99 protein-coding genes, 1 tRNA gene and 4 pseudogenes (2 of these 104 only partly in view) are annotated in these 115343 nt (G+C 43.6%); 22 read left to right on the forward strand and 82 right to left on the reverse strand.

Annotation, left to right across the window (positions count from 1 at the left end; all coding sequences use genetic code 11):
- Both sppA and FIV01_RS09865 read left to right on the forward strand, forming a co-directional pair.
- Nucleotides 1–132 carry the 3' end of a signal peptide peptidase SppA gene (sppA, locus tag FIV01_RS09860; RefSeq protein WP_152430849.1) on the forward strand. 1719 nt of this gene lie to the left of the window's left edge, so the window shows 132 of its 1851 coding nt (coding positions 1720–1851); its start codon lies off the left edge, out of view; its stop codon occupies nucleotides 130–132.
- Nucleotides 133–452: 320 nt separating this feature from the next.
- Nucleotides 453–1643, forward strand: a complete 1191-nt coding sequence (locus FIV01_RS09865) for an MFS transporter (RefSeq protein WP_152430850.1) — start codon at nucleotides 453–455, stop codon at nucleotides 1641–1643.
- Nucleotides 1644–1711: 68 nt separating this feature from the next.
- Here FIV01_RS09865 and FIV01_RS09870 read toward each other — a convergent pair whose 3' ends face one another.
- Nucleotides 1712–4408, reverse strand: a complete 2697-nt coding sequence (locus FIV01_RS09870; RefSeq protein WP_152430851.1) for a response regulator — start codon at nucleotides 4406–4408, stop codon at nucleotides 1712–1714.
- 187 nt (nucleotides 4409–4595) lie between these two features.
- The gene (glsA, locus tag FIV01_RS09875) at nucleotides 4596–5603 is read right to left on the reverse strand and encodes a glutaminase A (RefSeq protein WP_152430852.1); all 1008 of its coding nucleotides are present in this window, start codon (nucleotides 5601–5603) and stop codon (nucleotides 4596–4598) included.
- A 358-nt stretch (nucleotides 5604–5961) separates the two neighbouring features.
- On the opposite strand from glsA, the gene ansA reads away from it, so the two are divergent.
- The 4 genes and pseudogenes from ansA to FIV01_RS09895 form a co-directional block, all read left to right on the forward strand.
- Nucleotides 5962–6978 carry an asparaginase gene (gene ansA, locus FIV01_RS09880; protein WP_152430853.1) on the forward strand — a complete coding sequence of 339 codons (1017 nt, stop codon included), beginning with the start codon at nucleotides 5962–5964 and terminating at the stop codon, nucleotides 6976–6978.
- A gap of 586 nt (nucleotides 6979–7564) precedes the next feature.
- The gene (locus tag FIV01_RS09885; RefSeq protein ID WP_152430854.1) at nucleotides 7565–8980 is read left to right on the forward strand and encodes a coniferyl aldehyde dehydrogenase; all 1416 of its coding nucleotides are present in this window, start codon (nucleotides 7565–7567) and stop codon (nucleotides 8978–8980) included.
- Nucleotides 8981–9009: 29 nt separating this feature from the next.
- The gene (locus FIV01_RS09890; protein WP_152430855.1) at nucleotides 9010–9453 is read left to right on the forward strand and encodes a hypothetical protein; all 444 of its coding nucleotides are present in this window, start codon (nucleotides 9010–9012) and stop codon (nucleotides 9451–9453) included.
- Nucleotides 9454–9583: 130 nt separating this feature from the next.
- Nucleotides 9584–10174, forward strand: a pseudogene (locus FIV01_RS09895) (alkaline phosphatase family protein); the annotation flags it as partial.
- A 58-nt stretch (nucleotides 10175–10232) separates the two neighbouring features.
- On the opposite strand, the gene FIV01_RS09900 reads toward FIV01_RS09895, so the two are convergent.
- Complete coding sequence (locus FIV01_RS09900) at nucleotides 10233–10802, reverse strand: TetR/AcrR family transcriptional regulator (RefSeq protein ID WP_152430856.1); 570 nt, start codon at nucleotides 10800–10802, stop codon at nucleotides 10233–10235.
- A 651-nt stretch (nucleotides 10803–11453) separates the two neighbouring features.
- Here FIV01_RS09900 and FIV01_RS09905 point away from each other — a divergent pair.
- Nucleotides 11454–11735, forward strand: a pseudogene (locus tag FIV01_RS09905) (IS4 family transposase); the annotation flags it as partial.
- 55 nt (nucleotides 11736–11790) lie between these two features.
- Here FIV01_RS09905 and serS read toward each other — a convergent pair.
- From serS to FIV01_RS09925, 4 genes are all read right to left on the reverse strand, one after another.
- On the reverse strand, nucleotides 11791–13098 hold the full coding sequence (serS, locus tag FIV01_RS09910; RefSeq protein ID WP_152430857.1) for a serine--tRNA ligase: 1308 nt from the start codon (nucleotides 13096–13098) through the stop codon (nucleotides 11791–11793).
- A 96-nt stretch (nucleotides 13099–13194) separates the two neighbouring features.
- The gene (locus FIV01_RS09915; RefSeq protein WP_152430858.1) at nucleotides 13195–14541 is read right to left on the reverse strand and encodes a replication-associated recombination protein A; all 1347 of its coding nucleotides are present in this window, start codon (nucleotides 14539–14541) and stop codon (nucleotides 13195–13197) included.
- A 2-nt stretch (nucleotides 14542–14543) separates the two neighbouring features.
- The gene (gene lolA / locus FIV01_RS09920) at nucleotides 14544–15140 is read right to left on the reverse strand and encodes an outer membrane lipoprotein periplasmic chaperone LolA (RefSeq protein ID WP_152430859.1); all 597 of its coding nucleotides are present in this window, start codon (nucleotides 15138–15140) and stop codon (nucleotides 14544–14546) included.
- A gap of 79 nt (nucleotides 15141–15219) precedes the next feature.
- The gene (locus FIV01_RS09925) at nucleotides 15220–15819 is read right to left on the reverse strand and encodes an SEC-C metal-binding domain-containing protein (protein WP_152430860.1); all 600 of its coding nucleotides are present in this window, start codon (nucleotides 15817–15819) and stop codon (nucleotides 15220–15222) included.
- Nucleotides 15820–16007: 188 nt separating this feature from the next.
- On the opposite strand from FIV01_RS09925, the gene dusC reads away from it, so the two are divergent.
- Nucleotides 16008–16961 (forward strand): tRNA dihydrouridine(16) synthase DusC, encoded by a 954-nt coding sequence (gene dusC, locus FIV01_RS09930; RefSeq protein ID WP_152430861.1) that lies wholly within the window; start codon nucleotides 16008–16010, stop codon nucleotides 16959–16961.
- Between the two features lie 10 nt (nucleotides 16962–16971).
- Here dusC and FIV01_RS09935 read toward each other — a convergent pair.
- The 4 genes and pseudogenes from FIV01_RS09935 to cysB form a co-directional block, all read right to left on the reverse strand.
- Nucleotides 16972–17127, reverse strand: a pseudogene (locus FIV01_RS09935) (ABC transporter ATP-binding protein); the annotation flags it as partial.
- A pseudogene (locus FIV01_RS09940) lies at nucleotides 17121–17414 on the reverse strand (ABC transporter substrate binding protein); the annotation flags it as partial. The pseudogenes FIV01_RS09940 and FIV01_RS09935, both read right to left, overlap by 7 nt.
- Before the next feature lie 578 nt (nucleotides 17415–17992).
- A complete protein-coding gene (locus tag FIV01_RS09945) occupies nucleotides 17993–19183 on the reverse strand; it encodes a methyltransferase (RefSeq protein ID WP_152430862.1) in 1191 nt (396 codons plus the stop codon).
- 60 nt (nucleotides 19184–19243) lie between these two features.
- Nucleotides 19244–20218, reverse strand: coding sequence for an HTH-type transcriptional regulator CysB (cysB, locus tag FIV01_RS09950; RefSeq protein ID WP_152430863.1), 975 nt, complete (start codon nucleotides 20216–20218; stop codon nucleotides 19244–19246).
- A 292-nt stretch (nucleotides 20219–20510) separates the two neighbouring features.
- Here cysB and FIV01_RS09955 point away from each other — a divergent pair, with 292 nt between their 5' ends.
- Entirely contained in the window at nucleotides 20511–21272 is a 762-nt protein-coding gene (locus tag FIV01_RS09955) for a DNA repair protein (RefSeq protein WP_152430864.1), read from the forward strand.
- 63 nt (nucleotides 21273–21335) lie between these two features.
- Nucleotides 21336–22112 carry a tRNA isopentenyl-2-thiomethyl-A-37 hydroxylase MiaE gene (gene miaE, locus FIV01_RS09960; protein ID WP_152430865.1) on the forward strand — a complete coding sequence of 259 codons (777 nt, stop codon included), beginning with the start codon at nucleotides 21336–21338 and terminating at the stop codon, nucleotides 22110–22112.
- Nucleotides 22113–22121: 9 nt separating this feature from the next.
- Here miaE and pyrF read toward each other — a convergent pair whose 3' ends face one another.
- The 18 genes from pyrF to FIV01_RS10050 form a co-directional block, all read right to left on the reverse strand.
- Nucleotides 22122–22820 carry an orotidine-5'-phosphate decarboxylase gene (pyrF, locus tag FIV01_RS09965; RefSeq protein ID WP_152430866.1) on the reverse strand — a complete coding sequence of 233 codons (699 nt, stop codon included), beginning with the start codon at nucleotides 22818–22820 and terminating at the stop codon, nucleotides 22122–22124.
- Between the two features lie 73 nt (nucleotides 22821–22893).
- Nucleotides 22894–24063, reverse strand: a complete 1170-nt coding sequence (gene lapB / locus FIV01_RS09970; RefSeq protein WP_152430867.1) for a lipopolysaccharide assembly protein LapB — start codon at nucleotides 24061–24063, stop codon at nucleotides 22894–22896.
- Nucleotides 24064–24088: 25 nt separating this feature from the next.
- Entirely contained in the window at nucleotides 24089–24373 is a 285-nt protein-coding gene (locus FIV01_RS09975; RefSeq protein ID WP_152430868.1) for a LapA family protein, read from the reverse strand.
- A 225-nt stretch (nucleotides 24374–24598) separates the two neighbouring features.
- On the reverse strand, nucleotides 24599–24880 hold the full coding sequence (ihfB, locus tag FIV01_RS09980) for an integration host factor subunit beta (RefSeq protein ID WP_114787216.1): 282 nt from the start codon (nucleotides 24878–24880) through the stop codon (nucleotides 24599–24601).
- A gap of 210 nt (nucleotides 24881–25090) precedes the next feature.
- Entirely contained in the window at nucleotides 25091–26761 is a 1671-nt protein-coding gene (gene rpsA, locus FIV01_RS09985) for a 30S ribosomal protein S1 (protein ID WP_152430869.1), read from the reverse strand.
- 103 nt (nucleotides 26762–26864) lie between these two features.
- Nucleotides 26865–27545 (reverse strand): (d)CMP kinase, encoded by a 681-nt coding sequence (gene cmk / locus FIV01_RS09990; RefSeq protein ID WP_152430870.1) that lies wholly within the window; start codon nucleotides 27543–27545, stop codon nucleotides 26865–26867.
- 139 nt (nucleotides 27546–27684) lie between these two features.
- The gene (locus tag FIV01_RS09995) at nucleotides 27685–27984 is read right to left on the reverse strand and encodes a ComEA family DNA-binding protein (RefSeq protein WP_152430871.1); all 300 of its coding nucleotides are present in this window, start codon (nucleotides 27982–27984) and stop codon (nucleotides 27685–27687) included.
- A gap of 138 nt (nucleotides 27985–28122) precedes the next feature.
- Nucleotides 28123–29982: a peptidylprolyl isomerase gene (gene ppiD / locus FIV01_RS10000; protein ID WP_152430872.1), complete on the reverse strand. Its 1860-nt coding sequence runs from the start codon at nucleotides 29980–29982 to the stop codon at nucleotides 28123–28125.
- A 203-nt stretch (nucleotides 29983–30185) separates the two neighbouring features.
- The gene (locus FIV01_RS10005; protein ID WP_462964365.1) at nucleotides 30186–30464 is read right to left on the reverse strand and encodes an HU family DNA-binding protein; all 279 of its coding nucleotides are present in this window, start codon (nucleotides 30462–30464) and stop codon (nucleotides 30186–30188) included.
- Between the two features lie 185 nt (nucleotides 30465–30649).
- The gene (gene lon / locus FIV01_RS10010) at nucleotides 30650–33001 is read right to left on the reverse strand and encodes an endopeptidase La (protein WP_152430874.1); all 2352 of its coding nucleotides are present in this window, start codon (nucleotides 32999–33001) and stop codon (nucleotides 30650–30652) included.
- 136 nt (nucleotides 33002–33137) lie between these two features.
- Nucleotides 33138–34421, reverse strand: a complete 1284-nt coding sequence (clpX, locus tag FIV01_RS10015; RefSeq protein WP_114787210.1) for an ATP-dependent protease ATP-binding subunit ClpX — start codon at nucleotides 34419–34421, stop codon at nucleotides 33138–33140.
- A 70-nt stretch (nucleotides 34422–34491) separates the two neighbouring features.
- Nucleotides 34492–35121 carry an ATP-dependent Clp endopeptidase proteolytic subunit ClpP gene (gene clpP, locus FIV01_RS10020; RefSeq protein WP_114787209.1) on the reverse strand — a complete coding sequence of 210 codons (630 nt, stop codon included), beginning with the start codon at nucleotides 35119–35121 and terminating at the stop codon, nucleotides 34492–34494.
- A gap of 105 nt (nucleotides 35122–35226) precedes the next feature.
- Complete coding sequence (tig, locus tag FIV01_RS10025; protein WP_152430875.1) at nucleotides 35227–36531, reverse strand: trigger factor; 1305 nt, start codon at nucleotides 36529–36531, stop codon at nucleotides 35227–35229.
- Nucleotides 36532–37100: 569 nt separating this feature from the next.
- Nucleotides 37101–37406, reverse strand: a complete 306-nt coding sequence (locus FIV01_RS10030; RefSeq protein WP_246210394.1) for a DUF2789 domain-containing protein — start codon at nucleotides 37404–37406, stop codon at nucleotides 37101–37103.
- Between the two features lie 45 nt (nucleotides 37407–37451).
- Nucleotides 37452–39692: a lipase gene (locus tag FIV01_RS10035; protein ID WP_152430876.1), complete on the reverse strand. Its 2241-nt coding sequence runs from the start codon at nucleotides 39690–39692 to the stop codon at nucleotides 37452–37454.
- Nucleotides 39693–39702: 10 nt separating this feature from the next.
- Nucleotides 39703–40950, reverse strand: a complete 1248-nt coding sequence (locus FIV01_RS10040; RefSeq protein WP_152430877.1) for an outer membrane protein transport protein — start codon at nucleotides 40948–40950, stop codon at nucleotides 39703–39705.
- Between the two features lie 461 nt (nucleotides 40951–41411).
- On the reverse strand, nucleotides 41412–42020 hold the full coding sequence (locus tag FIV01_RS10045) for a DUF2913 family protein (RefSeq protein WP_152430878.1): 609 nt from the start codon (nucleotides 42018–42020) through the stop codon (nucleotides 41412–41414).
- 186 nt (nucleotides 42021–42206) lie between these two features.
- Nucleotides 42207–43247 carry an FUSC family protein gene (locus tag FIV01_RS10050; RefSeq protein WP_152430879.1) on the reverse strand — a complete coding sequence of 347 codons (1041 nt, stop codon included), beginning with the start codon at nucleotides 43245–43247 and terminating at the stop codon, nucleotides 42207–42209.
- A 419-nt stretch (nucleotides 43248–43666) separates the two neighbouring features.
- Here FIV01_RS10050 and FIV01_RS10055 point away from each other — a divergent pair, with 419 nt between their 5' ends.
- Nucleotides 43667–43894, forward strand: a complete 228-nt coding sequence (locus tag FIV01_RS10055) for a hypothetical protein (RefSeq protein ID WP_152430880.1) — start codon at nucleotides 43667–43669, stop codon at nucleotides 43892–43894.
- Between the two features lie 75 nt (nucleotides 43895–43969).
- On the opposite strand, the gene copI is transcribed toward FIV01_RS10055, so the two are convergent.
- From copI to glyA, 12 genes are all read right to left on the reverse strand, one after another.
- Complete coding sequence (copI, locus tag FIV01_RS10060; protein ID WP_152430881.1) at nucleotides 43970–44464, reverse strand: copper-resistant cuproprotein CopI; 495 nt, start codon at nucleotides 44462–44464, stop codon at nucleotides 43970–43972.
- A 75-nt stretch (nucleotides 44465–44539) separates the two neighbouring features.
- A complete protein-coding gene (locus FIV01_RS10065; RefSeq protein WP_152430882.1) occupies nucleotides 44540–47680 on the reverse strand; it encodes an efflux RND transporter permease subunit in 3141 nt (1046 codons plus the stop codon).
- Nucleotides 47680–49389, reverse strand: coding sequence for an efflux RND transporter periplasmic adaptor subunit (locus FIV01_RS10070; RefSeq protein WP_152430883.1), 1710 nt, complete (start codon nucleotides 49387–49389; stop codon nucleotides 47680–47682). Before FIV01_RS10070 ends, FIV01_RS10065 begins: the two co-directional genes overlap by 1 nt.
- A 17-nt stretch (nucleotides 49390–49406) precedes the next feature.
- Entirely contained in the window at nucleotides 49407–50783 is a 1377-nt protein-coding gene (locus tag FIV01_RS10075) for a TolC family protein (protein ID WP_246210395.1), read from the reverse strand.
- 87 nt (nucleotides 50784–50870) lie between these two features.
- Nucleotides 50871–51326 (reverse strand): hypothetical protein, encoded by a 456-nt coding sequence (locus tag FIV01_RS10080; RefSeq protein WP_152430885.1) that lies wholly within the window; start codon nucleotides 51324–51326, stop codon nucleotides 50871–50873.
- Nucleotides 51327–51427: 101 nt separating this feature from the next.
- On the reverse strand, nucleotides 51428–52849 hold the full coding sequence (gene nhaC / locus FIV01_RS10085; protein WP_152430886.1) for a Na+/H+ antiporter NhaC: 1422 nt from the start codon (nucleotides 52847–52849) through the stop codon (nucleotides 51428–51430).
- A 166-nt stretch (nucleotides 52850–53015) separates the two neighbouring features.
- Complete coding sequence (purU, locus tag FIV01_RS10090; protein WP_152430887.1) at nucleotides 53016–53888, reverse strand: formyltetrahydrofolate deformylase; 873 nt, start codon at nucleotides 53886–53888, stop codon at nucleotides 53016–53018.
- Between the two features lie 66 nt (nucleotides 53889–53954).
- On the reverse strand, nucleotides 53955–54617 hold the full coding sequence (locus FIV01_RS10095) for a sarcosine oxidase subunit gamma (protein WP_172971831.1): 663 nt from the start codon (nucleotides 54615–54617) through the stop codon (nucleotides 53955–53957).
- Nucleotides 54610–57630, reverse strand: coding sequence for a sarcosine oxidase subunit alpha (locus tag FIV01_RS10100; protein ID WP_152430889.1), 3021 nt, complete (start codon nucleotides 57628–57630; stop codon nucleotides 54610–54612). Before FIV01_RS10100 ends, FIV01_RS10095 begins: the two co-directional genes overlap by 8 nt.
- Nucleotides 57623–57925 (reverse strand): sarcosine oxidase subunit delta, encoded by a 303-nt coding sequence (locus FIV01_RS10105; protein ID WP_152430890.1) that lies wholly within the window; start codon nucleotides 57923–57925, stop codon nucleotides 57623–57625. Before FIV01_RS10105 ends, FIV01_RS10100 begins: the two co-directional genes overlap by 8 nt.
- 17 nt (nucleotides 57926–57942) lie before the next feature.
- Nucleotides 57943–59193, reverse strand: a complete 1251-nt coding sequence (locus FIV01_RS10110; RefSeq protein WP_152430891.1) for a sarcosine oxidase subunit beta family protein — start codon at nucleotides 59191–59193, stop codon at nucleotides 57943–57945.
- A 92-nt stretch (nucleotides 59194–59285) separates the two neighbouring features.
- Entirely contained in the window at nucleotides 59286–60539 is a 1254-nt protein-coding gene (gene glyA / locus FIV01_RS10115; RefSeq protein ID WP_152430892.1) for a serine hydroxymethyltransferase, read from the reverse strand.
- Between the two features lie 205 nt (nucleotides 60540–60744).
- Here glyA and FIV01_RS10120 point away from each other — a divergent pair, with 205 nt between their 5' ends.
- Nucleotides 60745–61806, forward strand: coding sequence for a GlxA family transcriptional regulator (locus FIV01_RS10120; protein ID WP_152430893.1), 1062 nt, complete (start codon nucleotides 60745–60747; stop codon nucleotides 61804–61806).
- A gap of 64 nt (nucleotides 61807–61870) precedes the next feature.
- Here the strand turns inward: FIV01_RS10120 and FIV01_RS10125 are convergent.
- Nucleotides 61871–61947: transfer RNA gene (locus tag FIV01_RS10125), tRNA-Arg, on the reverse strand.
- A gap of 201 nt (nucleotides 61948–62148) precedes the next feature.
- On the opposite strand from FIV01_RS10125, the gene folD reads away from it, so the two are divergent.
- Nucleotides 62149–63012, forward strand: coding sequence for a bifunctional methylenetetrahydrofolate dehydrogenase/methenyltetrahydrofolate cyclohydrolase FolD (gene folD, locus FIV01_RS10130; RefSeq protein ID WP_114787193.1), 864 nt, complete (start codon nucleotides 62149–62151; stop codon nucleotides 63010–63012).
- A 102-nt stretch (nucleotides 63013–63114) separates the two neighbouring features.
- On the opposite strand, the gene FIV01_RS10135 is transcribed toward folD, so the two are convergent.
- The 11 genes from FIV01_RS10135 to FIV01_RS10185 all read right to left on the reverse strand — a co-directional run bounded on the left by FIV01_RS10135 (nucleotide 63115) and on the right by FIV01_RS10185 (nucleotide 76059).
- Nucleotides 63115–63495: a lysozyme inhibitor LprI family protein gene (locus FIV01_RS10135; protein ID WP_152430894.1), complete on the reverse strand. Its 381-nt coding sequence runs from the start codon at nucleotides 63493–63495 to the stop codon at nucleotides 63115–63117.
- Complete coding sequence (locus FIV01_RS10140) at nucleotides 63492–64436, reverse strand: pesticin C-terminus-like muramidase (RefSeq protein ID WP_172971832.1); 945 nt, start codon at nucleotides 64434–64436, stop codon at nucleotides 63492–63494. Before FIV01_RS10140 ends, FIV01_RS10135 begins: the two co-directional genes overlap by 4 nt.
- On the reverse strand, nucleotides 64399–64572 hold the full coding sequence (locus tag FIV01_RS20610) for a hypothetical protein (protein ID WP_172971790.1): 174 nt from the start codon (nucleotides 64570–64572) through the stop codon (nucleotides 64399–64401). Before FIV01_RS20610 ends, FIV01_RS10140 begins: the two co-directional genes overlap by 38 nt.
- 329 nt (nucleotides 64573–64901) lie before the next feature.
- Nucleotides 64902–67256 carry an ATP-binding protein gene (locus tag FIV01_RS10145; protein ID WP_246210396.1) on the reverse strand — a complete coding sequence of 785 codons (2355 nt, stop codon included), beginning with the start codon at nucleotides 67254–67256 and terminating at the stop codon, nucleotides 64902–64904.
- Between the two features lie 46 nt (nucleotides 67257–67302).
- Nucleotides 67303–69615 carry a methyl-accepting chemotaxis protein gene (locus FIV01_RS10150; protein ID WP_152430896.1) on the reverse strand — a complete coding sequence of 771 codons (2313 nt, stop codon included), beginning with the start codon at nucleotides 69613–69615 and terminating at the stop codon, nucleotides 67303–67305.
- An 846-nt stretch (nucleotides 69616–70461) separates the two neighbouring features.
- Nucleotides 70462–71061, reverse strand: a complete 600-nt coding sequence (gene recR, locus FIV01_RS10155) for a recombination mediator RecR (protein WP_152430897.1) — start codon at nucleotides 71059–71061, stop codon at nucleotides 70462–70464.
- A gap of 14 nt (nucleotides 71062–71075) precedes the next feature.
- A complete protein-coding gene (locus tag FIV01_RS10160; protein ID WP_152430898.1) occupies nucleotides 71076–71405 on the reverse strand; it encodes a YbaB/EbfC family nucleoid-associated protein in 330 nt (109 codons plus the stop codon).
- Nucleotides 71406–71482: 77 nt separating this feature from the next.
- On the reverse strand, nucleotides 71483–73543 hold the full coding sequence (gene dnaX / locus FIV01_RS10165) for a DNA polymerase III subunit gamma/tau (RefSeq protein WP_152430899.1): 2061 nt from the start codon (nucleotides 73541–73543) through the stop codon (nucleotides 71483–71485).
- A gap of 12 nt (nucleotides 73544–73555) precedes the next feature.
- Nucleotides 73556–74101, reverse strand: coding sequence for an adenine phosphoribosyltransferase (gene apt / locus FIV01_RS10170; RefSeq protein ID WP_152430900.1), 546 nt, complete (start codon nucleotides 74099–74101; stop codon nucleotides 73556–73558).
- 162 nt (nucleotides 74102–74263) lie between these two features.
- The gene (locus FIV01_RS10175) at nucleotides 74264–74629 is read right to left on the reverse strand and encodes a YbaN family protein (protein WP_152431713.1); all 366 of its coding nucleotides are present in this window, start codon (nucleotides 74627–74629) and stop codon (nucleotides 74264–74266) included.
- Between the two features lie 329 nt (nucleotides 74630–74958).
- Nucleotides 74959–76059, reverse strand: coding sequence for a response regulator (locus FIV01_RS10185; protein ID WP_152430901.1), 1101 nt, complete (start codon nucleotides 76057–76059; stop codon nucleotides 74959–74961).
- Between the two features lie 246 nt (nucleotides 76060–76305).
- Between FIV01_RS10185 and FIV01_RS10190 the strand changes: the two genes are divergently transcribed.
- On the forward strand, nucleotides 76306–77181 hold the full coding sequence (locus FIV01_RS10190; protein WP_152430902.1) for a LysR family transcriptional regulator: 876 nt from the start codon (nucleotides 76306–76308) through the stop codon (nucleotides 77179–77181).
- Nucleotides 77182–77247: 66 nt separating this feature from the next.
- Here the strand turns inward: FIV01_RS10190 and FIV01_RS10195 are convergent, their stop codons facing one another.
- From FIV01_RS10195 to fadI, 3 genes are all read right to left on the reverse strand, one after another.
- The gene (locus FIV01_RS10195; RefSeq protein ID WP_152430903.1) at nucleotides 77248–77796 is read right to left on the reverse strand and encodes an NAD(P)H nitroreductase; all 549 of its coding nucleotides are present in this window, start codon (nucleotides 77794–77796) and stop codon (nucleotides 77248–77250) included.
- Nucleotides 77797–77891: 95 nt separating this feature from the next.
- Nucleotides 77892–80015: a fatty acid oxidation complex subunit alpha FadJ gene (fadJ, locus tag FIV01_RS10200; RefSeq protein ID WP_152430904.1), complete on the reverse strand. Its 2124-nt coding sequence runs from the start codon at nucleotides 80013–80015 to the stop codon at nucleotides 77892–77894.
- Nucleotides 80015–81322 carry an acetyl-CoA C-acyltransferase FadI gene (gene fadI / locus FIV01_RS10205; RefSeq protein ID WP_152430905.1) on the reverse strand — a complete coding sequence of 436 codons (1308 nt, stop codon included), beginning with the start codon at nucleotides 81320–81322 and terminating at the stop codon, nucleotides 80015–80017. Before fadI ends, fadJ begins: the two co-directional genes overlap by 1 nt.
- A gap of 478 nt (nucleotides 81323–81800) precedes the next feature.
- Here fadI and FIV01_RS10210 point away from each other — a divergent pair, with 478 nt between their 5' ends.
- The 4 genes from FIV01_RS10210 (at nucleotide 81801) to FIV01_RS10225 (ending at nucleotide 86247) form a co-directional block, all read left to right on the forward strand.
- On the forward strand, nucleotides 81801–82376 hold the full coding sequence (locus FIV01_RS10210) for a sigma-70 family RNA polymerase sigma factor (protein ID WP_152430906.1): 576 nt from the start codon (nucleotides 81801–81803) through the stop codon (nucleotides 82374–82376).
- Nucleotides 82369–83097 (forward strand): DUF3379 domain-containing protein, encoded by a 729-nt coding sequence (locus FIV01_RS10215; RefSeq protein WP_152430907.1) that lies wholly within the window; start codon nucleotides 82369–82371, stop codon nucleotides 83095–83097. Before FIV01_RS10210 ends, FIV01_RS10215 begins: the two co-directional genes overlap by 8 nt.
- 262 nt (nucleotides 83098–83359) lie before the next feature.
- Nucleotides 83360–84634, forward strand: a complete 1275-nt coding sequence (locus tag FIV01_RS10220; protein WP_152431714.1) for an outer membrane protein transport protein — start codon at nucleotides 83360–83362, stop codon at nucleotides 84632–84634.
- A 302-nt stretch (nucleotides 84635–84936) separates the two neighbouring features.
- Nucleotides 84937–86247, forward strand: coding sequence for an outer membrane protein transport protein (locus FIV01_RS10225; RefSeq protein ID WP_152430908.1), 1311 nt, complete (start codon nucleotides 84937–84939; stop codon nucleotides 86245–86247).
- A 66-nt stretch (nucleotides 86248–86313) separates the two neighbouring features.
- Here the strand turns inward: FIV01_RS10225 and FIV01_RS10230 are convergent, their stop codons facing one another.
- The 22 genes from FIV01_RS10230 to flhA all read right to left on the reverse strand — a co-directional run bounded on the left by FIV01_RS10230 (nucleotide 86314) and on the right by flhA (nucleotide 106897).
- Entirely contained in the window at nucleotides 86314–87075 is a 762-nt protein-coding gene (locus tag FIV01_RS10230) for an MlaA family lipoprotein (RefSeq protein ID WP_152430909.1), read from the reverse strand.
- 75 nt (nucleotides 87076–87150) lie between these two features.
- Nucleotides 87151–88368, reverse strand: coding sequence for a c-type cytochrome biogenesis protein CcmI (gene ccmI, locus FIV01_RS10235; protein WP_152430910.1), 1218 nt, complete (start codon nucleotides 88366–88368; stop codon nucleotides 87151–87153).
- Entirely contained in the window at nucleotides 88368–88847 is a 480-nt protein-coding gene (locus FIV01_RS10240; protein ID WP_152430911.1) for a cytochrome c-type biogenesis protein, read from the reverse strand. The genes ccmI and FIV01_RS10240 overlap by 1 nt, the downstream gene beginning before the upstream one ends.
- A complete protein-coding gene (locus tag FIV01_RS10245; protein ID WP_152430912.1) occupies nucleotides 88844–89398 on the reverse strand; it encodes a DsbE family thiol:disulfide interchange protein in 555 nt (184 codons plus the stop codon). Before FIV01_RS10245 ends, FIV01_RS10240 begins: the two co-directional genes overlap by 4 nt.
- Entirely contained in the window at nucleotides 89398–91356 is a 1959-nt protein-coding gene (locus tag FIV01_RS10250) for a heme lyase CcmF/NrfE family subunit (RefSeq protein WP_152430913.1), read from the reverse strand. The genes FIV01_RS10245 and FIV01_RS10250 overlap by 1 nt, the downstream gene beginning before the upstream one ends.
- Entirely contained in the window at nucleotides 91353–91838 is a 486-nt protein-coding gene (ccmE, locus tag FIV01_RS10255) for a cytochrome c maturation protein CcmE (protein ID WP_152430914.1), read from the reverse strand. Before ccmE ends, FIV01_RS10250 begins: the two co-directional genes overlap by 4 nt.
- Nucleotides 91835–92041, reverse strand: coding sequence for a heme exporter protein CcmD (gene ccmD / locus FIV01_RS10260; RefSeq protein ID WP_152430915.1), 207 nt, complete (start codon nucleotides 92039–92041; stop codon nucleotides 91835–91837). The genes ccmE and ccmD overlap by 4 nt, the downstream gene beginning before the upstream one ends.
- Before the next feature lie 4 nt (nucleotides 92042–92045).
- The gene (locus FIV01_RS10265; protein ID WP_152430916.1) at nucleotides 92046–92798 is read right to left on the reverse strand and encodes a heme ABC transporter permease; all 753 of its coding nucleotides are present in this window, start codon (nucleotides 92796–92798) and stop codon (nucleotides 92046–92048) included.
- Nucleotides 92799–92907: 109 nt separating this feature from the next.
- Entirely contained in the window at nucleotides 92908–93576 is a 669-nt protein-coding gene (gene ccmB / locus FIV01_RS10270; protein WP_152430917.1) for a heme exporter protein CcmB, read from the reverse strand.
- Nucleotides 93561–94199 carry a cytochrome c biogenesis heme-transporting ATPase CcmA gene (gene ccmA, locus FIV01_RS10275; RefSeq protein WP_152430918.1) on the reverse strand — a complete coding sequence of 213 codons (639 nt, stop codon included), beginning with the start codon at nucleotides 94197–94199 and terminating at the stop codon, nucleotides 93561–93563. The genes ccmB and ccmA overlap by 16 nt, the downstream gene beginning before the upstream one ends.
- Nucleotides 94200–94390: 191 nt before the next feature.
- Nucleotides 94391–94891 carry a DUF2802 domain-containing protein gene (locus tag FIV01_RS10280; protein ID WP_152430919.1) on the reverse strand — a complete coding sequence of 167 codons (501 nt, stop codon included), beginning with the start codon at nucleotides 94889–94891 and terminating at the stop codon, nucleotides 94391–94393.
- The gene (locus FIV01_RS10285) at nucleotides 94891–95385 is read right to left on the reverse strand and encodes a chemotaxis protein CheW (protein ID WP_152430920.1); all 495 of its coding nucleotides are present in this window, start codon (nucleotides 95383–95385) and stop codon (nucleotides 94891–94893) included. The genes FIV01_RS10280 and FIV01_RS10285 overlap by 1 nt, the downstream gene beginning before the upstream one ends.
- Before the next feature lie 37 nt (nucleotides 95386–95422).
- On the reverse strand, nucleotides 95423–96412 hold the full coding sequence (locus FIV01_RS10290) for a chemotaxis protein CheW (protein ID WP_152430921.1): 990 nt from the start codon (nucleotides 96410–96412) through the stop codon (nucleotides 95423–95425).
- Entirely contained in the window at nucleotides 96405–97181 is a 777-nt protein-coding gene (locus FIV01_RS10295) for a ParA family protein (protein WP_152430922.1), read from the reverse strand. Before FIV01_RS10295 ends, FIV01_RS10290 begins: the two co-directional genes overlap by 8 nt.
- Before the next feature lie 9 nt (nucleotides 97182–97190).
- Nucleotides 97191–98294 carry a protein-glutamate methylesterase/protein-glutamine glutaminase gene (locus FIV01_RS10300; protein ID WP_152430923.1) on the reverse strand — a complete coding sequence of 368 codons (1104 nt, stop codon included), beginning with the start codon at nucleotides 98292–98294 and terminating at the stop codon, nucleotides 97191–97193.
- Nucleotides 98295–98318: 24 nt separating this feature from the next.
- Nucleotides 98319–100541, reverse strand: coding sequence for a chemotaxis protein CheA (locus FIV01_RS10305; RefSeq protein WP_152430924.1), 2223 nt, complete (start codon nucleotides 100539–100541; stop codon nucleotides 98319–98321).
- Nucleotides 100542–100550: 9 nt separating this feature from the next.
- Nucleotides 100551–101270: a protein phosphatase CheZ gene (locus FIV01_RS10310; protein WP_152430925.1), complete on the reverse strand. Its 720-nt coding sequence runs from the start codon at nucleotides 101268–101270 to the stop codon at nucleotides 100551–100553.
- 40 nt (nucleotides 101271–101310) lie between these two features.
- Complete coding sequence (gene cheY / locus FIV01_RS10315; RefSeq protein WP_114786770.1) at nucleotides 101311–101679, reverse strand: chemotaxis response regulator CheY; 369 nt, start codon at nucleotides 101677–101679, stop codon at nucleotides 101311–101313.
- Nucleotides 101680–101724: 45 nt separating this feature from the next.
- Nucleotides 101725–102459 carry an RNA polymerase sigma factor FliA gene (locus tag FIV01_RS10320; protein ID WP_152430926.1) on the reverse strand — a complete coding sequence of 245 codons (735 nt, stop codon included), beginning with the start codon at nucleotides 102457–102459 and terminating at the stop codon, nucleotides 101725–101727.
- Nucleotides 102452–103339, reverse strand: coding sequence for a MinD/ParA family protein (locus tag FIV01_RS10325; protein WP_114786738.1), 888 nt, complete (start codon nucleotides 103337–103339; stop codon nucleotides 102452–102454). The genes FIV01_RS10320 and FIV01_RS10325 overlap by 8 nt, the downstream gene beginning before the upstream one ends.
- A gap of 13 nt (nucleotides 103340–103352) precedes the next feature.
- Nucleotides 103353–104825, reverse strand: a complete 1473-nt coding sequence (gene flhF, locus FIV01_RS10330) for a flagellar biosynthesis GTPase FlhF (RefSeq protein WP_152430927.1) — start codon at nucleotides 104823–104825, stop codon at nucleotides 103353–103355.
- A 32-nt stretch (nucleotides 104826–104857) separates the two neighbouring features.
- Nucleotides 104858–106897, reverse strand: a complete 2040-nt coding sequence (flhA, locus tag FIV01_RS10335; protein ID WP_246210457.1) for a flagellar biosynthesis protein FlhA — start codon at nucleotides 106895–106897, stop codon at nucleotides 104858–104860.
- Between flhA and FIV01_RS20750 the strand changes: the two genes are divergently transcribed.
- A complete protein-coding gene (locus FIV01_RS20750) occupies nucleotides 106836–107048 on the forward strand; it encodes a hypothetical protein (protein ID WP_246210460.1) in 213 nt (70 codons plus the stop codon). The two genes, flhA and FIV01_RS20750, sit on opposite strands and share 62 nt — an antisense overlap.
- A 46-nt stretch (nucleotides 107049–107094) precedes the next feature.
- Here the strand turns inward: FIV01_RS20750 and sixA are convergent, their stop codons facing one another.
- Entirely contained in the window at nucleotides 107095–107574 is a 480-nt protein-coding gene (sixA, locus tag FIV01_RS10340; RefSeq protein WP_152430929.1) for a phosphohistidine phosphatase SixA, read from the reverse strand.
- A gap of 277 nt (nucleotides 107575–107851) precedes the next feature.
- Between sixA and FIV01_RS10345 the strand changes: the two genes are divergently transcribed.
- Complete coding sequence (locus tag FIV01_RS10345) at nucleotides 107852–110626, forward strand: insulinase family protein (RefSeq protein WP_152430930.1); 2775 nt, start codon at nucleotides 107852–107854, stop codon at nucleotides 110624–110626.
- On the opposite strand, the gene FIV01_RS10350 is transcribed toward FIV01_RS10345, so the two are convergent.
- Nucleotides 110618–111217: a VOC family protein gene (locus tag FIV01_RS10350; RefSeq protein ID WP_152430931.1), complete on the reverse strand. Its 600-nt coding sequence runs from the start codon at nucleotides 111215–111217 to the stop codon at nucleotides 110618–110620. The genes FIV01_RS10345 and FIV01_RS10350 overlap by 9 nt on opposite strands.
- Nucleotides 111218–111460: 243 nt before the next feature.
- Here FIV01_RS10350 and argS point away from each other — a divergent pair, with 243 nt between their 5' ends.
- Entirely contained in the window at nucleotides 111461–113194 is a 1734-nt protein-coding gene (gene argS / locus FIV01_RS10355; RefSeq protein WP_152430932.1) for an arginine--tRNA ligase, read from the forward strand.
- 87 nt (nucleotides 113195–113281) lie between these two features.
- Entirely contained in the window at nucleotides 113282–113710 is a 429-nt protein-coding gene (locus FIV01_RS10360; RefSeq protein ID WP_152430933.1) for an HIT family protein, read from the forward strand.
- 28 nt (nucleotides 113711–113738) lie between these two features.
- Here the strand turns inward: FIV01_RS10360 and FIV01_RS10365 are convergent, their stop codons facing one another.
- Nucleotides 113739–113969 (reverse strand): FeoC-like transcriptional regulator, encoded by a 231-nt coding sequence (locus FIV01_RS10365; RefSeq protein ID WP_152430934.1) that lies wholly within the window; start codon nucleotides 113967–113969, stop codon nucleotides 113739–113741.
- Nucleotides 113966–115343, reverse strand: partial view of a Fe(2+) transporter permease subunit FeoB gene (gene feoB, locus FIV01_RS10370; RefSeq protein WP_152430935.1) — the 3' portion only. It continues 896 nt past the right edge of the window; the window shows 1378 of its 2274 coding nt (coding positions 897–2274); its start codon lies beyond the right edge, outside the window; its stop codon occupies nucleotides 113966–113968. The genes FIV01_RS10365 and feoB overlap by 4 nt, the downstream gene beginning before the upstream one ends.

Consider the following 115343-nt stretch of genomic DNA (forward strand, 5'->3'; position numbering starts at 1 on the left):
GATGTTTACGCTCTTATTCCTCACACACTAAGACCTGCAGCAACTCAAATAATTCAAGATACAAGTCTACTAAGCAGCTTTAACGATCCTAAAGGCCAGTATGCGTTTTGTTTGAATTGCCAAGTTAACTAAATAATATCCAACACAGCTATAGCGCCTATATCAAAAATATAATGTATAGGCGCATTTTCTAGCTACCTTAGAGTCTTTTTACTTCCTAATTTAAATCTATTGACTTCTTAATCTATCCGCTAAATTTTTGAAAAAGTTCATTATATCATGTATGATGCCCACATATTAAAAAAGTAAAAATATAGTTTTTATAAAAACTTCACTACTTAATATATTGACAATTTAGTTAGTTAGTTTTCGCCTCTATTTTTGACAAAAACAATTCGGCAGCTTTTATAAAAACCTATAGATACAAACTAAATATAGAGAGGAATACAATATTGTCGTTAACGTGGAAACAGAGAGCTAGTGCTGTTCTTGGTAATGCTATGGAGTACTATGATATCGCGGTATTTGCGTCGATATCTATGTACATTTCGCAATTATTTTCAAACCAAGGGATTGAACATTCAGAATTTATCGTATGGGGTGTATTTGCATTGAGATTCTTAATTCGTCCCATTGGTGGTGTTGTCATTTGTCGCTATGCCGCACAGTATGGGCGAAAAAAGGCCTTGGTTTTCTGTAATCTACTTACAGGTTTTGCGACTGTCTCAATGGCTTTAGTCCCAGTTGAAACGGTTGGCCAATATGTAGTGGTTATATTCTTAGTGCTACAAATGCTCCAAGCATTTAGTTTTGGGGGAGAATATCCAACCTTGTTTAACTACCTTTTGTATGATGCAAAAAAATCTGAGCGTTCTAGAATTAGCAGTCTTATTGTATCTAGCTCAATTTCAGGCGTTATCATATCACTATTAATCGTTGCTGGGCTGGAGTACTTCCTTAATCAAGAGCAAATGATGACTTGGGGTTGGAGAATACCGCTATTTATTGGTGTTATAAATATTATCGTCAGTCTATACCTTCGTCTTTCTTTGCCAGAGTTACCAAAAGCTGGAAAAATAGCGACTCAAGCTAACTATAAAGTTATTACAAAAGTTTTCTGTTTATCCGTTCTTGCCGGTGTCATATTCTACGTACAAAATTTAGCAAGTGGCATTTTAGGTAAAGCAATGAATATTGAGAATCTAGCATTAATAAACTCTTCGATCTTGGTTTTATTGATATTTACATTCTCATTTATTGTAGATAAATACTTTTCTACCAAACAAGCCTTTAAGTTTGGTGCCATCGCCATGTTGTTTTCCGCTATCCCACTCTTTGCACTGCTTGGCTCTGAGCAATTTATTTTGCAAGCATGTGCTGTTTTAGGTATTAGTGCCTTATCTGCCGTTATATTAGGCAATACAGTGGCCGTACTTTGGCAGCATTCAGAAAACCACATTACAAGTCTAGGGGTGGGTTACAATATCGCCTTATCTATCTTTGGTGGCCTTACACCCCTTATAGTGACAGAGGCGATGGAACATGGTTCAGCCTACGTGGGTTTATATCTAGCAATAGCTTCAATACCCTGCTTGCTAGTACTTTTTCTCACAGATACAAGGCCAGAGCTTTCTCCTGCATAGGAGTACAAGAAAAGCTTATGAACGCAGACTCAGAATACTAGTTTCCGAGTCTGTATCGATTTCCCAATTTATAACGTTATACTCTCGATTTCTTGTAAAAGCGTCTCTTTCCTAAAAGGCTTGGGTAAATATGCATCCATACCGGAATCAAAACAACGACGAATATCATCATCTATCACACTCGCTGTCAGCGCAATAATGGGCGTCTTAGACAGACCAGAGAACCGCTCATATTCTCGAATCTTTTGTGCCGCTTCAAATCCATCCATCACCGGCATCATGCAGTCCATTAGAATAATATCAAAATTGCTATCTTGCGCATATTTTTCCACCGCTACCTGTCCATTTTCCGCGATTTCAAACTGATAACCCGCTTTACTCAGGATTATTGACGCAACTTGTTGATTAACATTGTTATCCTCGACCAACAAAATGCGTCCTAAATAATCAGATAAAGATTCGCTAGGTACCTTAGTCATACCTTTAGGCTCTGCCTCTAATTTTTTTGGTTGTCTTCGCGTGGGAGCCTGAGGTACAAATGCTGACAGTTTTTCTCGGAGAACATCTGCTTTAAATGGCTTAGCTAGATAATCATCCATACCGACATCAAAACACTTTTGAATGTCTTCATCCACTACGCTAGCAGTAAGTGCAATAATAGGGACAAGGCGGTCTCGGTTTTCCTCCCGCTCTAATTGACGGATCTTCTCTGTTGCTTCAAATCCATCCATGACTGGCATCATGCAATCCATAAGTATCAACGCATAGTTATGTTTCTTAAACATTTCTAAAGCCTGCTTACCATTTTCAGCAAGATCAAAACTATAACCGGATTTCTCAACATGAATTGTCGCAATCTTTCGGTTAACCTCATTATCATCAACCACCAATACCTTGTTGATGTTAACGTCTTCTTTAGTTGTTTTTAGCGTTTCAATAGAAGATTGAGCAAAGCTATGTTCCAATCGCTCTATCAACTTCACCAAGCGCTGGCCTAGTAAAGGCTGGGTAATTACAGCGCCAACGCTTTCTCCAAAATCAAACTGTTGGCTGTGTAGGTGCTTTATTAAACATACATTTTTGCCCAAATCATGAATATGACGAAAGAGACTCTCACTTTGAGCTGCCATGTTAGGTCTAGTTTCGACGTAGATAACAATAACATTATCTTTCTCATATACCCATTCAGGTAAATGGGCCAGCCCTGTCACGGATTGGTAAACAGGTGTATGATAGAAGTTTAAAGATTCGCATAACTGATCTTGCTGAGCTTTGTCATCACAGACCAAACATAACGGACTGATTCGTGAGATATTCTTGGAATCATAACCCAATTGGGCAATGGGTAGACAGAGTTCAAAGAAAAAGCGGCTACCCTGACTTTTTATTGACTCTAAGCGAATTTCCCCCCCCATAAGTTCAACCAATTGGGTACTGATGGCTAGCCCGAGCCCTGTACCACCAAATTGTCGCGTTGTAGATTCATCTTCTTGAACAAAAGGCTCGAAAATTTTCTTTTGCTGCTGCTCATCAATCCCTATTCCTGAATCTTGTACAGAAAACTCCACAACAGCATTTGTATCTTCCACCTTCTTAGTGGTTACGCAAAGATGCACCTCACCCTGATCAGTAAACTTCACAGCATTAGACATAAAATTCATCAATATTTGGCGCAATCGATGATCGTCAACCATCAGACAATAAGGCGTATTTGCAGTCACCGTTACTTTTAGCTCAACTTCTTTTTCTTGGGCCTTGGGTGAAACAATTGATGCGATATCATAAATCGATTCTCTTATATTGGTAGCATTGGGGCTAATGACAAGCATTCCAGATTCAACCTTAGAGAAATCCAAAATATCATTAATGAGATTGAGTAATAGATGAGATGACGTCTCAATAGTACCTACGTAGTCACGTTGGATGGCTGTTAATGAAGTATCAGAAAGGACCTCTGAAATACCTATCACACCATTAAGGGGGGTTCGAATTTCATGTGACATATTTGCCAGAAAGCTACTTTTAGCCTTACTGGCCTTAATCGCATCATCTTTTGCTTTTTCTGCACTTTCTCTGGCTTGGTTAAGCTGATAATAATGGTTTTCAATCACATCGCTAGAGTGATTAAACCTGTCTGCCAAGTTGGTAATCTCGTCTCTAAACCATGCATGAGGAAGCAAAATTTTATTCGGAGCTTGGTCATTTTCACTACTGCTGACGGTTTTCTCCATCACATTTATCCGCTTGATGACAAAAAACCATGTGAAGGCAAGAACACTTGCCACTAATAGCACAATACGAATACTTTCTGCAAAAAGGATATGAACAAACTGTAACCACAAGCTATCGTAGGTAGGCGTGAGATCCGATTGAATAATCAAATTTCCCAAAACATAACTCTTGCCTCTCAATTGGTATTCTAGTGGCCATACTTGCGTTATCGCATTATCATCTAGTCTATGCCCTCTCTCGATGACTGACTCTTTATCATTCCATATGTTGGCGTAATCTACACCTGGTAACGTTAACAGCCCTTCGATCTGAGATTTAAGAAGCGCTCTGTCTTCTACCCATAAACTACTGGTAATGCTTGATAACTGGCTTACCTTTATGTTTGATAGAGCATTGTTGATATGGCTTATATCAAGTTGGAATCTATGATACAGACTGTAGCTCGTGGTCGTCAGGGCAAGAAACACACTAATAATGGTGACGGCGAAGAGTAGCTTTTTATTAATACTCAAGTATCGACGCTTGCCTTTCATATGAACCCTAGCTCTTATTTTATCTTATTTTAAATAAGGATAGTCGGATGTACGAAAAGTGTGAAGTGTTGCGGAAACTTCATCGGTCACCAAGGTGTTTTTTCGCCCAAGGAATGACTAGACAACGACAAAGAAGGCTAAATAACCAGTACCCTTTGCGGTACTGGCTTATTGTTCTGAATTAAGGTTACTTTTGCTTGGAGTAAGGGTTTAAGTTCATCTCTTTAACAATATAACTTACGGCTCTCTGAGCTCGCACACTATTACCAAACTCATCAAGCGGTGGTGATACTACACCAACGGCCATTTTTCCCGGTATAATGGCAATAAAACCACCACCCACACCACTTTTTGCTGGAACTCCCGTTTCATAAAACCAGCTACCTGAATTATCATACACACCAGACATAACCATTGACGATAATATGTTTGGCACATAGTCACCGTTTAGTATTTTTTTATGTGTTAGTGGGTGTGAACCATAATTAGCGAGAACCGACCCCATCACCGCCAAGTCATGAGCGGTGACATTAACTGAACACTGCTTGGTATATGTGGTCACTGCATCAAGAGGGCTGGTGCCCAGTCTTCCATATGAATCAAGCAGAAAAGCAATACCAAGATTGCGCTTGTTGTCTTCCATTTCCGACTGCAATACATCATTATTGATTTTGAGCTTTTTACCTGCAAAATTGTCCAAATTACCCTTAATCATCTTCCAACGATCAATTTCATTTTGAGTCGTTAGCCAACTCACTGTAGAAATAGCGCCAGCATTAACATAAGGGTTAGATGGAGAGCCTTGCTGATTTTCAATCGCTAAAACAGAGTTAAAGGGCATACCTGTAGGCTGAACCCCTATGGTCTCCTCAACAAAATCTGGCCCTTTGTTTTTCATTAACAGTGCTAGAGTAAAAACTTTTGAAACAGACTGTATAGAGACCGGAGCGTCATAATCTCCAAATTCACAAACGCGTCCATCTGTAGTCACAACTGAGATACCGAAGGTTTTTGGGTCAACAGACTCCAGCGCCTTGATATAAGCAGCATTATTACCAGAATTTAGGCTCCTGAATTTAAGGTAAGCCGCCTGTGCAACAGCGCAAACTTGGTCGTCTTCTCGCTGGTTTGCAAACGAGGGAACTGTAAATAAAAAAATAAGTAAAGAAGAAAACAATAAAAATTGTCTATGCATACAAAGCCTCGATAAACAAGCTAGTTAAATTGCAACTCAGGTAGTGGAGAAAATAAACATAATGCTCAGATAATTCACCAAGAAAGATAATAGCAAAACTTAGCGAATGTCATTTTATAAACAACTAAGTCATCAAAGTAATTGGTCATACCAGTGCTCTTGAGACCTTAAGCTAGTCTAGGTTTAGGTGTTCTCCTCTATACAAAGCGTTAAAAATGATTTTAGGGCTTAGCTTACGGTATTTATTGACAATTAAACAGATAAAAGCGAATAGATGAGGAGCTACCTACTTTTCCTTGGCTTATATTAATATATAATCCCATGCTCTGTTCCCCTACAATTGACTGGTTTTTAAGCTATGGCAAGAAGACATATTTATATCGCTTATACTGGCGGAACCATCGGAATGAAAAAGTCTGATGATCACGGATACGTTCCTGTGGCAGGTTTTATGGAAAAACAGCTAGCAAGTATGCCGGAGTTCCAACGTCCCGAAATGCCCAAATTTACTATCCATGAATATGCCCCTCTAATCGATTCATCGGATATGACTCCAAAAGATTGGCAGCAAATCGCAGATGATATCCGAAGCAATTACGATAAATACGATGGATTTGTCATCTTGCACGGCACTGATACCATGGCTTACACGGCATCAGCTTTGTCATTTATGCTTGAAAACTTATCAAAACCCGTGATTGTAACAGGATCCCAAATCCCATTGGCAGAGCTTAGATCTGATGGCCAAGCCAATTTGCTTAATGCTCTCCACATAGCGGCGAACTACCCAATTAATGAGGTCACGCTTTTCTTCAATAATAAGTTAATGCGCGGTAATCGAAGCACTAAGTCACACGCAGATGGTTTTAATGCATTTACCTCTCCGAACCTATCTCCCCTTTTAGAAGCAGGTATCAATATCCAGATCGGTAACGATGTTGTGGTAGATGAAAAAGCGACAGGAGCATTTACAGTACACGACATTACACCACAGCCGATTGGTGTGATTACCATGTATCCTGGTATCTCACACGAGGTGATTCGAAATACCTTGCTACAACCTGTTAATGCGATGATTTTGCTTACATTTGGCGTAGGTAATGCCCCGCAAAACCCAGAGCTTTTGTCTCACCTCAAAGATGCATCGGAACGTGGTGTTATCGTAGTCAATCTTACCCAATGCTTGGCAGGTAAAGTCAACATGGGGGGCTATGCCACAGGCTGCGCTCTTGCCGAAGCAGGTGTGATCAGTGGATATGACATGACACCAGAAGCTGCATTGGCAAAGCTTCACTATCTACTCAGCCAAAATCTCAGTTATGAGCAAGTAAAGGCTCAGATGCAGCAAGTGTTAAGAGGCGAAATGTCTATTTAATTATTAGCCACTTTGGCAAAGTATATGAAATAAGCCGATGATTTATCGGCTTTTCAATAAATTGATCTGGTGAGTTTAAGTCTGCTTGTTCACTCGAATAATTCGGTTCATGACGTAGCTTTAAAGAACAAATGAGCCCAAAATATGCAAATTGATACCCAAATATAGTTGCGAAGATAATGATACAAAAAAAGCCAGCCTTTCGGCTTAATGCCGTTCTGATAAGTATTAACACTTATATCCAAATGGATATTTGGCTGGAACAAAGAGGACCATGCTAGAACCCGGGCAGATTGATGTTGAGGGAGACTCTGCTTGCGAGAAGTTTTATGCTCTCGCAGGATAAGTGTGTCCAGAGGCCACTGCCTTCACGTCAAAAATAAACTTTGCGCCCCCCCTCCCCCCCATCTCTTACTTTCCTCATTTATTAGTTTTAATTCATGCGTTTAAGGTAGTTAAAACTCATTGTTCTACTCAGAAAATCCCTTTTATCAGTAAAAACTTCTGACATAAAATTGACAATCCCCATCTAGACCGACCGGTTTGTCTTGCTTATTGTGTATGGAAATTAACCATGAGGTGCCGTATGAAATATGATCTAACAACAGTGCAGATGGAAAATGCTCTTAGTTCTATGAGGGAGGCATTTACAGCGAACCCGATGCCAAGTCAGGCTAGCAGAATCAAGAAACTAATGGGGCTTAAGTCCGCGCTAATCGAATATACAGACAAACTTTGTACAGCTGTCAGCTTAGACTATGGGCACCGAAGCCAACTGGATACATTGATGGCAGACATCTTGCCTTGTATAGGCAATATTGATCATACAATCGACTGCCTACCGCATTGGATGACGTCGTCAATTCGCCACTCAGGAGCTTTGCTTTCTACGTCTCGAGTTGAAGTGGTTTACCAACCTAAGGGGGTGGTTGGGATTGTTACACCATGGAACTTTCCTATCATGCTGTCTGTGGGACCACTAATATCAGTGCTGGCAGCAGGTAACCGAGCGATGATAAAAATGAGTGAATTTACCCCACACACCAATCTGGTGCTGGGTGAAATGCTTGCTACGGTATTTGATCACAGTGAAGTTCAAGTTGTGGAGGGTGAAGCCGATATCGCAGCATCGTTTACGGCGTTAAATTTTGATCACATGTTGTTTACGGGGTCAACGCAAGTTGGTCGCCACGTAATGAAAGCCGCTGCGGCCAATTTAACGCCTGTTACTCTTGAGTTAGGCGGAAAATCGCCGGTGATTGTGGCGGAAGATATGCCAATCAATATTGCTGTAGAACGCATTATTTATGGCAAGAGCCTTAACAATGGGCAGGTTTGCGTAGCTCCGGATTACATATTGTTGCCAGAGAGTAAAGTTGAGCAGTTTATTGATGAGTACAAATCTCAGTACCAAAGTTTGTTTGTTGAAGGGGTGTATTCGAACAACCTGACCTCAATGGCAAACCAAAGGCAGTATGAACGCATAATGGCGTTACTGGATGAAGAAGAACAGGCAGAAACTCGAATTGAAGCCTGCCATAGCGATGCACTTGATCCTTGTAACCATAGGCTAGTGACCCACTTATTGGTTGAACCAAGTTTGACCTCTACTGTTATGACAGAAGAGATCTTTGGCCCTATACTGCCAATTATCGGATATAAAAATATCGAAGAGGTGTTTTCCATCGTCAACAGTAAACCTCAACCTCTCGCATTATACCTGATGACTTTTGATCGAGACTTGCAAGCGCAAGTGAGAACCAGAGTTCATTCCGGGGGAATGTGCATCAACGATTGTGTGTTCCACTTGGCTGTGGATGACGCACCATTTGGTGGCGTTGGAGAATCTGGGATAGGACATTATCACGGTAAAGAAGGTTTTTTAACTTTCTCTCATGCTAAAACCGTAATGGAAACAGGCGTGGACCATAGAGTAAAACACTTGTTTTCAGCGGAAGATAACGAATTGAAATCAGCAGTCATGAATATGCTTGGAAAATAGCAAGTGATTTAAATTTTAGGTTTATTTATATGTTAGAACGATTTTTTGAAAAAACGATCAAATCCTATTTGATCATCACAGGTCTACTCACTGCCACTGCATTCTCTACGTTTTTGGCACCAGAGTGGAGCATGAAAACTTTGTTTTCCTACAATGACGTCATGATGATAAATAAGGAGTACTTGCAAGGAGCCTATCAGCATTGGGGAGTAATGGTGGGTTGTATCGGCGTTCTGCTCATGTTCTCGGCGAAATACAAACAGCTTAGAACCTCGACAATGATTTACAGCGCGTTCGAGAAATCCATGTTTGTTGGCATTTTCTTGTACAACGTTTGTATCAATGATTACCAATGGTTCTACGGTTGGAGTGGTGTGTTCGCGCTCGATGCGTTCGTCACGATTTATTCATTGGTGTATCTGTATTACTACTTGAATAGAGATAAATCTAAAACGCCAGCACACCTTCGTTGACCACCTTGTTAAAGATAAGCCCGCGTACTGCGTAATCCAAATATAGATAGCATTACAGAAAATGGAATGATGCTATCGGATTATTACGCTTAGCCGGCTTGTACCGCTGGGCGTTCTGCTTTTCTAACAGGGCGGTATGACACAATTCCACGGTGAAAAAGGGACTACTTGGGAAGGAAGCGTTAGAGCACCTGCTTTAGTCAGCTGGCCAGAAAAAATCCCAGCAGGCTCTGTGAACAACGGCATATTTGATGGCATGGATTGGTTACCAACGCTAGTCGCTGCAGCGGGAGGTCCTACCGACCTCAAAGAAAAACTACTGAAAGGCCACGATGGCTTCAAGGCCCACCTTGATGGTTACAATCAATTAGATATGCTCACTAAAGATAGCCAATCGAATCGTAATGAAATTTTCTATTATGAGCGTGATAAACTTCAGGCGGTTCGTGTTGGTGATTGGAAAGCCCACTTTGTGGTTCAGAATCATGGATGGAGTGGACCAAAAGAAGAGTTAAATGTACCTTTGCTTTTTAACCTTCGCCGAGACCCTTACGAAAGGGCGGCGGAAGAATCTGGGATGTACCTAAAGTGGATGGGACAAAAAATGTGGGCATTTGGTCCTGCGCAGGCAGCAGTGCAGAAACACTTAGCGACCTTTAAAGAGTGGCCGCCTCTCACTCCGGAAATGCCAGCTACAAATAATGGTGGTGTGGGTAACTAACCTAAAGCACCAACGAAAAGGGCCCTCATCGCGGGCCCTTTGCTATATGGGAGCTAGTCTAGCTAATTGAGGTAATCGTCTCTTGCATGGCAGTCTCTAGAATCGCACGATTTCTTTGCATTGCCGCCATGAGAGTAGAGCCAAGCCAAAGTCCATAAAGTGTGCGAGACAGCGCTTTAGGATCAGCGATATTAAAGTCGTCATCTTCATTTCCTTCAATAAACAGATCCGCCATTCGCTGGATGATTTTCTCGGTACCCTCCGACATTGTGGACTGCATTTGGTTGGAAGTGCCTGAAATCTCACCTGCCAGTTTGACGACCAGACACTGAATTCGAAAGTCGTCCGTTAGTTTGGATTCGCTCCAGAATGTAAAGTACTCGATAACTCTTTGTTGGCGAGTTATTGTATCATCACCTAAGTAGCCATCTAATATTGATAAGTGATTATCAAAGTAATCACCAAGTAGGATTTCGCCAAAATGCTCTTTTGATTTGAAGTAGTGGTAAAAAGAACCTTTGGTGCCCTCTGCTTCGTGGATGATCTTCATAAGCCCAACACCGGCAAACCCATGTTCATTAATCAGCTTGAAGCCAGCATCCAACATGGCTTGACGCATATCTTTCATTGGTTATTGCTCTCTATAACATAGTCTAGATAGCATACCAACCGCTTGGTATAGTGGCGACAAATAATTTCACTTAGCCACATTTGAAGGTGAATGTAACTTGGCCTTCAACTGAGAACTTACATCGTCAGCGGCGCAAGGCGCAAGGCGCAAGCTTATTGATGTTTTCAACTTGTGCCTAACTTGTAAATCGCAGCGTGCATATAGAATGATTTGGATCTAAGCTTTGGCACAGCGGAATCAGTTTGCGTCAGGTTTTGTCGCAAAGTTTATTTTGACGTAAAGGCAGCGGCCTCTGAACACACTTATCCTGCGAGAGCATAAAACTTCTCGCAAGCAGAGTCTCCCTCAACATCAATCTGCCCCCGTTCAACATGGTCCACATTTCTCGGCCATGAAGTGAAGCCGTCGCTCCTTCGGCCGGTTTCCATCCCAAATTAAGATGACAAAACGGTTAGACCACCAGATTGAAGACCTGTTGCCCCAAACAGCAAATTAAGAATACTTTAAACTTTGCGAGGACAATCTGGCGCGAACCTCATCATAGAGCTGAGGCTAAGTAATAGTCTCTAACAGACTCTGAATATATTAGCGCAAATCAGCTCGTTACCTTGACCTCTACTTGCAATAACGGGGCGTACCATATATTAGGGCATTTTGCTTGCCTATAATTTAGCACGTCTAGAAATGATTCGTATTGCAGGAGATGCCAATGTAAGCCCGGCTCGGGTTAGCTTCACAGCAACAATGAATTTGATAGATACCCAGTTGCGTTGGCTAGCGCTCAGCCCCGGTGGCACTTTACCTATTAGGCTCAAACAAATGCGAGAGAACATCAGCCATTTCATTTTGCCAGATAAAAGAAAGGACCGAACGTTTCCAAGTTCAGTCCTCTTTATTCCAGCCAAATATCCATTTGAATATAAGTGTTAATACTTATCCGAACGGCATTAAGCCTAAAGGCTGGCTTTGGGTTGAATGACTGCTCTTACCCTATGTGAGTCGCACCACCCATATATTTCTGCAACGCGGCAGGAATTGCAATACGGCCATCGGCTTCTTGGTTGTTTTCCAAAATAGCCACCATAGTACGACCAACAGCCAAGCCTGAACCGTTTAATGTGTGTAGTAGCTCTGGCTTTTTCTCACCTTTACGACGAAAACGAGCTTGCATACGACGAGCTTGGAAATCCCAAGTATTCGAACAAGACGAAATCTCTCTATATGTCTCTTGTGCTGGAACCCAGACTTCTAGATCATAGGTTTTACGAGCGCCAAAGCCCATATCCCCAGTACATAAAATAACTTTACGATAAGGAAGTTCTAGCATTTGCAGTACTTTTTCAGCATGCCCGGTTAGCTCTTCTAAAGCTGCCATTGAATCTTCCGGCTTGGTAATTTGAATCAGTTCAACCTTATCAAACTGATGCATACGGATAAGTCCACGCGTATCACGGCCATACGAACCTGCTTCAGAACGGAAACATGGCGTATGTGCCGTCATCTTAATCGGCAAATCTGCTTCATCAACTATGGTGTCTCTCACCATATTGGTTACTGGTACTTCCGCTGTAGGAATAAGAGAGAGCTTACGTGGTTCTTCATCGTTAACTTTTTCAGTTAATGGCTCGGTATGGAAAAGATCTTCGCCAAACTTTGGTAACTGTCCTGTACCATATAAGCTGTCAGAATTAACCAAATAAGGTACATAAACTTCTGTATAACCATGCTCTTCTGTATGTAAATCAAGCATAAACTGAGCGATAGCACGGTGAAGACGCGCAAATTGCCCTTTCATTACTATAAATCTTGCGCCAGTAATTTTTGTTGCGCAGGCAAAATCAAGGCCATCGCCCATCTCGCCCAAATCTACATGATCTTTGACCTCAAAATCATAAGACTTGGGTTCACCCCAGCGCGACACTTCAACATTATCATTTTCGTCTTTACCAGCAGGCACTTCATCATCAGGTAGGTTAGGAACCGACAAAGTAATGTATTCCAACTTATTCTGGATCTCTGCGAGCTGTACTTTTTTAGCTTCTAGATCACTTCCGAGTGTACCTATCTGCTTTTTAATCTCTTCTGCACCTTCTTTGTCTCCTGCCGCCATTTTCTGGCCTATCTGTTTGGAGATCGAATTACGACTGGATTGTAAATTTTCAACTTCGACTTGGATCGACTTACGTTGATCTTCAAGTGTACGGATTGTCTCTACGTCTAGCTTATAGCCACGACGCGCCAGTTTTTCAGCTGTATCATCCAGCTCTGTACGAAGTAATTTAGAATCCAGCATTGTTAATCCTATGCTTTGGTGTAGTGAAATTTACGCTTGAACATCGTGCCCAAGCGCTTTGGTAATTAGCCTGACAAATGTATCCAAAAAAGAGGCTTATTCATAGCGCTTTTGTGGGCTTTTTGCATCTAAACTTGCTAGATAATCTAACTTTTCCGCAATTTTTACCTCTAAGCCTCGATTTGTCGGAAAGTAATAGCGTGTATCCTGCTTTTCTTGAGGGAAGTAATTCTCACCGGCCGCATAAGCTCCGGCTTCATCATGGGCGTAACGATACTCTTCACCATAACCAAGATCTTTCATTAATCCGGTTGGAGCATTACGCAGATGAACAGGAACCTCGTACTCAGGCTGATTATGAGCATCTTGAAGTGCTTGCTTCCAAGCCGTATATACCGCATTACTTTTGGGAGCACAGGCCAAATAGACAATAGCTTGCGCAATCGCTCTTTCACCTTCCGCTGGGCCAACTCGAGTAAAACAATCCCAAGCAGATAAAGCCACTTGCATTGCCCTTGGGTCAGCATTGCCAATGTCCTCTGATGCAATTGCCAACAAACGGCGAGCAATGTATAAAGGGTCACACCCAGCAGCAATCATTCTTGCAGCCCAATAAAGCGCTGCATCAGGGTCTGAACCTCGAATCGATTTATGTACTGCAGAAATTAAGTCATACCAAATATCGCCTTTGTTATCAAAACGAGATACCTTTTCTCCTGCCACTTCGGCGAGCAGTGGTAAGGTTATCTGCTTGACTCCTTGCTCATCCTCTGTCGCCATGTCATAGAGCAACTCCAGATAGTTCAGCGACATACGAGCATCGCCATTGACCAATTCAGATAGACGGTCAAGTACGTGGTCAGCAAAGTGAGCTTTGAATTTACCCAAGCCCAACTCTTTATCATTAATGGCTTGCTCAAGTGTTTGATAAATATCTTGTACTGATAGAGAAGTAAGCTTATATACGCGGGCGCGCGATAGCAGGGCGTTATTCAATTCAAACGATGGGTTCTCTGTCGTCGCACCAATAAAAGTAATGGTGCCATCTTCAATGTGAGGCAAAAAAGCATCTTGCTGAGATTTGTTAAACCGGTGAACTTCGTCCACAAACATGATGGTGCGAAGTCCGGCTGCTTGGTGCTCACGCGCTTTCTCAATCGCCAAGCGTATATCTTTAACCCCTGAAGTGACAGCAGACAGGCGCTCTACTTCGGCATGAGCATAATTGGCCGAAATTTCAGCCAAAGTCGTCTTTCCTGTACCTGGAGGTCCCCAAAGGATCATAGAATGCAGATGTCCAGACTCAAGAGCACGGCGCAGGGGCTTACCTTCCGCTAAGATATGTCGCTGCCCAATATACTGCTCAAACCTTGTTGGGCGCATTCTTGCGGCAAGCGGCCGAAAGTCCTCTTGCCCTGTAAAGTCCAAACAATAATTACTCATTGCTATTTCCTTTGATCATCAACCTCAACCCCTTTAGGAATGGTAAAAGTGAAACGATCGGCGCTCGGTTTAGATAAACTGACATTGTTAAATATGAAGTCACTTCTCTGACCGTCTTGTTCAACAATACTAAAACCTTTTACCGCTCCTTTTTTATCAATTTCAAGCCTGAAGCTACCTTGGTTGCTATCAACTGAGGTTGGAATTAATGTAAAGAAATCACCTTGCTGGGAAACTTTGTAGCTATCCCAATCACTGGGCTTGTTGCGAGTCAGCAACACGAACGGTGTTTGTTCTGTAGCTTGTTCCTGTGAGTAAATACTTACCTGCTCTATAAACGGGCTGTAGTACCACAACGACTTTCCATCAGATACCAACACATTTTCATCAGGCGAAATGGTTTCCCAGCGAAACAAACTTGGTCTAGAAATATCTACTTTTCCAGCACCTTTAGTTAACACATCGCCTTCTGGGCTAATTAACTGCTGGGTAAAATCAGCGCTAAAGCCCTCTGACAGTTGCAGCCTTTTACTTAGCTCGTCTTTAGGCGCTGCAAACACAGAAAAGCTCAACAAACATAGTACAGCAAATTTTTTCATTCTTTTTATCCTATTAAGTCGACACCACAACTTTACATCTTGATATCAGGATGTTTGACCGATTTCGGTTAACTTTGTTCTATTGTCCACAACACTGTTTAAATTTTTTTCTGCTACCACACGGGCACTGTTCATTGCGGCCCACACCTTTAAATGGATTTAGTGACTGCGCTTTCGCGCCTAACATGATTTCATCTGCAGCAAGTGCTACTTCATTGATCATTAAATCAAGTTGCGGAGCTAAATCATTTAACGAGGGTGGAGATTCAACGCCAGCGGCTTTCATCTCAGCTTGAGTCTTGCTTTCATCAATAGCCAACATCAATGTCGTGAGCAAAGCTTGAAGCATTCTTAATGAGCCATCGACAATATTCGCTTCTTGCCACTGTGGCTCTACCTTGGGCCACATAGTCATAAAACCTTCCGCAAAATCCGCCAATTGCTCATCCTTTTGAGAAGCATCGAGCAATGACAACAACGAATACTCATTGCGTTTTAAATAAGCGTATTGCTTGTGAATATGCTGCTCAACCTCAGCGTTAGGCGTATGGTTAGGAAGTACCTCTGACAGCCATAGTTCAGGATCCAATGGCTTTGTCGCTAGGTTGGCCGCAAGGATCACGCCCTCGATGAAAATTTCAGATTCTTCGGATTCAAGTTTTAATAATGGATAAGTCATGCATGTGCTTCAGAAGTCATAATAGCTTGGACCATTATAACCTGACCAAATGACAGCGGTCACTGTTGTCTTTACAGCTAAAGCATATTCGCAGGTTTAAAGTTAACCTATAGACAAGTCTCTCAGGTAATTAGACATATTGCTGGGAAATCTCTAAAATCACGCCTCCTGTTCAAGAGACATTGTTTATGCGAGTAGTTTTAGGCCCGATGGAGGGCGTTTTAGACCATTTAATGCGAGAGATCTTAACCGATATTAACGACTATGACCTTTGTGTCACTGAGTTTGTTCGTGTTGTTGATCAATTACTGCCTGAGCATGTTTTCTACCGTTTGTGCCCTGAACTAAAGCAAGGGTCTAAAACTAAGTCAGGAGTACCAGTTCATATTCAGCTACTAGGACAAGATCCACATTGGATGGCTGAAAACGCCGTCAGGGCTGCAGAGCTTGGTGCTAAAGGTGTTGATATTAACTTTGGCTGTCCAGCAAAACTGGTTAATAAGAGTAAAGGCGGTGCAGCATTACTGCAACACCCTGACCTCGTTCATCAAGTCGTTAGGGCCTGTCGAAACGCACTTCCATCACACGTTCCACTTAGCGCAAAGATTCGCTTGGGATGGGATAATCCTAACGACTGCTTTGAGATTGTTGATGCGATACAAAGCGCAGGCGCGAATGAGCTTACAGTGCACGCTCGGACCAAAACAGGCGGATACAAAGCCAGTGAAATAAAGTGGTCTTATATCAATGAAATCCGCCAGCGCTTTGATATTCCTCTCATCGCAAATGGTGAAATATGGAATTATCAAGACGGGCAAGCTTGCATTGAAACCACAGGTGTCGATTCTCTGATGGTTTGCCGCGGTGCGTTTAATATCCCCAACTTGGGTAATGTGGTCAAGTACAACCAAACTGCAATGCCTTGGCAAGGTGTCATCAAGCTATTACTGCTTTATTCTCAGTACGAAATGAAAGGTGATAAAGGGCTTTACTATCCCAATCGTGTCAAACAGTGGTTTTCTTATCTGCGTCAAGCATACCCTCAAGCAAACGAGTTGTTTCGAGAAATAAGGACTTTCAATAAAGCAGCACCTATCGTTGAACGAATAAAGGAATACCAAAGCGCTGAACCCGCAGCATAGATTGACATAACTAGTTGAGAAGGAGACTATCATCCGATAGCTCCTCTCCTTTAACGTGAGAAAACATATCGAGTAAGTCTGTAACCTGTAAATTGGCTCTTTGTTCACCCACAACATCGAGAACAATTTCTCCCTGGTGCATCATCACAGTGCGGTCGCCACATGCTGATTCACAGGAGAAAGGTCAGAAAATCCAGTTACATTTTTCCCTGGCTGAGTCAGACTTTTGACCAATTTAGCGCCAACAGGATCTGTAACTGCAGTGAATACGACGGGGATAGAGCGAGCCGCCACAACCAAAGCTTGAGCCGTCGGTGTAGCAATTCCCACCAATACATCTGGCTTTTCTCTCACATACTGGCGTGCGATTTGCACTGCTATCGCTGGGTTGCCCTGAGCGGTTTTATAGTCAAAGTCTAGGTTTTTTCCTTGTATGTAACCCTTTGATCTAAGCATTGCCAACTTGGCATGTGTTACAACTCGTAGCGAGTTATACACACCATTCATTATTGGCAATAAGTTATAAAAATTAAAAGATTGAGATAACAATTGCAGCAATTAATTTCAGTAACAGTAAATTATGGGACGAGTCGGTTTATTTAGCGGGAGTACGTTTGGATGATGGCGAATTACTCATAATCGCCACGAGTGCCCCTTGACCTGACAGTATCATGATTTACGCGAAGCCTTGGGAGATAGAAACCTTATTTGAATGACTGAAAGGGCGAGTCTAACGGAACCCGCGAGGGTGAGCAAGGTGGTCGCAATATTGGCGTTGAGCTATTGTTGGGCTTACAAAACGGATGAATGGCGCAGCGAACAAGGCAACGGAATCAAAGTGAAAAAGCACGGTCGCTTAGCCAAAAGCCTTTTTAGGCATGGGCTGGATCTACTTCAGCAAATAGGGCTTGGCTCCTGCAGTCATCCGCTCACTATAAGAAAATGCTGCAACATGATGAGTCCACGAGCTGTGACACCCTAGAATATAGTCCTGTTCACATTGTGAGCAAGAGGTGTCGTGTACAGGGAAATTATGGTTTAACCGCTTGAATTAAAATATTTCTTGGGGTGACTTCCTCAGAACAAAAAGTCGCAAGTGATACTTGGTAACCATGTTCTTCAAGATGGAGAGCTTTATCATGCACCAGCCACATTTCTAAACTTCGACGAAAAGGCTGCTGAACCAAGTTCAAGCGCTCCATCTGCCAGTAGCGCTTAACCCCTCGAGAATAAAAATCCTCATAGGCAAGCGCTTGCGGGAGTCGCAGCTGTTTTTTATCCGCCGCCCATTGGCAAAAGACCTCAAACCCCTCCGAGAGCATAGATTTTTTGATACTAGGAATCGGTACATAATCTTTATGGCCTAAGACTTCCCTTAATATTAAGTCCAATCCTAGTCGGTAACTCATCTCAAGAAAGCGATGTCTTTTCACTCTCTCTCCACCTGTTACCGTCTCTTGTAACGAAATTCGTAGCTCAGATCGAGAGAGTTTAAGCTCAGATGACTGACCGTATGAAGACAAGGCTTGATACTTGTCATCTTGAGTAAGATGATAACAACAAGGTGACAATGTCAGCGCTGGCAAACCAGCAGCAACGGCTTTTTCAATCAAAGAAACATGCAAATCCCCACATGCATGTAAAGCAACAGCATGTTGGTTTCGAGTTAATATAGATTTAGCCTCACTGGATAAAGCATCACCTTGAACAAAGGTCATTGGCAACTTGAGGCTATCCGCCTCTCTTTGTCCTACATCACAGAGTGCTCTCTGATATTCAAAACTCGTCACTGGGTGACCACTATGGTCAGCCAGTACTCTGCCTAAAAAGCCCTTTCCCGAACACCATTCTAGCCATTCACTACCACAGTGGCACTTCAGTGCAGCCTCTCCCATAGATGCTATTTGATCCAACTTTCTGCCAGGGACTCCATTTGTAACCAAACGATCCAATTTAAGACCTTCAAGCTGGATCCTCTTTAATTGATTCAGTTTAAATGCGCAGTCCAACTTGGGGATAAAGTCACTCAAGCATTGATTTAATGACTTTGCGTCAGATTTAAGCTCTTCAACCTGCGCATTGGTTAAATCTTCAAGAAAATACGATAGTCTAGAGTCGTTCCATGGTACTACACCAAAGCAACTGACTAAAAATGGTTCAAATCGCCAAAACTCTTGATGGGTGGTAAGAAATGAATCCAGTTGTAAAAACCTTTCGTGCATACTTTTACCAGCTCAGCATAAACTATCGGGATAATTAGCAGAATGAGTGAAGCTTAAGAGCTAGCGAATCGGTAATTGTATACCTTGAAACATCTCTTCAATCTCAGCATTAGATTTTAAAGATAATGCCTGCTCGACAACAGGACGTGTCAGATGAGGCGCAAATCGCTCCATGAAGTCGTACATATAAGTACGAAGGAAAGTTCCCCTTCTAAACCCTATGCTAGTCGTGCTTGCTCCAAACAAGTGACTGGCATCGATCGCCACTAAATCTTCATCTTGATCGTTGTCCATCGCCATACTGGCTATCACTCCAACCCCAATTCCCATGCGGACATAGGTTTTTATAACATCAGCATCCGTAGCAGTAAACACAACTTTGGGTGTCAGCCCGACTTTGTTAAAAGCCGTATCTAACTCAGAACGACCCGTGAACCCAAAAACATAGGTCACAAGTGGGTAAGAAGCCAAATCCTCAATAGTTATCTTCGCCTTTTGCGCTAACAAATGGTCTTTGGGTACCACAATAGATCGGTTCCAATGGTAGCAAGGCAGCATAATTACATCTTGATACAAGTGGAGTGCCTCTGTTGCAATCGCAAAGTTCGCGGTTCCCTTAGCAATAGCTTCCGACATCTGCGAAGGAGTTCCTTGGTGCATATGCAAAGACACCTTGGGATAGCGAGCAGTAAACCCCTTGATTACATCCGGCAATGCATAACGCGCTTGGGTATGAGTGGTTGAAATGTTTAACGTTCCCATCTCCGGATGCGTATGTTCACCAGCGACCGCCTTGATACTTTCTACACGAGCAAGAATCTCTTGAGAAATACGTATGATATCTTCACCAGCCGAAGTAACTTGAGTTAAGTGTTTACCACTACGTTCAAAAATCTGAATCCCCAATTCGTCTTCTAGCAGGCGCACTTGCTTACTTATACCTGGCTGAGAGGTGTATAAGCTTTCTGCAGTTGCCGATACATTCAGATTGTGGTTAACGACTTCAACAATGTACTTCATTTGCTGTAACTTCATTTTTATTCCTGTAATCCCTTACCCAATGCCCCACGATGGACAAACATAGATTATAATATTTAGTTATAACGCCTCTTGATATAAATTGATAGCCCAAGGAGGCATTTGGATGGCTTCTAATGAGCAATTTCTGAATTGGACGAATTTTTTTGCAATCAATAACTCAAAAATTACCCATAGATCAGAGTTTTCGTTAATAATTAGCCTAAGAAACGTAATAATATAAAATAGATGCAGTGGTTCATAAGAATCGTGTATCCTTAAATGCTAGCCAACAAAAGATACGGAATTTATGAATATTGGGTTAATCATAGCTTTAGTCGCCATCTTATTGGTCTTAGTACTTGGCTATAACATCATGCTCCAGTACAAGGTCAAAGTTGAATCGGCCAAAAAGCAAGAAAGCGTGAGATATTTAGCAATGATAGATGCTACGGAAGAGCTCATCGGTCACGCAAACCACTTACCATACAGTAAAGACTTATTGGTTTGTCTCAACACCAGAATACTAGATTCGGTCCAAAGTATGTACGAACTAGACCCCAAGAATAAACAACTAGAGCAGAGACTCGTTCACGTTAAACAGCAAATCACCCAGCTGAAAAATGACAAAAGCGGCGGAGAAAGCACGACTTTCAAAACACCGAGCAGTGATAAACAAGCCATAGTGATGCTAAAACTGGTCAAGCGTTTGCGAGACACGATTCGAAGTGAACACAACAAAGGGCGTTTTGACACACAAGCCTATGTCGCTGAAAATGCACGCTTAGAGACCATTCAGGTCCGTATAAACATTGAAAACGTCCTAAAACGCGCTAATGATGCTATTGTGCGTGGTCAACCTGGGACAGCCCTTCAATTGGTGAAAAAGGGCTTAGATGCACTGAGCACAAAGAATGATAATTACTCCAATCAAGCCCGTGAAAAGCTTCAACAAATGTACGACGACCTAGAGCAAAAACGCCAGTCCAAAAGTGCTGAAGAACTGCATCAGATGGAAGACGAACGTAAAAACGATATGGATGAGATCTTTGGAGAAAAGAAAAAATGGTAATATAATTGTCAGGCTTAGTTTACCGAAGGTCGCTTAAGCGGCCTTTTTATTTTTGAAAAAGTGATGACTGATTTAAATAGCTACAATGATTTACTGGAACCTATATATGGGTTTCTTAAGTGCACTACACCTGAGTCGTGGATAAATGAAGCCAAGCGACCTGAGAACCTAAATACCATATTAATCGATCACCTAATGTGCGAGCTTAAAGCTGGGCAATCGGCTATGTATCTAATTCGAAAATATGCAGTAGACACGCAAAGTACCCAAAACTTACTCGATTGGTTCAAGCCTTATGAAGACTTTGCCTACCGAAAAATAGGTAACCTCGAAACGCTTAGAGGTAAGAGCAGCATCTCCAAAGCCATCATAGCAAAATCAACGTCACCCTATAGCCAAGATCTGATAGATAAAATGGTCATGCTAATCAAAGAAGAGCTGCACCACTTTTACCAAGTTCTTGAAATAATGGATCAGCGCAATATTGCTTATGAGCCAGTCCAAGCCAGCCGCTACGCTAAAGGACTACTTTCTCACATGGCTACTCATGAGCCCCAAGCGTTAACCGATAAGCTAATCATTGGTGCTTACATTGAGGCTCGTTCTTGTGAACGCTTTGCCAAACTTGCTCCCCACATGGAAGAGGACATTGCAAAATTTTACATCTCATTGCTACGTTCAGAAGCTCGTCATTACCAAGATTACCTAACCTTAGCTGAGGCTATCGCTGGAGAAGATATCACACAAAGAGTCGCGTATTTTGGTCAATTAGAGGCTGATTTGATTTCCAGCCCCGATAATGACTTTAAATTTCACAGTGGTGCGCCGTTAGCACGCTAAACAAGAAGCTTAATATCCTAACGTTCGATTTATCTCTGCCAGAACGTCTGCGGGGTGAGGAGACTGAGTTATGGGGCGACCAATAACCAAATAGTCAGACCCCGCCTCTATCGCATCAACGGGCGTCATAATGCGCTTCTGATCGCCAACCTCTGCTCCTACCGGGCGAATGCCAGGTGTTACCAAGTTAAAAGACTGGCCTAATGTACTTTTGAGCATACGAGATTCTTGAGCAGAACACACTACGCCGTCTAAACCTGAATTTTTCGCAAGAGTAGCTAGGCGAACAACATGCTCTTGCGGTGCAACATCAACACCAATACCCAATAGATCCTGTTGCTCCATACTGGTTAACACAGTGACCCCTATTAGCAGTGGACGTTCTTTCCCGTATGGTTCGAGAATATCTCTTGAAGCCTGCATCATGCGTTCACCACCACTTGCATGTACATTCACCATCCACACTCCAAGTTCAGCTGCGGCACGTACCGCTTTAGAACAAGTATTTGGTATATCATGAAACTTAAGGTCCAAGAAAACCGAAAAGCCTCTTTGATGTAACTGCTTGACAAAATCAGGACCAAAGAGCGTAAACATTTCCTTACCAACTTTGAGGCGACATGACGCAGGATCAATTCTGTCTATAAACTCAAGCGCATCTGCTTGGTTGTCATAATCCAATGCGACAATGACTTTCTGGTCGATCATTTCATCTCCTAACACATTTTTCTTGTTACTAACAAAATGCAGCTAACGGATAACCCTGATAGCTGCATTAAAATCATTCTCCATCCAATCCTCGGATTGGCTTAATCGTCCCCCAACCTTTACAAGAAGGGCAGTGCCAATACATAGAATGCGTCGAAAATCCGCACTTACGGCATCTGTAGTGAGGCTTGATCTTTAACTGCTCTCCCACCAACTTTTGTAACGTTTGAAGACTGGCTTTAGCTCGCCCTTCTTCCGCTTCACTCAAATGGTAATCCATCAGACGATAAAAACCCTTCATGGTTGGGTTCTTAACCAATTGGCGTGTAAGAAGTTCTTGCGCCGATCCAGAGTCTTCATGTTGAGCGACCATTTGGGCAAGCATTAACTCAGCCGAAACACCTGCTTTGGCTGCTATACACTGGCGCAAGAAATCCAATAACTCTTCTTCTTGGCCAAGGTGATGGTAGCATTCAGCCAGCGTGGGCAGAACTTCACTGACAAAATCTATGTCTTGCTCAAGTACCATTTCCATATACTTGATGGTCTTTTTGTAATCTTCATTTTCTAAGTACAACTTGCCAAGTGCAATACTCGCCCTAGCACACTTAGGATCTTCAGATAAAGCGCGTTTAAAGTGTAAAATTGCACGATTGCTGTCACCTTCGGCCTGCTCTTGCATGGCGAGCTCACACCAAAAATGGGCTATGTTGCTTCGCATCCGCTTGCGGCCAAGCTTAACTAGTTGAGACGCATATTGAATCGCTTTAGACCATTCCCTTGTTTGTTGGTAAATAGCGACCAACTGTTGCAAAGCTGCTTCTTTATGCTCAGGCTCATCAACCAATTGTTCAAAGATTCTCTCTGCACGGTCGAGAAAACCTGATGCCATATAGTCTTTAGCAAGCTGTTGAAGGGCTATATTTTTTTGCTCTATGGTTAAACCGGATCGTGAAATTAAATTTTGGTGGATTCGTATGGCGCGATCGACCTCTCCTCTCGAGCGAAACAAGTTACCCAAAGCTAAATGTGTATCAATCGTTTCGTTATCGACTTGAAGTAATTCGATAAAATGATCTACCGCCTTGTCAGATTGATCGGACAAAAGCAGGTTCAGGCCCGTCACATATTGACGAGAAATCTGATTTGAGTGTTTCTGCTTGTCTTGCTGGGCACTACGATTACCCATGTACCAACCGTATGCTGCGGCTATCGGTAAAAGCAAGAAGAGTATTTCTAACATTGAGTTAAAAGCTTACCTGTAAACTTTATTTGGCTTTAACCTGTTCAGGTTGATTATCATCGGTAGGTGATAATTTCTTCACCTGCTTTTTTAGCTTACGTATCTGTAGTTGGGAACGCAAATGAATACCACCAAACATCGCCCATGCTAACACGAAACCACTCACGAAAATGACACCTAATAGAGTGGAAAGATGAAAATTTCCTTGTGCAATTAAGTAATTGAAGTTAACTACTTCTTGGTTTTGAGAACCTAAAGCCAATGCAATAAGAAACAAGGCCAGCATTATAATAATCTTTACAATTTTCATATCGGAGCACCTAGGTGAGTATCTGCCGATATGATTATGCAGTAAATCCCGTAAACAAACCATGCCTATTGTGGAATTTCCTCCCTGAATAACCATATATACGAAAAAATTAAGATAGTAGGCTTTATGTGTGTTGCCACTATAATAAAATCTGTTTATTCAGGAGCTAGTAAGATAAAAAAGCGGCATACGTTTGTATGCCGCTTTCAAGAAACAGGGGGGCATTTAGCCAATATTAACTCGTTCACGCAGCTCTTTACCTGGTTTAAAGTGAGGAACATGTTTCCCATCTAGCTCCACTTTTGCTCCAGTTTTAGGGTTACGGCCTACCCGAGGCTCACGATAATGAAGAGAAAAACTACCAAATCCACGAATTTCAATTCTATCACCAGTTTCTAGTGTCGAAGCCATATGTTCCAATATGTCTTTCACAGCATCTTCTATCTCTTTAGCTGAAAGATGGGTTTGCTCGGCGCAGAGCCTTTCTATCAGTTCAGACTTTGTCATAGTTTCCCTCGTAGAGTATTTTATCACTTATTATAGTAAGTAATACCAATTCCAACAAACACTTGGTAACTATTCTAGACATAAAAACGACGCTTTGCTTAGTGAAGAATCGTATTTTTTGAGTCACTTGATGAGATTGGTATTAAAACTATTTTAGCTCAATTGATAAAAAAGGAGCCATCAGGCTCCTTTTTTTATAAAGGAGAGTTATTACTCGCCTTTAGCCGCTTTGAAAGCATCAGCCATTGCGTTACCAAACGAAGCTTCATCTGCTTTGTTTAGAGTTGCCATCGCTTCTTGCTCTTCAGCTTCATCTTTCGCTTTAACAGATAGGTTGATTACGCGATTCTTACGGTCTACACCAGTAAACTTCGCTTCAACGCTATCGCCAACGCTTAGAATTAGAGAAGCATCTTCTACACGGTCACGAGAAACTTCAGAAGCACGGATGTAACCTTCTACACCTTCTTCAAGCTCGATAGTTGCACCTTTAGCGTCTACTGCAGTAACAGTACCGTTAACTAGAGCACCTTTCTTGTTGTCAGCAACATAAGCATTGAATGGGTCATTTTCCATTTGCTTAACGCCTAGAGAAATACGCTCACGCTCTGCATCTACAGCTAGTACAACTGCTGAGATTTCGTCACCTTTCTTGTATTCACGTACTGCTTCTTCACCAGCAACATTCCATGAAATATCAGATAGGTGAACTAGACCATCGATACCACCTTCTAGACCGATAAAGATACCAAAGTCAGTGATAGACTTGATCTTACCAGTCACTTTATCGCCTTTAGCCTGAGCTTCAGCGAAAGATTGCCATGGGTTAGCTTTACATTGTTTTAGGCCTAGAGAAATACGACGACGTTCTTCGTCAATCTCAAGAACCATAACTTCAACTTCATCACCAACGTTAACAACTTTAGATGGGTGGATATTCTTGTTAGTCCAATCCATTTCAGAAACGTGAACTAGACCTTCTACGCCTTCTTCGATTTCAACGAAGCAGCCGTAGTCTGTTAGGTTAGTTACACGACCAGATAGCTTATGACCTTCTGGGTAACGCTTAGCGATTGCTACCCATGGATCTTCACCTAGCTGCTTAAGACCTAGAGATACGCGAGTACGGTCACGATCGAACTTAAGAACTTTAACTTGGATTTCATCACCAACATTTACGATCTCTGAAGGGTGCTTAACACGCTTCCAAGCCATATCTGTAATGTGTAGAAGACCGTCAACACCACCTAGATCTACGAATGCACCGTAGTCAGTTAGGTTCTTAACGATACCTTTAACTTCTGCACCTTCTTGTAGTGACTCAAGAAGTTCATCACGCTCAACGCTGTTCTCAGATTCAATAACTGCACGACGAGAAACAACAACGTTGTTACGCTTCTGATCAAGCTTGATAACTTTGAACTCTAGCTCTTTGTTTTCTAAATGAGCTGTGTCGCGAATAGGACGAACGTCTACTAGTGAACCTGGTAGGAAAGCACGGATACCGTTTAGTTCAACAGTGAAGCCACCTTTAACTTTACCGTTGATGATACCAACAACAGTTTCAGCTTCTTCGTAAGCTTTCTCAAGAACAATCCACGCTTCGTGACGCTTAGCTTTCTCGCGAGAAAGTTGAGTTTCGCCAAAGCCGTCTTCAACAGCGTCTAGCGCTACATCTACTTCAGAACCAACTTCTACTTCTAGTTCGCCAGCTGCATTCTTGAACTGCTCTGCAGGGATTGCAGACTCAGATTTAAGACCAGCATCAACAAGAACAAAACCGTTCTCGATAGCGACTACAGTACCTTTAACAATTGTACCTTGTTGAAATTCGGTTTCATTTAGAAACTCTTCAAAGAGTTGAGCAAAAGATTCAGTCATTTATTTAATCTTCAATAAATTAAACGTCCACGGGTATCCTACCACATGGGGTTATTAGCTTCGCTGATCATCATCCATGCGACCAACGTCCTTACTTGGCAGTTTATACTACCAACTTAGATTCGATATATTGTAGCGCTTTTCCTACTACTTCGTCGATAGTCATGGTAGTAGAATCAAGTAAGAGCGCATCATCTGCAGGCCGCAAAGGCGCCACAGGGCGATTGCGATCGCGGTCATCACGCTCTTGTATTTCGCACAAAAGGTCGCCAAATTTAACATTTATACCTTTATCTTGCAACTGTTTGAACCTTCGATGTGCGCGCTCTTCAGCACTCGCATCTAAGAATATCTTGGCTTCTGCGTGCGGAAATACAATAGTCCCCATATCTCGGCCATCAGCAATTAGACCTGCGCCAATGGCAAATGACCTTTGACGGCGAAGTAAAGCTTCACGAACCCTTGGGAAAGCAGCGACTTTTGAAGCAGCCATGCCTGTCTCTTCTTTACGTAACTCTCCAGAGACGTCTTCGCCTTCAAGAATTACTTTGACCAACTCACCCTCAGCAACAAACTGAACGTCTAAATGAGTAGCTAAGGGAACCAATGCATCCTCTGATTCGAGATCGACTCCATGGTGAATTGCTGCTAGAGCTAAAACTCGATAGATGGCTCCCGAGTCTAGTAGTTGGAACCCTAGCTTATTCGCCAACAGCATACAAAGAGTACCTTTACCCGCACCACTTGGTCCATCAACAGTGACAACTGGCGTATGAGACGACATGTATTACTCCACATTAATTGAAAGCAACTGCACCAGCGCAGTTTATCATTTGGCGTAAAATTATAGTGGTTCTCATCTAGCTGTACCAGAGGTAATAAAGGTAATTCAATTAAAAAGGAGCGCTTAGCGCTCCTGTATCTCATAATTGGATACGAGTTCGGTTTTTGTCTACCAGAGAATCTCCTATCCCCTTAACTTGAGCCAAGTCCTCAACCCGCTGAAATGGCCCATTTTCATCTCTGTACTTAACAATTGCTTGCGCTTTCTTCAGACCTACTCCACTGAGAAGGGTCGCCAGTTCATCAGCTTGAGCGGTATTAATATTTACCGTAATTTCTATCTGTGAATATTTTTCATTTGTTGGCGCATTCTGCGAGTACACAATTGAGCTGTAGCACGCCAATATTACTAAAATAGTGGTCGTAAAGTTACGTATCATAGAGTTTTCTCCTTAAATTTAATCAAGCACTAGATACGATAATTCATATCAGACTAGACAAAAGGAGCATGTCACTAAATTGAAAAGGGCTGCGAAAGCAGCCCTTGGTATCAATACTATCAGTTTCATCCAGCAGTGTTACTGGGTAACCGCATAATATTTGATGTCTGTTGTTTTACGAAGAATACTGATTAGTCCAGATAAATCCTGCTGAGCATTCATCTGAGTCAATTGAGTACCAATCTGTTGACTGTACTGCTCATCCACATCAGATTTCACCTCAGTCAATTCTACGACAATAATGTCGCCATTAAAGTCTTTGGCTTGACCAAACTCGGCTTGACCTTGTTCTGGTTTCTTCATTGCGAAGACAACTTCAGCAAGAGGGGAGCTACGATCAATACTTTCTGAGTCGCCAAATGCAAGACCATTGGTCTTCATTAAGTCTTGACTGCCTTTCTTAAGATCAGCGACAAGACTATCAGCCAGCTCTATCGCGCTTTGCTCTCCTTTCACTTTAGATAAAGACGCCATAACTTGTTCACGAACTTCATCTAGGGGTAACACTTTTTCTTCACGTGTATCTTCTACACGAACCACAACTACGTGTTCGGGTGCTACTTCGATAACTTCTGAGTTAAGACCATCTTCTTTTACTTCAGGGCTTTGAATTGCTTGTAATACCTCAGGCCCTTTCAATAATTCAGGAACATCCGATTCAGAGACAAAATCCGTGGTGTGAATCTTAGCGTTGATCGTTTTAGCAGCATCATCAAGAGCATCTGGATATTCAAAAGCTACTTTTTCCAATTTGCTCTGCAATGCATAAAATTGGTCAATCGCTTCTTGATCTTGCAGCTCTTGTTTTATGTCTTTAGCAACCTCTTTATAAGGCTTGGTAACAGAGCCCTTGAGCTCATCCAATTTTATGATGTGGTAACCAAAATCTGATTTGACCAAGCCCGTTACATCTCCAACCTTTTTCAAAGCAAATGCCGCTTTTTCAAACGCTGGGTCCATGACATCACGCTCAATCCAACCCAAAGAGCCACCTTCTGAAGCACTACCTATATCATCAGAACTCTCTTCAGCCAATGCAGCAAAGTCACCACCTGAGTTTACCTTATCTAGAATTGTCTTCGCTTTTGCTTTGTCGTCACCTTCAACTAAAATGTGACTTACTCGGCGTTGTTCCTCTGAGGAATACTTATCTAGATGTTGCTGATAATATTCTTCTGCCTGCTGATCAGAAATCTCAATCGCGTCTTTTAATTGCTGAGCTGACAACTCAATATAAGAAAGTTTGACCTGCTCTGGACGAGTGTATTTGTCAGAATTTTGCGTGTAATAATCATTAATTTCCTCTTTGGACAGTTCTGCTTTGGCAGCAAAGTCTGCAAGTGACAGAGTGACTTTCTTAATCTCACGTGTTTGAGTCAGCAGTTTACTTTGAGCTTCCACTTCACCTTCTAGAGTAAAGTCACTGCCCTGTATAGCACTCAATAATTGGTTTCTGACTAAATCACGACGTAAGTACTCAGCAAAGCTATCAGGGCTGAATCCAGCACGACGCAAAGTAGCTTGATACACTTCTTGGTCGAATTTCCCTTCAACTTGAAATTGAGGCATATCCACAATCATGTTTCTAACCTGTTGGTCACTAACACGTAAACCTAACGATTGAGCGTGCTGTTCTAGAAGCAGATCATTAACCATACGATCAAGCACAGACTTGCGGAAAGACGCAACATAGCTCGGATCGGCCAGCAAGTTTGAGAAGTAATCGCCAAGCTGAGCTTGCATGCGGTTTCTCTCATTCTGGTAAGCTTGTTCAAACTCACCACGACCAATTTCAGTATTACCAACTTTCGCAGCAGAGTTGTTACCTCCACCTACGATATAGCTGCCTACACCGGCAAACACAAAAGACAGGATAATAATCCCAAGGATAATTTTAACCGCGATGCTGCTTGCGCCCTCGCGTAATCGATCCATCATAATTTAAACACTCTCCACGTGCAGTCCGTTCTAGTTAAAGCGAAAACTATCACGACATACGTTACAAATAAAAATCAGATAGCGCGATGATATCAGAAAAAGAAATGCGCATCAGTATGATGCGCATATTTTAAAAAGGTTCGATAGAACTGCCGATATTGGCTATTTTTCAACTAATAATCTGCATTAAAGACCAGCAGGCTTTAGTTGCAAGAATCTTTCAGCGCTTTACCTGCTTTAAAAGCGGGTACGTTAGCTGCCGCAATTTTGATTTCTTCACCAGTCTTTGGGTTACGACCAGTACGAGCCGCTCGAGTGCGTACACTAAATGTACCAAAGCCCACTAAAGCGACCTGATCACCGGATTGAAGTGTATCACCCACTGCTTCAATAAACGCGTCTAGTGCGCGACCTGCTGACGCTTTTGAAAGGTCAGCGTTTTGTGCAATTTTTTCTACTAATTGTGTTTTATTCACTGTAATTCCCCTTTGCGCCACCAATGGTAATTTTTAAAGGCAGCTTTCGTTCCATTCCAATTTAAAACTAACCTCATCCCTTACCCAACAAGGCCTGAGGCTATGTGGGTAACGTTAGCTCTCAAAAAAAAAGCTGACAAGCCTTTTTGTGCTTATCAGCCTACTCTTTTATTTATTTTTGCTGCACATCACTATTTTAAAGCAGCAATTTCGACACCTGACGGGTCTTTTTCTAAAGCAACCTTAAGGACATCATCAATCCATTGCACAGGTATAACTATGAGATCGGCAATGACGTTATCTGGGATTTCTTCCAAATCTCGCTCATTATCTTTCGGGATAAGTACTGTTTTGATGCCACCTCTATGTGCTGCTAGAAGCTTTTCCTTTAAACCACCAATAGGTAACACTTCTCCCCGCAAAGTGATCTCGCCTGTCATTGCCACTTCTGCTCTCACAGGGTTTCCTGTCAAGCTTGAGACTAACGCTGTGCACATAGCAATACCAGCGCTTGGACCATCTTTAGGCGTTGCACCTTCAGGAACATGAACATGGATATCGCGTTTCTCGTAGAAGTCATTATTGATGCCTAGTCTATTCGCTCGCGAGCGAACAACCGTCATTGCAGCCTGTATAGACTCCTGCATAACGTCCCCTAACGAACCTGTTTGCGTGAGTTTTCCCTTACCAGGCATAGCTTCGGTTTCGATCGTCAGTAAATCACCACCGACTTCTGTCCAAGCAAGCCCTGTCACCTGTCCAATACGATTACTATCGTCGGCTTTTCCATAATCATGGCGTTGAACACCCAAGTAATCTTTTAGGTTGTCCATGGTCACTGTGACAGTTTTCAAACTGGTATCGAGCAAAATATTTTTCACTGCTTTACGGCAAACTTTTGAAATTTCACGCTCTAGATTACGAACACCTGCTTCACGGGTGTAGTAGCGGATAATACCAATAATGGCTGAGTCTGCGATTTCTAGCTCATCAGGCTTAAGCCCGTTACGTTTAATCTGCTTATCAACAAGATGGCGCTTAGCGATATTGAGCTTTTCATCCTCTGTATAACCAGACAGGCGAATCACTTCCATACGATCTAGTAGAGGCCCAGGAATGTTCATGGAGTTAGAGGTTGCCACAAACATTACATCTGATAGGTCATAATCGACTTCTAGATAATGGTCATTGAATGCATTGTTCTGCTCGGGATCAAGCACTTCAAGTAATGCTGACGACGGATCACCACGCATATCCGAAGACATTTTATCAATTTCGTCGAGTAGAAACAGTGGGTTTTTCACCCCAACTTTTGACATTTTCTGTACAAGCTTACCTGGCATTGAACCAATGTAAGTTCTGCGGTGACCGCGAATCTCAGCTTCATCACGCACGCCACCTAACGCCATGCGTGTGTACTTTCGACCTGTTGCAGCAGCAATAGAACGTCCGAGGGAAGTTTTACCCACACCCGGAGGCCCAACCAAACATAGAATTGGCCCTTTCAGTTTATTGATCCGGTTTTGCACAGCGAGGTATTCAAGGATACGTTCCTTAACTCGCTCAAGACCATAATGGTCTTCGTTTAGAACCTCTTCAGCTTTAGCAAGGTTCTTTTTCACTTTCGAACGTTTGAACCAAGGAACCCCTAGCATCCAATCAATGTATCCACGTACTACTGTCGCTTCCGCAGACATTGGAGACATCATCTTAAGCTTTTGCAGTTCTTGCTCAGTTTTCTCTCTGGCTTCCTGAGGCATTTTTGAGTCAATGATTTTTTGCTTAAGTGCTTCAAACTCATCAACGCCATCCTCAGTTTCACCAAGTTCCTTCTGGATAGCCTTCATTTGCTCATTGAGGTAGTACTCTCGCTGAGATTTTTCCATCTGCTTCTTCACCCGAGTACGGATACGTTTTTCAACTTGCAGTAAATCGATCTCAGATTCCATCTGCCCCATCAAAAACTCTAAACGTTCTGTAATATCGAGAGTTTCTAGAACAATTTGTTTATCCGAAAGTTTGAGAGGCATATGAGCTGCAATGGTATCGGCAAGGCGAGCGGCTTCGTCAATGCCATTGAGTGACGTCAATACTTCTGGAGGGATCTTTTTATTCAGTTTAATAAAACCTTCAAACTGATTGATCGCGCTACGAACAATGACCTCTTCTTCCCTTTCATCAAGCTCAGAAGTCATTAAATATTCTGCATCTGCTGTAAAGAATTCTTCTTCAGCAAATCTATGTATTTTTGCGCGTTGCTGGCCTTCAACCAACACCTTAACGGTTCCGTCAGGGAGTTTGAGTAATTGAAGAATGGTCGCAACCGTGCCTACGCTGAATAAATCATCTTTAGTTGGTTCATCAGTTTCCGCTTTTTTCTGCGCAACCAGCAGTATTTGCTTGTTGTTATCCATCGCAGCTTCAAGGCAAGCGATTGACTTTTCACGTCCAACAAACAAAGGAATTACCATGTGCGGGTAAACGACTACGTCTCTTAGAGGTAGTACAGGGATCTCGATACGTTCGGAACGTTCCAAGTTCATATTCTTCTTCTTCTCTCTTCCGCTTAGTCTTATGAGGATTATATGGGGGCTAATTGGTTGGATTCAACGAAAGAACAAAAAAAAGGAGGTAAATCACTACCTCCTCAATTTAATCCTAAATTTATGTGAATCTCACTTAAGATTCTGCTCCTGCTGCTTGATTGTCAGCGTTGCTGTAAATCAATAAAGGCTCAGACTCACCATTGATAACCGACTCATCTATAACAACTTTACTTACTTCTGTCATTGATGGCAGTTCATACATGGTTTCAAGTAAAACCCCTTCCAAGATAGAACGTAAGCCACGAGCACCAGTTTTACGCTCCATCGCTTTTTTCGCTATGGCGCGCAGTGCATCTTCACGGAATTCTAACTCAGAATCCTCTAACTCAAACAATGCTGCGTATTGTTTCGTTAGTGCATTTTTAGGTTCACACAAGATTTGGATAAGCGCTTCTTCATCCAACTCTGTTAATGTTGTTGTCACTGGCAAGCGACCGATAAACTCTGGAATCAAGCCATATTTCACCAAATCTTCTGGCTCGACCTGAGTAAATAGTTCACCGACGGTTTTCGTTTCATCCTTAGAACGGACTTCAGCGCCAAAGCCAATTCCCGTGCCTGTAGCAACACGCTGTTCGATCACTTTATCTAAACCAGCAAACGCACCGCCGCAGATGAAGAGGATCTTAGAGGTATCTACCTGAAGAAACTCTTGTTGAGGGTGCTTACGGCCCCCCTGAGGTGGAACAGAAGCTACCGTTCCCTCAATCAATTTCAGTAATGCTTGTTGAACACCTTCTCCGGAAACGTCTCGGGTAATTGAAGGGTTTTCAGCTTTGCGTGAAATTTTATCGATTTCATCGATATAGACAATGCCGCGTTCGGCTTTCGCTACGTCGTAATCACACTTTTGCAGCAGTTTTTGGATGATGTTTTCAACATCTTCACCGACATAGCCTGCTTCAGTAAGCGTTGTAGCATCAGCCATGGTAAACGGTACATCAAGGAAACGAGCTAGCGTTTCAGCCAGCAGAGTCTTACCGCTACCAGTGGGACCAATAAGCAGAATATTACTCTTACCGAGCTCTACTCCTTCACTGGTCGTATCTCCATTACGTAAACGCTTATAGTGGTTATATACGGCCACAGCAAGCACTTTCTTAGCGTAATCTTGGCCAATCACATAATCATCGAGATGGTCGCGAATTTCTCTCGGCACTGGCAGTGCTTCAGATTGTTTCTTCGGTAACACATCTTTAATTTCTTCTCGGATGATATCGTTACACAAGTCAACACATTCGTCACAGATGTATACGGATGGGCCGGCGATTAGCTTGCGAACTTCGTGCTGGCTTTTGCCGCAGAAAGAACAGTAAAGAAGTTTACTACTACCGCTCTCTTTGCTTTTATCTGTCATTCGCTAACCTCTTAGCCTTTACTCATTATGATTTGAGTGTATATCAATTATAGCCAAAATGCTCTGGCAATTATTGCTCGCTGCGATGAGTCAGTACAGCATCAACCAAACCGTAATCAACAGCTTGATCAGCTGCCATAAAGTTATCTCGGTCGGTATCACGTTCAATAATATCAAGAGGTTGACCTGTATGCTCGGCAAGTAACTTGTTGAGCTTTTGTTTGATGGTCAATATTTCTTGAGCATGGATCTGAATATCGGATGCTTGCCCTTGGAACCCGCCAAGTGGCTGGTGAATCATCACTCGTGAATTAGGCAACACATAACGTTTGCCAGGTGCACCGCCTGCGAGCAAAAACGCACCCATAGAACATGCTTGTCCCATACATACTGTACTCACATTCGGCTTGATAAACTGCATAGTATCATAGATAGACATACCAGCCGTAACACTGCCACCAGGCGAGTTGATGTAGAGGAAAATATCTTTATCAGGATTTTCTGATTCTAAGAAAAGTAACTGCGCCACCACAAGGTTTGCCATGTGGTCTTCTACTTGACCTGTTAGGAAAATCACACGCTCTTTTAACAAGCGAGAATAAATATCGTAAGAGCGCTCACCACGAGAGGTCTGTTCAACCACCATGGGTACCAGTGCGTCTAGAATGGGTGACATTGCATTTTTTTCTTGGTAGCTCATATTGTTATGTCCCTAAAATAAATGGTCCGGATGATAAATACCACACGGACCATTGTTAGCAGAAGAGTTAACGTTCCGTCAACCTTATAGGCAATATATTGCTTATTAAGCTGGCTGCTGTTGGTTCATTAGCTCGTTAAAGCTCACCGCTTTCTCAGACACCTGAGCTTTAGAGATAATGGCGTCAATCGCTTGCTCCTCAAGAGCAACATTGCGCATGTTATCCATCATCTGAGTGTTTTGCTCGTAGTAAGCAATCACTTCTGAAGGGTCTTCGTAAGCTGTCGCCATTTCTTCGATCAAGGCTTTGACTTTGTCATCGTCAGCTTTTAGATCTTCAGACTTGATCACTTCGCCAAGCAGTAAGCCAACCATAACTCGGCGCTTAGCTTGGTCTTCAAACAGTTCACGTGGAAGCTGGGCTGCTGCGTCAGGGTTACCGCCAAAGCGCTGCGCTGCTTGCTGACGTAAAGTGCCAATTTCTTGGTCAATCAGAGCTGCTGGCACTTGGATTTCGTTTTCTTGAACTAGACCTTCTAGAGCTTGCTCTTTAATGCGATTTTTAACCGCTTGCTTAAGCTCACGCTCCATGTTCTTGCGTACTTCAGCTTTCAGTGCGTCAAGGCCGCCCTCAGAAACACCGAACTTAGCAACAAACTCGTCATCAACTTCAGGAAGTTCACGACCTTCAACTTTAATAACTTTGATAGCAAACTTAGCCGCTTTGCCTTTTAGGTTTTCAGCGTGGTAGTCTTCAGGGAAAGTCACGTCGATGTCGAATTCCATACCCGCAGTTTTACCTGTGATACCGTCTTCAAAACCAGGGATCATACGACCTGCGCCCATTTCTAGTGGGAAGTTCTCAGCTTTACCACCTTCAAATTCTTCACCGTCGATAGAACCAACAAAATCGATAGTCGCGCGCTTACCTTCTTCAGCTGCTTCTTCAACTTCAACCCAAGCAGCTTGCTGCTTACGAAGAGTTTCAATCATTTCTTCAACATCTGAGTCTTGAACTTCAGTGGTTGGTTTTTCAACTGAAATATTTTCTAGACCTTTCAGTTCAACCTCTGGATAAACTTCGAAAGTTGCGTTGAAAACAAGATCTTCACCTTCTTTATTTTCTACAGGTGCGAACGTAGGTGCACCCGCTGGATTGATCTTTTCTTTAACAATCGCTTCGATGAAGTGACGCTGCATCACTTCACCCATCACATCTTGACGTACCGCTTTGCCATACATCTTAGCAACCATTTTCAATGGCACTTTACCTTTGCGGAAACCATCGAAACGACGGTTTTTAGCGATGTTGCGCAGTTCAGCTGTCACAGCATCTTCGATGTTGGCAGCTGGAACAGTAATGTTAAGACGGCGCTCTAGGCCTTCTAGCGTTTCAACAGTAACTTGCATTATTCATTAACCTCAAAACTGGCTCAGAATTGAAACTGAGCATATGAACCCAGTAAAAAGTTCATCTTTATTGGTACTCAAAGAGCACTACTTGTAAATCGAGAATCGATAACTAAACGAGTCAGTCACCGGACTAATTAGTGATATCTTTATCGACTTAATCTCAAAAGCTATCTCCGATTAGCCTCAGGATAAAATTCAGACGCCGCATTCTACCGACCTGTTCGGTCACTGTCGAGCCTATACCCAACATCACTTCGCCTTCTGACCTAAAAACTCCACTAACCGCTAAAAAAAACGTCAATCAATCAGACAACAGTATTTGAAATGGGGCCTTTAGTCACGTTTTCAAGTCAGAGGCGATTATTTTCTTAAAGAAATGGTAAAACACGATCTAAGTCGAATTTCTCATCTAAGGGTTAATATGAAAACCAAGGTCAATTCGAAAAAGTTTAGGCTTGATATCAAGAATTAACACAGAAAGGCGCAAAGTAAATTACAGAAAAAGGCTTATCACACAGTGCAATAAGCCTCAAATGATTTAGGCCCAGCTAGCTTGTAAACTTAGCCTAAGCTCTTAACATGGCATCAAGCTGGTCAACAAGCTCTGCCCAGTCGGCATCTTCGTCTATGGCCTGTCTCAGAAACGCCGCCTGAGAAGGAGACCAAAAAAAAGCTTCATGAAGTGCAGTGCCCACTACCAAGCCGCTGTGTGTTTTCACAAACTCACGTATGTTGTCATCTGAGCTCTCGAGTCCAAGCTGCATAAACAAATCGGGCATCGAGTGCTGGTGCATTTCCATATCTGCCTCACTCAATATATTGACTAAAAACAAGGCGACGTTACCGCCGCCTGTTTTGTTATTATAGATCAATTGAGTAATTTTAATTTTGCATTTAGATTAATAACTTAAACTTAACTAATCTATAACTGGTAACGATTCAAGGGTTGCAAAGCTTGGATCAACATCTAAGGTTTCACTTTCTTTAAGAGATAGAAAGTCTACTACTAAATTTCGAATAGCGAAGGTGTTTGCAGTTTTTTGACGTTGAACCATCATATCATCTGAATCTTCAAAATTAGGTACAAATAACGACGCATGATCTCCTCCTTTAAAAGAAGCGAATAGTCTTACAACATTCGTATCACCCTGCTCAAAGCCTTTTCGTAAGCCTTCTGTACCTACAAAATGAGCCGTCGGAACCAGCGGAGTCTTATCAAGAGCAAAGCCATGGTTTGGCACGGTATCATCGCTCTCGACTTGTAGCAGCAGTGTAGGTACATCTGTTGGGTAGCGGCCCGCCATCACCACAGAGTGAGGGTCTACAGTATCCATTAGAGTTTGAGCAACTATTTTGAACTGAGCAAACTTAGTTTCAAATTCTTGTGAATCGACAGGGAGTCCCAACTTTGCTGCAAGTGATTTTTTGATAACGTCTCCAAATTTACCTGATATAGATAAAAGCTCAGCAATGTGGCCTCCTGACTTTGCAAATGCAGCAGACTTGAAGCCATATTGCGGCAATTCGGTTGCACTCCCTATTGCAACGGCCGTATTACCCAATATTCCTCCCAGAGAATGACCAAGAAACTTTATGTTAGTTTTGTCCAACACAGTAACATCAGCTGGAACTCCCAAATCAGGGTCAGATACTTCAAGCTCTACCTTATCATTTTGAATATGAATATATTTACCTTCCAAAGCTAATCGCAAACCAAGAATATCTAGAACACTCTGCCTTAAGTTGTCTCTAGCAACAGGTAAGGCTGCTAAATTTAGGTAATAAAGTGGATTTTCTTTATCAGTAATAATCAATTTATTATTACCTAGAGTTAGCGCTCGAGCTCCGTGAAGAGGGTGATCAATAGCAATTACAGCTAAATTCCTTTCAGTTAGATTTGCTGCAAAGGCATAGACATCTTCTTTTACCGAAGTAATACCGTGCTGGTAAATTACGATACCATCAACCTGAGTGTCTTTTGGAGTAAATAGTGTAAACTCCACGTCCTTAAGTGATTTAACCACTGGAATAGGCGAATAACGGCTAACAAACGAAGCTCCAGGCGCCGCAGGCTCAAAAGGCGTGACCGCAAATGCACTACCAGATTCTAGAAAATAAGGCAGTGTCACCTTACCTTTAGTAACCCTAACCAAACCCAAGTCTTTACGTAACGCTATGTATAAACTCTTTAGTCCATCCTTAAACTTCTCACCGTCACTCCCTGCGACACTAAATACTTTTTCATCATCCAAAGCGGCCGTAAATTCCCGCGTTTTGACCTCACCACCATCATCTTTGTCTAGTGTCAAAGAGTAAATTGATGAAAGGTCTAGGTTGCTAGGGTTTGCATTTCCTAACTTAAATGCTCCTGTGCTCTGTGTTTTAAGCTTCAACAACTCACTGGCCGTTTTAACCATCACATCGCCAACTGACCCAGTAGTAAACCAAGCAGAATAAACGATAGTTTTGGGATCAATACCACCAGCCTGAGCAATAGCCTCTTGAGCTTTTACTAATTTTTGTACATCAGCAAGTACACCATCAGTATAAGGGTGCGACTTTAACCCTGCATATGAGCCAGACATACCAATAGGCTCATCTTTAACATCTTTTATTTGATTGGTTAACACCAATACATATTCACCGCTTGGTTCAAAGGGCTTAGCTGGCACCACAACAAGTTTGTCACCTCTACCAAACACTTGAAATTCATAATTTGCTAACTTTTGTGGGCGTTCGTGAAATACGGCGTTGTTAGTTAGAGGTTTAGTAATTTTAAATAAGCTTACCCCTTCTGTAATCTCTGAATGATCGCCAAAGCCTCTACCTTCCATAGAAATATATATTGGCATAGAGGTTGAAAAACCATCAGCGTAACCGAGTGCGAATTTTGGATCGCTAATATCACTATTGGCTCGTTCTTGATCAGACAGAACCTTTAACATGCCTGTTTGACCATCCAGTAATATATTATTGTTCAAAGGCACATATTTATTGCCACCACCAAGATACATTCTCACGGTGGTACTTCGAGATAAAGATTCACCGATATACGATTCTGCCTCTGTACCAGAGCTACCTTTACCATCTCCGCAACCTACAAGAATTGCAGCAGAGCATAATAACGTTAGGCGAAATATATTCTTAATATTTGTCATTCCTTAGACCTTAATTAAATGCGTAATTGATTTGTATCGAGGAGATAAAGGCACGGCCTTGAGACTCAAAAGTGCGTTCTTGTTTTAAACCATTCGTTTCTTTAAACGAACCATCATCACTTAATACCAGTGCAAAGCCTGCATCAAAGGATAAAGCTGGGCTCCATTGATAAGTGAAACCTGTGCTATACCAATGACGATCACTGTCTGGAATGCTTAGTGTGGCTTTACCGGCCTGCTCATCAAAGGCGTAGCCAGCTCTTAAGGTCCACTCTTTGTTGAGTTGGTAAGTCGCGCCAAGCGATAAACGGTCATTATCGTTATAGTCTTCCGCTTTATAGAAGCATCGACCTGGGACGCCGTCAAAGGTACATTCTGGGCTAGTGGCTTCAAGCTTAGTAAAAGCACTCCAATCAGTACGCTGCCAGCTATAATGCACAGCCCACTGGGAGTTCAACTGATGAAAACCAGACAGCTCGATAATCGCTGGTAACTCTACTTGAAGGCGCCCAGTCACGGTAGGCTCTGTGGCAATCCCTGAACTATAAGAACTAAATTTACCCTCATCAAAATCTAAGTTAACCGCAGAGCGATAAGCTAAAGAAAAGCGATTATCCTCATCAAGCTCGTATAAGCTGCCGATATTCCAGCCATAGCCAAACGTTTCCCCGGTCATGCCAAGTAATTTGTCGTAAGCATTACCACCAGTCGCCGTTGTGGTTTCGCCTTTATATCGAGTCAGTTCAGCTTCAGCGTAAACCAAATTTACACCTACCCCAAAGCTCCAAGATTCATTTAGTCGATACGCAATATTAGGGTTCAAATTGACCGAACGCAGCGAAGTATTACCCGACATATCACCCGCTGAAATATTGGTTGGGTAGTCAGTTGCTACGCCATAATTGGTAAATAAGCCTAGCCCCCAAGCCCAGCTTTGATTAATTGGCGCTATATAGTAACTCGCAGGCACAACCTGAAAAGGTGCGATGTCATTGGATTGCTCATTATTGCTGACATCTTTAACATCAATTTCTGGATCGATAAAGGAGATGGCGCCTGAAAAAGCTGCTTGCTCAAATCTCATCATGGCTGCAGGGTTTCGAGCCAACACACTTGCGTTATCGGCAATGGCGCCTTCACCTGAAAATGCTCGACCTAAACCGGATGCGGAATGCTCCGCCACTTGAAAGCCTGCCGAGTGTGCTTGGCTGGCGAGTAGGATGGACACTGCTAACAAGGAGCACTGCTTTGTGTTCATTCTTGCCTCTTTATATGGATAGAGTTAGACATAATTTGGTGATACGTTTTTACGCTCAATCACCCCAAGATTTATTATCAAAATGATGGATTCAATAGGAAATAGTCAGGCTATTAGCAAAACTATAATTAAATAACTCTCTAGAAGGATTAAACGCCTCTGAGCGCCCCAATCATATTGATGTTAACAATTTATTAAGGACGTGATATTAGATACGAAAATAAACAAAAAGTGGTCCGAGCAGATAGTAATTACTGTCTCTTTAGTGCGACAAATGAGCAAAAACCACGCCTAGTAACACAAAAGTTAATAAATGAATGAAAATTTGAAGGGTAAAGATACTATGGGGAAAATTAACACTTATCAAAATCGCCACATAATTGAGCAAAACAAACAATCGCTTTTTCGGCGCACAAAAACACACTATTTTTCACTTTAGATTATTTAATGGCAACAATAGGTTACTTAAGGGTTAGACAGAAGCGTAGAAAGTCATCATCTTCATAATCGACGTTATGCTCAAATATCGAAGATGCGTATATGATACGTAATATGGTGTGCTTCTCCCCTCGAGAACCACGAAATAACATTGAAATACCCTTGGCTAAGCGATTTCTGTTATCAAAGTGCGTATTAAGATCTGACGATAAAACACAAAGCAAACAGCTCGTTGAGTTATAGGATAAATCAACACTCTCTGGGCTTGATACCAATACCGTCGTATTGAATTCTTTTTCAAGCATATTAATAAGCAGAAGGAAACTATCCAAATGAGGAAGCTCATCACCGTACAAAGGTGATAATAAATTACCTAGCATCGACTCCATATCTAAGCGCTGTGAACGAGCATGAGTCACTAGAGAACGTATTTTCTTCTTAAAGGGTTTGTATTTCTTGCTATTCCCTGCCTTATTAAGCCAAGCAGAAAGAATATCATTAATTTCAGAGCGAGATTTGTGCGCTAATGCTTTAGCGCTGTAATTGGTTCTTAGATGAAGTAAAGCGTGTATCGCTAACTCAGACAATAAAGGCTCAAACTCAGGTTTTATGTTGGTGTGAATACTACGCATGATATCCGAACGTTTATATGCCGCTCAAGCCTTGTCAGTCAGGGAAATTAAGAAGGAGCGACATGCTACCGAAAAGCGCAGCTTATGTACAGTTAGAAAAAAGGTTGCGTATCACAGCTTTTCCTGAACAAGGGCCTCTTCTGAACAATATGTAGAGAATTAACGCTTTGTCGCGAGCCAAGCTCTTCAATCAGCGTTATCGTATATTTGTTCTAGTGCCACTGATAAGCGGCTTATCTGCTGACTGAGTTGATGATTAAGCCATACATAAGTGCACTGGTTTAAATATTGCAGATCTAGATTTTGATAATGCTGAAGAAAGTCGAAATGTGGATAGCGGCTGACTCTTCCTCCAGCCAGCTCCAAGCTGAGAAGATTCATGGCTTCAAATAGTTGATGGCTATGAGCCGACATAGTTGGCATTGATTGCGGCCACTTTTCGGTTAACAAACTTTCAACCAAACCTATTATACGATGCTCTAGGGTCAATATTTCAGAGATTTTGTCTGCTTGTCCGTTTGACTCGGTTTTTACATGAGCCGCAATTGCCCTTTGCTGGGCCAGATTTTGACTCAACACGTCCATACTCAAATTAAGGTTAGAACTATCGCTATGATGCTCGGGCAAGTGCAGCAAATAGTAATCGGCTATAAGCTGCAGAAACTCTGAAACCATCATTTGGAAATGGTTCAAAGCACGTTCAGGAAACACAAATCTGCTACAAACCCATATAATAGTCGTACCTAGGATTACATTAAAAACTCTCCACTCTAGAGCAGAGAGATCACCAATCGCAACATCCGAAACAATGGCAAGAGTCACCGCTGCCAAAATAGCGGCGTAGGAATAGCGGCTCCAGAAGAAATAGGATGCAAGAGCCAGTAACCCTATTAGTAAGGTTCCATGAGTTACGGTATTTTCTGCCGGGATAAGATGAAGTGATAAACCTGCGAGCGCTCCGACCAGCGTCCCGACTAACCGCTGGTTTGCCTTCGAAAGCGTGGTTCGAAAATAAGAAGCAGGCCCCATCACCACAATGATAGTGACCAATGCCCAACTCGAATGAGGAATATCAAAAACGCGGGTAATACCATAAGCAATCACACATGCAATTGTCGTTCTAAGGGCGTGTAGACCACTCCGATAGTCAAACCATGGCAACGCCAAAGTTATCAATCGCTGCCTTAACCACACATCATACTCTTTTGCCCTGTTTCGCCAGTACATATCACAACTTCAAGTTTGGACTAATTATGGGAATAGACAGCCCGAGTCACCATTACCTATATAGATTTGGGTGATCACACTGTGAACCGTTTTCCATTATAACCGTCAATAACACTGCTATTCGTTGACTTACATCATTCATAGATTCGGACAAGTGTTTAGTTTTGATAATTCAATCGTTAATTGGTAACTTTTCTCGCCAACCCAGTGAGACTTAGATCACAAATATAAAAAATAACAACCAAGAGCCATTAATGATTAAATGATAGATATTTCATATACCTTGATTATTAACTATCACAAAAAAGTCCCTTTGCAAGCGACTTAGCACTCTAAGTTTTGAGCTCTTTTACTTGCTTGATTGGTTATTTTTTGTACAATATTGCCAATTTAAAAATTACTAATGCAGAGGAAGTATTATGAGTCTATTCAACCTAAACCCGTTTTCCGTCACCAGAACAAAAAAAAGTGAGCCAACTTTCCAAAACGGCTTTTCAGTTGAAGAACCTGACACTTCTAGTAACATTAGCACTGAATTAATCTATGATGCCGACCAAAGTATGGCTCTTAGAGAAGAAGTGGTAACTCCAGAAAAACCTGAGTTTGTAAAACATTTCACTGCATTGAAACGTTCTGACTTCTATTGAACAAGGGTTTATATGTATTGAGATAATATTCGCCAGATCTCCAGTCACTGGCGAACCAAAACGTAACTTATACCACTACAAAGTAACTTTTTTAACCATACCCGCTTCAGCATGTCCAGGGATATTGCAGGCAAACTCAACCCTGTTGTCCCCATGGAAATGCCAAAGTAGCTGTTTTGCTTCTCCCGGTTTGACAGTAACAGCGCTGCCTGAGTCATGCATGTGATGAGGCATAGACTTCATCATTTCTCTATGCTCTAACTGCTCTTTCGCTGAGCCAATAGTGAACTCGTGGTCAATTTTTCCAACATTCATCACCACAAACTGGACCACATCATTAGGCTCTATATTGACCTCTTTTTTAAATTGAATTGTCATGTCATCATTAAGCACAACATGAATAACTTTGTCTGGTTGAGCTCCCTTTGCTGGCATACCAACTTCAGACATGCCATCCATATTCATCATTGAGTGATCCATTTTGTTTTGGTTCATATTTGAATGATCCATGCTTGCAAATACCGAAGTCGCAGTCACTGACAGAAGTATTGCCATTAATGTCTTGTTCATCATTTTTCCTTACTAGATTGACGCTTAATCAATAGGGAGAGGCTAAGACTTCTCCCTTACTTAGGTTAAACTTTATTAGGTTGAGCTTTTTGACACATGACGAGTCTCATGCAATTTCCAAAGTTTGAAAATTGCCGGTATGACCAAGAGAGTGAGAAGCAGTGCAGATGCCATCCCTCCTATCATGGGCGCGGCAATGCGCTGCATCACCTCAGAGCCAGTCCCATCCCCATACATAATGGGAATCAGACCAATAATGACGGTCAACACAGTCATCATGACAGGGCGAACTCTCAGCCCCGCACCTTCTCGAATAGCATCGATTAAATCTGATTCTTGAAGCATTCTGTCTTGAGATGCGGCATCAAGCTTAGTGTGATGCCATGCTTGGTTAAGATAAACCAACATAATCACACCAATTTCTACCGCTACCCCCGCAAGAGCAATAAAACCCACACCAACAGCAATGGAGAAGTTGTAATTGAGCAAATGCATCAACCACAATCCACCCACCATAGCCAGAGGCAAAGTCAGCATGATCACTGCAACTTCACCAACTCTGCGGAAACTAAAATAGAGCAGCAGCATGATGATGGTAATAGTGATGGGAACCACAACTCCAAGTCGCTCCTTTGCTCTTTCCATATATTCATATTGCCCTGACCATGCCAATGAGTACCCTGCAGGCAAGCTAAGTTGCTGCGTGACAGCCTGCTTTGCTTCGTTGACGTATGAACCTAAGTCTCTTCCATCAATATCAACAAACACCCATCCATTAGGCCTAGCATTTTCTGTTTTTATCATGGGAGGACCATCTTCATAACGCACATCAGCAACATCAGCTAAGGCAATACGAGCGCCACTTGCAGTTACCAAAGGCAAGTTATTTAACTTGACCACGGAATCGCGATAGTTTTGAGGATAGCGGACATTAATTGGATAGCGCTCAAGACCTTCTACTGTTTCACCAACATTAAGCCCCCCGACCGCAGTAGAGATAACTTGCTGCACATCCTTAATACTTAACCCATAACGTGCTGCCGCTTTACGATTAATATCGATAGTGACATAACGACCACCCGCTACACGTTCAGCGTAAACCGATGCTGTACCCTCAATGCCATTTAAAATGGGCTCTAGCTCTGCGCCTATTTTCTCGATTTCTTTGAGATCAGGACCCGCAATCTTGATTCCGATAGGGGTTTTAATCCCAGTTGCCAACATGTCAATTCGTGTTTTGATTGGCATAACCCAAGCATTGGTTAAACCCGGAAATTGAACCAAATCATCAAACTCTTTGCGCAGCATTTCGGCGGTTAAACCCTCTCGCCATTGCTCCCTTGGTTTGAGTTGTATGACAGTTTCTATCATGGTCAAAGGAGCTGGATCGGTCGCGGTTTCTGCTCGACCTATTTTTCCCCACGCTGTTTCAACTTCAGGCACAGTCATAATCAGTTTATTGGTCTGCTGAAGCAGCTCTCTTGCTTTACCAATCGATATACCAGGATAAGTAGTGGGCATGTACATTAGGTCCCCTTCATCTAAAGGAGGAATAAACTCACTACCAAGCCGAGTTGTGGGATAATAAGCAGAACCCATTAGAACAATAGCCAAAGCTAGTATGGATTTAGGATACTTCAAGCTAAAGTTCAATAATGGCTTGTACAAATTAACTAAGCCTTTGTTGATAGGGTTTTTGTGTTCTGGAAGCACTTTACCTCTTATCAAATAACCCATAAGTACAGGCACAAGGGTAATCGCAAGACCTGCCGATGCTGCCATTGCGTAAGTTTTAGTAAATGCTAAAGGTGAGAACATCTTCCCTTCTTGCCCTTCTAACGCAAAGACAGGCACAAAGCTCAAGGTAATAATCAGGAGTGAGAAGAAGAGTGGCGCGCCCACTTCTTGCGCGGCATTACCTATGACTTGCCAGCGATTTTTATCCGTTAAGGGGGTTCGTTCAATGTGCTTATGCACATTTTCTATCATGACAATGGCACCATCAACCATGGCCCCAATGGCAATGGCAATGCCTCCTAAAGACATGATATTGGCATTAATTCCTTGCCAGTGCATGACAATAAAGGCAGCAAGAATGCCCACAGGAAGGCTAAAAGCGATAACCAGAGAAGAGCGAATATGAAATAAGAATAAAGCGCATACAATCGCTACGACGATAAATTCCTCTGCAAGCTTATCCCATAAATTATCAACCGCAGCATTAATCAAAGTAGAGCGGTCATAGGTAGTGACTATTTCTACCCCCTCTGGAAGACTAATTTGCAGCTGTGATAGCTTGTCTTTGACTTCAGAGATCACCTTGCTGGCATTTTCTCCAAAACGCATCACTATCACACCACCAACCGCTTCACCTTCGCCATTAAGCTCTGAAATTCCGCGCCTCATTTGTGGGCCAAGATTAATATCGGCGATATCACCAAGTAACAGCGGTGTCCCTTTTTTAGTCACTTTTAATGGTAGCGCTTTTATGTCTTCTATACTCGACAAGTAACCAGTGGTACGAACCATATGCTCTGCTTCTGCGACTTCAACAACAGATGCCCCTGATTCTTGATTGCCATTTTGAATTGCCGTATTCACTTGTTGTAAAGTTAGGTCGTAAGCTCTGAGCTTGGCAGGATCAATTTGTACTTGATACTGTTTAACCATTCCGCCCACAGTGGCAACTTCTGAGACTCCGTCAAGCGTTTGCAATTCATACTTTAAAAACCAGTCTTGCAAACTGCGCAGCTGTGCCAAATCATGCTGACCTGTTTTGTCTTGTAGAACATAGCTAAATATCCAGCCAACACCTGTCGCATCTGGACCTAGGGTTGGCTTAGCGCTTGGGGGAAGTTTGGATGAAACTTGACTCAAATACTCCAAGACTCGAGATCTTGCCCAATACATATCTGTATCATCGTTAAAAATGATATAGACGTAGGAGTCACCAAAAAATGAATATCCCCTCACCGTTTCAGCACCAGGAACCGCAAGCATAGCCGTGGTCAACGGATAAGTGACCTGATCCTCCACAACCTGAGGCGCTTGTCCCGGATAGCTGGTTTTGATGATGACTTGAACATCAGATAAATCTGGAATGGCGTCCACAGGGGTATTCTTAACGCTATAGACACCTGAAACAATCAAAGCAAATGTCGCAACAAGCACCAAAAAGCGATTGTTTATCGACCAACGAATGATGGCGTTAATCATTATTTACCCTCACTCATTTTTAGTTGCTTTAAGACAAATTCACTTCCCTTCTTTTCGACTAAGAAATTAACACTCTGACCTTCTTCAAAGCCAACTAGCTTAGCTTTGTCTTCAACCGAAAAATTCATTTCCCCCGCCTGCCAATTCCACTGGGAAACGGGTTGGTGAGCGACAGTTATCATGCCAAAGTCAGCCATAAGCATGGTGATATCCCCACTTATCCAAAGTTCCTTAGCGACTTTCTCCTGAGACAGTTTGTAATCGACAATTTCATACTGGCCTGACTCTGCTTTTTTCATCTTGAATTCAAGCTGCTGCCCATTTTTAAAAGTCTGAGTATCAAGGTTTTCCGCGAGGTTAAAATTCATCACCATACCCGGCCAATCCCACTCTGGAACAGGTTGGTGATTGATGGTTAACATGTGATGATCAGCCATCACATTGGTAATTTCACCTTTGGCCCATGCAACCTCCTCAACTGCCTCTAAACCATTTATTCTTGATAGATCAGCAGATTGACTCGATTCAGAGTCGAGCATAAAGTGTGCGGAGGTCACGATACGCTCCCCTTGCGTTAAACCACTTATGACCTCAACTTTATCTGCGGCTTCACGACCCGTTTCAATTCGAGCGGAGCGATACTTCCCTTTTCCTTGGGCAAGGACAACCCGAGTCATTCCTCCTGACTGAATGACAGAGTTACGTGGTATGGTGAGCACTTTTTCGCTAGTAACTGGCTTTAAGGTAACATTAGCGAACATGTTCGGCTTTAATTCCCCTTTAGGATTAGGGAAGCGTAAACGAACGCGTAGAGTACGAGTACTGGGATCAAGAATAGGATAAACATAATCGACTTCCCCTTTCCATTCACCTCCAGGAAGGGCATCCAATGTCATAGCGGCTTGACTGCCCTGTTTAATCCACTGCGATTGACGTTCAAATACTTCAGCATCGACCCAAACATCATCAAGAGGACCAGCACTGATAACCGCTTGCGCAGGAGATAAATAACCTCCTTCTCGAATGCTAAGACTGGCAATCACACCATCAGCAGGCGCTTTTACTTCGATGGTATGAGACGCTTTACCGCGACTTGCAATTTGTTTCACCTGTTCGACATCAACACCTAAAGTGACCAACCGCTCGGTCGCCGCTTTTATCATTCCCTTTCGTTTTGTTTGGTAGGCATTGAGCAATTCTTCTTGAGCCTTAACCAACTCAGGAGAATACAAAGTAAACAAGATTTCGCCTTGTTTTACTTTCTCGCCTACCGCGTTGATGTAGAGCTTTTCAACCCAACCGGAAACTCGCACATTGGTTTGCCATAGTAGGCTCTCATCAAAAGCAATATAGCCAACCGTTTCTATTTTGGGCGCCAACACTTGATACTCAGCAACAGCCGTTTTAACCCCTAAGTTGTTCTCAACAGCAGAATCGATTTTCACTGTTCCCGGCTTATCATTGCTACTATTTAGATCATCCGCATAAACTGGAATCAGATCCATCCCCATGGGTGACTTGCCTGGTTTATCTCTTTGATAATTCGGGTCCATAGGGGCTACCCAATACAATGGCTCATCAGTTGAACTAGAATCCCCTTCTTTTGTGTCTGGCATAGGCTGGTTTATTCCAGTCACCACACTGTTAATACCAAAGCCCAAGCCCCCACCAATCAGTAAAGCTAAGCAAGCAACTCTATATGAATTCATAGATTTATCCTTTATTGTTATTGGTATTTGGCACTAGGAGCCGTAACTTGATATTCAAAACCACCCAGCAAAGAAGCAAGCTGGCTATTAGTTTGGTTGAAGTCTGTAATTAGGCGTGTAAGCTCGATTTTTAATGCAAGTTCGTCAGTTGAAGCCGTTATCACGTCACCAAATTCGGTCGTATTGTTCTGATACCCCCTCTCAACGGCTTCAATGCGAGCTTTGGCCTGAGGCAATAGCCGCTCTTGGTAACGCTCTATACGCTCGGTCATATTGGTTCTGTCATTTAATAAAGCACTCACTTGAGCGGACATCTGCGCCAATAACGTGTCTTTTTGATATTGTGACGCTCCAACCTGATATTGAGCTGCGGCAAGGTTCTTGTCTTGTCTATTGCCTGTAAATAGAGGAATGTCCATGGTGAGATAAGCACTGACCAAGTCGGAGGCAGGCTCTCCCATCATGTTGTTTGCTTGACGATAAGCATACATAACTTCCACACCAAACTGAGGAGTAAAAGCTTGTTCTGCCACCTCTACTTGGGTGCGATTTACAGATATATTACTTTCGGCCACTTGCACTAAAGGATGTTGATTAAGCAAGGGATAATACTGACTTTGGCTACCAGCATTGCTCAAAATTGACTCTAGCTGAGTCCAAGGCAACTGATAATCAACGCTATTGAGCAAGCCTTCCGTTTGCCAATCAGCGCCAAGCCATTCGGACAACTGCGCGATCAGCCTATTTTGTTTTTGGCGATTTAACTGCAGCTTTTCATCCAGCTTACCTACTTGGATTTGGGTATTGAGTAGATCTTGAGCTTCACTTTTACCTATGGAGTAGTTTGTTTGCACGTACCGCTCCATCTCTTGCATAAGTTTTTGGTTTTTATGAATAAGAGATGCTGTATATTGTAAATATCCCAGCTCCAACCAAAGCTGAGTAATGCTGTTGGCAACTTCTCTTTCACGCACCTTGATTTGATAGGCAACACCATCAGCTTTTTGGTTAGCACCTTGTCGGTTTAAGTCTAATGTCGAGCCTCGTTCAAATTGTTGCATCAAACCAAGAGAGACGTTAGTCATAGGGTCTTGATCAAACTCGAAAGAGTCCACTGGCAAGCCACCAAACCCTACTTTTAACTTGGGATCCATTAAAGTAGCGCTCGCGACCGCTGTCTCTCGCATCGCTTTAGACTGTGCGGCATATTGTGCCCGGCTAGTATCATTTGCTAGGGCAGTTTCAATCATTAAGTTCAATTGCTGCCCAGCAGCAAAATCGCTTTGCAAACTCTGCGTCTTGGCACTAGACAATAAAGGTGCAGTAGAAACGAGAGTTGCAATCGTAATGCTCAAGGTTTTAGGAAAACCAAGACGATAAAATTCAATAATCACAATGTTTATCCATGGAAAAATATGGATTACCTCAAACACTGCTCCTGTGGCAAACATGTTTGAGAACGAACAAAAATGAGGATTGAACTACAAGGAAGGTGGGCGCAGTAAGCCATCGATATGTGCGACAGCCAGATCTAATTTCAGTGATTGATGAAGAGCTAACGAGATAGGCACTATACCCAGCGAGCCGAGCGTACCTATTGGGTATGGCACACCGGAACAAACAGAAGGACAACAATTATCAATACCTGAGTTTGTCCCCTGACAATGAGGCATGGTATTTGAGACTTGACCATCCAAGCCACCAAGTGATGATTGAACCATTGAATGACAGTTCTCATTGGGACTTGTTTGAGCGCTTTCAGTTGATGTCTCCAAAGAGCCAGCTTTTAGAGTATGACAAGGAATGCCACTCGATGCCATCATAGCAGAAGGCATACTTTTTCCTGCCATTGCACGTGTACTAGACACATAACTAGTCATCAGCATCGCTAAGATACTGAGTAACGTAATCAATATGTGTTTAAGTGAGTGCTGCATAGTATACCTTCGGTTTGAAGGTTGAATATAGACCTTCCCCTTAGGGTAAGGTCAAGCACTTTAAAAATTTATTCAACTATAGACAGTAGAGCTAAATATACTCAGCTATAACTTGCTTCTCGCATAACAAATCGCTCGGTCGACGCGTATATCAGGCTAATCACTGGCGATATCCAGCAAGCAAATGCGAGTGGTATGTAGAGTAAGTTTTCTATATTTCCCTCGGCAATTCCAAGTCCTAATGCGCTGATCACCACAGCGCCACCCGCATTCCAAGGAACAAGCGGCGAAATAAGCGTTCCTCCTTCTTCCACTGCCCGAGATAAATTCAGCTTAGAGTAACCTTTGGCTTCATACACAGGCACAAACATCCGCCCAGGCAAACTAATGGATAGATATGGGTCACCAGCCACTAGGTTGGTTGCCACTGATGTACCAAGAGCTGATGCTTGGAGGCGAAAGAACGAACAGCTTTTGCTCAGTATCACCTCAACGATAGTTTCCAAACAGCGGGTTCTTTCCAGCGCACCTCCAAAACCAAGCGATATCATGATCAAAGTGATCACCCATGCCATTGACTGAATGCCCCCTCTTGCAAGCAAGCTATCAAGCTCTGACACTCCAGTTTGTATTTGATATCCGCTCTGTGCATATTGAAATAACTCGTGCAAAGACACGTCTTGCATAAAGTGAGCAATGACAGCACCACTCACCACACCAGCAAACAAAGAAGGTAATGTGGGTAGCTTAAAGAAAGAACACGCGAGCACTAAAAAAGGCGGAATTAAAAGCCAAGCAGATAAATTGAAATTGGCTTCAATATTGGTGTTAATCAGGTGTATCTGACTTAATGCATCCTCTCCCAAAGGACCGTTATTGAGACCAACGAATAGATAAATACCAAATGCAATTAACATGGCAGGAACTGTGGTGGGCAACATGTTTTTTATATGTTGAAAGAGGTCTACACCGATTACTGCAGGGGCTAAATTCGTTGTGTCCGATAAGGGGGACATTTTGTCGCCAAAAAACGCGCCTGAAACCACCGCTCCAGCCGTCCAATAAATCGGAATATCAAAGCCAGCACCAATACCCACCAAGGCTAATCCAACCGTACTAACCGTTCCCCAAGAGGTGCCAAGCGACAAAGAGACGATCGAGCACAACACCATACTTGCCGCCAAAAATATCTGCGGATTGAGCATAGTCAGACCATATTGTATCAATAAAGGCACAGTACCACTGGCAATCCAGATACCAACTATCATACCGACCAGCATTAAGATAGCGAGAGATTGCATCGCAAGACGAACCGTATGCAAAATGCCATCTTCAATATCATGCCAACGATAACCTCTAAACCAAGCCAAAAAAGCGGTAACGCTAATACCAACAATCAGTGGTATATGAGGCGTAAAATCATTAAAAACGAAAAGTTGTATCGCCAAAATACAAAGAGTAATTGCGATAGGTGCTATCGCCATGGCTAAGCTAGGCTTAGAGGTTTTATCTATTTTCGTCATACCGAATCTTCCTTATTTCTCGTTTGAATGCGAAATTTTGGGTGCAAAAAGCCTAGCTCGACTTTTGTTGTCACTGAGGTGACAGGTCGAGCTATCGTTTGCTTTAGTTTTTCTTGAACTTACAGTGCGAAAATACCGGCCTTAGCCGAATAGACGATAAAACAAGTTAGGAACGCTCAAAAACTACTGTTTTGTCGTTAAATAAAAATACCCGCTTTTCAATATGATATTGGATGGCTTTGGCGAGCGTTAGCGCTTCAATATCCTTACCTTTTTTGATCAGATCTTTGGGGTAATAGGTATGATTAACGTTTGCCATACCTTGGGTAATAATCGGCCCTTCATCTAGGTCGCTACTGACGTAATGCGCAGTGGCTCCAACGAGCTTCACGCCTTTATCATAAGCTTGATGATAAGGTTTTGCGCCTTTAAAGCCGGGTAACAAAGAGTGATGAATGTTAATGGCTTTTCGTGACCATTGTTCACACATTGAATCGGACAGAACTTGCATGTATCGGGCAAGAATCAATAACTCGCAGCCAGAATCATCCAATACTTGTTGCACCTGTGCTTCTTGTTGTGACTTGGTCTCATGAGAAATAGGAAAGCAGTGGTAAGGAATATCATGCCATTGCGCCAATGACCTCAGATCTTCATGATTCGAAATCACGGCTTTGATATCAACGGGCAGATTATGGGTGCGATAGCGATAGAGTAAATCGTTCAAACAATGATCATATTTAGACACCATGATCACCACGGAGGGTCTGTAACTCTTATCGGTCAATTCCCATTCCATATCAAAGGCTTTGCTGCGTTCACCAAAGCCTTGCTTAAACGCTTTCTCATCAAACTTTCCACTGCCCTCTTGAGCAAACTCTACTCGGATAAAAAAGCGCTGGTTCAACTCATCATCAAAAGAGTTTAACTCAGAGATATAACATCCAGATTCACATAAAAAGCGGGTCACTACATCTACTGTCCCAATACGGCTTGGACAACTTGCGGTTAAAATGTAGTTGGAATTCGATTGGTTCATTAAGTCACCTTAAGACTGTTATTATAAGTCGCCAATACCAAATCGGTTTGGCGACTGGTTGCCTGGCTAGTCTTTATGAAAGACCACACCATACTCACGCCCTGCATCCATTAGCCACATCCATAGGTAGTCGGCGAAACTTCGACGAACCACAAGTTCAAATGCCTGTTCACCAATACGGCGAATTTGAACTTGTGATTTGGCAAATGTGGTTCCAGCCACATTGCCCATCGGGAACTGACGAATATGGACATCATACAAGGTAGATTTTTTTATTAGGTTTTCAGCATTTGCCCCACTCAACGCCAGAAGAGTTTGAGCACTGCTCACTTCAGTGACCGCATAATGCCCCTCTAAATGCTGATGCAAAGCCAATTCAACTGCCGCCTCTGAGTTAGGCTCTCCAATAATCAACCATTCATCAGGAGATTGCCAGAAAACACGCAGACTATCGGTTTGAACGGACGTTCTCGGTGCGATTGGAAGCGATACGCCAAGCGCCTTTTCAACCCCTGAAATAAAAGCGGGATTCTCTGTTTTTCCCCTCAAGATAAAATGGCTTAAACCTTTTATCTCACGGATGTCGACGCTCGTCTCCTGATATAATTGGTCAGGTGTTATAAATTCCACATGGGCGAGAGGTGAAGCTTCTCGGGGCATCCATTGCTCTTTAGATCTGGGAGAGGTGACGTTATTGTCGGCCCTAGCTTCAAGAGTGATATCAGACATTTTGGCGCTCTCCTTTTGGATCATAAAATACAGATGTGGTAATTTCAGCTTCTACTGATGTTCCATCAGACAGCGGGAAATACACCTTTTCGCCCACCCGAGACAAACCGCCTTTGATAACGCCCAATGCAATAGAGCGATCTAATACTGGGCTGTAATAACTTGATGTAACATGCCCAACCATTGTCATTGGGATTGGCTCATTTGGGTCAAAGACCGCTTGTGCGCCTTCAGGTAACACAACACTTGGATCTTTAGTTAGTAATCCAACAAACTGTTTTCTATCTTGCCGCTGGTTGTCTTCACGCTCCCATGAGCGCTTACCGATATAACTAAACGTCTTGTTTTTACCGACGATCCAGTTCATATCCATATCTTGCGGAGATACCGAGCCATCTGTGTCCTGCCCTGCAATAATAAAGCCTTTCTCGGCTCGAAGAATATGCATGGTTTCGGTGCCATAAGGCGTGATACCAAACTCCTCACCAGCAGCCATGACTTGTTCCCACACATATAAGCCATAATTGGCTGGCACGTTAATTTCAAAAGACAGCTCACCAGTAAAACTGATGCGAAATACTCGCGCATCTACGCCAGCTACCTTAAATGACTGCCAACTCATGTAGGGAAAAGCGTCATTTGATACATCATGACCATCCACCAACTTTTCAAGCAAGAATCGGCTATTCGGCCCAGATATTGTCATCGTCGCCCAATGATCTGTCACACTGGCAAAATACACTTCTAACTCTGGCCACTCTGTTTGATGCCATAGCTCTAACCATTCGAGCACTGCGGCAGCTCCCCCAGACGTGGTGGTCATTATAAAGTGGCTGTCATTGATACAAGAAGTCACACCATCATCGAAGATCATGCCATCTTCTTTACACATAATGCCATATCGGCAGCGGCCCGGAGCAAGCTTTGACCAAGGGTTGGTATAAATTCGGTTGAGGAACTCTCTTGCATCCTTACCTTGAATATCAATTTTTCCAAGCGTGGACGCATCTAAAATACCTATGCTGTGACGCGTTGCCATACACTCACGCGTGAGTGCTTCCTGCATGCTCTCACCCTGCTTAGGAAAATACCAAGGCCGCTTCCATTGCCCCACATCTTCAAACTTTGCCCCGTGAGAAACATGCCACTCATGAATTGCGGTAAATCTTGCAGGGTCAAACAATTTGCCCGTATCTCTTCCAGCTAACGCACCAAAGGTTACTGGCGTATACATAGGGCGAAAAATGGTTGTACCTGTTTCTTGGATGGTTTGATTTAACGCTTTGGCGACGATAGCCATCCCGTTGATATTGGACGTTTTCCCTTGATCGGTACCAAATCCCATCGCGGTATAACGTTTGACATGCTCAATCGACTCAAATCCTTCTCTTGTGGCAAGCTCGATACCCGCAGCGGTGACATCATTTTGAAAATCAACAAATTGCTTAGGCGCTCGACTGGTCGGTTTGATATGAGGAATATGATATAGCGCCATTGGCTGTGACTCATTGTATTTATGAGCTTTAGGGGTAATGAAGTTGGACTCGATTAGCGCTCCGCCCAACTCCTCACCACTGACGAGCCCTGCCCCAGCACCTTGCTCTAAGACAGCGCCTAATGAGTAGGTTCCCACAGCTCCACCAACAAATAGTTGGTTTTGAGAGGCAGGGCCGGGAACAAAGCCTGCAATATCTGGGTTCCAGATAGGCTTGCTCCCCGTATGGCAGGATAAGTGAACCACAGGACTCCAGCCACCAGAGCTTGCCACAGTATCACAAGTCAATTGGGTTGCTTTACCAATAATTTCGCTAGCGTCAGAGTTAAGGGAAGCCACCTTAACCCCTGTCACTCGTTTGCTGCCAGAGACCTCTATGACCGCTTTACCCGTTAGTATCTTGATGCCCAAACTGCGCGCTTTTGAAACGAGATCGCCGTTTGATTCCTGTCGAGTATCTACCACAGCCACGACTTCTCGTCCTGCATTATGCCAATCAATCGCCGTTTGGTACGCATAATCATTGGTGGTCATCAATACCAGCTTGCTTCCCGAAGCGACGGCATAACGATTAATATAAGTAGAGACAGCAGACGCTAACATACACCCTGGCACGTCGTTATTGGCAAAAACCAGTGGTCTTTCCAAGGCACCCGTCGCCAAGATAACTTTCTTAGCGCGAATGCGATGCAAACGCTGGCGAATTCCCGATACGTTTTCGCCTAAATGATCGCTGCGCCTTTCAACCGCTCCGACAAAATTATGGTCGTAGTAACCAAAAGCCGTCGTTCTCGCCAACAAAGTAAAGTTAGGGTCTGAGTACAAAAGTCCCAAAGTCTCAGCAACCCAGTCCATGCAAGGTTTACCATCAAGCTTTTCAGTACTAGACAGTAGCGAGCCACCAAATTCGTTTTGCTCATCGAGCACAATCACACGCAGGCCAGAACCGACCAAGGTTTTTGCCGCCGCAAGTCCAGCTGGCCCTGCGCCAATAATCAGCACATCGGCATGATGATTAAGCTTATCGTACTGATCTGGGTCTTGATCTGCTGGAACTTTGCCTAAACCTGCAGCCTTTCTGATGTATTTCTCGTAAGTTGGCCATAGGCTTTCAGGTTGCATGAACGTTTTGTAGTAAAAGCCAGGCGGCATCATGGCGCCGCCAACCTTCCCAACCCCTGCCATCATATCCAATTCCACACTTGGCCAACCCGCTACTGAAGTCGCCGTCAGGCCTTGATATAACTCAGCCTGAGTAGCACGAATGTTGGGAATAGTGGTCGATGGGCTACTGCCTACTTGTAAAATGGCATTGGGCTCTTCTGCTCCAGCTGCCAAAATTCCTCTTGGACGAGAATATTTAAAACTTCTTCCCACGACATCAACGCCATTGGCTAATAAGGCCGACGCAATAGTATCGCCTTTGCAGCCTGTGTAGCGCTTACCATTAAATGCGAATGTGATACTTTGTGCTCGCTCAATACGACCGCCTTTCTCAAGCCTGTTAAGCTCAGCCATTGTGCTGCTCCTCTTTGTTCAATAAAGCAGAGCTACTGCCCATTTTGTACACCTCTTCTATCTGGTAAGTCACTGTATTGCGGACAACATTAAAAAACTTACGACACCCCGCACTGTGCGACCACATTTCCTGATACGAGCCTTTGTTATTTTTTCGGTGAAACAGATAGTTACCCCATTCTTCATCGGTCACTGCCTCTGGTTCAAAAGGCCGGACAATATGCGCCTCTCCGGCGTAGTGAAACTCATCTTCTTCTCGTATTTCATCGCAATACGGACAATAGATTTGCAGCATTACTCTTTCTCCTAGAACTAGTGTGCAACGCCGGCTGCGCCGTGCTCATCAATTAAATGCCCAGTCACAAATCGATTGAGGTTAAAGGCATCAGCGAGAGGGTGTGGGTGATCGTTAGCAATGGTGTGCGCAAATACATGACCAGATCCTGGTGTTGCTTTAAAGCCTCCTGTTCCCCAGCCACAGTTAAAATACAAACCTTTAATTTGGGTTTTACTGATGATTGGGCAAGCATCAGGCGTGGTATCAACAATGCCTCCCCAATGGCGATTAAGCCTGACTCGACTAACGATGGGAAACATCTCAATAATGGCTGCTATGGTATGTTCAATGACTGGAAAAGAGCCTCTTTGTCCATAGCCAAGGTAGCCATCAATACCGGCTCCAATCACCAAATCACCTTTATCAGATTGGCTCATGTATCCGTGGACATGGTTGGACATCACCACGGTATCTAGACAGGGTTTTAAAGGCTCAGAAACCATAGCTTGTAGCGGATGAGATTCTAATGGCAGACTCATATTGACCATCTTGGCTAGCTCACCAGAGTTACCTGAGGCAACACAAGCCACTTTACTTGCACCAATAAAGCCCTTCTTGGTCTCGACGCCAACCACTGAGTCCTTTTCTACTCGAATGCCAGTCACTTCATTTTGCTGAATAAGATCAACACCCAGCTTATCGGCTGCTCGCGCATAACCCCAAGCCACTGCGTCATGACGGGCAGTCCCACCGCGCGGTTGCCAGCTTGCTCCCAACACCGGATACCTCGCAGTTGGCGAGCAATTTAGTATTGGCACTAAGTCTTGCACTTCTTTGGTGCTCAATACCTCGCTATCTATACCATTGAGCCGATTCGCATTCACTCGCCTTTCTATATCCCTCATGTCTTGTAATGTGTGGCCGAGGTTTAACACACCTCTTTGGCTAAACATGAGGTTATAATTGAGCTCTTGAGACAAACCTTCCCACAATTTCATTGAGTGCTCGTAGAGATGAGCAGCCTCATCCCACAAGTAATTGGAGCGCACTATGGTGGTGTTTCTCGCAGTATTGCCACCACCTAGATAGCCTTTTTCAACCACAGCAATATTGGTAATACCATGCTCTTTCGCCAGATAATAGGCAGTGGCTAGGCCGTGTCCGCCACCACCTATAATGACTACGTCATATTGCTTCTTGGGTGTGGGATTTCGCCAAATTCGCTGCCAGTTTTCGTGATAGGTTAAGGCATGCTTAAATAGACCAAACCCTGAGTAATCCTTCATTGTTTACCTTCCAAAAAACGTTAAAGTCCAAGCGTCTTGTCATAGGCGCATCGATTTTTAATTGAGTATTGTTAAGCGCCTATTGGCTGAGATCATCGATAAACGGGAAACTCTGCGCACAATGCAGCTACCTTGGCTTGCACAGACTTGATTTTCTCTTCATTGTCTAAGTCATCTAAAATGTCGCAAATCCAATCGGTAAGCTTGGCTGACTCGGTTTCTTTAAAGCCCCTAGTGGTGATAGCGGGTGTACCAATTCGAAGTCCACTGGTGACAAAAGGTGATCTCGGATCATTAGGCACAGAGTTTTTATTGACCGTGATGCAAGCTTTACCCAAGGCCAGATCCGCATCTTTTCCCGTGATTCCCTGCTTTATAAGGCTGACTAAAAACAGATGATTATCCGTTCCGCCAGAGACGACCTCATAGCCACGTTCAATGAACCCTTTTGCCATCACTTGGGCATTTTTCACAACCTGAGCTTGATACTCAGTAAATTCTGCTAATGAGGCCTCTTTAAATGCTACAGCTTTAGCCGCAATAACATGCATGAGTGGTCCACCTTGACCAGCAGGGAAAACCGCTGAGTCTAGTTTTTTCTCTAGCTCTTGATTGGATTTGGCGAGGATAAGGCCACCTCGTGGTCCCCTAAGTGTTTTATGGGTTGTGGTCGTGACAACGTCCGCATAAGGAAGTGGGTTTGGATAATGACCAGAGGCAACCAGTCCCGCGACATGTGCCATATCTACAAACAAATAGGCATTAATCGAGTCAGCGATATCTCTAAACTTTTGCCAATCAACCACACGAGAATAGGCAGAAAAGCCAGCAATGATCATTTTTGGTTGATGTTGCTTGGCCAGTTCCTCGACTTGATCGTAATCGATTTCACCAGTGGCCTCATTTAAACCGTACTGAACAGAATGATAGATTTTTCCTGAAAAGCTGACTTTAGCGCCATGAGTTAGATGACCACCATGGGCAAGGCTCATTCCCAAAACCGTATCGCCAGGGTTGAGCAAAGCCATGAAAACGGCAGCATTCGCTTGTGAACCAGAATGAGGCTGCACATTCGCATAATCGGCGCCAAACAAGCTCTTTGCGCGTGAAATAGCAAGCCGCTCGATAGTGTCTACATGTTCACACCCCCCATAGTATCGCTTAGCTGGATAGCCTTCTGCATACTTATTGGTCAACTGTGTTCCCTGCGCTTGCATCACTCTCTTGCTGGTGTAGTTTTCAGAGGCAATTAATTCGATATGCTCTTGCTGACGGGTATCTTCACTGTTAATAGCACTAAGCAATTCATCATCAAATCCTTCAATGGTGTCATTTTGGTAGAACACACGTCTCTCCTTTAGCACATTAATGTAACAATAGTGTTAACAAAATATCCTGCATCCCTGTTCCATGACCGACTGTGTGCGTCAACAACTGTTGCTTTTGCGACAAATCACCGAATCATTGCGTTGGATATTGAAAATAATGTGATGTGGGTAATAAATTTATATTGAGAATACTTGTAACAAGTCGCTTACCTGAGACACTGCCATGGCACTCAAACCTCAAGGCATGGTGATGAAAATAATAAGAAAATTCTCAGCTCCAATGAGAGATACCAACCAATGTTTTATCGCGAAAGAAAAAACCATATGTAAACAAACCTCAGTGCTATTTGTTGTGCTTGAGCATTTTTCCCTAATGTCATTTACTTGTGCGGTCGATTGTTTAGTGACGTCAAATTTGGTGGAAGGCTCGGCGCGATTCACCTTTGCTACGGTTGGATTAGGCAATGGCGAGGTGCTCAGCGATCTTGGTATTGGCCTTACGCCTGATCACTCATTAGACGAAGTAAAGGCATTACAAGATATCGATGCTGTGATCGTTTGCGGAGGTTATCGAACTAGCCTGAATGAACACCCTCAGTTGTCAAAGCTGATTGCATTAAGTAGTAAGTGCAGCACCATTCTAGGGGGGATTTGGAATGGGGCTATTTTTCTTGCCCATGCAGGCGTTCTTGATGGAAACCACTATGCCCTTCATCCAGACAATCATGCCTATGCAAAAGAAAGGTTTCCTCGTAGCGTTTTATCATCAAGCTCCTACGTTGAACACGAAAACATCTTCACTTCTTCTGGAGCAAGTAGCACTCTCGATATGATGTTAGCGCTAGTGCAAAAAATAACCAGCCAGCCCAATTCTAATGCGGTGCGAGAAATCCTTTCTTGTGACCGTTCCATTCCCCAAAATTCAACGCCACAGCTTCACACTTGCCTACCAGGCTCTACACCAGCGATTGTCAAAGAAGCCAATCTATTAATGGTCAGTAATCTTGACGAGCCGCTCCATGTCGAAGACATAGCCCGTTACCTCAAGATATCGCGCAGAAAATTAGAAAGACTGTTTCAGACGCATATTCAAACCTCGCCCTCTAAGTACTATTTAGAACTGAGATTAACCTATGCAAGGCAATTATTGCTCCAATCGGAAGACTCCATCTCAACCATAGCCGCATCGACAGGCTTTTCTTCAACCACCCATTTTAGTCGATGTTTTAAAGAGTTTTTTTCCCTATCGCCTAGCGTGATGAGAGAGAAAATGCATGTCAGTTAGGATTATTTGAGACCCAAAAAGCAAAAACCCCAACATCAGGTGATGCTGGGGTTTTCTAAATAAATGGCACGCCCTGCAGGATTCGAACCTGCGACCACATGCTTAGAAGGCACGTGCTCTATCCAACTGAGCTAAGGGCGCGCTACAGGGAAAGGATTATACGAGTTCAGCGTCTTAACACAAGACCTTTTCGTAACATTATGAACTGAATGACTAAAAAAAGCCCACCAGGTTGAGTTTTGATTAAAAACACCCCAAAGCAAACGTTTGCCTATGGATGTTCGTTGGATAATTTGCGACAATGCGCCCAGCAAAATAGCCATTCTGTTTTAAAGGAACGTCATGACCGCTCAAAATATTGATGGAACTCTTATTTCTCAAACTGTCCGTTCAGAAGTCGCTGCGCGCGTAAAAGCACGCCTTAATGCAGGCTTAAGAGCACCTGGACTCGCGGTAATACTGGTTGGTGAAGACCCTGCATCACAAGTATATGTTGGGAGTAAGCGCCGCGCTTGTGAGGAGGTGGGCTTTGTATCCAAGTCATATGATCTCCCCACAACGGCAACCGAGCAAGAGCTGCTGGCTCTGGTTGATGAACTTAACAATGATGATCAAATAGACGGTATCCTTGTCCAACTGCCCTTACCGGCTGGTATTGATGCTACTCATGTTCTTGAGCGTATTCACCCTGAAAAAGATGTCGATGGATTTCACCCCTATAATGTCGGCCGCCTAGCTCAGAGAATTCCTAAGTTACGCTCATGTACACCAAAAGGGATCATCACATTACTTGATCGCTACAACATTAATTTACGTGGCCTACACGCGGTTGTTGTCGGTGCTTCCAATATTGTCGGCCGCCCAATGACACTTGAGTTATTGCTTGCTGGCTGCACCACAACCACATGCCACAGATTCACTAAAGATCTTGAAAGCCATGTTCGACAAGCAGACATTGTGGTCGTGGCAGTAGGCAAGCCTAACTTTATTCCGGGTCAATGGATTAAAGAAGGTGCCGTGGTCATTGATGTGGGCATCAATCGCTTAGATTCGGGCAAGTTAATTGGTGATGTGGATTATGACAACGCCAAAGAGCGAGCAAGCTTTATTACCCCAGTCCCTGGCGGCGTCGGCCCTATGACAGTTGCGAGCCTGATAGAGAACACCATGCTTGCTTGCGAGCAGTTCCACACCAAGAAAAAGTAACGAGTGAAGCTCATCGTTTAAAGGTGATGAAGCTTGTTACGATAAGTTAATAATCCCCATCAGCTATGTTGATGGGGATTTTTTATGTTTGGCCTCAACTGGCTAAAAAAATTGCTCTACCACATCAGACAAGGAAATGATAAATTCTTCTCTACTCTTGTACTCACTTGCCATACATTCGCTTATAGCAATATCATGTGCCATTGAGCCCTCTTCCGCAAAGTAGGAATAAACATCGCAATTTTGAGTAGCTGCTTTAGCCCATGATTCTTGAGACAGTTTAATCTTTTTTTGATATTCATCAGCACCAGATAAATATTTATCCAAATTCAAATACGCCTTTTGCATTTTAGCTCTAGATGTAGCCTCAACTTCTTTTTTACAGCTTAAAAGCTCGCTCGATGAACTTAAATTAGTGCAAGCAGATACCGATACGCTTGAAAAAAGAAAAATAAGAGTAGAAATTATAATTTTTGTATTCACTCACCCTGTCCTCTCAAGTAATTTGCTCTTTGTCTTCCTGGTTCATAAGAGTTCAACACTGAGCTTCCTTCAATATAATCAATAAGGACTTGTCTATCATTTAACATACCTTTTGTCATTGGTTTAGGGCCTTTTGTAAACCCTTGATATACGAAGTCCACCAGAATATCTCTGATCTTACTATCAAGTTCTAACCAATTCACCCTACTTTCTTTATTCTCTGTCCATTTCTGGTAGTTATTCTTAGCCCTATCTTCATACTCTGGATAGATAGATACAAAAAGGTTATGTTGGTCTTTTCTTGTAATTGCATCTATTTTATTTATATTTTTATTTACAAACTGACTGGCGTTCTCTCCTTTTAATCCCGCACTTTCTGATATCAGTTTTGCTATATCAGGAAAAACTCCAGCATTCGTTAAATCTGCTAGAACTGCTTCCTGACTCCTATTACCACAATCATACCCCCTACCTATTGTCACACCTGAATTGCTATTTCCTGGCCAATGAATTTTTCTTGAGAAGTAATTTGAACTTTCTGCATCATTACCTTCTGCGTTAAAAGTCACCTGTCCCTTGGGCACTGTTAGCCACTTTTCGTCCATCTCATCATCAACAAACTTCCAACCTTCTTTAACCGCCTCATCTAAAGCAAGAATGGTATTTTTGTCTACAACCCCATCAACATCACCAAATTGGTAACTGTTATGCGTGGTATGTGTGGGTTTATAGTGGGTTTGAAACTGTTTAACGGCGCCTTCTGTCGCGCGGCCAAAATCGCCATCTACACCGAATGACCCCAAGTCAAAGCCACAGTCAATCAAAGCCTGTTGGACTTTTTTGATCTCTTCAGTATTTGCGGAGCCTTTTTTAAGAGCGTTAAATTTACCGGCCGCTAGTTCATTAAGCGGCTTGTTGGCGCTCTCTGAAAACCCGTTCACGATTTTCAGCCCATCGCTTCTCATCGCTTGCGGTATAGGTTAACTCAGCTCTGCGCTCTTGCCGTTGACGCTCTGCTCTTTCTCTTGTGGTTTCTTGTCTTTCTTGTGGAATAAAAGGGGAAGATTGATATCGCATAAGAATCTAATCACATAAATAAAAACATGATACCAAGAGTTTGAGTTCCTTATCGTACCCTGCTCGCTACTCTGACATATTCACCAAGAAAATGGTTATTTTAACTATTAAAACGCTCGAAATAACAGTTGGGGTTTATTTTAATTGGCAATGGGAAGGTTATGTGCTGGGTTAGTTTTGGACAATTATCAGTTAGCCAGAAAAAGTTACTTCGAAAGCCGTCTTACATACTCGCATGGTTTTTATTAGAATAATATGCATAGATATGTGAGTAGTATGTCTAAGCGAAAACATCCTCCTATGAGATATAAGCTCACATTTGAAATAAATTAACCTATTTGAGGAGGCTCTGATGCACTCTCTTCACTCACGTCGTGAGGTGATTTATCAACGTGCTTATTTATAGTAATGGTGAATTGGGTCCCTTTTCCTATTTCACTCTTAACATTTATATTTCCTGATAGCTTACGGGTACAAATATTGTAAACCATATGCATACCAAGACCTGTTCCACCGCGTGCTCTAAGAGTGGTGTAAAAAGGTTGGAATACTTTTTTAAGACTATCTGGACTTATACCCACCCCATTGTCTTCAATGATTATCTCAACATGACTATTTACTGATTGAGCTTTAATGGTGATGGAATTGCTTTTCTCTTGATGTCTATTTTGAAAGCCATGTAGGGCACAATTGTTAAGTAATTCTTCGATGACATATTGAAGAGACATCTTAGGCACGAACAACTCAAGGGTATCATCGCAATGGATCTCAACCGCAATATCCTGTTGCGCAAGGACATCTTTCAATAACATCACTGACTCTTCAAGCAATATCCTGATATTAATATTTGCAGGCTGCTCTAGAGACATCTTTTTATCCACTTGCTTAAGCTTGTTGACCAAAGTGACAGAACGTTCAATATTGTCTGAAATCATTTTGATGCAGTCATTAGAAATGTTGAGAAATTGGGTAAGATCTGTGGTTGTAATGGTTTGATCGGTAAATTTTTTCTCAAGCCCTGAGAATTGCTCACGCAGTAAAGAGAGGCTGGTGACTGAAATACCCAGAGGAGTATTAAGCTCGTGGGCAACGCCAACCACCATACCTGTTAGTGCAGACATTTTCTCAGCTTCCATTAACTGGTCTTGAGTCTGTTTGAAGTTTTCAATCAGAGTTTTAATAGAGTTTTCGTTAGATTGAAGCTGCTCGTTTTGAGTGATGATTTCGTCTTCTACTTCTGCAAGTAACGACCGTAAACTAACAAGCATAGACTGCAATGATCTTGCCAAAATGTCCTTATCACTTCTCGGGAAGACAACAACATCATCGAGGTTTCCTTTTGCTATATGGTGTAATGCCTCAATGTTTTTTTCCAAATCCCCCATTAAGTAATTAAATGCGAGAGCAACATCGCCGGCTTCGGTACCACATTCGATCGGCGCCCTTTTGGTGTAGTCCCCACTAGTGCTTATCTCTTCAATAGATTTCACCGTTTCAAGCCAGCTCATTTTAACGCCATGTTCTGCCACATTTAAGCCCATTTTTTCTTCGTCGAGTGACACTCTGTGCAAGTCTAAGAACTTTAGAAAAAGAAATAACACATAAGAATTTACAGCTACCCAAGCGGCTATAGCAATAATTCCTAGTAACTGAATCCCTATATCCATTGGCCAGCCACTGCTGTGGCTGTTCACAGCATAGCCAGTAAATAACACCCCTAATATACCGCAGAATAGATGGACGGGAACGGCGCCTACAGGATCGTCAATCTTAAAATAAATGAGTAATTTTTCGCCATAGAAAATGGTTAACGCAGCAATTGCTCCAAGTACAACGACTTGGTCAGTATTGAGAACATCTGCTCCAGCTGTCACGATAACTAGGCCACCGAGGATACAGTTAAGTATCAGAAAAACCGGGATATGAGGCTTATGCTGAAGAAATAGTAGTGCAAAAAATCCAGAAGTCACTCCTCCCAGTAGAGTATTGAGTAACACTTTTGGGACATCGTTGTTGAATTCGTAAAAGCTTCCACCATTAAACCCTAGCCAGCCAAACACCATCATAAAGACGCCTATAGTGACAAGCGTATGATTATAGGATGGAATTTCTACATCTTCATTTGTTTCCGAAAATCTGTCATACCGAGGGCCAATCATTATGGTGCCAATGAGTCCAAAGAGTCCTCCTACGATATGTACGGCCGCCCCACCAGCAAAATCGTGGAAACCTAACAAAGCAAGCCAAGAGTTAGGGTTCCATGTCCAATAACTTACCACAGGGTATGTCAGAATACCGATGAATGCCGAAGCATATAGATATCCACGAAAACTCATTCTTTCAGCAACACAACCAGACACAATGGTCGCAGCGGTAGTGACGAACATAATACTAAACATCACCATGCCATAGTATTCGGTTGTTAACGGAAAGGTTTCAAGCGAAAAAAACGAGCTGCCGTTGGCAAGATGGAACCCCAAAAATAGATACACAAAAGATACAACAACAAAGTCAGCCAAGTTTTTCATGGCGACATTAACGGAATTTTTTGCTCGTACGCTGCCTGTTTCAACCAGTGTGAATCCCACTTGCATAAAAAAAGCAACGCAGGTGCAGACAATTAACCAGATTAGAGAAGGCTCATCGCCATTCATAGCAAGAATTGCCCCTATTTTGCTGTCCATAAAACGTCACCGCGAAAGCTAGTTTTTCTAGTTGTATAACTTCAGCCTAGTAGTTAAATTTTGAAATTTCGACATTTAGTTGCTCTGACTGAGAGGACAAATTCTTAAGAACGTTGTCCACATCGATCACTTGTTGAGAGACTTCAGACGACGAATCCGCAATAGAAGTAATACTGCTGCTTATATCATTGGTTACTGCTTGTTGTTCTTCTGTTGCCGCTGCTATCTGGATATTCATTTCATTTAAATCATTCAGCATATTAACGATTTGCTCAAGCATTTTGGTATTGGCATCACATGTTTCAACACCTGTTGAGACTGATTTATCGGCCGATCCTATGCATGATGAAACGCTATCAGTTTCTCTTTGTAGTGACTCGATTTTCTCTCTAATTTCTTCTGTGGATGTTTGCGTTCTTCCTGCTAACGAGCGTACTTCATCTGCAACGACAGCAAACCCTCTGCCTTGCTCACCTGCACGGGCCGCTTCGATGGCAGCGTTGAGTGCAAGTAGGTTGGTTTGCTCTGCTATTCCTTGAATAACATCCAGCACTTCGGCAATCGACTTGCTTTCAGTGTGGAGTCGACCGATTGCTTCTACGGCTGTTTGCATTTCCGTATTAAGACGTGCAATCTCTGCCCCCAAATTTCTTCCTACATTTGAAGCTTTGTTACCTGTTTCATTACCGTCTTTGACAAATTCAGCTGCTCTTGCTGCAAAACTCGCTACCTCGCTAATCGAGGCACTCATTTGGTTAACGGCAGTCGCTACAGATTCAGCTCTTTGACTTTGCTCCTCAACTGATATCCTTGTCGTATTCATACTATCCGACATGTTTTTTGTATTCACATTGAGGTTATCTGCGGTTTCGGCAAACGTAACGATTATGCTTTGTAGTTGTGAAAACAGCTCGTTTAGGGCCTTCGCAAGATCGCCCATTTCATCTTTGCCTTCGGCGTTTAGTCTTGCGGTTAGATCATTGTTTTTACTGATCAGTTGAATTTTCTCACTCGCGGCTTTAATGGGTTTTGCAATACCGTTACCGACAAAAAAGGAGATGATAACTGCACATATCGCACCGATGGCGATTATAATTGTGACCGCTATGACATTAGATCGTATCAGCGTAGTTAAATCCTCTAACGCTTCACTTTTATCGATTTCTGTTACGATTGCCCATTTTAACCCTGCGGCATCAATGGGTGAGTAGGTCGATAACACTTCAACCCCACGATAGTCTTCGATAAGATCTGAACCACTGTCACCTTTCAAAGCCGCTTTGACACTGTCTGTGGCCACAGCTTGCTGGCCGATAGCGGATGATTTGCCTTTTATTTGTTCGATAGTTTCGGTTGAAATATTTACATTTTTCAGAGTTTCAAAGTACTCCTCGGGAGATTCCAGCAAAAATCTAGACTCGCTTCGTAGTAGCATGTCAGGTCCAGCAAGATAACTCTCCCCAGAGGCTCCGAGTCCCGCATTGCTCCAATTTCCGTCAAAAGTCATGATGCTATTTATTTTATCGATGGGCATTTGGAATATGATCACACCTTCATTTTTTCCATCGATAACAATAGGACTTGCCATGAATGAAGCTGGTGCTTCATAAGAAGGGAAATAAGGCGCAAAATCTTCAAGATAATATTGTGACTCACTTTGATTATTAGCTTGCTTAAAGGCTTTTGCTAGTCCAGTACCTGAATAAGGACCAGATACTAAGTTAGTTGCGTAATCGAGTTCTTTGAATACGGAGTAAACCACATTACCATTTACATCAACCAAGAAAATATCGTAATAACCAAATTCTTGTAAAAATCTTCTGAGGCTAGGGTGGTGTATCTTATGTACTCTGTCATATTCGGTGTCTAGTGAGTCTGCGTCTAATAAGTGCTTTTCTCCAAGAGGATTTTGATTAGCACCGATATATCTTGCTTGTAGCCCGGTTGCTTTTGAAGAAAGTGCTTTAAGTTTCTCTAATTCGTTTGCTGGGTTTCCACCATTTGATGACTTGTAGGTGGGTGCAAAACTGGATGTGTAATACCGTTTTAATTTCTCTATATCTTGAGCGGTAACTTGCTCTGTAGGGTATAGTGAAAAGGCTGAAGAAAACTCAAGCATGGCCTGTTGTGTACCATATGAACTGGCCATTGAAGTTAACTGACCTTTTATGGTCATAAAGTAGTTTTCGACTTCGTTTTTTTTAATTTCTCTTACGGAGGTAAGTTGGTTTAAGGAGCGCTTGTATAGTGCTTCCTCTGCCAGTGATGCAGATTCCCAACCAATAAATACTCCAGCTGAGGTGATGGCTAAACTACACATAAGTGCAGAAGCTATGACTATTTTTGTGGCAATTTTCATTTTGGTCGATCCTTGCTCCGCTATTTTCCTTCTACCGAGTGCAGCTAGAATGCATCGGATTGCATTAATAACAATAGTGTCATTAGTGGTATTTTTGCAAATACGTTTTGCCTATAGCGTGTCGTCCAATTTCACATGTCCCATGTATGATCTGCTTTAATCCAACAGGACACTTTGATAGAGGAATATATTCCTACTATTGAGACGGCTATAACAGAACGAAAAATAAAAGTTATACCGATGAATTTCGGCGAGAAGCGGTGACGTTGATCACTGAACAAGGGTAGCTGCATCTTGGGGTGTTATAGAAAAACTTCTTTACCACACGCCAGCGAAATTTGATGCTGAGAAGTCCGATGCAGGGCTCTCTCCTGACGAACGAGCAGAGTTAATGTAGCTACATAGGGAAAGAGTTAAGAACTGGAAAGGAGATGTGATGTATTGTGTGCCCGGAATTCAGTGCTACTGAACCACTAGCCTGTCTGAAATCATAAACAATTTGAAGACTTAATTAAACGGTATAATGTGAAGCCAGTGATACCCAGAAAAAGTAATAGTAAACAAATTAATGATGATACTGACTGGTGTCTATCTCTATATCGTCATTTAGTTGAAATTGCTCTCCTCAAGGTTAAGAAGTGTCACAACTCGGTACGAAAAGTTAAAGCGGAACTATGAAAAATTGTTTATAAAAGTTGTGCTGAACAATGGCACTCTATTTTCGTAAATAAAAAAGACCCAAGGTGTCACCTTAGGCCCTTTTTATCACAGTTCTGATTCATTGCAGGATAATGGTCAGCATTTGTCCAAGCAACATTCACTCAGCCGAGTGGTATTGTCTAGCAATTATAGTTTTTGCCGGCCAAGTAATGAGTGGGAAAGTGTGGTGCCATCAACAAGCTCAAGCTCACCTCCGACAGGCACACCGTGTGCAATCCGGCTGGCCTGCACCTTATGCTCGCGGCAAAGCTCTGCAATATAGTTAGCAGTCGCTTCACCCTCAACGGTCGGGTTTGTGGCCAAAATAACCTCTGTCAGATCCCCGCGACGGAGACGGTAATCGAGCACGTCAAGACCAATATCACTTGGGCCAATGCCATCTAAAGGCGATAGGTGCCCCATAAGCACAAAGTATCGACCTGAATATTGGCCAGTTGATTCCACCGCAGCAATGTCAGCAGGGCTTTCAACCACGCAGATTTGACCATTTTCCTGACGTTTGGGGTTGGTGCAGATGTGACACGTTTCTTGTTCAGTAAAAGTGCGGCACTCATTGCAATGACCTATTTCTGTCATCGCTTGGCTGAGTGAATCAGCCAACTGTAAGCCGCCTTTTCTATCGCGCTGTAACAAATGAAAGGCCATACGCTGTGCTGACTTGGGGCCAACCCCAGGCAGACAACGTAAGGCCTCCATCAATTGCTCCAGCATATGACTGGTGCGCATTCGCTAGCCCTTTGTTAGAAAGGCATTTTCATGCCAGGTGGAAGTTGCATCCCCCCAGTCACTGATTCCATTTTTTCTTTTTGTGTTTCTTCAACGCGGCGTGACGCATCATTAAATGCAGCAGCAATCAAGTCTTCAAGCATTTCTTTGTCATCTTCCATCAAGCTTTCGTCGATCTCTACTTTACGAACGCTGTGGCTTCCGGTGATGGTCACTTTTACTAAGCCAGCACCAGACTCGCCTGTTATTTCCATATTCGCAATTTCTTCTTGAAGCTTTTGCATACGCTCTTGCATTTGCTGGGCTTGCTTCATTAAGTTACCCATTCCGCCTTTACCAAACATGTTTTTCTCTCTGGTTGTCTAGCTAGTTTCGTTAATAGATTGAGGTTAAAGTCTGTTTTTTCAACCCCAAATTTAATTCATATAGGCCTGACACTATCACTGTCTAGCTCAGCAGCAAATCGCTGCTCAATAAACTGAACATTGCTGTCATTTTCAAGGCTGGTAAACGCCTGCTGTAGCTTTGTCTGATAGAGTTTCTCTCTCAACTCTAAGGGAGTTTCACCAGACTCACCAACCTCAACACTTAGCTCGAATTGCTCTCCTAACACTGAGTTAAGCGCAGTGATAAGTTCATGACGAGCTCTATCACTATTAAGATGAGCTTGCTCGCTGCGAAGCGTGAGCACAATAAAACCCTCTCGCTGCTCATAATGTGAATTAAGCGCAAGCTGCTGGGTCATTTTTGCCACATCCAGCTGTTTAATCAAACGAGCCCAATGACTTTCCTGCAAACACTCTTGAGTGAGCTTTTTCGCCATATCCGGCGTTTTTTCATGCTTTAGCGCTTTCTTTATTTGAGAAGGCGTGAGTGCATGATTTTGCGCTACTGGTTTTTCTTGCGGCAGCGTTGGACGCCATTGATAAGGCTCTGATTTATCATCTTCAGGTTCAGGTGTTGCTACATCCACTGAGTTGGACACTGGCGACACCTGCATAGTTCCCATATTGCGCTGTGCAACGCGATCAAGAACCGATGATGGTTTAGCAGATGTCGCATTAGTCTTTTTTGGCGTGCTAGCCTGACTCTTCCCAGTGCGTTGAGAACGAAGCTGGTGTCTTAGACCTCTTACAGGAGATACCGGTGATTGAGGCTGCTCCTGCATGTGAGCATTGGCTTGTTGCTCCGGAGTCTCTGGCATCTGAGCCTGAGCAGGCTCCGTGTCCATTTGTGGTGGTTGTTCAGGTACAGTTGGCTGTTTAGGCACAGGTGGTGGTTGCGCAGGCTGAGTTTCTGGCATCGCTGCACTCTGAATAGGAGCTGGTGGCACACTCATTGAGGGTGCAGGCTCTGGCTGAATAACCTGATTGGTGATCACATTCGCTTGAGGCTGAGCCACGGGGCGAAATGCCATCATTCGTAGCACGACCATCTCAACACCGATTTGCTCAGATGGAGCAAGTGCTAAGTCTTGCCGCCCTTTCAGCGCAATTTGATAATAAAGCTGGATATCTTGCGGCGAAAGCACTCGACTTAACAACACCACTTTTTCGGCATCGGGTAAGGATTTATCAAGCGTTTCAGGAAGCGCTTGATACATAGCAAGGCGGTGCAGCTGAGCAGAAAGCTGGGAGAGTAAACCATCCCAGTCAACGCCGTTTTGAGCTAGACCTGCAAGACAATCCATCGCCGTTTGCGGCTGCTGTGAACCAATGGCTTCAAGTAAATGTAATGCCCGGTCCGTATCTAAGGTTCCCAGCATATGAGCAACGCTGTCCGTCACCACTTGGCCATTACCCAAAGCAATCGCCTGATCGGTCAAACTTAAAGCATCACGCATACTGCCATCGGCAGCATGAGCAATCATACCCAAAGCTCGGGGCTGAGAGGACACCTTCTCTTGCTGTAAAATATAATCGAGTTGCTGATGGATATTATCAACACTGATAGGCTTTAAGTGGAACTGCAAGCAACGCGATAATATGGTGACAGGTAACTTTTGTGGATCAGTGGTGGCAAGAAGAAACTTTACATATTCTGGCGGCTCTTCCAAGGTTTTAAGCAAAGCATTAAAACTATGTCTTGAGAGCATATGCACTTCATCGATAAGATAAACTTTAAAGCGACCTCGGGCTGGCTTGTACTGCACATTATCCAGCAGCTCTCTGGTATCTTCGACCTTGGTTCTTGACGCTGCGTCAATTTCTAATAAATCAACAAAGCGCCCTTGATCGATTTCTTGGCAGGTATCGCACTGACCACAAGGCGTGGCTGTTATACCTGTCTCGCAGTTTAATCCTTTGGCAAATAGACGACCTATGGTGGTCTTTCCGACTCCGCGAGTTCCGCTGAATAGATAAGCATGATGGAGCCGATTATTCGCCAGTGCATTTTCCAACGCGGTCAGAACATGGCTTTGGCCGACCACTTGATTAAATTGTGCAGGCCGCCATTTTCTAGCCAGTGCTAAATAACTCATGACTGTATCCAATTAGTGGCCATCAAACTCACAAATACTGTAGACCTTGACGCCAAGTTTCTCGAGACGTGCATCTCCACCGATTTCTGGCAGATTGATAACAAACGCAGCGTGTTCAACCTCACCACCGAGCTGGCGAATAAGTTTGGTCGTCGCCTCAATCGTTCCACCTGTGGCAAGCAAGTCGTCGACAACCAAAACCTTATCCCTTTCGGATATCGCATCGGTATGAATTTCAAGCGTATCCGTGCCGTATTCAAGTTGGTAAGATTGGGCGATCGTTTGGCGCGGCAGCTTACCGGGTTTACGTACAGGCACAAAACCAATACCAAGCTCTAAAGCGAGAGGCGCACCAAACAAAAAACCGCGAGCTTCAGTGCCAACAACCTTGGTAAAACCCATACCTTGGTACTTTTCGACTAGCACCTGAATCGCCGCCTTATACGCAGTCGCATTTTCCATTAGACTTGTCACGTCACGGAATACAATGCCAGGTTTGGGATAATCGGGGATGCTTTTGATGCTTGATTTGATTAAGGTAATGGTTTCAGTTGTCATAATTCATTTCTTAGATTGGCTAAGCTTATTATCTACAAAGTATTTAACAACAAGCATCAGCAAAGGCTTAAACGCGAACGCCGTTTAACTATGTCGCTAAACTCATTCGCGCTATGCAACCAATAATCACCTGCTAAAGCAGCAGGACACGTGTATGCAATCTTAGTGATTTTCTTGCCTATCAGCAAGGTGATCAATCACGGGTAAACGAATAAACCAAGTCAATAAAGTCATCAGCATCACCATAAGGGCAAGCTTTAACCAGACTTGAGAAACAATCCAAATAGAAAAGGAAAAGCTGGCCACCATGCACAGGGCGCCACGCACTTTGATTTTGCTGGTCACCGCTCGGTGCTGATGCCAGTTATCGAGAATAGGGCCAAAGGTTTTATGTTCGTGTAACCAACGATGAAACCTTGGACTACTGCGCATAAAACAAGCGCTGGCGAGAAGAACAAACGGTGTTGTCGGAAGCAGGGGCAAGAAAATTCCAAAAAAGCCGAGCACTAAACTCACACTACCGACAATATTTAAACCCAATCTTCGAATATCTATGATGCGCTCCGGTTAATGTTTAAAAACCTGCATATCCGTTAAATACTCGAATCCAAGTAAGGGTTGCAGGAAGGGTGGGAATGAGGAGAACCGCAATAAATCCCAAAAAATAAAAGATATTATACGGCTCTTTAAAATTTTCGTCTGCCATAGGATTGCTTCTCTTGTGTTAATACTGTGTATTTTATCCTTCGTTAATCTTTCGTTAACGTATTGGAACATTTTTGTGTGGCGGACTATAACTCAAAAAAGTCACAACAAACACCGTAAAAACATAAGGTTATTTAATGTTACTCTATGAGCTAAGCACTACCGCCACGGAATATATCCAAACTAAAGCTGCTTGAACCCAAACAGCCTAATGTCAGCTGACACGCCGCCTGAATGGGCAAGTCAGGCGTTATAAAGTTTTTAATACAGTGTTCACCAAGTTTGGCTCCTGCTGCAATATGTTGGGAGAAGTACCCATTTGACCATTGAGCATCAAGGCCAGCTGGTAGCAGTGATAAGGTTCCTTCAGACACATCAGCGATTCCAAACATTGCTTTTACGGGGCTGGCACACTCTGCGCACTCCATACCCTTTTCAAGTAAATCGGCAATATCTTTCAAATCGGCATTAAAGCTCTTTAAATTACGCAAGTAATCATGGAATAACGCTCTAACCAGTAAGGTTGTTGCAGCACCATATTGTCCTTCACTGGCCGAATCAACGATATAGAAAGCAAACTGACCATTCATCAGCCACGCGTAGTCGTAGACTAAAGGCATGACATCGGTTGATTGCAACAAACGGTAATTGCATTTCCAGTCACCTTGCGCTGTGTCTTTATCCGGCAACAGAGCATGCAGCAAATCTTTGGCAGCACTTGGGTTATCCTGCAAATATTCTAAATGCCAATGCAATTCTTGCTCTTCTGGCACATCCCCGCTGTCAATTCTAAACCACTGACTCGCAAAATCTCGCTGATCACACAAGTGGTTGTCGGAGTCATACAAGGTATTTTCTATGGCACCGGCCAAATGATCTGGATTGGTGATCGGTTTGGGGAGGAAGTCTTTGATGCCAAAGCGCAGCGCTTGCGCCACATCAGCCATCTCATCAGTTGCTGATACAACAATCAGCGGGAGAGAGGGGTACTCCAGACTCACTTCTTCAACAAACTCTATGCCGTCGAGCACAGGCATTGAGAGGTCACACAAGATTAAATCTGGCTCAGTTTCTCTGAGCTTTTTGAGACCTTCTAGTCCATTCTCTGCTTCCACGACCTCATGACCTTGCGCTTCAATAAAGCCACCAGTAAGCTTTCGAAACACAGGATCGTCGTCAACGATCATGATAAGCTTTGTCCCAGAAGCCGGCTGGGTTGAGGGCGTTGTCGCCACTTCGTAAGATTTATGCATACACCTTGGCCTCACACAACTATAAACGTACAACTGTTAGTGTTATTTTTGTAATTGTAAACGGTTTCAAACACTCATTTAAAAATAGCCGCGAAAGTGTATTTATACAAATCTTCCACTTTTCGCGCATGTTGAATACTATATGTAGCTAGAGTTAAAGATCATAAAACTTGTTGATAATACTCAGACTTAGGCATCTGATATTTGTATAAGTTCACCCAATTAGCAAAAAATGTGTCGGAAATAATGAAATTAGACGATCTCAACCTTTTTAGGCTCGTTGTTGAAAACGGAAGCTATACTGCGACATCTCGCAAAACTATGATTCCGGTTGCGACAATTACCCGACGCATACAAGCGTTGGAAGAAGCTCTTAACCTCAGACTGCTCAACCGCCATGCGCGTAAACTTTCTCTTACAGAAGCGGGCGAACGATTTTACAGTGAGTGTTCTCCCCTACTCAATCGACTGACAATAGCAGCAGAAGAAATTACCGATGAGTGCAGAGGAGCGGCGGGCAAAATTCGTGTATCTGCTCCCTCGAACCTTACCAAACGCATGATGATGCCAATATTCAGCGCATTCATGACCAAATTTCCGGATATCAACCTTGAACTGACCACCAGTAACCATGCTGATCAGCTTGATCCAACGGAATGGGATGTCATTTTTCGTGTTGGGCCGCAAAGAGATTCAAGCCTGATTGCACGCAAAATCGGCTCAGTTGAAGATATTTTAGTGGCGAGCCCTGACTATCTTGCCAATCACCCAGAGCCAAAGCATGCAGAAGATCTGCAAAATCACTCTCTTTTAAAAGGTGCTCCACTATTAAAATGGCAAATCACCAACAGTAGCGGCGAGACAGTGATTAATAATGATAAAGGTCGTTTCCAAGCCAATGCGCTAGATGTAGTTCGAAGTGCATGCTCAGATGGTTTGGGGATCACACTGATGCCGGACGTTATGCTTAAGGAACACATTGAGGATGGGAGCCTTACCCGGATTTTAGAAGAATGGAGTGCGAACCCTCGCGATATTTACATGCTATACAATCACAAGGACCATCTGCCTGAAAAAGTCCGTCTATTGATAGATTTTGTGATTGAATATAAAGATAGCTAATTTGTCACTCATACAATGATGACAAAAACTTAGCCCCAAACCTGACGTTCAGCTTTGGGGCTAAGATTACAAGTATTCCACAAATTTACTCAAGTCACGCTCAGGCACTTTCATTGGAGTGCAGCCCGGCGTTCCAAGATACAGAAAACCAACAATCTCATCTTCACCTTCCAGGCCAAACGCACGGTGAACACTGTCATGGAACATCCACTTACCAGAGCGCCAAAAGCCCTGAAAACCTTGCGCAACTGCTGCCATCTGCATTGCATGTACTGCACACCCAGCAGAAAGATGCTGCTCCAACGCTGGCACTTTCTCGTGCGGAGTCACTTTAGCAATTACAGTGATCACCATAGGCGCTCGAAATGGAGCGTTTTTCAGCTTTTCCAATACGCTTTCATCACTGTTTTCTACTTTTGCCGCCGCAACCAAAATATCCGCCAGTTTAGTCAGCCCTTCCCCTTGAGAAATGACAAATCGCCAAGGTGTTAGACTGGCATGATCTGGCGCTCTCAGACCAGCTCGAATGATATTTTCAAGAGCTTGGCCTTCTGGAGCAGGGTGAGACAACTTGGCGATTGAGCGGCGATTAAGCAGCAAATCTAAAGCATCCATTTGAAATTCCTAGTGAGTTCTGATGTGAGCCGATCATAACCTTAGGTGACAAAAAAGGCGAACCTTACCGCTCGCCTTTTTACACTCATAAACAATTACTCGTAGAATGGTTTGTTCAAACCTGCGCGAGTTAATAGCCCATCACACGGAGCAAAGCGGTCGCCATACTTCTGTGCATGTTGGTTCATCAGCTCTATCACTTTCTCTAAACCAAGCTGGTCCATGTATCGGAACGGTCCACCCAAGAATGGAGGGAATCCTATACCAAAAATGGCACCAATATCACCGTCACGTGGGCTACGGATAATGCCTTCTTCCAAACACCGCACGGCTTCATTTAGCATGGGCAATACGCAGCGCAGAGCAATGTCTTTCTCGCCTGATTTTACTTCGGGAGTCAAACTCAAAAGCTTGTAGACGGATTTATCCACCTCTTTCTTCTTGCCTTTGTAGGTATAAAAGCCTTTGCCACTCTTTCTCCCTTTGCGATTATCATCAAGCAAAGTATCGAACACATCTGGTCCTCTGAACCGCTCCCCTAACTCGCCAACCAAAATAGGCATAATTTTAGCGCCAATATCAATACCGACTTCATCGAGTAAGGTAATAGGACCAACTGGGAATCCAAAGTTTAATAAAGCTTTATCCAAATGCTCTATCGGTTCGCCTGACATCAAGACTTGAGCGGACTCGTTCATGTAAGGAGCAAGAATACGGTTGACATAAAAGCCAGCGCAGTCTTTGACAACGATAGGCGTTTTGCCTTGCTTGCGAGCAAATTCGACCACGGTAGAGATAGTCTCATCAGAGGTGCTTTGATGAGGAATGATTTCCACCAATGGCATTTTTTCTACAGGGCTAAAATAGTGCAGCCCTACCACTTTCTCCGGACGCTGTGCCTTTTCAGCAATCTTATGGATGGGTAAAGATGAAGTATTAGTAGCAAAAATGGTGCTATCTTTAGCATTCGCTTCAACGTCAGCCACCATTTGCTGCTTTAATTCCAAATCTTCAAAGACTGCCTCAATCACTATATCGGTGTGATTAAAACGTGTGAAGTCCACCCCACCAGAGAGTTTTAGCATATTCGACTGAAGCTTAGCCTTAGACAAAATACGGCGTTTGCGCTGCTTATTAAACAACTTGTAGTTGTACTTAAGCGCATTGAGAACCCCGTCATTGGAGACATCTTTAATTCTCACAGGTACTTTCGCTTTGGCCACAGATACATGGCTTATCCCTGCGCCCATCAAGCCGCCACCCAGTACAGCAGCCATGCCAACATCTTTTGGCTCTGCTTGAGTTCCTTTTTCTTTCTTCATCTCTGTTGTGGCAAAGAAAATGGAGCGTAACGCTTTCGATTCAGGTGTCATGACCAAATCGCCAAATCGCTGCGCCTCTTTGACTTGCCCTTGTTCAAAGCCTTTTTCTAAGCCATGGCGCATTACATCCAAAATAGCTTCAGCAGCTGGATAATTGCCACGGGTTTTGTCATGCGTTTTTTTCGCCGCCTGCTCAAAAATCACTTTGCGGCCCAAGCTAGTGTTAGAGATAAGCTTTTCTTTGGTTGACACCTTGCGCTTGGCTTGTGATTTACCAGCATGTTTCTCAACAAAACTTCTGGCCACTTGCAGCAAAACGCTCTCTGGCACAACCGCATCAACCACGCCCAATTTTTTCGCCTTAGCGGCTCTTAACTGTTTACCTGTGAGAATCATATCAAGCGAGGGAAGCAAGCCAATTAAACGAGGCAAACGCTGCGTACCGCCAGAACCTGGCAGCAAACCCAATTGCACTTCAGGAAGTCCCAAACGCGTTTTATCAGAAGTGGTGCAAACGCGATAATCACAAGCTAACGCAAGCTCCAAGCCACCACCTAGACATGGACCATGAATCGCAGCGACAACAGGAAAAGGCAAGTCAGATAATTGCTGGAACATTGTCTGCCCTTGAACAGCGAGATCTTTTGCTTGTTCTGCACTGGTGCAAGCATCAAGCATGCGCACATCCGCACCAGCGATAAAGTTATCTGGTTTAAGAGAATGGACAATCAAGCCCTTAATGGTTGAGATGTTTTCTTGCAACTGAGTAAATATGGCCTTCATATCGTCAGCAAAAGCCGCTTGCAAGGTATTCATTTTCTCACCGGGGACATCAATCGATAGCCAAGCAATGTTTTGTTCATCAACCTTTAGTTCAAATGCTTTTTGTTCACTCATTACTCAACCTCCAAAACCATAGCTGCACCCAAGCCACCTGCTGCGCAGGCTGTATTTAACGCCAAGCCTCCGCCGCGCCGTTTAAGCTCTCTTAACGTTTGAGTGATCATACGCGCGCCCGTTGCGGCAAATGGATGGCCATAGGCTATTGAGCCGCCAAGTACATTGAATTTATCCATGTCAATGTCACCTATCGCTTTTGCTCGGCCTAGTTTCTGTTGCGCGAAGTCGTCTGAGGCAAACATTTTGACATTCGATAAGGTCTGAGCAGCAAAGGCCTCATGCATATCGATCAAAGTCAGATCCGATAGATTAATGCCCGCTCTATCAAGAGCGAGAGGTGTGGAATAAGACGGGCCCATTAACATATCCATCTCAACCCCAATCGCAGAAAAGGCATAAGAGCGTATGTAACCCATCACCTCTAGGCCTAACTCTTTGGCTTTCCCTTCACGCATTAACATGATAGCCGCCGCGCCATCGGTAAGCGGAGTACTGTTTGCCGCTGTCACGCTGCCATATTGACGGTCAAAAGCCGGGCGCAGCTTGGCGTAACCTTCCAAGGTTGAATCATGGCGAACGTTATTATCTTGAGAAATCCATTGTTTGTAGGGCTCAGGAAAAGCCGTCATGACCTCTCCTTCAATCTTGCCGTCTTTCCACGCCTTGGAAGCAAGAGAATGAGAGCGATGGGCAAGCGCGTCCTGTTCTTGACGGGTAATGCCATGAGATTTGGCCATCTGCTCTGCGGTTTGCCCCATAGACAAGCCAGTGGAGTACTCAGCCACGGCAGGAGGGACTGGCATAAGATCTCTAAATGAAAGGTTTTTAAGCAATTTAAGCTTCTGACCCATGGTTTTGGTTTTACTCAGCGCAAGAAGATTAGCAGCCAGTTTCTTTGACACACCAATAGGCAACACTGAAGAAGAATCTGCACCACCAGCAATACCGATATCAATCGTCCCTGCCATGATACTTTCCGCCACATTAACCGCAGACTGAAAACTGGTTGCACAAGCTCGGGTCACGCTGTAGGCATCGGTATGGATGTTCATTCCCGTACCCAGCACAATTTCTCTCGCGATATTTGGCGCTTCGGGCATCTGAACCACTTGGCCAAAAACAACTTGATCAATCAGCTTAGGGTCAATTTCAGTCCGTGCCATCATTTCGCTCACCACCATCTTGCCGAGATCGACGGCGGGGACTTGACTGAATTCCGTGCTTTGACGTGCAAACGGCGTACGCAAACCCGCAACCACCGCAATGCGCTCACCCGAGCGCGTTTTCACTTCCTGCTTGCCCATTATTTCTCCTTTACAAAATAGAGGTCAGACCAGAAGCATTGTAACTAGAATGTTAAACGAATCAAACGCTCGTTTAATTAAACGTGATTTGGAGTGGAAAAGCGAGAGCTCATGCGTCAGAAGCATTAGGTAAAAAAAACCACACAAACTTGTGTGGTTGGAAAACAAACCAATTAACTCACGTTAATCGAAAATAATCAGTGTCCTGATTAAGGAGAAAATAAAGCCAGCCTTCAAAAGGAAATGCCACCTTGCTCAACAAGTCGGCCCAAAGGCCAACCAGATGACAAGAGCTACTATAATCTGTGTTTAATATTGAATGTTGAAATAGATCAATTTTATGTTGGTTTTTTAACCATAAAATTGAGTGAAATCGTACGCTGGTCTGATAAGTCTAGAGAATGTTTGATTAAATACTCAGTAAATCATACTCTTCTAAGGCCTAGAATTAGGTATATGGTCAAACCACAGAGCAAAATTGGAGGCTCATGTGTCTGTTATCAATTTTTTTGGAAAGAAAAAGTCGAGTCCTCCGGTCAACTCGGATATGGACAGACAAAGAAAGTACGAAGCGCTGGTAAGAGCGTATCATAGAGACTTATATCGCTACGCCTATTGGCTGTGCAAAGACCAATCGGTCGCAGAGGATCTTGTCCAAGAAACCTGTCTTCGGGCTTGGAAGTCGCTAGACAGTTTACAAGATGAAAAGGCGGCAAAATCTTGGTTGATTACGATATTAAGACGCGAAAACGCGCGCCGCTTTGAGAGGAAACAGTTTGATCTGGTTGATATTGATGACCATGCCAATGATGCAAAAGTCAGCGATGCACCCTATCACCAAACCCAATGGGTGCAGGCACAAATCATGAAACTGGAAGAAGAATATCGTGAACCTCTCTTTTTGCAGGTTGTCGGAGGGTTCAGTGGCGAAGAGATCGGTGAGATCCTTGGTCTTAATAAGAACACAGTGATGACCCGTCTTTTCAGAGCAAGGAACCAACTGAAGGACATGTTAGATACAGAAAACAGTCATCGAGGACAGCAAAATGGATGAGTTAGAATTCCGTCGTCGTATTATGTCCGACCCAAAAGAGCGGGACGGCGATATCGTCGAAGCCATAAAAGCAGACAGCGCCAACGGCAAGTTTGCCGAAGATGTGCTTGAGCTTGATGCTCATATTGCCAAGGCGATGGCGGTCGATGTGCCCGAAGATCTGGTCGATCGCATCCTGTTTCATCAAACTTCCCACTCAGAGTCTAATGTGATTAGGCCCACTTTTGCCAAACGTGCTATGGCCACAGCGGCCTCTATTGCTTTTGTGTTTGGTCTTTTGGTTGGGCAAGTTAACTGGGGCAATATTGTCCTACCGCCAGCACATGCCAGCATTGAAGATATTGCCATTAAGCATGTGATGGCCGAAAAGCCATTTGTCACCGGTATCGACGAAAATGTGCCCTCTTCACAGATCAATGCCAAGATGATGCCTTTTGATCACCAATTTGAGGTTAATTTCCCTTACCATGTCTATTACCTCAATCATTGTGGCTTTGGTGACACCAATGCACTGCACATGGTGTTTCAAGGCGAAAAAGGCAAAGTGACGTTATTTTTCACCAGTATGCCTTCCAAGCAAACGGTCGACTTTGAGCAGCAAGGCATGGCAGGTGTGGTCGAACCGATTGGTAACACTAGCTTGATCCTTGTGGGTGAAGATGGTGAAAATGTCGCCAACATCGCTGAAAATATAGCAAACATCATCAAACCTATGAGTTAACCAAATTTTAACATTTTGTGAGCTGTATCATGGCTTAAGCCTCTCGCCTAAGCCATTTTTTTTGCTCAAAAATAGAGTTTAAACTCTAAAAAGTTTGTTTTTACCTGTAAATCCTGCCAAATGGCTTTCATTTCTACAATTTTACAAACCAACTCGGTAATGGTCGGATTTCTATCTTTTATACTGGGTGTCTAGGATTTGCCACCGTTGAGTGAAAGCTCAAGTAAGACGTCCGCGAGAGGCGAAACAAAGGAAAAGTATGATGAATAAGACACGTCTGTTTAAGAAATCTCTTCTAGCCGTGACCATTGCCAGCACCACACTGGCTTCGCAGCAAGCTCTCGCTGCAGGTTTCCAGCTTAACTCTCAGTCTGCCACAGGCCTTGGCCGTGCCTTTTCGGGTGATGCTGTAATTGCCGATAATGCTTCAGTGATGGCGCGTAATGCCGCCGCAATGACTCTGTTTGACTCAGACCAGTTTTCTGGCGGCATCAATATGATTGATACAGATATTGAAATAAAAGATATCTCCTACAGCGGTAGTTCAATTAACGATGTGACCAACTCAAGCAATACCCCGGTTCCCAATATCTATTACATTCATAAACTTAACGACCAATTTGCGATTGGTGCAGGGATATACTCAAACTTTGGTACTAAAAATAATTTCCCTGGAGACTTCGGTGTTGGTACCGGTAACGCAGGTGCCTCTCTTCCAGACGCAAGCATCTTGGGCGGCACAACCGAGATAGAAACCATCAACTACACGATTAATGCGGCTTATCGCATTGACGAGCAGTGGAGCATTGGCGGTGGTATCGATATTATTCAGGGTAGCGGTAAACTGCGCCGTGATGCTTTTAATAACCTAAATGTTAATGCCGTCAATATAGATGCCGACGGAATTGGAATCGGATTTAATCTAGGTACTGTGTTTGAGCTTGATGAAAACAATCGCTTCGGCCTTGCCTATCATTATAGCCCTGAGGTAGAAGCCTCCGGAGATGTCTATCTGAACGGTAGTTTCTATGGTGGCACTGCAAATACCAATATTGCTGAAGGTCAAGATGTCTTACTGCCTCTGCCTAGTATGCTTGAATTCTCTGGCTACCATCGTATAAAAGATACTAAATTTGCGGTACATTATAGCTTACAGTGGATCGGCTGGGACACCTTTGATAGCCTTAAAACCAGCGGTGGTACAACCATCAAAGATTACAATTGGCAAGATGGCTACCATATCTCTTTGGGCGGGACTTACTACCTAGATAATAATTGGACACTGCGCGCCGGTTATATGCATGATACGGCCGCTCAAGATAAGCTAACATCCATCTCAGTTCCAGATTCAGATCGTAACTGGTTCTCATTCGGTGCAGGGTATGCGTTTGATAAACACCACTCTATCGACTTTGGCTTTACCTACCTAATGGGTGAAGACGTTAAGGTAACAGAGAATGTAAGTACGGTACCTTTAACCGCTACTACACGGGCAGATGCCATGCTTTACGGGCTTCAGTATAGCTACAGCTTCTAAGCTAAATGCTTTAACCACACAAAGGGCCATCTAGTATGGCCCTTTTTCGTTTCCATATCTCATTCAAACCCTCAGCTGATTACTTTCAGCCTACAGTTGTGCTGCCAAACCGCCTTTTCACAACACGTGTGTTCGCCGAGTTAAAGAAAAATAAAACCACGAATCAGTGATTTATATAAGAATTCACCTTAGTGGCAATATTTTATCGCAAAGATAACCGCTAAGGTGCTTTTTGTTTTTAAAGTATTAACTCTAATTTTAATATCGTCTGACATTTATTAATAAGTCAGCGACAAATTACCATGAAAACAAGAATTACTTTTCTCTCCTTAGCTGTGGGCGCAGGCCTTATTTCTGCTTCACATACAGCCACAGCGGCTGGTTTTCAATTAGCCGAATACTCGGCAACGGGCCTTGGCCGCGCCTATGCTGGTGAAGCAGCGATGGCAGATAACGCCAGCGCACAGTGGCGAAACCCAGCTATGCTCACCTATCTTGATGGCACCCAATTATCGCTTGGCGCTATTTACGTCAACCCCAATGTGGATGTCGATGGTACAGTAGACGGCTCTAAATCATTGAACCCAAGCTTACCTACGACCTATGCGTCTAAATCAGATTTTGCCGATGATGTGATTATTCCTAACTTTTATCTCTCGCATCAATACTCGGATCAAGTGGCGATTGGCTTTGCGCTGGGCACCAACTACGGGATGGAAACTAATCTGGGTAATGATTTCGCCGCCGCTCATTTTGGCAATCAAGCCAGCGTTTCCACAATGGAAGCTAACCTCAACGCTGCCTATCAAATCAATCAAGACCTGAGTTTTGGCGGCGGCGTTCGCTATGTGATGGGCGAAGGCAGCTTTGGCGCAAAAGCACCAGTAACCAATGCTCAAGCTCTACCCCAAGGTACTGACCTTAAATATATGGAAGGCGATGATAAGGCTTGGGGCTGGCAAGTTGGCACGGCGTGGCAAATCAACCAAGAGCACCGTATTGGCTTTAGCTACAAATCCAAAGTTCAACTTAAACTTGAAGGCTATGCCACAGGCACAGGATTTGATTCAAGCCTAAGTAATGGCAATCGCGATAATGGCAGTATGGATCTTGCCCTGCCCGCCACAGCAGAGCTGGCAAGCTTTCATCAACTGACAGAGAAACTCGCCATTCATGCCAGCCTAAACTGGACTAATTGGAGCAGCTTTGAAAAGTTAGAGGCCCAGTTAGATACATTTGGCAGCAAAACGGTCAAAGTTGAAAACTGGCAAGATAACTATCGCTTAGCACTGGGCGCAACTTATCAGTTTGACCCTAAATTGGCACTTCGCACCGGTATTGCCTATGACACGTCGGCGGTGAGTGATAAAAATCGCACCACTACTATCCCAGAAACCGATCGCACTTGGCTAAGCCTAGGCGCAAGTTACGACTGTACTAAAAACTTTACCCTAGATGTTGGATTAACCTACATCCTAGCCAAAGACGCGCCAATCACAGAATCACGTGGCTATGCCTCTGACGATACCGCGCAAGCGCTAGCTGGCCAGTTTGTTGGTGAAACGAAAGGGAATATTTGGCTTATCGGGGTTCAGACCAGCTATCGATTTTAAGCAAGCCACAGCTTTAATCTAAATTGGGATGAAAAAAAGCTTGGTCAAATGACCAAGCTTTTTCTATTAGAAATCTTCATCAAGATAGTCGTCAAGATAGGCTTCTTCTTCTGCATCAAATTGTTCGGGCTTTTCAATCTCAGCATTGAAATCCTGATTTTGCAGATAAGCATCTCGCGTTAACGCGTATGGATCAGGTGAGTTCTCAAGCATAGCTTCTTGGGAGACTAAAGCAGCTCGGGTTTCCATACCTTCAAGTGCCCACTTGCCAAGTCCTGCCCAAATATTTAAGAGAGACAGAGGGACATAGGTGCTGTCGACTAAGTCGGCAGATTCTCTCACCGTCCAAGGCCCATATCCAGGCACCATAACATAAGGGCCATTACCTACACCATAATGCCCGACGGCATCACCAAACGACTTATTATTATGATGCGTGATACCCGCAGCAGAGGCCACATCGATCAGGCCTAATAAACCAAAGGTACTGTTAATCCAAAAACGGTTAAAGTGGTCAATTGCCTTGTGGCCATTACCCATCACCAAGTTATTGATGACACTCGCTGGCTCATCAAGGTTACTTAAAAAGTTTGCAATACCTTGGCGAACAGGATCAGGAACATAATTGACATAAGCCAAGGAGACAGGCCGCACAAAGTAAGGGTCTAAGTAGTCGTAGTTTACCGCCCACATACTGCGGTTGAAACCCTCAATCGGGTCGTTAACCTCTGACTCACCGTGCGCTGAGTCTTGAGGCGCGCTGGCGCACCCCATCAAAAACATGACACCACAAAACATTGCCCACATCTGGGGCTTAATACTATTCATTGTTCTAACTTCCAAACAAAGGCCGGCACTATTTAGTACCGGCCTTCTATCAATTTATTGCGCGAATAAGCTTGGTTAATATTGCTTATTAATACTAACCGTAACAGGTTGACCAATTTTAACGACTTCGCTTTCACCAAACCAGTCCCCTTGCTTAGTCGCTACGTTGCCGTCAGAATCGAGGCGAACACGTACCATAAGTGACTCCAGTGAGGATAGCTTACGATCTTGCAACATACTATTCGTATCATCAAGAACTACGGTTTGAGGAAAACTCCCCAATGGGTACCTTGCCGCCGCGACTGGCATAGGTGAGCCATCAGCGGTATGAACCGAGACAATCAACGCCGAATCTTGGTAAAGTTTTACCTTTTCACTCAGTGAGATAGAAACAGAGACTGACGTATTACTGACCGCGGAATCACCCAATTGTTCCTGAGCATTATCAATACTGCGCGTTAACATTTGATAACGGCTATCTTCAGGCCCAATCATACGTTGCATCACCTTCCAGTAACGTATGGCAGCAGTATAATCTTCTCTTTCGTACGCGTCGAATGCCAATAATGAGAATACTCGTAAATCGACGTAATCATTTTGCACTAATTGGCCAAGGATGCGGCGCGCAAGAGTCTGATCAAGTTCATCTTGCGACAAGATTAGAGCTTGAGCGTAACCTAGTTTGATATCAGCATCGTCAGATTTCATGGCATAGGCTTTTTTCATCGCGCCAATAGCGGTCACGACATCACGATTGGCCAAAGCTATTCTGCCGAGCAAGAGCCACCCTGTTGAATCATCGGGGTGATAATGTAAGCGGGTACGCAAAGCAAGCGTTAGATCGCGCATTTCATCATCACTTAGCGCAGCCCCTTCAGGCACCAATAACTTCTTAGACAGCGCAGGCAAGTTCGCACTGACTTGTTGCCAATCTTCTACCTTAGCTGACGCGCCGAATTTAAAGTACATGGCGTATGATAATGCGATGATAAACACCATTGAAGGCAGCAAAATAGTCATAGGAGATATCGCCACTGAGCCTCTCACTGCGTTTTGATCAGGAACATCATCTAGCAGTGACTGTTTAAGATCATCAACTAATTCCTGCTGATCATCGACTAAGCCCTCTTGGGTTTCTTCGGCAAGCTCAGATAGCCTGTCTTTATACAGCGCCTTATTGAGCTCGTCACGCAGCACATCATCAATATTGTTTTTTCTGCGAATAAAAGGAATGCCCATCAAAATCAGGCTAAGCAAGATAAGAATGGCTGAAGCTATCCAAAATAACGTCATTACTGCTTATCTCCATCATCATCTTGTTGTAAAAGAGCTTTAAGGCGCGCTTCTTTGGCTTGATTCCAACTCTCGTCCTCATTTATCAGAGCCTGCTTTTTACGCGAACGCACAAAAATAAAGCCAAAACCAAACATCACCACAAAAATTGGCCCAAGCCATAAAATGGCAGTCGCAAGAGTAAATGGCGGCTTATAGGTCACAAAGTTGCCATATCTCGCCACCATGTAGTCAACAATATCTTGCTTGGACTTACCTTGTTTGGTCATTTCATATACTTTTTGCCGTATATCGACGGCCAATTCCGCGTTGGAATCTGCGATCGTATTGTTTTGGCATTTAGGACATCTAAGCGTGCTACTCAGCTCTTTAAACTGCTGCTCTTGCTCTAAATCCTCAAATTCATAGATTTGAATCGATGCGTGGGCTGCAAAAGACAAAATGGCGCTGAGTAAGATGAAAAAGAAAGTATTTTTCACTGTTTAGCCTCCGCAACCAACTTGTCATAGATAGGTTTAATGTCATCGTTCCAGCTGCGATCACCGACATTGCTAGCATGACGATAACGAATCACGCCTTGAGCATCGATCAAAAAGGTTTCTGGCGCTCCATACACACCCAAATCTAGGCCAAGCATGCCAGTGCCATCAAATAGGCTTATCAAATAAGGATTACCCAGCTGGTTAAGCCACTTAACGGCTTTGGTGCGGTCATCTTTATAGTTCATGCCAATGATCTTAACACCCTGCGAGGCCAGCTTATTGAGGTACTGATGCTCCACATAACAAGTCGAGCACCACGTCGCCCACACATTTAAAAGTAAAGGTTCACCTTTGAATATGGATTGATCGTAGAGCTTGCCTGGCTCTGCAAGATCTTCAAGCTTAAATTGAGGTACTGGCTGACCGATAAGCACAGATTCAAGCTTGGTCGGATCGTCACCGTGAGAGTTTCGAAACAATTGCGTGGCGAAGACACTGACCAAGGCCAAAAACGCAACTAGAGGTATAAAGAGTAATTTTTTATGCATCACGCCTCCTGCATTTTTGCACTTTTTCTAAAGCGATAACGTTTGTCACTAATGGCAATCACACCGGCAAGCGCCATAAGTAGAGCCCCAGCCCAAATCCATCGCACGAAAGGTTTGTAGTAAATTCGCACCGCCCAGGATTTATCATCATCTAAGCGCTCACCCATTGCGATATAGAGATCCCGCGTAAGACCACGATCGATTGCCGCCTCTGTCATCATGGAACGTGCTGTGCGATAAAAGCGCTTCTCTGCATGCAAAGTGTTTAAGTACTCCCCTTGGTAACTGACCTTAAAGTCCGCAACAAAGCCATCATAGTTTGGCCCATTCTTATCTTTTATCCCTTTAAAGTAGAAGTCATACCCTTGGATGTTGTAGCTTTGACCCGGCGCCAAACGAACATCACGTTCAATACTGTAGTTTTGCACCATGGCAATACCGATGATGCTGACAGCAAGGCCGATATGACCGAACATCATTGCCCAATGACTACGCTGAAGCTTGGTGACACCGACAGTAAAACTGTGTCTGTGGGTTGCTCTCTGGTGTAGCTCAAAACCGTGCATAAAGATGATCCACAGTGCCATCACCCAACCGATATAAGCCATAAACTGGAAGAAATCGGCAAGTAATGCGACTAAGACATAAGCCAAAATCAATGAGGCTAGCCCAGAAACCAACATGGGTTTGGCTACGCCCGAGAGGTTGTCTCGCTTCCATCGAATAAGTGGTCCAATCCCCAAAAAGAACGCAAAGGGTACCATCAGCCATGCAAACAAGAGGTCGAAGAATGGCGCACCAATAGATACTGAGCCCAAACCTATTTGTTTGTGCACAAGCGGGAGTAAGGTGCCAATAAGCACCACCACTAAACCGGCAATCAGCAAGACATTATTGACCAGCAGCGTGTTCTCTCGAGACACAAGTTCAAAGTGACCACGCGAGCGCACTTTAGAGCCTTTAACAGCAAACAAGAGTAACGAACCACCTATCACAAATACCAAGAAAAGAAGAATGAACATGCCCCGTGAAGGATCAGAGGCAAATGCATGCACAGACACCAAGATTCCCGAGCGAACTAAGAAGGTACCCAGCAAGCTCAACGAAAACGCAGAAATAGCTAAAAGCACAGTCCAAGCTTTAAATGTGCCTCGCTTTTCTGTTACCGCGAGTGAATGCATTAGCGCAGTACCTGCTAACCATGGCATAAAGGAAGCATTTTCTACTGGATCCCAAAACCACCAGCCACCCCAACCTAGTTCGTAGTAAGCCCACCAAGAACCTAGAGCAATTCCTAGAGTCAGAAACAACCAAGCCGCGGTAGTCCAAGGCCGTGACCAACGTGCCCACGCCGTATCCAACCTGCCTGTCATTAATGACGCAATCGCAAATGAAAAGGCCACGGAAAAGCCCACGTAACCCATATAAAGCATAGGAGGATGAATAATTAGACCAGGGTCTTGCAATAAGGGATTAAGGTCGCGCCCGTCAACAGGGAAGAAAGGTAAGGTCCTTAAAAAAGGGTTTGAAGTGACAATAATAAACAGAAGAAATCCTACGCTTATCATCCCCATCACAGCCAACACTCTCGCCACCGATTCCTGAGGCATACCTCGACTAAAAGTTGCAACGGCTACTGTCCAAATGGCTTGAATTAAAACCCAAAGCAACAAAGAGCCCTCATGAGCCCCCCAAACAGCGGTCAGGCGATAATACCAAGGCAACTGACTATTTGAGTTGGTTGCAACATAAGTAAGGGTAAAGTCGTTGGTATAAAATGCCCACAACAGCACGCCAAACGACAAAGCAAGCAACAGAAACATACCCCAAGACAGTGGCCTTGCGGTGTTCATTAGTAAGATGTTATTTCGTGAGGCGCCAATTAAAGGCAGGATACTTAATAACACTGCCATCGCCAGTGACACGATAAGGGCAAAATGACCAATCTCAACAATCATTGACCACTTCCTTGTTTTTGTTGCTGGGTATACTCAAGCGGCTGGTGGTTTTTTTTCATTGCTTCAGCAATTTCTGGCGGCATGTATTCTTCGTCATGCTTGGCAAGCACCTCAAAGGCTTCAACCGTGGTGGAATTTTTTAGTACTCCTTGGGCTACAATACCTTGCCCCTCTCGAAATAAATCCGGAAGAATCCCATCATAAAGCACTGTCACTTTAGGGCCGACATCGCGTAGCTCAAACGAGACTTTAAGTGATTCAGGGTCTCTTTTTACTGACCCTTTGACCACCATACCGCCGATACGTAAGCGCTGGCCAACTGCCGGCTTTGTTCCATCAGGCTTACCATCAACTAACTCGCTAGGCGTATAGAATAGGTCCATGTTCTGATTTAGGGCATAAAGCATAAGGCCCATAGTCGCGCTCATACCAACGAAAATAGCGAGTACTATCCCCAGCCGTTTTTTACGCCTCGGATTCATAACGTATTCTCCATATTTTTCGCGGCATCGATTCGAGCTTGTCGATCAATTTTTGACTGGACTTCTTCGAGTAATTGGTTGCCACGGCGCAGACTGAGCAGAAATAGGATCAGCATTGAGGCAAAGGTAATACCAAAGGCACTCCATACATAAGCCGAGTATCCTCCCATCGCCAGAAAATCGCTTAAAGACTCAAAATACATTGGATTATTCACCTCCCTGAAGTCTAGCTTTGGCCACAGACGCCACCCACGGACGATGGCTCTCTTTACTTATGATTTCATTGCGTAAACGAACCATGGTCAAGGTCGCAAAGAAAAAAGCAAAACCGAGAATATTAATCAAAAGAGGCCATAGCATATCGCTAGCAATAGATGGTTTCGCAAATTTAGTGATCGTTGCACCTTGATGAAGCGTGTTCCACCACTCCACAGAAAAATGGATAATAGGCAGATTGACCACTCCGACAATCGCCAAGATACCCGCCGCTTTGGCTGCTGTCCTCTGGTCATCAAAGGCCTGATAGAGCGCAATCACGCCCAAATAAAGAAATAAGAGAATTAACTCAGAGGTAAGGCGAGCATCCCATACCCACCATGCACCCCACATAGGTTTGCCCCATATGGATCCTGTAACTAGTGCTATAAAGGTATAAACCGCTCCGATAGGAGCCATCGCTGAAGCGGCCATATCAGATAACTTCATTTGCCATACCAAACCAATAAAAGCAGCGATAGCCATAGACATATACACGCCCATCGACCAAATGGCAGCTGGAACATGTATATAGATTATTCGAAAGCTATCACCCTGTTGGTAGTCCGCAGGAGCAAAAGCCAGCCCCCATAACGAACCTAGAGATAAAAGCAGTAACGACAATATCGCAAACCAAGGTAGCAACTTACCACATAGACGATAGGCAGCTTCAGGCTTAGCATAAGGATGGAGCCACTTCCACATTGTTATTCTCACTCTCACTTCAATGTTGTTTTGGTCTCTGTATCTGACCGATATATTGTTATTATGTCGCCTAGGGAAAAAAGGATGTCTTGTTCTTGATCAACATCCACTAGTTAACGCTTACTCTAAGAGCAGAGGCAATAGCAAACGGTGTTAAGGTTATTGACCCCACTAACATAGCCCCAAGAATAGCCAACTGACCTTTATACGCCATTCCCAAAGACGCGGCATCAATTGCAGATGTCGCAAATATCAATATTGGGATATACAGCGGCAGAACAAGCAAACTCAGTAGCACCCCACCTTTTTGTAACCCCACAGTCAAAGCAACACCAATTGCACCGATAAAACTTAATGTTGGCGTACCAACGAGCAAAGTTGCTACGACTGCTAACCATGAGTTGAAATCTAGAGAAAGTAGGATGGCTAAAAGTGGACTGATCAAAATAAGGGGGAGTCCAGTCAGCATCCAGTGGGCGATCACTTTAGAAATAACAACCACTGGCAGAGGAAAAGGCATCAACATCAACTGCTCCAATGCTCCGTCCTGAAAATCATCTCTAAACAATCTTTCTAAAGAAAGGAGTGCAGACAAGAGTGCTGCCACCCAAACGATACCTGATGCAATACGAGCCAACAAATTAGGTTCAGGCCCAATGCTTAAGGGGAATAAGGTGATGACGATAATGAAAAACCACAGCGGGTTAAAAATATCTGCCTGACGACGAAAGGCTATCAGAAGTTCTCGCTGAATAATGCGATTCATTGCTGCAAACATGGCTCATTACCTAAAGTGATCTTTTTCAATCTCGGGTGGTCAGTAAACATATCCTGATGGGTCGTCAAAAGGACGATACCTCCCTTATCAATATGCTCAAGAAAAAGTGATTCTAGAACCCTAACACCTTGCTTATCAATCGCGGTCAAGGGTTCGTCTAAAATCCAAAGCTTGTGCGGGCTGAGCCATAAGCGAGCAAGAGCTACCCGACGCTGCTGACCAGCAGACAATTTAGCCACTGGCACATCTTCACGCCCCACCAACCCAACTTTCATTAAAGCCTCGTATATGCTTGCCTTATCTATTGAGTGCTCAGAATGAAGGTTAAGATAGAAGCGTAAGTTTTCATAAGCGGTCAATTCACGCTTTATGCCTGTTTGATGCCCCAAAAACAGCAAATCTTGATGAAAGGCTTCTCGGTTTGATTCAATGCTTTGCCCGTTCCAAAACACGTTGCCACTTTCACGTTCAGCAAGTCCAGTGATAATACGTAATAAGGTCGTTTTCCCCGTTCCGTTTCGACCTTCCACTTGCACTAAATCACCATTATTAAGCGTAAATGAAAGTGACTCAAACAACACTTTATTGTCTCTAACGGCAGTAAGCTGGGATGCTTCTAACATGTATATTCGCTGCTTAAAATCAATGGCGCTATAGTAACACAGCCATACTGACACTAAATAGAATTAGGCCGCAGTCCATCACGAAACACCGTAATTTTATGTAAATAATCTGCCATATTTCATACAAATACAGGCTGAGTATTAACACTTGGACACAAAAAAGGATGCCTGTGGCATCCTTTGACTTCGTATTAAGATTTTTTCCTAGCTCTTTTGGATACTGAAGACTGACTACCCTGAGAATCAGAACTAAGAGGAGGCACTTTCTCTTTACCTGCTATTTTTTTTTGCAAAGAGAGCATCAATTCAGCTTCAGCTTTAGGCAACTCACATTCTTCGATAAGTTCATTGACGTCAGCGCCAAGTTGCACCATCTTAGTCGCCCTTGAATACAGACGTCCGTCACCATCTTCTTGCTCAAGTTCGGCAATCCTCTCATTGAGGTGCTGGATAATATCTTGCTGTTCGCTTACCCTTTGCCCCAACCCAACCACTACAGAGCGGACTTCAAGAAGCTGCTTGTTCGCTTTCTGTAACTCTTTGTCTAAATACCGACTCTTCTGCTGCCAATGATCTGATGTAACACTTTGATTTTTCTTCAACCGAAATGTGAAGACTGCCAAGAGTATAACCATTACCAATGCAACCACTCCCGCTATTGCAGGAGCATTGGTCAAAACAACTGCTTCCATTATAGATGAGCCATCTCATCCCATTCTTCATCAGTTAGCAGTTTGTTCAAATCAACAAGAATGAGCAATTTACCATCACGGTTGCTAACACCCTGAATGAACTTAGCACTTTCGTCAGTACCCACACTTGGAGTGGTGTCGATTTCAGAAGACTTCAAGTACACAACTTCTGCCACGCTATCTACTAGAATGCCTATCACTTGGTGCTCAGACTCAATCACGATAATTCGAGTATTATCCGTGATTTCGCCTTCCATCAAACCAAAGCGTGAGCGGGTATCAATGACAGTGACAACATTACCACGCAGGTTGATAATCCCAAGAACATAATCTGGGGCACCTGGTACTGGAGCAATCTCTGTGTAACGCAGTACCTCACGCACTTGCATTACATTGATACCATAGGTCTCTTCTTCTAGTTGGAACGTCACCCACTGAAGTACTTCGTCGTTTGACTGGTCCTTTCTCACTTCGACTTCATTCGTTTGAGACATACCTATTCCTCTCTAAGCCAAAATCGGCATAAACGTTTTATTTGTCCAAGGCTTTTACATCAAGTCCTGCATTAAGCATAGCTATCAATGCTTCAACATGGATCAAAGCACACATTTTTTCTTTGACCATACCCGCCAACCAAGGTCGTTTCCCTGCAGTTTTACGCCAGCGCACCTTGCCTGGATCTAGCGACTCCGTCCCCATAAGTTGAGTCGAAGCCAATCCCCACATACTTTCATCCAGCATAACAATATATTGATATTCATCTTTGTAATTTTCATCGGATAGCTTCTCAGACATAACCCATTTTGCCGTATCTACCACATCAAGCTGTGCGTCTCGCCCTGTTTGTAACCCCAAATACCAATCTGGACGACCAATAAGATGATTAAGTTCAGCAATTCGATGAATTCCACCTAATTCATCAAGAGAAACGGCAAAAGTCACGCCGTTTACATCAAAATATAGAACCTGGAACTCTTGGTCGCGTATGGTGGAACGCCAAACTCCTGATTCACCATCACCTGACTTAACTTGTGGCTGTTCAGAAACCTCTTCGACCGTTTCAACTTCTGGTTGTGCTGGTGCGATCTCAATCTCTGGCTGCGCTACTTTCTTAGCGACTACTTCTTCTTGGGGTTCTACATCAATCTCTGGTGCTAAGTTTGGCTCTTCAGTGGGCCAGTCTTGTACTTCTTCAACAACCGTATTGGTTTCTGATATCTGATCCGTATTTTGCTCCATCACTTCTTCAAGCTGGAGCTCGGCGACTGGGTTAGTTGACTCCAACTGTTCTAAAAGTCGCTCAACATCATCAAGATTGGGTAATTCCACCTCCACCGCAGGTGGAGCATAGTTAGACTCTTCTTCTTGTTGTGGCAGCGCAGCAGGCTCCAACTCAAACATTGGATCCGTGTGGTTTTCTGGAGAGTCTAACTTTTCATCAACTTCTAATGATTCATCCAAGAGCGCTGAAAAATATTCTTCCAGCGCCTGTTCACTTGAGATCAAGGTGTTGCTACTCATTCACAGCCAACCTTTCTAAATAAATTAACAGCTGTTTATAGGCAAAAACTCCACGGCTTCCAGAAGCAAAATGTGATACTGGAAGATGCTTTAAACTCGCGTCTCTGAACTTGGTATCAATGGGAACTGCCGATGTCCACACCTGTTCAGGGTATTCTTTTTTCAACTTTTGCAACGTCTGTAAGGATGCATTAGTCCGTTTGTCGTACATAGTCGGAACAATGGTGACGTTAAATGCGTTATCGCGTGATTTCTGCATTATGGCTAACGTTCTCACCATCCTCTCTAACCCTTTCATCGCCAAAAATTCGGTCTGCACTGGAATTAAGATTCGATTACTTGCTGCCAACGCATTAACCATCATCACTCCGAGTATAGGCGGACAATCAATCAAAACATAATCATAGTGTTGTTCAATCGCCATTAATGCTCGCTTGAGTATCAACCCCATACCGCTTCTATTACCCATTACTCTGTCTAAAGTCGCTAGAGACATGTGAGCAGGGACAATGTCTATACACTCTACATCCGATTTCATTATCAGAGGCAACACCGTATCTTCACTGAACTCTTTTAATTGAAAAAGGTCAAATAAACTTACCTCGACGCCATCAGGATCATAGCCCAAATATGTGGTCAGAGATGCATGAGGGTCAGTGTCGACTAACAACACACGCTTACCCTGCTTGCTTAGCAATCCAGCAAGTGTAATGGTCGTTGTCGTTTTGCCAACACCGCCTTTCTGGTTTGCAATACTCCAAACAATCATGCGTTACCCCTAGGACAAACCTACTTCAACTAGCATACGCTCAGCTATACGTTCCAACGGTAAATCTTCAGTCGATAAGCCTGCTTTTGCAACGGCTTGTGGCATACCATATACCACACAGCTTTCCTCATCTTGCGCCCAAATCGTCGCGCCCGCACTTTTCAGCATTCGGGCTCCTTCTCTGCCATCAGCCCCCATACCAGTTAGTACCATCGACAGTACTTGATCAGAATAAATCTTAGCGGCACTGCCAAAGGTGACATCCACACAAGGCTTGTAATTCATTTTTTCGCCGCCATCAATCACGCGCAGCTTGGCTGAACCTGGACGTCCATCGAGCATCATTTGTTTTCCGCCAGGAGCAAGATATGCTACGCCAGGCTTAAGTGAATCGCCATCTTCAGCCTCTTTAACTTTTATTTTACACAAAGAATTTAAACGACTAGCGAAGGCTGCCGTAAAAGTGGCTGGCATGTGCTGTATGAGTAAAATCGGATGAGGGTAGTTGGCAGGCAACTGGGTCAGAATTTTTTGTAGAGCCACAGGGCCCCCCGTAGAAGTTCCTATCGCCGTTAGCTGATAACGCTTCCCTGTTGATTTAAAACGCCCAGCAGATGAGGGTTTTGTTGGAGCTGCAGGTTTCTGAGCTGAGGAAGCAGGTAAAGATTTAGCAGAAGGGGCGGTAGGCTTACTTGCAGGCCTTCTCATAGAGGAACGACGAGAAGAGATTTCTATCACTCGCTGCTGTAGTAATGACACAGCATCGTCTCGGTTACGAGCAATATCTTCAAACTTCTTGGGTAGAAAGTCTAGTGCTCCTGCATCTAAAGCATCTAAAGTGGCTTTTGCTCCGTCATGAGTAAGTGATGAAAACATCAGTATTGGAATTGGACCTTTGGCCATGATTTCACGAACGGCAGTGATACCATCCATAACCGGCATCTCTATGTCCATAGTGATCACGTCCGGCTTAAGGCGCAATGCCTTATCGACCGCCTCTTTGCCATTGGTCGCCACATCAATCACCTCTAGGCGAGGCTCTGAGTTAATTATCTCACTGACTCGGCGACGAAAAAAACTCGAATCATCAACTACTAAAACTTTAATCGCCATAGTTATCCTTTATTATTCTGCGACTTAGATTCGAGAAGCAGCTGCATACTGCTTGAGCAAATCCGGAACGTCCAAAATCAGAGCAATATGCCCATCACTGGTGATCGTCGCACCGGCCATACCAGGCGTTCCTTGAAGCATACTGTCGAGAGGTTTGATAACCACTTCTTCTTGCCCTATTAAGGTATCAACGACAAATCCAACTCTCTGGCTACCAATTTGCACAATAACGACATGTCCATGGCCTTTGCGAAGCTCCATGTCTGCAGATTTAGGAGCTAGCCAGTTCTGTAGATAAAACAGAGGTATAGACTTTTCTCGAACAATGATGGTTAGCTGTCCATCGACGACATTGGTCCTGCTCAAATCAAGATGGAAAATTTCATTCACACTCGCTAACGGAAGTGCAAATGGGTTGCCTGCAACCCCTACCATCAGGGTTGGTAAGATAGCGAGGGTCAAAGGCACTTTGATAGTAATCTTTGTTCCTTTGCCCATTTCAGAGTCAATGTCGATAGAGCCATTGAGTGTATTGATGGCGGTTTTCACAACGTCCATACCTACACCACGCCCTGATATATCTGAGATTTCTTCTTTACTTGAGAAACCAGGCATGAAGATGAGGTTAAAACACTCTTTGTTCGTTAAACGTGAGGCCGCATCTTCGTCCATCATTCCACGTGAAACCGCAATTCCTCTTAGTTTCTCTGGGTCCATACCGCCACCATCATCGACAATGGCCAATTCAATATGGTCGCCTTCCTGAGAGGCTGATAGAATGACTTTACCTTGCTGAGGCTTACCAGCCTTGACACGATCGTCCGGCATCTCAATACCATGGTCTAGCGAGTTACGAACCAAGTGAATCAATGGATCCGCTAACGCTTCAACTAGGTTTTTATCGAGATCAGTTTCTTCACCACGCATCTCCAAGTTGATGTCTTTTTTCAGAGTACGGGCGATATCGCGCACAACTCGAGGGAATCGACCAAATACTTTTTTGATCGGCTGCATTCGAGTCTTCATTACCGCGCCTTGAAGATCGGCTGTTACCACATCAAGGTTTGCTACCGCTTTCGACATTTCTTCGTCGTTACTATTTAACCCCAAGCTAAGCAAGCGGTTACGAACCAATACCAACTCACCAACCATGTTCATAATGGTATCAAGTGTCGAGGTATCGACACGAACGGTGGCTTCGGCTTGAGGCTGGGCTTTCTTAGCTGGCGGTGCCGCTTCTTTTGCCGCTGGTGGTGCTGCTTTTTCCGCTGGTTTGGCAGCTGCTGCCGCTGGCGGTTCTGCTTTTGGAGCTGGAGGAGGCGTTTCTTCTTTTGGCGCTTCAGCCTTAGCAGCAGGAGCGGCATTCTCTGAAGCAGGTTTACTTGCTGCGTCTAGCTCTTCAACCGTCGGACCTTTGCCTGCGCCATGAAGATCATCGAGTAATTTATCAAAGTCGTCATCAGTCATTAAGCCATCATCACCACCTTGAGGTGCTGCGTCGGCTTTGGTTTCTGCTGGAGGGGTACCTCCTTCTTCTCCTGGCCCCTTACCTGAACCATGAAGGTCGTCTAATAATTTTTCGAATTCATCGTCGGTGATATCACCGCTATCAGCCGCTGGTGCCGCAGCGCCACCGTCTGAACCTGCACCATCAGTCGGAGAAGCACCTTCTCCGTGCAGTTCATCGAGGAGTTTATCAAACTCATCTTGGGTAATTTCATCAATAGAACCGCCATCACCACCCGAAGCTTCAGGTTCGGCGGGCGCTGCAGGTTCTTCGGCAACAGGTTCAGGGGCCGCAGGCTCTTCTGCGGGTGCACTTGCTTCAGCTTCGCCGCCACCAGCTTCGTCTTCAGACTGAGGCTTGCTTAGACGATGTAACTCATCCAAAAGAGCCTGATCTGCCTTAGGTAAAGGTTCTCGATCCTGTACTGCCTGGAATTGTTCGTTAACTGTATCTAAAGCGGTGAGCATGGTGTCCATCAGGCCCGAAGAAACATCCCGTTGGCCATTACGTAAGATATCGAACACATTCTCTGCACCATGGCAGGTATCGACCAGTTCCGTCAGTGCCAAGAATCCTGCGCCACCTTTAACTGTATGGAAGCCCCGGAAAATTGCATTGAGTAGATCTTTATCATTTGGATTATTTTCAAGTTCTACCAACTGCTCTGAGAGAAGCTCTAGAATTTCCCCTGCTTCAACCAAAAAGTCCTGTAGAATATCTTCGTCTAATTCATAACTCATAAGTTACCTCTAAAACCCAAGACTCGAGAGTAAGTCGTCAACTTCATCTTGTGATGCAACTGCGTCTTCCCTTTCATGAGCGTTGAGTATTGGCCCCTCTGGGTCTATCGATGATTTATTTTTATTATGTTCCGCTTCTTCAAGCTGCTCCGCACCAAATGCGGTCAGAATCTCAACAAGCCGGCCTTCTACTTCATTGACTAAAGTAATCACTCTACTAATAATCTGACCAGTTAAATCTTGGAAGTCCTGTGCCATAAGAATTTCTGTCAGTTGTCCTCGCAGCTCAGAACTGTCCCCTTCCACTTCACCCAGTAATTCATCAATACGATGGCAAAGCGCTTTAAATTCAGCAAGCTCAATCCTTCCGTGCATAAGCTCATTCCATTGGGGGCGAACCTTAAGTAACCCCTCGTGTAAGTTATCCGCAATCGGCATACACCTATCGACTGCATCCATCGTCTTATTAGCTGCCGTTTCCGTCTTATCAATCACATATTGAAGTCGGTCCTTTGCATCAGGAATTTCGTCATTGGCGATCGCACTAATGCGATCGTCTACGGAAAATTGCTTTAATGACTCGTGGAGATCACGGGTCAACTCACCGATCTCTTGAAAAACCGGGTTAGGAGAATTTTCCTGTATGCTCACCACAAGTTTGTCAGCTTCTTCTTGCTGATCGCTTTCTAACAACTCTACGAGGTGCTTCGCCTGTTCTAATGAAATCATTCTGAATTGGCCTTTCGCGTCCCTGCGTCAATTTATTGACTTATAAACGTTCGAAGATTTTATCTAATTTTTCTTTCAATGTTGCTGCAGTGAACGGCTTAACTATATAACCGTTGACACCTGCTTGCGCAGCTTCAACTATCTGTTCACGTTTCGCTTCTGCCGTGATCATCAATACAGGTAAATGCTTCAGCTCATCGTCGGCGCGAATATGCTTTAGAAGGTCTATGCCCTGCATACCAGGCATGTTCCAATCCGTCACAACAAATTCGAAATCACCTTTTTTGAGCATTGGTAACGCCGTTAAGCCATCGTCCGCTTCTTGTGTATTGTTAAACCCTAAGTCACGAAGTAGGTTCTTAACGATACGGCGCATTGTTGAAAAGTCGTCAACAATAAGGATCTTCATATTTTTATTCAAAATTGCCTCCACTGAGTTCTATGTCAGTGATTTCTAGTCATCGTTTGTCCAAACACTTAGCTTTGTGCGTAGACGTTGCATTGATTGGCTCAGTATCTGGCTTACGCGTGATTCGCTAACGCCAATTACCTCACCGATTTCCTTCAAGTTTAACTCTTCATCGTAATAAAGCGAAAGAACAAGAGCTTCTCTTTCAGGTAGTGATTTAATAGATTCTATCAGAGCGGTGCGAAAATACTCATCTGCTACCCCTTGAAATGGGACATTTTCTTCGTCTGCATCTTCATGAGAAATCGCATCTTCTGACACCCCTAAATCGTCCATACCAATGAGACGAGAACAATTTATATCGGCCAAGGCACTATGGTATTGTTCTAGACTCATCTCCATCCGTTTGGCTACCTCTGCATCTGTTGGGTCCCGATTAAGCTCACCTTCCAGTTGAGAAATGGCTTGGCTAATTTCCCGACTGTTTTTGTGTACCGAACGAGGAACCCAATCTCCACGACGTATATCATCAAGCATAGCACCCCGAATGCGAATGCCAGCATAGGTTTCAAAACTTGCTCCTTTGCTACCATCATAATTTTTTTGTGCTTCGAGCAGCCCTATCATTCCTGCTTGGATAAGATCCTCAACCTGAACACTCGGTGGCAAACGACCGAGCAAGTGGTGAGCAATGCGTTTAACGAGCACTGAGTATTTTTCTAAAAACGCTCGTCGGCTGTCTTGATTTGCGTATTGGTCATAGGTCAATGCCTTATTCACCAAATGGTTCCTCTAACATCTCTGTTGTATGAAGTAAGCGTTCTACAAAAAACTCCAGATGTCCACTCGGGGTATTGGGAATTGGCCAAGTTAATGCTTTATTAGCCAAAGACCCAAGCGCTAATGATGCAGGTGAACGGGGAAATGCGTCCACGACAATCTTTTGTTTTTTAACGGCTTGTCGAACTTTATCATCTAATGGAATACATGCTACGAGCTCGATACCAACATTCAAGAATCGCTCTGTGACCAAGGTCAACTTTGCGAACAATTCTCTCCCTTCACGATAGCTTCTGACCATATTAGCAACAATTTTAAATCTTTGAACTTGATGCTCATTACTTAAAAGTTTAATCAGAGCATAGGCATCTGTAATAGATGAAGGCTCATCACAGACCACCACGACCACATCTTGGGCTGCACGTGAAAAGCTCACTACCATGTCTGAAATTCCAGCAGCAGTATCAATAAGCAAGACATCCATCTCATCTTCTAGAGTACCAAAAGCTCGAATGAGCCCAGCGTGCTGTGCATGAGACAATTCCGTCATTGCCTGTGTACCCGATGTAGCTGGTATTATCTTGATTCCATATGGTCCTTCAACAATAGCATCTTTGAGCTCACACTCCCCCGCTAGAACGTGCCCTAGATTTTTCTTTGAGCGTATCCCAAGCATAACATCGACATTTGCCAACCCAAGATCGGCATCCAAAACCATAACCTTTTTGCCTTGTCGGGCCATACACATAGCCAAGCCTAAGGTTACATTGGATTTGCCAACTCCACCTTTTCCACCTGTGACAGCAATCACTTTGGTAAGAGAAGGTTGTGTTAAACGACGTAGTCCACTCGCTTGGTCTTGTATCATTTTTTTCGTCATAATCGTCCGCCGCCTAGAACCTTTCTGCTTCACTGTTCCAATAGTGAGGTTCATTATCTGTCGACTTCTCTAACAATTCGTTTGCTTTCGCCACCATGTATTTGGGCTGAGCTATCACTATGTCTTCTGGAACTCTTTGCCCATTAGCGATGTAGGCCACTGGTAGCGCATTTTGCACAACGACACTTACAAACTCACCGAGACTTAACGATTCATCTAATTTAGTAAGGATACACCCTGATAGAGGAATCCTCTGGAAATGATCGATAGTTTCTTGCAAAACTTTTCTTTGAGCTGTCGCAGGCAACACGAGATAGCTATGGATAACTTCTCCACTTTCGTGCATTAATGTATCTAACTGTTCGGATAAACGTACGTCTCTTTGCCCCATACCTGCGGTATCAACAAGAATTAAACGGCGGTTCCTCAACTGGTAAATTACATCGGCTAACTCTTTGGAATCTTTAGCAACTTTTACGGCACATCCCATGATTCTTCCGTAAATGGCTAACTGCTCATGCGCACCAATCCGATAAGTGTCTGTGGTAACTAGTGCGACATTATCTGAACCGTATTCCATCGCTGCTCTTGCCGCTAGCTTAGCCACCGTCGTAGTTTTTCCCACTCCGGTAGGCCCAAGCAAAGCAACAACCCCACCACGCTTAATGATATCTTGCTTCGAAATCGGCACTTGATCTGACACTAGGCCAAGCAAAGCTTTCCATGCTTTCGTTGGCGCAGTATCTTCTGGTATATAACAGGCTAACTGATCAGCAAGATCTGCAGACACTCCCATCCGCTCCAAACGTTTGATAAGCATGGCTCTTAATGGCTCACGACGCTCGACTTCTTGCCACATGAGGCCAGAAACCTGATGCTCTAGCAATCGACGAATCGAAGTCATCTCTTCGCGCATTTCTTCTAGTTCGTCATTATCCGCCGCTGATTCATCTTTACGATTCCGCTCATAACGACTTGGGTCCAGACGCAACTGCTGTTCCCCACTTGTATCTTGAGCAATAAGTTTGGCGAGAGGAGAATCTTCTCGAAGCTTGACACCATTAACCTGATTGTTCGCATTCGACTGCCGTTTGAGCAGTGAAGACAGTGAATCGGGATTGTCTTCTTCACTCTCCCGTCTATCTGCTGTCGCGTCACTGTATTGTTTCAGCATGTGGGCGAAGCGCTTTGTCATAGAGCCATTGCCAGCTTTGGCTTGTAAGCTGACTTTGTCTTCCTCTAGCGCGCGCTGTTTACTGACAGTAGCGTTTTTATTCGCAGTAGTCTGAGCATTACTTTGACGAGGCTGCGATGCTTTTTTGGCCGCTGAACGAGCAGCGGCTGTTTCATTATCAACCGCTGCAACAATTTCTATGCCACCAGCGACTTTTTTATTCGACATGATAACCGCATCATCGCCTAACTGATGTTTCACTTGCAGCAAAGCGGTGCGCATGTCTTTAGCAAAAAATCGTTTAATCTTCAAAGTCTATGTCCATCTTCTAGCACGTCCGCGACTTAGTTACCTACAGCTTGAACAATGCGTATTTGCTTCTCGTCTGGAATCTCCTGATAGGAGAGTACTCGCAGTGATGGAATTGTGTTCTTGACGAATTTCGCCAGCGTAGAACGCAACACCCCAGAAGTGAGAAGAACTGCTGGCTCTCCTTTCAACTCTTGCTCTTGAGTGGCTTGAGTTAACGAAGATTGCAGTCGCTCTGCTAAACCGGGTTCGATTCCAGCAGACTCTCCTCCAGACGCCTGCATTGTCTGGTGCAATATCTGTTCCAGCTCTGGAATCAAAGTAATCACTGGAAGCTCCGGCTCTATCCCATTGATTTCTTGAACAATTAATCTCTTCAATGAGATGCGAACCGCTGCTGTTAAGATGTCAGGTTCTTGACTCTTACTTGAATACTCAGCCAAAGTCTGAACTATGGTCCGTATATCTCTAATCGGCACGGCTTCATTGAGTAAGTTTTGTAATACCTTCACCACAACACCCAATTGTAGTTGGTCAGGAATAAAACTCTCTACTAATTTCGGCGTACTTCGGCCAAGCATTTCAAGTAAATTCTGCACCTCTTCATGACCTATCAGATGAGAGGCATTATTCGAGAGAAGTTGACTCAAATGTGTAGCCAGAACCGTTGAAGAATCAACGACTGTGTAGCCAAGAGCTTGAGCATGCTCACGCTGGTCATCCTTTATCCAGGTGGCTTCCAGCCCAAAAGCTGGGTCAATAGTAGGCTCACCCTCTACCATCCCGTACACTTGACCTGGGTTTATCGCCAGTTCCATGTCAGGTCGGATTTCTGCTTCTCCAACGGCAACTCCCATTAAAGTGATTCGATAACTATTTGGAGTGAGCTCAAGGTTGTCACGGATATGAACCGCAGGAATCAGAAAACCAAAGTCCTGTGAAAGCTTTTTACGAACGCCTTTAACACGCTCTAGCAGCTCTCCCCCTTGTTCCTTATCTACTAAAGGAATTAAGCGATAGCCTACTTCAAGTCCTATGATGTCAACGGGTTGGACATCATCCCAGGAAAGCTCTTTTGGAGTGGGAACTTCTTTATCTTTACTCGCCGGAAGCTTGGCCTTGTCAGCGTTTTGTTTCTGTTTTCTATAGATCCAATAAGCCGCCCCGCCTGCTAACACGGCAAGAAGCAGAAAAGCAAAATGAGGCATTCCGGGAACAAGGCCCATTACACCGAGAATACCAGCCGTTATCATCAGAGCTTTGGGGTTATCAAACATCTGAAAGACGACTTGCTGCCCCATATCCTCATCCGTATTTTGACGGGTTACCATAATGGCTGCGCCAATAGACAGCAAAAGTGATGGAATTTGAGCGACAAGACCATCACCAATAGTCAACAAGGTATAGATTTGGATTGCTTCACCAAATGGTAAATCATACTGAATCATTCCTATCGATAAACCACCGATAATATTAATAAATAAGATCAGGATACCTGCAATTGCATCACCTTTAACAAATTTTGACGCACCATCCATCGAACCGTAGAAATCCGCTTCTTTCGTCACTTCTTGACGACGGGTACGCGCTTGGTCTTGGTCAATTAGGCCTGCATTGAGGTCAGCATCTATCGCCATTTGTTTTCCGGGTAAAGCATCCAATGTAAATCGGGCACTCACCTCAGAAATACGACCAGCACCTTTAGTAACTACCATAAAGTTGATGATCATCAAGATAAGGAACACTACCAGACCGACCGCGTAGTTACCGCCGATAACCACACTACCAAATGCCTCAATCACGCTACCAGCGGCGCTCGTTCCCTCATGACCATAAAGTAAGACAACACGAGTAGAAGCAACATTTAGCGCCAGACGCAATAGAGTGGCGATAAGCAGCACAGTCGGAAATGCCGCGAAATCCAAAGGTCTGCGTGTATAGACAGTAACCAGCAGCACCACCATCGCAAGCGCTATGTTAAAGGTAAAAAATAAATCCAGTAAGAATGGTGGAATGGGCAATACAACCATTGCCAACGTCGCCAATACCATAATAGGAGCGCCGACCGCAGGCATTGCTCTTTGGGGTATGGATGGTAGCTTGTCAGCAAATGGTAAATTAAATTTCATGGCGATAGACGGAATGATTCAACCCAAATTGAAAGACTTGGATGAGAATGCAAGTATTAGTCCAGATAAAGTGTCAATTTTATGGCTTACTTTCTAATGCGGCTAAAATAGACAAATATTTAATAATTGTTGACTAACTAAGTTCAAAAGGCGTTTATCTCAGGGTGGATATTAAGAACCAGCTCACCACGACTATTAATGACATCATATTCAATACAAGCCATGCCTGATGTTGGAAACATAGGCGGGTTAATATTTGGTACAAACTCGGAAGTCAAATATCCTACAAGGGGTAAATGGGATACCATTAGAATAGATTTAGGTTTCTCTACTTCCGCAACGGCAGTAATGTAATCACTAACACGTCGTGCATCACCATACGGCGTTATATCGTCGCAAACTTTAACCTGTTTAGTATCAAAATGTGATGCGATTGCTTGCCAAGTTTGCTGCGCTCTCAAATAGGGGCTAACCAAGACCATATCTAAATGATCATAACCGTTATTTACGCACGACTTAGCGGTATTGACTGAGTCTCTTTTCCCTTTCTCAGTTAAGGCTCGTTCCGCGTCTGTATCGGCATAGTGTTCAGCTTCACCGTGACGCATGATCAATATTTTCATTCATTGTTCCTGTTAGCAAGATTGTTTGGATTGAGCCTATTTAGTAATAGTGACACACATGTCTCAAATGGCCGATAATTATATCAAGCACATAGCTCAGGACTTAGACTTTCTTAACATTCTTGATGTATAGATTAAGAAATTGTGTATGCTTATATGTGGTAGGAAAAAATTTGCTTGTGCTCGTGTCCATTTTACTGCTGTCTGTGGACATCTTTCATCTCAATATTCGTCGATGGCGACACAGTATACGTAAACATAAGACGGAGAACTTCTTGTGCATTTAAGCCCTAATGATACCAACCAATATCGCTATTCAACGTTGGATAACGGGCTTAGAGTATTGTTTATTCAAGATGTTAATGCACAGAAGTCCGCAGCAGCATTAGCTATCAATGTAGGGCATTTTGATGATCCTGATGATCGTCAAGGAATGGCTCACTATTTAGAACATATGTTATTTTTGGGTACAAAGAAATACCCCAAAATTGGAGAATTTCAAAACTATACCAATCAACATGGCGGCAGTAACAATGCATGGACAGGCGCAGAGCATACTTGCTTCTTTTTTGACGTTATGCCTTCTGCATTTCATAAGTGCCTTGATAGATTTAGTCAGTTTTTCATCTCGCCTTTATTTAACGCTGAAGCTCTCGATAAAGAGCGTGAAGCTGTTGACTCAGAGTTTAAGCTCAAACTCAATGATGATTCGAGGCGACTCTACCAAGTTCACAAAGAACTCGTTAACCCCAAACATCCCTTCGCTAAATTTTCAGTAGGTAATCATGAGACGCTAGGCGATCGAAATGGGCAATCAATCCGAGAGGAAGTCGTCGATTTTCATTACCAGAAATATTCCTCGGACCTAATGACACTCGCTGTGATTGGCCCACAATCACTGGATGAATTGGAACAATGGGTCAACGAAACGTTTTCATCGATTCCAAACCGCAACCTCGCAAATAAATCTCTTGAAACACCTTACTTGGACGATGATTCAACCGCAATTATGGTCCATATCGAACCAGTCAAAGAAATTCGCAAACTTATCTTATCCTTTCCTCTGCCAAGCCTTGATAAATATTATCGGCAAAAACCTATGTCCTACTTTGCGCATTTGCTTGGCTATGAAGGTGAAGGCAGCTTAATGCAGATGTTGAAGGACAGAGGCTGGATCACTTCTCTTTCGGCAGGAGGGGGAACCAGCGGCAGTAATTACCGTGAGTTTACCGTTAGCTGCAACCTAACTCATTCCGGTTTGGAACATGTTGACGACATTGTTCAAGCGCTTTTCTCATATTTAAACTTGATAAAGCGGGAAGGTTTTGACCAGTGGCGCTACCTAGAAAAACAAGCAGTTTTAGAATCAGCCTTCCGCTTCCAAGAGCCCACTCGGCCTGTCGATTTAGTCAGCCACTTAGTCGTTAATATGCAGCATTACTTACCTGAGGACATAGTCTACGGAGACTATGTGATGAATAATTACGACCAAGTGCTGCTCCAACATCTATTTGACTATTTGAGCATGGATAACTTGCGAGTCACATTGGTTGCCAAAGGGTACAAGTATGATAGGAAAGCTAAGTGGTATGATACGCCGTACTGCGTCAACCCATTTACTCAACAGCAAAAATCACACTTTTCAACGCAAAGCGACCTGAGTTTTACCCTGCCCGCTAAAAACCCATTCATTTGTTATGACTTAGACCCTAAACCTGTCGAAAAACACTCATCATTTCCTGAAGTGGTGCAAGATTTACCAGGCTTCAAGTTGTGGCACCTTCAAGACAGTGAATATCGCGTACCAAAAGGGGTTATTTTTGTTGCTATTGATAGCCCGCACGCCGTAGCTAATGTAAAGAACATTGTAAAAACTAGAATTTGCGTGGAAATGTTTCTCGACTCTCTAGCCAAAAAGACTTACCCAGCAGAAATTGCTGGCATGAGTTATAACATGTACTCACACCAAGGTGGCGTAACCCTCACTTTGTCTGGTTTTAGCAAGAAACAACCTGAATTGATGACCATGATTCTAGAGCGTTTTTCAAGCAGAGAATTCAATGTTGAACGCTTTGATACCATTAAGCAACAGTTGATCAGAAATTGGAAGAATGCTGCTCACGACAAACCTATTTCTCAACTATTTAATGCGATGACAGGCATGCTGCAGCCCAATAACCCTCCCTACGCTGACCTACTGCAAGCGCTAGAAGAACTTGATGTGAGTGAATTGGACGAGTTTGTCGCATCTATCCTTGAAAAACTGCATGTCGAAATGTTTGTCTATGGCGATTGGACACGTGCTGATGCCATTCAGCTAAGTGACACACTTAAAGATGCTCTGAGAGTTCAAAACCAAACCTATGAAGAGTCATTAAGGCCGCTGATAATGCTTGGAAAAAATGGCTCTTTGCGACGCTCTCTTGAATCAAATCAAGAAGATTCTGCGATAGTTGTCTATTATCAATGCGAGGATATTGAGCCGAGAAATACCGCTCTATTTTTATTGGCAAACCACCTCATGTCAGCCACCTTTTTTCATGAAATACGCACTAAGCAGCAACTGGGCTACATGGTGGGAACAGGAAACTTGCCGCTTAATCGCCATCCCGGTCTGGTTCTTTACGTTCAATCGCCCAAAGCTGCACCTGCTGAGCTGATTAGCTCAATCGACGAGTTCCTCAATGCCTTTTATATGGTTTTGCTCGAGCTAAATGATTATCAGTGGCATAGCAGTAAACGAGGCCTTTGGAGTCAAATTGCAGCGCCAGACACCACACTTAAAAGTCGAGCGCAAAGGCTTTGGGTTGCTATTGGCAACAAAGACTACAGTTTTAATCACAAAGATCGTGTACTCGACGAGCTTAAAAAGCTCACCCGAGCGGATATGATTCGCTTTGTGGTTAACGAGCTAAAGCCAAGAACGGCGAACCGCCTGATTATGCATGCCAAAGGAAACTCGCACCATGCTTCTGACGCACTCGATGTTGGAGTTGAAATCGGTTCAGTAGAAGAATTTCAACTCCGACCAAAAGACACAGATTTAGGCTAGATGTTCTGACTCAATAATCGCTTTCAAGCTGTGCGGATGAAATTTAATGCAAACGCCTTGATGTTTAAAGGCTATCGTTGGGTTACTCAGGCGCTCTCCTTCTCCCTTGGGACTGGATAGCTTAACATCCACTCCTTGCTCACCAAGCTTATCCCATTGATGTGCTAAACTCGGGTACTGACGTTTTACGTCATCTAGATATTCTTCGGCTGTTTTGGCCAAAGATGGAATAACAAATTCAACGTGCTCCCAACTTTGAGTTGGATACCTTTTCCCCTGCACAGGATAAGGGAGTTCAAGGCAATCAATAGACCAATTTGAAACCCTAAGCGGCTTGGTAAACTCAATTACGATAATTGGCCGACCATTTATCATCGCATTAGAACACTCACGCCCTTCCTTTAACCATTCCTTATGCGCCAATTTTGCCAGCTCTTGATCGTTTATACGCAGCGCAAGATGATCAGCTTTTAATGCCTGTAAATCGACCTTTATTCGCTCCCCAAGAGACTGAATGTTTTGCATAAACACATCAAGTTTCGCTTTCATTTGCCAAGGCATAAGCTCAGCATCGAGCAATCTTCGCGACATTTTTATCCATCCAATATATTGATTTCTACACAATACTACCAAGTGAGTAACCAAAAGTAGAAAATTTCCTAGAACACTCTCTATGTGAGAGCCAATAAAATTGGTATTATATGACACAATTTATCAACTTAATTAAGATATGCATTCTTCCCACCTTTTTAGATGCTGAAAAGCAAACCATGGTGACGAATTGAAGCTCTCAATGTATATCTAAGCAATTCTCTAGAATTGAAGGAAACATACGTGAATATCCAAGCACTTATTAACGAAAAAGTCTCTCAGGCTTTAGAAGCCGCTGGTGCACCTGCAGGCAGCCCCGCTGCGGTTCGCCAATCAGCCAAACCCCAGTTTGGTGATTACCAAGCAAACGGTGTAATGGGCGTGGCTAAAAAGCTAGGCACTAACCCAAGAGAGTTCGCCCAGAAAGTGTTTGATGTCTTGGATCTTGACGGCATCGCAAGCAAGACTGAAATAGCAGGTCCGGGCTTTATTAATATCTTTCTTAGTGAAGAGTTTTTGGCTCAAAAGGCGCAACAAGCACTTTCAGACTCTCGCCTTGGGGTGACCACTGAGGAAGCAAAAACAATTGTCGCAGATTATTCTGCGCCCAATGTGGCAAAAGAGATGCACGTTGGACACTTGCGATCAACCATTATTGGTGATGCTGTAGTTCGCACACTCGAGTTCCTTGGCCACAAGGTTATTCGTGCCAATCATATTGGAGATTGGGGCACCCAGTTTGGTATGTTGATCGCAAACCTTGAGCGAGTTCAAAAAGAGTCCGGTGAAGTCTCGATGGAGTTGTCCGATCTTGAAGCTTTCTACCGTGAGTCAAAAAAACTCTACGATGAAGATGAAGAATTTGCAGAAAAAGCTCGCAGCTATGTGGTCAAACTGCAAAGTGGTGACGAGTATTGTGCTGAAATGTGGAAGAAGCTGGTAGACATTACCATGATTCAAAACCAGCGAAATTATGATCGTCTCAATGTGTCCTTAACTCGCAATGATGTGATGGGCGAAAGCATGTACAACAGCATGTTGGCCAATATCGTTGCTGACTTAAAAGATAAAGGACTGGCTCAAGAAGACGATGGAGCTCAAGTTGTATTTCTAGACGAATACAAAAATAAAGATGGTGAGCCAATGGGCGTTATCATCCAAAAGCGCGATGGCGGCTTCCTATACACTACAACAGACATTGCCTGTGCTAAATATCGGTACGAGACACTAGGTGCAGACCGCGTGTTGTACTTTATTGACTCTCGTCAGCACCAGCACCTAATGCAAGCTTGGACCATAGTGCGCAAAGCTGGCTATATTCCTGAAAGTGTCTCTCTAGAACACCATGCATTTGGTATGATGCTAGGCAAAGATGGCCGCCCATTTAAAACTCGTGCAGGCGGTACGGTTCGTTTAGCTGACCTATTGGATGAAGCAGAAGAGCGTGCTATCAAACTAATCGAGTCTAAAAACCCTGAACTTGATACCATAGAGAAACAAAAAATCGCCAATACTGTCGCGATGGCAGCTGTGAAATATGCCGACCTTTCAAAACACCGTACAACTGACTATGTGTTTGACTGGGACAATATGCTGGCCTTTGAAGGCAATACTGCGCCTTATATGCAATATGCCTACACTCGCGTTGCTTCTATCTTTGCTAAAGCAGGTATCTCAATGGACTCTCTATCGGGAGACATTAAGATAACAGATGAAAAAGAAAAGGGATTAATTGCTAAGTTGCTTCAATTTGAAGAAGCCGTTCACTCTGTAGCACGTGAAGGCCAGCCTCACATTTTATGTAGCTACCTATTTGAACTAGCGGGACAGTTTTCTAGCTTCTATGAAGCATGCCCAATTCTTAATGTAGAAGAAGACTCCATTAAACAAAGTCGTCTTAAGCTAGCTGCATTGACGGCTAAGACGATCAAGCAAGGTCTATCTCTACTGGGAATTGAAACGTTAGATCGCATGTAAACATAAAACGATCGCGCATTTACAAAGGTTGATGTCATGCATCAACCTTTGTTTTATCGCACGTATACAAATAGCAAGGATTTCACTATGAGCTTTGAGCTGCATCCACAACTTGTCCAAGATACCGATGTTATTGGCCACTTTCCTTTATCCATAGCTCTGCTGCATAAAGATCAAGCGGTTCCATGGGTCATTCTTGTACCAAAGAGAGAAAATGCCAGAGAACTACACCACTTACCCATCCAAGATCAGCAGCAATTTCTGCTTGAATCTCAAACGGTAAGTCAGGCATTAGAGGCTACTTTTCAACCTGACAAACTCAATCTGGGCGCGCTCGGCAATATGGTCCCTCAGCTGCACATTCATCACATCGCACGCTATAAAACAGATGTTGCATGGCCTGGTCCAATATGGGGCAACACCGAAGGAAAGATGCGCTGTGAGAGTGAACAAAAAGCAATGCTGGCTAAAATTCAGAATGTTTTATCACTGAGTAAGTTATTCAAAAAAGATTAAAAAAGCCGCTGTTTACCAGCGGCTTTTTTTACATTGTTACCGTAAGCGACAAACCATCTGTACCAGTTACGGAATACCTAACTCGGGTTATTTTTTTAGCGCTATTGGTATCGACTAATCGAGAAATGACGCCTTTTCTGATCCAAACTTGCAGCATGGCGTCAACACCGTCTTCACTCATGGCAAACTTTTTGGCGAGAGCTTTCTGACTTACACAACCTTGTTCTGCAATATATGACTTGAGTGCTTGTAAAATCATACTACCTGCGCCTCCAATACTTGCTGCTTTTTGCCAGCAAATATTAAGGCTCGATAAGTTAAAGCACACACCAACAATATGCTGCTAATCCATATTGAACTGGATAAAGGAGCTTGTGAAAAATGCGTTGTTTGGTAATAAAGCGCTGCACCACCATAGGCTAGCCCCATAGTCCACAGGGCGATAAAGCGAGCAAATTTATGTCCAAACTCACGAACATAAGCCCCCATAGCGGCCACACACGGCGTGTAAAGCAGAATAAAGATCAGGTAGGCAAAAGCCGCATGACTCGATACAAAACGCTGGTTAAGGTTACCAAAAATAGACGCATCGACCTCTTGCTCTTCAGCAACGACAGAGCTGTCAGTTAAATCCCCAACTTCAATACCAAGGGGATCGGAGTAGCTCAAATCAGATAAATTTTCAGGTATCGACATCACAGCTTCTTTGAGGCTAGCAATCAAATCAAACTCTTCCTCACCCTCTTCGGATGGAGCATATAGGTTATTTAACGTACCAACCACCGCTTCTTTAGCAAAGATCCCCGTTATAATACCTACTGTTGCTGGCCAATTATCTTTCTCAATGCCAATAGGAGCAAAAATAGGGGTCACTGCTTGAGATACTTTTGACAACACCGACTTCTCACTGTCTTGGTTACCAAAGGAACCATCCATACCTACAGAATTGAGAAAACTTAAAATGGTAACGACGACTACAATCGTTTTTCCAGCCCCCAAAACGAACCGCTTAAGCTTTTGCCATGTTTTGAGCAACACATTTTGTACAGTAGGGAGTTCATAATCTGGCATCTCCATTATCAAGCTATCGCTTGAACCAGGATACAGTGTACGTTTGAGAATAAAGCCGGTAAACACAGCTGCCGCAATACCAAGAAGATAAAGAGCAAACACGACATTTTGACCACTTTGTGGAAAAAAGGCAGCAGCAAATAGTGCGTAGACAGGAAGGCGCGCACCACACGACATAAAGGGCGCCATCGAAGCCGCGAGCTTTCTTTCACGCTCTTGGTCTAAGGTCCTCGTTGCCATAATAGCAGGTACATTACAACCAAAGCCCAACACAAGAGGTACGAATGCTTTGCCAGGAAGCCCAACCTTTTGCATCACTTTATCCAAAACAAAAGCAGCTCGAGACATGTAGCCCGAACTCTCGAGTAACGCGAGGAACAAATAGAGACAGGCAATAACAGGAATAAAGGTTGCCACTGTTTGAATACCGCCACCAACACCATCTGCAATCAAAGTGACTAGCCATACGGGTAAATGGTCATCCAACAAATAGTGACCTCCATCAACCAGTAGTGCTCCAACGCCAATATCAAAGAAGTCGATAAAAGCACTGCCTATATTG

Source organism: Vibrio aquimaris (assembly GCF_009363415.1).
Classification (GTDB): Bacteria; Pseudomonadota; Gammaproteobacteria; order Enterobacterales; family Vibrionaceae; genus Vibrio; species Vibrio aquimaris.

Coding starts and splice junctions, on each gene's coding strand:
- flhA (WP_246210457.1), bottom strand. CDS start 106,897: ATGCCTGCGGTCGGCGCTCCTATTATGGTATTGGCGACGTTGGCAATG.
- ccmE (WP_152430914.1), bottom strand. CDS start 91,838: ATGAATCCGAGGCGTAAAAAACGGCTGGGGATAGTACTCGCTATTTTC.
- ppiD (WP_152430872.1), bottom strand. CDS start 29,982: ATGATGGATCGATTACGCGAGGGCGCAAGCAGCATCGCGGTTAAAATT.
- purU (WP_152430887.1), bottom strand. CDS start 53,888: ATGAACCAATCGAATTCCAACTACATTTTAACCGCAAGTTGTCCAAGC.
- FIV01_RS10185 (WP_152430901.1), bottom strand. CDS start 76,059: ATGCATAAATCTTACGAAGTGGCGACAACGCCCTCAACCCAGCCGGCT.
- copI (WP_152430881.1), bottom strand. CDS start 44,464: ATGAACAAGACATTAATGGCAATACTTCTGTCAGTGACTGCGACTTCG.
- nhaC (WP_152430886.1), bottom strand. CDS start 52,849: ATGACGAAAATAGATAAAACCTCTAAGCCTAGCTTAGCCATGGCGATA.
- pyrF (WP_152430866.1), bottom strand. CDS start 22,820: ATGATCGACCAGAAAGTCATTGTCGCATTGGATTATGACAACCAAGCA.
- FIV01_RS10110 (WP_152430891.1), bottom strand. CDS start 59,193: ATGAAGGATTACTCAGGGTTTGGTCTATTTAAGCATGCCTTAACCTAT.
- FIV01_RS09890 (WP_152430855.1), top strand. CDS start 9,010: ATGTTAGAACGATTTTTTGAAAAAACGATCAAATCCTATTTGATCATC.
- ccmD (WP_152430915.1), bottom strand. CDS start 92,041: ATGTATTTTGAGTCTTTAAGCGATTTTCTGGCGATGGGAGGATACTCG.
- dnaX (WP_152430899.1), bottom strand. CDS start 73,543: ATGAGTTATTTAGCACTGGCTAGAAAATGGCGGCCTGCACAATTTAAT.
- fadI (WP_152430905.1), bottom strand. CDS start 81,322: ATGGGCAAGCAGGAAGTGAAAACGCGCTCGGGTGAGCGCATTGCGGTG.
- recR (WP_152430897.1), bottom strand. CDS start 71,061: ATGCGCACCAGTCATATGCTGGAGCAATTGATGGAGGCCTTACGTTGT.
- cheY (WP_114786770.1), bottom strand. CDS start 101,679: ATGAAGATCCTTATTGTTGACGACTTTTCAACAATGCGCCGTATCGTT.
- FIV01_RS10245 (WP_152430912.1), bottom strand. CDS start 89,398: ATGCATAAAAAATTACTCTTTATACCTCTAGTTGCGTTTTTGGCCTTG.
- ccmA (WP_152430918.1), bottom strand. CDS start 94,199: ATGTTAGAAGCATCCCAGCTTACTGCCGTTAGAGACAATAAAGTGTTG.
- FIV01_RS10365 (WP_152430934.1), bottom strand. CDS start 113,969: ATGATTTTACAAGCACTCAAGTCATATATTGCAGAACAAGGTTGTGTA.
- FIV01_RS10145 (WP_246210396.1), bottom strand. CDS start 67,256: ATGGACAGCAAAATAGGGGCAATTCTTGCTATGAATGGCGATGAGCCT.
- FIV01_RS10360 (WP_152430933.1), top strand. CDS start 113,282: ATGAGCTTTGAGCTGCATCCACAACTTGTCCAAGATACCGATGTTATT.
- FIV01_RS10045 (WP_152430878.1), bottom strand. CDS start 42,020: ATGCGTAGTATTCACACCAACATAAAACCTGAGTTTGAGCCTTTATTG.
- cmk (WP_152430870.1), bottom strand. CDS start 27,545: ATGTCGTCTCATACGCCAGTTGTCACTGTTGATGGACCAAGTGGTGCG.
- clpP (WP_114787209.1), bottom strand. CDS start 35,121: ATGAGCTACCAAGAAAAAAATGCAATGTCACCCATTCTAGACGCACTG.
- folD (WP_114787193.1), top strand. CDS start 62,149: ATGACCGCTCAAAATATTGATGGAACTCTTATTTCTCAAACTGTCCGT.
- ccmI (WP_152430910.1), bottom strand. CDS start 88,368: ATGACGTTATTTTGGATAGCTTCAGCCATTCTTATCTTGCTTAGCCTG.
- ihfB (WP_114787216.1), bottom strand. CDS start 24,880: ATGACAAAGTCTGAACTGATAGAAAGGCTCTGCGCCGAGCAAACCCAT.
- FIV01_RS10295 (WP_152430922.1), bottom strand. CDS start 97,181: ATGATTGTTTGGAGTATTGCAAACCAGAAAGGCGGTGTTGGCAAAACG.
- glsA (WP_152430852.1), bottom strand. CDS start 5,603: ATGCATAGACAATTTTTATTGTTTTCTTCTTTACTTATTTTTTTATTT.
- apt (WP_152430900.1), bottom strand. CDS start 74,101: ATGACAACTGAAACCATTACCTTAATCAAATCAAGCATCAAAAGCATC.
- FIV01_RS10105 (WP_152430890.1), bottom strand. CDS start 57,925: ATGCTGCAAATCTATTGTCCGTATTGCGATGAAATACGAGAAGAAGAT.
- FIV01_RS09945 (WP_152430862.1), bottom strand. CDS start 19,183: ATGCACGAAAGGTTTTTACAACTGGATTCATTTCTTACCACCCATCAA.
- FIV01_RS10250 (WP_152430913.1), bottom strand. CDS start 91,356: ATGATTGTTGAGATTGGTCATTTTGCCCTTATCGTGTCACTGGCGATG.
- cysB (WP_152430863.1), bottom strand. CDS start 20,218: ATGAAGTTACAGCAAATGAAGTACATTGTTGAAGTCGTTAACCACAAT.
- FIV01_RS10190 (WP_152430902.1), top strand. CDS start 76,306: ATGAAATTAGACGATCTCAACCTTTTTAGGCTCGTTGTTGAAAACGGA.
- FIV01_RS09885 (WP_152430854.1), top strand. CDS start 7,565: ATGAAATATGATCTAACAACAGTGCAGATGGAAAATGCTCTTAGTTCT.
- FIV01_RS10095 (WP_172971831.1), bottom strand. CDS start 54,617: ATGTCTGATATCACTCTTGAAGCTAGGGCCGACAATAACGTCACCTCT.
- FIV01_RS10300 (WP_152430923.1), bottom strand. CDS start 98,294: ATGGCGATTAAAGTTTTAGTAGTTGATGATTCGAGTTTTTTTCGTCGC.
- lapB (WP_152430867.1), bottom strand. CDS start 24,063: ATGTTAGAAATACTCTTCTTGCTTTTACCGATAGCCGCAGCATACGGT.
- FIV01_RS10215 (WP_152430907.1), top strand. CDS start 82,369: ATGGATGAGTTAGAATTCCGTCGTCGTATTATGTCCGACCCAAAAGAG.
- FIV01_RS10265 (WP_152430916.1), bottom strand. CDS start 92,798: ATGTGGAAGTGGCTCCATCCTTATGCTAAGCCTGAAGCTGCCTATCGT.
- FIV01_RS10220 (WP_152431714.1), top strand. CDS start 83,360: ATGAATAAGACACGTCTGTTTAAGAAATCTCTTCTAGCCGTGACCATT.
- ccmB (WP_152430917.1), bottom strand. CDS start 93,576: ATGTTTGCAGCAATGAATCGCATTATTCAGCGAGAACTTCTGATAGCC.
- FIV01_RS09900 (WP_152430856.1), bottom strand. CDS start 10,802: ATGAAAGATATGCGTCAAGCCATGTTGGATGCTGGCTTCAAGCTGATT.
- FIV01_RS10350 (WP_152430931.1), bottom strand. CDS start 111,217: ATGTCGCGAAGATTGCTCGATGCTGAGCTTATGCCTTGGCAAATGAAA.
- FIV01_RS10285 (WP_152430920.1), bottom strand. CDS start 95,385: ATGTCTCAAACGAATGAAGTCGAAGTGAGAAAGGACCAGTCAAACGAC.
- FIV01_RS10230 (WP_152430909.1), bottom strand. CDS start 87,075: ATGAATAGTATTAAGCCCCAGATGTGGGCAATGTTTTGTGGTGTCATG.
- FIV01_RS10035 (WP_152430876.1), bottom strand. CDS start 39,692: ATGACAAATATTAAGAATATATTTCGCCTAACGTTATTATGCTCTGCT.
- FIV01_RS10120 (WP_152430893.1), top strand. CDS start 60,745: ATGGCACTCAAACCTCAAGGCATGGTGATGAAAATAATAAGAAAATTC.
- sixA (WP_152430929.1), bottom strand. CDS start 107,574: ATGAAAATATTGATCATGCGTCACGGTGAAGCTGAACACTATGCCGAT.
- lon (WP_152430874.1), bottom strand. CDS start 33,001: ATGAACTTGGAACGTTCCGAACGTATCGAGATCCCTGTACTACCTCTA.
- FIV01_RS09995 (WP_152430871.1), bottom strand. CDS start 27,984: ATGATACGTAACTTTACGACCACTATTTTAGTAATATTGGCGTGCTAC.
- FIV01_RS09870 (WP_152430851.1), bottom strand. CDS start 4,408: ATGAAAGGCAAGCGTCGATACTTGAGTATTAATAAAAAGCTACTCTTC.
- tig (WP_152430875.1), bottom strand. CDS start 36,531: ATGCAAGTTACTGTTGAAACGCTAGAAGGCCTAGAGCGCCGTCTTAAC.
- FIV01_RS20610 (WP_172971790.1), bottom strand. CDS start 64,572: ATGCGATATCAATCTTCCCCTTTTATTCCACAAGAAAGACAAGAAACC.
- FIV01_RS10055 (WP_152430880.1), top strand. CDS start 43,667: ATGAGTCTATTCAACCTAAACCCGTTTTCCGTCACCAGAACAAAAAAA.
- rpsA (WP_152430869.1), bottom strand. CDS start 26,761: ATGACTGAATCTTTTGCTCAACTCTTTGAAGAGTTTCTAAATGAAACC.
- ansA (WP_152430853.1), top strand. CDS start 5,962: ATGGCAAGAAGACATATTTATATCGCTTATACTGGCGGAACCATCGGA.
- FIV01_RS10290 (WP_152430921.1), bottom strand. CDS start 96,412: ATGAGTAGCAACACCTTGATCTCAAGTGAACAGGCGCTGGAAGAATAT.
- FIV01_RS09915 (WP_152430858.1), bottom strand. CDS start 14,541: ATGAGTAATTATTGTTTGGACTTTACAGGGCAAGAGGACTTTCGGCCG.
- FIV01_RS10040 (WP_152430877.1), bottom strand. CDS start 40,950: ATGAACACAAAGCAGTGCTCCTTGTTAGCAGTGTCCATCCTACTCGCC.
- FIV01_RS10150 (WP_152430896.1), bottom strand. CDS start 69,615: ATGAAAATTGCCACAAAAATAGTCATAGCTTCTGCACTTATGTGTAGT.
- FIV01_RS10080 (WP_152430885.1), bottom strand. CDS start 51,326: ATGCAGCACTCACTTAAACACATATTGATTACGTTACTCAGTATCTTA.
- FIV01_RS10280 (WP_152430919.1), bottom strand. CDS start 94,891: ATGGAAGCAGTTGTTTTGACCAATGCTCCTGCAATAGCGGGAGTGGTT.
- FIV01_RS10050 (WP_152430879.1), bottom strand. CDS start 43,247: ATGTACTGGCGAAACAGGGCAAAAGAGTATGATGTGTGGTTAAGGCAG.
- FIV01_RS09955 (WP_152430864.1), top strand. CDS start 20,511: ATGAATATTGGGTTAATCATAGCTTTAGTCGCCATCTTATTGGTCTTA.
- FIV01_RS10195 (WP_152430903.1), bottom strand. CDS start 77,796: ATGGATGCTTTAGATTTGCTGCTTAATCGCCGCTCAATCGCCAAGTTG.
- miaE (WP_152430865.1), top strand. CDS start 21,336: ATGACTGATTTAAATAGCTACAATGATTTACTGGAACCTATATATGGG.
- FIV01_RS09925 (WP_152430860.1), bottom strand. CDS start 15,819: ATGACTTATCCATTATTAAAACTTGAATCCGAAGAATCTGAAATTTTC.
- FIV01_RS10225 (WP_152430908.1), top strand. CDS start 84,937: ATGAAAACAAGAATTACTTTTCTCTCCTTAGCTGTGGGCGCAGGCCTT.
- dusC (WP_152430861.1), top strand. CDS start 16,008: ATGCGAGTAGTTTTAGGCCCGATGGAGGGCGTTTTAGACCATTTAATG.
- FIV01_RS10305 (WP_152430924.1), bottom strand. CDS start 100,541: ATGAGTTATGAATTAGACGAAGATATTCTACAGGACTTTTTGGTTGAA.
- FIV01_RS10160 (WP_152430898.1), bottom strand. CDS start 71,405: ATGTTTGGTAAAGGCGGAATGGGTAACTTAATGAAGCAAGCCCAGCAA.
- clpX (WP_114787210.1), bottom strand. CDS start 34,421: ATGACAGATAAAAGCAAAGAGAGCGGTAGTAGTAAACTTCTTTACTGT.
- FIV01_RS10070 (WP_152430883.1), bottom strand. CDS start 49,389: ATGAATTCATATAGAGTTGCTTGCTTAGCTTTACTGATTGGTGGGGGC.
- FIV01_RS20750 (WP_246210460.1), top strand. CDS start 106,836: ATGGGCAATACAACCATTGCCAACGTCGCCAATACCATAATAGGAGCG.
- FIV01_RS10100 (WP_152430889.1), bottom strand. CDS start 57,630: ATGGCTGAGCTTAACAGGCTTGAGAAAGGCGGTCGTATTGAGCGAGCA.
- serS (WP_152430857.1), bottom strand. CDS start 13,098: ATGCTGGATTCTAAATTACTTCGTACAGAGCTGGATGATACAGCTGAA.
- fadJ (WP_152430904.1), bottom strand. CDS start 80,015: ATGAGTGAACAAAAAGCATTTGAACTAAAGGTTGATGAACAAAACATT.
- FIV01_RS10325 (WP_114786738.1), bottom strand. CDS start 103,339: ATGACGAAAAAAATGATACAAGACCAAGCGAGTGGACTACGTCGTTTA.
- FIV01_RS09975 (WP_152430868.1), bottom strand. CDS start 24,373: ATGAAAATTGTAAAGATTATTATAATGCTGGCCTTGTTTCTTATTGCA.
- FIV01_RS10310 (WP_152430925.1), bottom strand. CDS start 101,270: ATGATTTCATTAGAACAGGCGAAGCACCTCGTAGAGTTGTTAGAAAGC.
- FIV01_RS10065 (WP_152430882.1), bottom strand. CDS start 47,680: ATGATTAACGCCATCATTCGTTGGTCGATAAACAATCGCTTTTTGGTG.
- lolA (WP_152430859.1), bottom strand. CDS start 15,140: ATGAAAAAATTTGCTGTACTATGTTTGTTGAGCTTTTCTGTGTTTGCA.